The sequence below is a fragment of the Nocardia sp. SSK8 genome (genome assembly GCF_037034205.1).
GTDB lineage: Bacteria > Actinomycetota > Actinomycetes > Mycobacteriales > Mycobacteriaceae > Nocardia.
In genome coordinates this window covers 1-115343 of sequence record NZ_JBAGKD010000007.1, presented here as the reverse complement: position 1 = coordinate 115343, position 115343 = coordinate 1, and the positions used below count along the sequence as shown (strand labels likewise).

The following is a 115343-nucleotide window of genomic DNA, read 5'->3' as shown; positions in this document are numbered from 1 at the left end:
CCGGCGGCATGTTCGTCTGGGCCGACTTCACCGACGGCACCGACACCGCCACCCTGCTCCCCGCCGCGCTGGACGCCGGTGTGGCCTACGTCCCCGGCGCCGCCTTCGCCGTCTCCGACGCCTACCGCCACTCGATGCGCATGTGCTTCACCACCGCCGACGAAGCGACCCTCACCGAGGCCATCACCCGCCTGTCCCCGGCGGTCGGCTGAGCGCCGGTCAGGCCCAGTTGTAGGTGCGTTCGACGGCCTTGTTCCATTCCGCGTAGCGCTGGGTGCGTTCGGGGTCGGGCATGGTGGGGGTCCAGGTGTGGTCGGCGGTCCAGTTGGCGCGGAGGTCGTCGAGGCCGGTCCAGTAGCCGACGGCCAGGCCCGCGGCGTAGGCGGCGCCCAGGGCCGTGGTCTCGCGGACGACCGGGCGGACGACGGGGACGTCGAGGATGTCGGACTGGAACTGCATGAGCAGGTCGTTGCCGGTCATGCCGCCGTCGACCTTGAGGGTGGTCAGTTCCAGGTCGAGCTGCTGGGCGGCGGCGTCGGCGCGCATGGCGTCGACCACCTCGCGGGTCTGGAAGGCGGTGGATTCCAGGGCTGCCCTGGCCAGGTGGGCCTTGGTGACGAAGCGGGTCAGCCCGGCGATCACGCCGCGCGCGTCGGGACGCCAGCGCGGGGCGAACAGGCCGGAGAAGGCGGGCACGAAGTAGGCGCCGCCGTTGTCCTCGACGCTGCGGGCCAGCGGTTCCACCTCCTCGGCCGAGCCGATGATGCCCAGGTTGTCGCGCAGCCACTGCACCAGCGAGCCGGTGACGGCGATCGACCCCTCCAGCGCGTAGACGGCGGGCTGGTCGCCGAGCTGATAGCAGGCCGTGGTGAGCAACCCGTGCTTGCTGATCACCGGCGTTGTCCCGGTATTGAGCAGCATGAAATTGCCGGTGCCGTAGGTGTTCTTGGCTTCGCCGGGCGACAGGCACGCCTGACCGAAGGTAGCCGCCTGCTGATCGCCGAGGATGCCCGCCACCGGTGCCCCGGCGAACGGCCCGGCGGTGATCTCCGCGTAGACCTCCGAGGAGCTGCGGATCTGCGGGAGTAGAGACATGGGGATGCCGAACTCGGCGCAGATCTGCCCGTCCCACCGCAGGGTGCGCAGGTCCATCAGCATGGTCCGCGACGCATTGGTGACATCGGTGAGGTGCTCGCCGGTGAGTTTCCACAGCACCCAGCTGTCCATGGTGCCGAAGCACAGGTCACCGGCCTCGGCGCGGGCGCGCACACCCTCGACATTGTCGAGAATCCAGCGCAGCTTCGGCCCGGCGAAATAGGTCGACAGCGGCAGCCCGGTGCGCTCGGCATAGCGTTGCGGGCCCTGCGCACCGGCCAGTTCGGTGCACAGCTGGTCGGTGCGGGTGTCCTGCCAGACGATGGCGTTGTACACCGGCTCGCCGGTCGCCCGGTCCCAGACCACCGTGGTCTCGCGCTGATTGGTGATGCCGATGGCGGCCAGATCACCGGCCGAACAGCCGCTGTTGCCCAGCGCCGCGCCGAGCACCCACTCGGTATTGCGCCACACCTCGGCCGGATCATGTTCCACCCAACCGGGTTTCGGGAAGATCTGGCGGTGCTCCCGCTGCGCGGTGCCCACGATCCGGCCCTGCCGGTCGAAGACGATGCACCGACTCGAAGTCGTGCCCTGATCGATGGCGGCCACATAGCGACGCATCCCCGCAGGTTACCCAACCGGGCCCGTCGCGGTGGCGGACCGCGGCGACCCCGGCCACGCGCACCGGTCCGGCCGCGCGCTCGCCGAGACGACGCGGGCCCCCCGCCGCTGCCGGGTTCGGAGCCTGTCGGGCGCTACGTTTAGCCTGTACCCAGCGGCGCCCGACCGCGTCGTGCACCCACACTGTCGACTGGAACCGGCCCCCGGCCGGCGGCGAGGAGTCGAGCATGGCGCAGACACCCGAGTTCCCGTTCCTGCATCCCGGCGAATTGGTGGCGGGCGCGAAACGCGACCGGCGGGGCCCGGGGCAGCTCGGCCCGGAGCATCGCCGCACGGCCTGGGAGCGGCTGGGCAAAGAACAGTTCGACGTGCTGGTCATCGGTGGTGGCGTGGTCGGCGCGGGGATCGCGCTGGACGCGGCGACCCGTGGACTGTCGGTGGCGCTGGTCGAGGCGCGCGATCTGGCCTCGGGCACCTCGAGCCGGTCGTCGAAGATGTTCCACGGCGGCCTGCGCTATCTGGAGCAGCTCGAATTCGGGCTGGTCCGGGAGGCGCTGAAGGAACGCGAGCTGGCCCTGTCGACGCTGGCGCCGCACCTGGTCAAGCCGCTGCGCTTCCTCTACCCGCTCACCCACCGCGTCTGGGAGCGGCCCTATGTGGCCGCCGGGCTCACCCTCTACGACACCATGGGCGGCGCGAAATCTGTTCCGGGACAGCATCATCTGACTCGGCACGGCGCCATGCGGCTGGCGCCGGGCCTGCGCCGGGACTCGATGATCGGCGGAGTCACCTACTACGACACCGTCGTCGACGACGCCCGCCACACCATGACCGTGGCCCGCACCGCCGCGCACTACGGCGCGGTCATCCGCACCTCCACCCAGGTCGTCGGGCTCTTACGCGAGGCCGACCGGGTGGTCGGGGTGAAGCTGCGCGACACCGAGGACGGCCGCACCGGCGAGGCGCGGGCCAATGTGGTGATCAACGCGACCGGCGTGTGGACCGACGAGGTACAGGGCCTGTCGCATCAACGCGGGCGATTCCATGTGCGAGCGTCCAAGGGCGTGCACATCGTGGTGCCGCGCGACCGGATCGTCAGCGACGCGGCGATCATCCTGCGCACCGCCACCTCGGTGCTGTTCGTCATCCCGTGGGGCACGCACTGGATCATCGGCACCACCGACACCGACTGGAATCTGGACCTCGCGCATCCGGCCGCCACCAAGGCCGATATCGACTATCTGCTCACCCGGGTCAACGACGTGCTGGTCACCCCGCTCACCCACGCCGATATCGACGGCGTCTACGCGGGGCTGCGGCCGCTGCTGGCCGGGGAGAGCGACGAGACCTCCAAGCTCTCGCGCGAGCACGCCGTCGCCCGGGTCGCGCCCGGCCTGGTGAGTATCGCGGGCGGCAAGTACACCACCTACCGGGTGATGGCCGCCGACGCGATGGACGAAGCGGCCCAGGACATTCCGGCCCGCGTCTCCCCGTCCATCACCGAGAAGGTGGCGCTGCTCGGCGCCGATGGCTACTTCGCGCTGGTCAACCAGACCGTGCAGCTCGCCGAGCAGTACGGCATCCACCCCTACCGGATGACCCACCTGCTCGACCGCTACGGCTCCCTGGTCGACGAGGTCCTCGCCTACGCGGCGGGCAAACCCGAACTGCTGCAACCGATCACCGACGCCCCGTCCTACCTCCAGGTCGAAGCGGTCTACGCGGCCGCCGCCGAATGCGCCCTGCACCTCGACGACATCCTGGCCCGCCGCACCCGCATCTCGATCGAATACCCGGACCGGGGTGCGCACTGCGCCGAACAGGTCGCCCACCTGGTCGCGCCGATCCTCGGCTGGGACACCGACGATGTCGACCGCGAGGTGACCACCTACCAGGCGCGGGTCCGCGCGGAGATCGAGTCGCAGACCCAGCCCGACGACATCTCCGCCGACGCGCTGCGGGCGGCGGCACCGGAGCCACGGCCGCAGCTGCTGGAACCGGTGCCGCAGGATCGGTGAGAGCTTGCACCGGGCCGGTTCGGACTGGTCCGGCGGCAGGTTGTCGGTGTGATTCCGCCGGTGAGCTCGATGGGCGGGCGGTGCGGAAGTGGGTGGGCTCACCTCGGGGCGGGGTCGGGTTGGCAGCGGGGGCAGAAGTAGATGCCGCGTTCGCGCTGGGTGATGCGGTCGGCGGGGTCGTCTTCGCCGAGGAGGCGGGAGACGATGGTGGTGCCGCAGCGGGGGCAGGGGCGGCGGGCGCGGCCATAGACCATGGGGCGCCAGGGGGGCTGGTGGGCGGCCTTGGTGAGGACGCGGTGGGATTCGTCGACGAGGGCGGGGAGGTCGGGAATGTCGGCGACGGGGGTGGCGGGGTGGACGCGGCGCAGGAAGCAGATCTCGCTGCGGTAGATGTTGCCGATGCCGGCGAGGTTGCGCTGGTCGAGCAGGGCGAGACCGATGGGGCGTCGCGGGTATTCGGTGAGGCGGCGCAGGGCCTCGGCGGGGTCCCAGTTCTCGCCGAGCAGGTCGGGGCCGAGATGGTCGATGACGGTGTGCTCTTCGGCGCGGGGGAGCACCTGGAGGGTGCCGAGGGAGAAGCCGACCGCCTCGACCTCGTCGTTGGCCAGCACCGCGCGGGCGGTGACGCGGGGTTTGGTCCAGCGCTGCCCGCAGTGGAACACCCGCCACTCGCCCTCCATCTTGAGGTGGCTGTGGATGCTCGCCCGGTCGGTGCGGATGAACAGGTGCTTGCCGTAACTGCCGACCTCGGTGACCAGTTCCCCGACCAGATCGACGGTCGCGAACCGGGGTACCCGGAAGTCGCTGCGGGTCAGCGTGGTTCCCGCGAGAACCGCACGCAGGCGCTCGGCCGTGCGGAAGACGGTGTCGCCCTCGGGCATCCGGCTACACCTGCCCGCGCAGCCGCAAACCGCGCGGGGTGACCGCGAAACCGGCTTCGACCAGGAAGTCGGCGAAGGTGTTGCCGTGCACGGTGTCCCCGTTCACCTTGTCGATCACCAGCGACTCCACCCGCCGATCGTGCACCAGCCCGGCCAGCGCCATGGCGCCCGCCCGGCGCAGACCGGGGTCCTCGGTGAAGGTGAGCAGGGTCTTCCCGCCGCGTTCGAGATACAGCACGAGTTCGCCCCCGACCAGCACCACCAGCGCCCCCGCCTTGCGCCCCGGCCGGTGCCCACCGTCGCCCTCGCCCTTGGGCCACGGCAGCGCCGCACCATACGGATTCGCGGGGTCACAGGCCGCCAGTGCCAGGGCGACCTCGGCGCGGGTGACGGTGCGATCGGTGTCGAAGGATCGCAGGCGATCCACGGTGTCGGTGGTGGAGAACTGCGCGCCACCGAGGGTGTCGACGAAGTAGCCGCGACGGCAGCGCCCCCGGTCCTCGAATTCGGTGAGCACCCGGTACATCAGCGCGAAACCGCCGGGCACCCCCTCGTTCATGACCGAACCACGGGTGAGCACGCCGTACCGTTCGAGCAGCTGATCGGCGGTGGCGTGCGCGCGAACAGTGTTGTCCTGCACGCGTTCCGGCAGGATCGACCAGCGCCCGGCCAGCGTGGGCGGCCCCGAACGGGTCGGCATCGAGGCGCGTGGCAGATAGGCGCGTCCGCGTGGGGCCCGGCGTGGGGTGCGATGCGCGGTGGTGGAGCGCGCGGTCCCGGACAGCAGGGCACGCACGGGCGCGAACGTATCGCCGGAGACATACCCGGCCCAGACCAGCTGCCAGAGCGCGTCACCGACAGCTTTGTCGTCGAGCAGGCCGGTGGCATCGGACAGCTGCCGGAAGAAGTAGGCGCCACCCCCGCGCAACGTGGGCGGCAGCCGAAGCGGCTCCTCCCCGCTGATGCCGGAATCACCGGACCCAGCACCGGGCTGCGGGCGGACGCCGGTGGGTCCCGGGTCGGCCTCCCGTCGGGAAGCGCGCGTCCCGGGACCAGCGGGACCCTTGTCGCCCGATGTCTGGCTGGGCGCGGGACCGTCGAGGTCGACGACGGGTTGGGTGGTGTGGGGGCGGGGTTCCAGGTGGGCGCCCATGGCGGCCAGGAGGCCGAGTTGGGTGTCGGTGGGGTCGATGTCGTCGGGTGGGGGGAGGGTGAAGGGGGCCTGGTCGGCGAGGTGGAGGGCGATCCAGCCGTCGCGGGCGGTGATGGCGCCGTGTCCGGACCAGATGACCTCGCCGGTGGCCATGAGTTCGTCGAGGTAGGCGGGGGTGTAGTCGCGCACGCGCATCGGGAGGATGAGGGATTCCCAGGCGGAGGCGGGGATCGGGACGCCCGCGAGCTGTTCGACCACGGTCGCCACGCCATCGATGCCGCGCAGTTCGCCGGAGCCGACGTGCTGCCAGGCGGGGAGGAAGCGAGCGAAGGCGGCGGTGGCGACGGGCTCCACCTCGTGCCGGGCCGCGGCGAGGGAGCGGCGGCGCAGCCGCCGCAGGATCTGGGCGTCGCACCATTCGGTGCCCGCGGCGATGGGGGTGAATTCGCCTTCCACCACCCGTTTCTCGGCCAGCAGCCGGTGCAGGGCGGTGCTCGCCACCGCCAGGCCGAGCCCGAATCGGGCGGCCACATCGGCGGTGGTGAACGGCGCGTGCGTGCGGGCGTAGCGGCCAACGAGATCACCGAGCGGATCGGGCACCGGCTCGATGAACGCCTGCGGCACCCCGATCGGCAACGGCACCCCGAGCGCGTCCCGCAACCGGGCCGCGTCCTCGATCGCCACCCACCACGCCCGCCCCGCGAACGAAACCTCCAGCGCCCGCCGGGAATCCCGCAACTCCGCGAACCACGCGGGCGCGTCGGAATCGGCAGGCATCGCCAGAGCGGGCTCGTCGGCCCGGTCGGCGTCGATGCTGCGGGCGGCGGCCTGACCGAGCTCCTCGTCGGGCCCCGATGCGGCGTCGTCGGTGGCCTGGCCGGTCCTTCCGGAGTGGGGGACGCAACGGGCGGCGGCTTCGGTGGGGGTGAGGGGGCCGAGGAGGCGGAGGAGGTCGGCGAGGCCTTCGGGGTCGCGGGCTCGGCGTTCGGGGGTGAGGCGCTGGAGTTCGCGTTCGGTGAGGGCGAGGACGGCGGGGTCGAGGAGTTCGCGGAGTTCCACCCGGCCGAGGAGTTCGGCGAGCAGGCTGGAGTCCAGGGCGAGGGCGGCGGCGCGGCGTTCGGCCAGCGGGCTGTCGCCGTCGTAGAGGAACTGGCCGATGTAGGAGAACAGCAGCGCGTTGGCGAAGGGGGAGGGGGTGGCGGTCTCGACATCGATGAGGCGGATCTCGCGGCGGGCCAGTTTGGTGAGCAGATCGCGCAGCGAGGGCAGGTCGTAGACGTCGCGCAGGCATTCGCGCACGGTCTCCAGCAGGATCGGGAACTGCGGGAATTTGCGTGCCACATCGAGCAATTGGGCCGAGCGCTGCCGCTGCTGCCATAGCGGGGCGCGCTTGCCGGGATCGCGGCGCGGCAGCAGCAGCGCCCGGGCCGCGCACTCCCGGAAACGGGAGGCGAACAGGGCCGAGCCGCCGACCTGCTCGGTGACAATGTCATCGATCTCGTCGGGCTCGAAGACGAACAGCTCCGCACCGGGCGGTTCGTCGGTGGTGTCGGGCAGGCGCACCACGATCCCGTCGTCGGAGGCCGTCGGCGCGGCATCCACCCCGAACCGCTCCTGTAGCCGCGCGCCCACCGCCAGCGCCCACGGCGCGTGCACCGGCGTACCGAACGGCGAATGCAGCACCAGCCGCCAGTCCCCGAGCTCGTCCCGGAACCGCTCGACCACCAGGGTCCGATCGGTCGGCAACTGCCCGGTCGCCGCCCGCTGTTCGGCCAGCAGCGCAACGAGATTCGCGGTCGCGTTCTGATCCAGACCGGCAGTCCGCACCATCCGATCCAGCCGCGATGCCGGTTTGCCGAGTTCGGCCGACGCCTTCGTGCCCGCGCGATCCCGTCGCCGCGACTGCCCGCCGCCCGCCGCCTTGCCGTCGCCCCGTGGCCCGCGATCTGCTGGCCCGCTGCCCCCTGGCCCGTCGCCTTCCGGCCCGTAGCTTTCCGACGCGCCACCCGCTGGCCCACCCGCCGCCGACCGGTGCTCATCCGCCGAGCCCAGGAGCCGCGCATCGGTAGCGTCCGCTGCCCCATCGGCCCCCATCCCCGCCACGATCCGGGTCAGCTCATCGTCGGGCACCTGACCCGCCGACCGCACGAATTCCCCCAGCGCCGCGCCCAATTCGGCCGGACGGCCCAATCCGTCACCGTGCCAGAACGGCAACCGTCCGGGCAGTCCGAAGGCGGGGGAGACCAGCACCCGGTCGAAGGTGATCTCTTCGATCCGCCAGCTGGTGGCCCCGAGGGCGAACACATCGCCGACGCGCGACTCGTAGACCATCTCCTCGTCGAGTTCGCCTACCCGCGAGGCCTTCTCGCCCACCATGAACACCGCGAACATCCCCCGGTCGGGGATGGCGCCCCCGGAGGTGACGGCCAGGCGCTGGGCGCCGGGACGGCCGGTGAGGGTGCCCGCGTCGCGATCCCACACCACGCGTGGGCGCAGCTCGGCGAACTCGTCGGAGGGGTAGCGCCCGGCCAGCAGGTCGAGCACGGACTCGTAGGCCGAGCGGGGCAGGGCGGCGTAACTGCCGGTGGCGCGGACGGTGTCGAACCAGCCGTCCACGTCCAGGGGTTCCAGCGCGCAGGCCGCGACGGTCTGCTGGGCCAGGATGTCGAGCGGATGCGCGGGGATCTGCAGCAGCTCGATCTCGCCGGAGAGCATGCGCTGGGCGGCGACGGTGCAGTGGATGACATCGGTGCGGTGCTTGGGGAACAGCACCCCCCGCGACACCTCGCCCACCTGATGCCCGGCCCGCCCCACCCGCTGCAACCCACTGGCCACCGACGGCGGCGCCTCCACCTGCACCACCAAGTCCACCGCGCCCATATCGATCCCGAGTTCGAGACTGCTGGTGGCCACCACGCACCGCAGCCGCCCGCTCTTGAGATCGTCTTCGATGATCGCGCGCTGCTCCTTGCTGACCGACCCGTGATGGGCGCGGGCCAGCAGTTGGTCGGCACCGTGGATCACCTCGGTGGACGGCCCCAGCTGGGCGGGCGGCGCGTGCTCGGTGTCCACCGGTTCACCCAGCCGCGCCGCGTAGGCCTCGTTGAGCCGGGCGGTCAGCCGCTCGGCCAGCCGCCGCGAGTTCGCGAACACGATCGAGGACCGGTGCTCGAGCACCAGGTCGACGATGGCCTCGTCGACATGCGGCCAGATGGACCCGGGCTGATCCGACTCCTCGGGCGCGGTCATATCCGCGACCGGGACCCGCACCGACAGGTCGAAGGTCTTCGGCGCGGGCGGGCGCACGAGGGTGATCGGCGCCGAGCCCACCAGGAAGCGCCCGACCTCCTCGGCCGGGCGCACCGTCGCCGACAGGCCGATGCGCTGGGCCGGACGCTCGGTGAGCTGGTCGAGCCGGGCCAGCGACAGCGCCAGATGCGCGCCGCGCTTGGTGCCCGCGATGGCGTGCACCTCGTCGACGATCACCGTGTGCACCCGGGCGAGGGTCTCCCGCGCGGCCGAGGTGAGCAGCAGGAACAGCGACTCGGGCGTGGTGATGAGGATGTCCGGTGGGGTGCGCTGCATGGCCCGGCGCTGGGCGGGGGTGGTGTCACCGGAGCGCACGCCGACCGAGATCTCCGGCGGCGCCAGCCCGAGCCGCTTGGCCGTCTGGGTGACACCCACCAGCGGCGCCCGCAGATTGCGTTCCACATCGACCGCCAGGGCCTTCAGCGGCGACACGTAGAGCACGGAGGTACCCGGCGTCTCGGGCGGCTCGCGGGTGGCCAGCTGATCGATCGCCCACAGGAACGCCGACAGCGTCTTACCCGACCCGGTCGGCGCGACGACCAGCGTGTTCTCGCCGTCGGCGATCGCTTTCCACGCACCAAGCTGCGCGGCGGTGGGCCCGGCGAAGGCGCCGTCGAACCACTGCGCGGTGGCGGGGGAGAAGCGATCCATGGGTTCCAGTGTGCACCGGCCCACCGACAGATCCGGTGAACCGGGAAAGCGCTGGTCACCGACGCCGCCCGGCGGGAAGGGTGTGCGGGGTCACACCGTGCTCCACGCCGCAGCTACCCTGAACTCTCGTGCAAACGGTGCTGAGAGTCGACCTGGTCGGCCATGGCCTTACCGAGGCGGTACGTAAGGCGCGATTCCCTGTCGACGAACCCCTGGACGAGTCGGGGCTGGCCGCGCTGCGCGGCGGCGCTCCGCTGACCGGCGCGCGGGTGCGGACCGGTCCGGAACGCCGGGCCCGCGAGACCGCGGACGCGCTGGGCCTGTCCGGCGAGCCCGATGATCGATTACGAGATCTCGACGCCGGGTCCTGGCGCGGCAGTGACATGGGCGCCCTGGCCCAGGATCAGCTCTTCGCCTGGCTGACCGATCCGGAATTCCGCGGGCACGGCGGGGAATCGGTGACCGACCTGGTGGCGCGGGTGCGGTTCTGGCTGGCCGAGATCGCCTCGGCCGGGCACGACACGGTGGCGGTGACCCATCCGGCGGTGATCCGCGCGGCACTGCTGGTGGTGCTCGACGCGCCCGCGACATCGTTCTGGCGCATCGACGTTCCCCCGGCCAGCATCACCCGGCTGCACCACCGCGGCAGCTGGACTCTGCGGATGGGCTGACCCACGGAAACGACGAAAGCCCCGGAGCTGAAACTCCGGGGCTTTCGTCTAGTAGCGGGAACAGGATTTGAACCTGCGACCTCTGGGTTATGAGCCCAGCGAGCTACCGAGCTGCTCCATCCCGCGTCGTGAACACCACTTTACACGGCATCCCCGCCGACGCGAAATCACCTGGCTGATCAGCCGAAATGGATCCCCTGGGCCAGTGGTAGCTCGGTGGAGTAGTTGACGGTGTTGGTGGCCCGGCGCATGTACGCCTTCCAGGAGTCGGAGCCGGACTCGCGCCCGCCACCGGTGTGCTTCTCCCCGCCGAACGCGCCGCCGATCTCCGCGCCAGAGGTGCCGATATTGACATTGGCGATGCCACAGTCCGATCCGGCCAGGAACTGTTCGGCCTCGCGCTGGTCGCGGGTGAAGATCGACGAGGAAAGACCCTGTGTCACATCGTTGTTCAACGCGATGGCGGTGTCGATGTCGTCATAGGTGAGCACGTACAGGATCGGCGCGAAGGTCTCCTCGCGCACGAGCGCGGTCTGCGCGGGCATCCGGACCACGGCCGGGCGCACGTAATAGGCGTCGGGGCCGATGATCTCGACACGTTCGCCGCCGCAGCGATTCTCGCCGCCGTCGGCCTCGGCGCGGGTCAGCGCCTCCTGCATGGCGGTGTAGGCGCGCTCGTCGATGAGCGGGCCGACCAGCACGCCGTCGTCGAGCGGATTGCCCACGGGCAGCTGGTTGTAGGCGGCGGTGAGCCGGTCGACGAGCTGATCGGCGATGGACCGGTGCGCGATCAACCGGCGCAGCGTGGTGCACCGCTGACCTGCCGTGCCCGCGGCGGCGAAGACGATGCCGCGCACCGCCAGGTCCAGATCGGCGCTGGGCGTGACGATCGCGGCATTGTTGCCGCCCAGTTCCAGCAGGCAGCGGCCGAAGCGGGCGGCCACCCGCGGGCCGACGGCCGCGCCCATCGGCACCGAACCGGTGGCGCTGAGCAGCGCGACGCGCGGATCGTCGACCAGCGCCGCGCCGACCCCCGCGCCGCCCTGAACCAGCTGGTGCACTTCGGGATCCGCGCCCACCTCGACGGCCGCGCGGCGCAGCAGGGTGTGGCAGGCCAGCGCCGTGAGCGGGGTGGTGTCGGAGGGCTTCCACACCACCGTGTCACCGCAGACCAGCGCGATCGCGGTGTTCCAGGCCCAGACCGCGACCGGGAAGTTGAACGCCGAGATCACCCCGACCACGCCGAGCGGGTGCCAGGTCTCCATGAGCCGGTGCCCGGGCCGTTCCGAGGGCATGGTGGCACCGTAGAGCTGGCGTGACAGGCCGATCGCGAACTCGCAGACGTCGATCATCTCCTGCACTTCGCCCAGCGCCTCGGCGCCGATCTTGCCCGCCTCCAGCGTCACCAGCTCGGCCAGCTCGCGCTGATGGGCCACCAATAGCTGGGCCAGCTCGCGCACCAGGGCGGCGCGCACCGGCGCGGGGACGGTGCGCCAGGACTCGAACGCGCCTGCCGCGCGGCCGATCGCGGCGTCGACGGTGGTGGCGGTGTCGGGCGCCAGGGAGAGCAGGGTGGCGCCGGAGATCGGCGTGCGCGCCTGCAGGGCACCGGGTTCGGGGATGCTCGCGCCGAGACCGTGCAGCAGGGCCCTGGCCCGCAGCGCCAGCTGTTCGGAGAAGTGCTCGGTCACGGTGTCGATCATCTTGCTCACCTTCTGCTGGTTGGTACGACTCACGGAAAAGTTCGGCGAATTTCGGTGGGGAACAGAAAGAAGTTTTCCTCGCGCAACCCCCGTGCTGCGTTAGCCTTCGCTGATGGCGGATTCACCGGCTAGACCTCAGCTCGACGACATCGACCGACTATTGATCAGGGAACTGATGACCGATGGTCGCGCCACGTTGTCGAACCTGGCGGAGAAGGCCAGCCTCTCGGTCTCGGCGGTGCAGTCGCGGGTGCGCAGGCTCGAAGCGCGCGGGGTGATCCGCGGATACGCGGCCCATGTCGATCCCGAGGCGCTCGGCCACCTGTTGTCGGCGTTCGTCGCGATCACTCCTCTCGACCCCTCCCAGCCCGATGACGCGCCCGCATTGTTGCAGCACATCCCCGGTATCGAGGCGTGCCACTCGGTGGCGGGCGAGGAGAGTTACGTCCTGCTGGTGCGGGTGGCCTCGCCGCGGCATCTCGAGCAGCTGCTCGCCGAGATCAGGGCCACCGCCAATGTGCGCACGCGCAGCACCATCATTCTGCAGACATTCTACGATAGGTAACGATTTTTCGTAATTGTTCCGTAGATCCATAGAGGTTCCGTAAATATTTGCGTACCCTCGGCATTGTGACCATCGAACTGGAGCGCCCCGGCGCGGCGGTCACCCCCGCCAACCGGGTCAACGAAATCCTGTCCTCGCACATCCTCGCGGACGGCTTCGATCTTGTGCTCGACCTGCACAAGTCGCACGGCCGCACGCTCATCGACGAACGCGACGGCACCGCCTATCTGGACATGTTCGGCTTCTTCGCCTCCAATGCCCTGGGGATGAACCATCCCGCGCTGGCCGGCGACGAGCGCTTCCGCGCCGAGCTGGCCACCGCGGCCATGAACAAACCCAGCAACTCCGACATCTACACCGTCGCCATGGCCCGCTTCGTGGACACCTTCGCCCGGGTGATCGGTGACCCCCGGCTCCCGCACCTGTTCTTCGTCGACGGTGGGGCGCTGGCGGTGGAGAACGCGCTGAAGGTGGCCTTCGACTGGAAGTCCCGGCACAACGAACTGCACGGCCGCGCACCGGAACTGGGCACCAAGGTGCTGCACCTGACCGGCGCCTTCCACGGCCGCAGCGGCTACACGATGTCGCTGACCAACACCGATCCGGTCAAGACCGCGCGCTTCCCGAAGTTCGACTGGCCGCGCATCGACACCCCGCACACCTTCGCCGGACCCGATATCGCGGCGCTGGAGGCGGCGTCGCTGGCCCAGGCCGAGCAGGCATTCGCCGCGCATCCCTACGACATCGCCTGCTTCATCGCCGAACCCATCCAGGGCGAGGGCGGCGACCGGCACCTGCGCCCGCAGTTCCTCGGCGCCATGCAGCGGCTGTGTCACGCCAACGACGCGCTGTTCGTCCTCGACGAGGTGCAGACCGGCGTCGGGATGACCGGCACCACCTGGGCCTATCAGCAGCTCGGGGTGGAACCGGACGTGGTGGCGTTCGGGAAGAAGACCCAGGTCTGCGGGATCATGGCGGGCGGGCGCGTCGACGAGATCACCGACAATGTCTTCCGGGTGAGCTCGCGGCTCAACTCCACCTGGGGCGGCAACCTCACCGATATGGTCCGCACGCGGCGCATTCTCGAAGTGCTGGAACAGTATCGGGTGATCCAGCGGGTCGGCCCGCTCGGCGCCTTCCTGCTCGACCAGCTGGGCCAGCTCGCCGCCGCGCACCCGGACAAGGTGAGCGAGGTGCGCGGGCGCGGGCTGATGTGCGCGATCACCCTGGCCACCCACGATCTGCGGGAGCGGGTGGTGACGGCGATGCGGGAACGTCAGCATGTGCTGCTGCTCGGCTCCGGTGAGCGCGGGATCCGGTTCCGGCCGCCGCTGACGGTCACCGAGGAGGAATTGGAACGCGCGGTCGACGCGTTGGACGCGGTACTCCTGCGCGAAACGGTGTAGCGCGCCGCCGGTGCCCGGCAGGCTGATGCGCCGACCGATGTGGCGGCGGGGCCGTCAGCCAGCTCTGCTCACGTAGTGGGCGTGAGTCCCAGCGCGCCCTCGACGAATCGGTGCACCGAGGTGAGGCCTGCCGCGAGGGCGTCGTCCTCGCCCGGCCGGGCCCAGCCGGTGACGGTCGCGGTGTCGTCCGGTCCGGGTGTCACGCCGATCTCGGCGACCAGCTCGGCCGTCGTCGGGACGCACACCGCCCAGGAGAAGTGCGTCTCGTCGGCCCACTGCGCCGAGCGGGTCGTCACGTAGTCGGGATCGGTGATGCCGCCGTCGGCCAGCGCGGGCCGGTCATCGATGCGCTCGTCGGCCCGCAGGGCGCGCAGATACCAGGCGCCCGCGTTGATCTCGATCGGTTCCACGCCCAGCAGCTTAGCGGCGGGTCTCGCCACCTCGTTCGCCCCTGCGCGGTGGGGCCGACCGAGGACGCACGCTGGTAGGCCACCGACGCGCTGCCAGCATCGGCCGGCTCGGCGTCGAGGGAGTCTGCCGCCGATCGGACGCCGAGGTCCGGCACGACGCTGGGCGACGCGACACCACGGCGAACCGGGCGAAGGGCCATGTCTGCCGATCGGGCGCCGTCGTAGCGCGGACGCTGTGCGGCGTGACACCACGGCGAGCCGGGTCAAGGGCCATGTCTGCCGATCGGACGCCGTCGTAGCTCAGAAGCTGGGCGGCGTGACACGACCGGCGTTGCGGTGGGGGGGTCAGGCGGGGCGGAGTGTCGTGCCCAGGAGGGTGTGGACGGCGGTGCGGCCCAGGTCGAGGGCGCGGGCGAGGAGGTCGGTGTCGCGGGCGGCGCTGTCGACCGGTGGGGCCTCGGCGGGTGGGTGGATCTGGAGGGCGCGGTCGCCGAGGTCGGCGAGGAAGCGGTCTTCGACGGCCTGTTGACCGGGGCGCTGCGACCAGGCCCGGTAGGCGCCGGGCGCGATGGCGCGCAGGTAGCCGCCGCCGACGACCCGGTGCAGTAGGGGCGCGGGCGGGCGGAGTTCGTCGGTGCGGCGGGTGCGCAGGACCAGAGCATGGGTGGCGCCCGCGCGCACGGCCGTGCGGATCGGAACGGTTTCGGTGAGGCCGCCGTCGAAGTAGCTGCCGCCGCCTAGGGCGACTGGTGGTCCGGCCAGCAGGGGCAGGCCCGCGGAGGCCCGTAGCGCGGTCAGGAGCGTGGGTTTGTCGACGATGTGGGGTGCGAGGTCCACCGACCGCCCGGTCCGGATATCGGTGGCGATGGGGTGCAGGGTGGTGGGGTTGGCCAGGATCGCCGGGAAGTCCATCGGCTCGATCCCGTCATACACCCGGTGCACGAGGTAGTGCAGATCGAAGACCGGTCGTCCGCGCAGCACCCGCACCGGGTCGACCACCCGGCGCATGATCGCCGGGTCGGTCCAGGACCGCATCCCCGTCGCCGCGCGCCCGCACAGCAGCCAGGCGCCGTTGATCGCCCCCGCCGAGGTGCCGTAGACGGCGTCGAAGATCCCCGCCAGCCCGAGCTCCTCGAGCGCCTGCACCATGCCGCTGGAGTACACCCCGCGACTGCCACCGCCCTCGATCACCAGGGCGAGGCGGTGCCCGTCGGCGCGCTGACCCGACGCGCGCCGCGCCTGGATGACCTCGGTGACGGTGACCAGGTCCGGAACGATGCGCGCGGTACTCACCTGATCACGATAAGCCTGAAGACAGAAGACCCGCTGCCTGAGGCAGCGGGTCTTCAGTTTCCGTTCACGGGGGAGCCTTACTTGATCTCCGCCAGGACGGTGCCCTGGGTGATCGCGGCGCCCGCCTCGACGGACAGCCCGGTGACCACACCGGCCTTGTGCGCGTTGACCGGGTTCTCCATCTTCATGGCCTCGAGCACCACGATCAGGTCGCCCGCCTCGACGGACTGGCCCTCTTCGACGGCCACCTTGACGACGGTGCCCTGCATGGGCGCGGTGACCGCGTCACCGGAGGCCGCGCCGCCACCCGCGCCGCCGCGCTTGCGCGCCTTCGGCTTCTTACGGACGACGCCGTTACCGGCCGAACCGGCGGCCCCGCCACCGAGGGTGAACTGACCGGGCAGCGACACCTCGACGCGACGGCCACCGACCTCGACGACGACCTTCTGCCGGGGCAGATCCTCGTCCTCGTCGTCGGCGGGAGCACCGGCCGTGTACGGCTCGACGGTGTTCTTCCACTCGGTCTCGATCCACTTGGTGTAGACCTCGAAGGTCTCACCGTTGCCGACGAAGGCCGGATCCTCGACGATCGCGCGGTGGAACGGGATGACGGTGGCCAGACCGTCGACGTGGAACTCCGCCAGCGCGCGGCGGGCGCGCTGCAGCGCCTGCATGCGGTTCTCGCCGGTGACGATCAGCTTGGCCAGCATCGAGTCGAACTGACCGCCGATGACGCTGCCCTGCACCACACCGGAGTCGACGCGCACGCCGGGGCCGGTGGGCTCGGAGTAGACGCTGACCGGGCCGGGGGCGGGCAGGAAGCCGCGACCGGCGTCCTCACCGTTGATCCGGAACTCGAAGGAGTGACCGCGCGGGGTGGGGTCTTCCTTGATCGCGAGCTCTTCGCCGTTGGCGATGGCGAACTGCTGACGCACCAGGTCGATGCCCGCGGTCTCCTCGGTGACCGGGTGCTCCACCTGCAGGCGGGTGTTCACCTCGAGGAAGGACACGGTCTCGCCCTGCACCAGGTACTCCACAGTGCCCGCGCCGTAGTAGCCGGCCTCGCGGCAGATGCGCTTGGCGGAGTCGTGGATCTTGGCCCGGACCTCGTCGGACAGGAACGGCGCGGGCGCCTCCTCGACGAGCTTCTGGAAGCGGCGCTGCAGCGAGCAGTCGCGGGTACCGGCGACGACCACGTTGCCGTGCTGGTCGGCGATGACCTGGGCCTCGACGTGGCGAGCCTTGTCCAGGTACTGCTCGACGAAGCACTCGCCGCGGCCGAAGGCGGCGATGGCTTCACGAGTCGCCGACTCGAACAGCTCGGGGATCTCCTCGATGGTGTGGGCGACCTTCATGCCGCGGCCACCGCCACCGAAGGCGGCCTTGATGGCCACCGGGACGCCGTACTCCTTGGCGAACGCGACGACCTCGTCGGCGTTCTTGACCGGGTCCTTGGTGCCGGCGGCCATCGGCGCCTTGGCGCGCTCGGCGATGTGGCGCGCGGTGACCTTGTCGCCCAGATCGCGGATGGACTGCGGCGAGGGGCCGATCCAGATGAGCCCGGCGTCGAGGACGGCCTGGGCGAAGTCGGCGTTCTCGGAGAGGAAGCCGTAACCCGGGTGGATCGCGTCGGCGCCGGACTTGGCCGCGGCGTCGAGGATCTTGTCGAACACGAGGTACGACTCGGCCGAGGTCTGACCGCCGAGGGCGAAGGCCTCGTCGGCGAGCTTCACGAAGGGAGCGTCGGCATCGGGCTCGGCGTAGACCGCGACACTGGTGATTCCCGCGTCTTTGGCAGCCCGGATCACGCGGACCGCGATCTCGCCGCGGTTAGCTACGAGTACCTTCGTGATCCGTGCGCTGGCATGGCTGGGCACTGAGCCTCCTGTGTGCATTCTTTGGTCGCTTCGGGGGACGGGTCGCCGTGTAGGCCCCGTGCCCGGTATCGACAACTTTCGTCTCGGGCGAGTGTAGGCAGTGTGCCAACCCAGCTCGAACTCGGCTAGCCCTACCGTCGAGTAGGTCGCAGGTCACACTACGCGCCGGGCTGTGATGTGAACATGTTTCAAATCAACTGGTTCGCCACGCCCGGCTCGGCGCCTTGGGCCACCGGCAGCCGCACCGAGTTGCCCCATTCGATCCAGGATCCGTCGTAATTGCGCACTGACCTGCGGCCGAGCAGGAAGGTCAGGACGAACCAGGTGTGGCTGGAGCGTTCACCGACCCGGCTGTAGACGACCAGGTCCTCCTCGGCCAGCGCCCCGTAGACCGCGTCGAGCTCGGCACGCGAGCGGAATCGGCCGTCCGCGGTCGCCGCCGCTGTCCAGGGGATGTTGACCGCGGTGGGCACGTGACCGCCGCGCAGCGTCGCGTACTCCTGGGCGAGCGGCTTGCCCTCGACTTCGCCCGAGTACTCCTGGGCCGAGCGCACGTCCACCAGCGGGGCACCGAGCCGGTCGAGTACCTGCTCGCGGAAGGCGCGCGCGGTGCTGTCGTCGCGCTCGACCTCGGGGTAGTCGCCCGCGACCAGGTAGGGCAGGTCGAAAGTGGTGTCGCGTTCTTCGGAGATCCACGCGTCGCGGCCGCCGTCGAGCAGGCGCACGTCCTGATGGCCGAAGAGGGTGAAGATCCAGGCGGTGTGCGCGGCCTGGGCGTTGCCGCGGTCGCCGTAGATCACCACGGTGTCGTCGCGGCCGATGCCCTTGGCCCGCATGAGCGCGGTGAAACGCGGGCCGTCGATGTAATCGCGGGTCACCGGGTCGCTGAGGTCGCCGCGCCAGTCGATCTTGACCGCGCCGGGCACGTGCCCGATGTCATAGAGCAGGATGTCATCGTTCGACTCGATGATCTTCAAACCCGGCACGCCGATGTTTGCGGACAGCCATTCTGTGGTTACCAATCGATGCGGGGCTGCGTAGGAACCGAAGGCGGGGTGCGGATCCGGGGCGACAGGCACAGTGTGGTCCTTCACGCGAGTTGGGTGGGTGCGGCTGTAGCTGGGTCGCAGCCGATGGTAAGTGTGTGGTGGCGCATCACGAATCGACACAATGGACGAATAAAGCGCACGTGCGTCCGATAAACTCTCTGGAGAGGAGGGGTGAGCTATGTCCGATTCTTGGCCGCGACGGCGACTGCTCGCGATCCTACGTGGCGCCACCGAGCCCCTCGACGCCCAGGAACTGGCCAGGATCACCGGACAGCACGTCACCACCGTCCGCTTCCATCTCGACGTCCTCACCCGCGAATCGCTGGTGCGCCAGTTCCAGCAGCCGCCACGCGGTCGCGGGCGCCCGCGCATCGGCTATCGCGCGGTCCAGCGATCGGTCGGATACCAGGAACTCGCGCAGGTGCTGGCCGACCATCTCGGCCCCGATCCGATCACCCGCTCGGCGGCCGCCGTCGAGGCGGGCCGGGCCTGGGGTGCCCGGATGGACATCGGCGCCCAGCAGGTGGAATCGCTGGCCGACGCGCGCGACATCACCATGTCGCTGATGTCGGAGCTGGGTTTCGCGCCGGAGAAGGACCCGGTCGGTGAGACCGCCGAGCACGTGGGGATCAATCTGACCGCGTGCCCGCTGCGCGAGCTGGCCCGCTCGCACTCCGAGGTGGTGTGCGGCGTGCATCTGGGACTCATGCGGGAAGTGCTCGAGCGCAACGGCGCCCGCGGCCGGGTCGGGGTGCAGCTGCACCCGTTCGTGGAGCCGGAACTGTGCACGGCTCGGCTGGAACTCACCTACGGCGAGGAAGGGTCCGCGGCGGCGGCACCCGCGGAGGAGCGGCGGATCGCGCCCTCAGGCCCGCGCGTCCCGCCACAGCTGCGTGACACCGACGCCGACGTCTTCGAGCAGCCCGCGCAGCAGCGGTAGACCGATCCCGATCACGCTGGAGGGATCGCCGTCGATCCGGTCGACGAACCAGCCGCCCAGCCCGTCGAGGGTGAACGCGCCCGCGACCTGCAACGGCTCACCGGTGGCGATGTAGGCGTCGAGTTCGTCGGGCGCGGGTTCGGCGAAATGCACGGTGGTGCCGCTGCACTCGGCCGCCTCGCCGACGATCTCGCCGTCGCGCAGGCGCAGCACACAGTGCCCGGTCAGCAGGTCGGCGCTGCGGCCGGCCATGCCCTTCCAGCGCGCCCGCGCCACCTCGGGGGTGTGCGGTTTGCCCTGGAGCTGCCCGTCGACGAGCAGCATGGAATCACAGCCGACGATCACACAGTCGTCGGCGAATTCGGGAATCGTGGCGGCCACGTCGAGCGCCTTGGCACGCGCCAGGGCGACGACGATGCCCTCCGGTGACGTTCCGGCGGGCAGGGCCGCGGCGACGGCGTCCTCGTCCACCCCGGAGACCCGCACGACGGGATCGATACCCGCCGTGCGCAGCACTCCGAGCCGGGCGGGGGACGCCGACGCCAGAACCAGTCGGGTCACCCGCGTCAGCGCAGGTGCGACAGCATCGGGTACGCGTACGGCGAGAACGGGGAGGTGCCCCGGTGCATCAGCGTCGCGTTGCCCCAGCTGTCGCGCGGCCCGTCCTGGCCACCCGCGGGCGCCGAGGCGGCGGCCGCGGCGAGCACCGCGACCAGCGCGGCGATGTCCTGGTCGGTCGGGGCGCCCTTGATTATGCGGAACATCGGCTCGCCGACCGTCTCCGCGGGAACCTCGGCCACCGCGCTCACAGACAGTTCGACCTCTTCGACGAGCGGTTCGACGGCGAGCTCGAGCTCGGCGGCGGTCAACACGTCTTCTTCTGCCACAGTTGTCACAGTGCCAGATCCTTCCTGCACTTACTTCGATTCACAGCGCGGTTGACGCGATCATTCCCGGTAGGCGCGCAACGATCAATAGTTGCGTCCTCTGACCAAGTGTGCGCGGCCTACCGGGGTTATCGCGTTTTCAGAGCGGAATGTTGCCGTGTTTCTTCGGCGGCAGGGTCACCATCTTGCGCTCGAGCAGCCGCAGCGCCGACACGATCTGGCCACGGGTGTGCGAGGGCGGGATGACCGCGTCGACGTAGCCGCGCTCGGCGGCCACATACGGGTTCACGAGGGTGTCCTCGTACTCGTTCTGCAGCTCGAGGCGCAGCGCGTCGACGTCGGCGCCGTTCTTGGCCGCTTCCTGGAGCTGCTTGCGGTAGACGAAGCCGACGGCGCCGGAGGCACCCATGACGGCGATCTGCGCGGTCGGCCACGCGAGGTTCACATCGGCACCCATGTGCTTGGAACCCATCACGTCGTAGGCCCCGCCGTACGCCTTGCGGGTGATGATGGTGATCTTGCCCACAGTGGCCTCGCCGTAGGCGTAGAGCAGCTTGGCGCCACGGCGGATGATGCCGTTGTACTCCTGGCCGGTGCCGGGCAGGAAGCCGGGCACGTCCACCAGGGTGATGATCGGGACGTTGAAGGCGTCACAGGTGCGCACGAAGCGCGCGGCCTTCTCCGAGGCGTCGATGTCGAGGCAACCGGCGAACTGGGTCGGCTGGTTGGCCACGATGCCGACGCTGCGCCCGTCCACCCGGCCGAAACCGCAGATGATGTTCATCGCGCGCTCGGCCTGCACCTCGAGGAACTCGTCGTCGTCGAGCAGACGGCGGATGACCTCGTGCATGTCGTAGGGCTGGTTGGGCGAGTCCGGGATGATCGTGTCGAGCTCGAGGTCCTCGTCGGTGAGGGAGTCCTCGATGGCACCGGCGATCGGGTCGGTCGGCTCGTGGCGCGGGGCCTCGGCGCGGTTGTTGCTCGGCAGGTAACCCAGCAGGTCCTTGACGTAGTCGAGGGCGTCCTGCTCGCCGGAGGCCACGTAGTGGGCCACACCGGACTTGGTCATGTGGGTGTGCGCGCCACCCAGGTCCTCCATGGTGACCTCTTCACCGGTGACGGTCTTGATCACGTCGGGACCGGTGACGAACATCTGCGAGGTCTGGTCGACCATCACCACGAAGTCGGTGAGCGCGGGGGAGTACACGTGGCCACCGGCGGCGGGGCCCATGATCAGCGAGATCTGCGGGATCACGCCGGAGGCCTGCACGTTGCGGTGGAAGATCTCGCCGTAGAGGCCCAGGGAGACGACGCCCTCCTGGATGCGCGCGCCCGCGCCCTCGTTGATGCCGACCAGCGGGCGGCCGGTCTTGAGCGCCAGGTCCATGACCTTGACGATCTTCTCGCCGTAGACCTCGCCGAGGGAGCCACCGAAGACGGTGACGTCCTGGGAGAAGATGCACACGTCGCGGCCGTCGATGGTGCCGTAACCGGTCACCACGCCGTCACCGAGCGGGCGGTTGTTCTCCAGGCCGAAATTCACGCTGCGATGCTTGGCGAGGGCGTCGAGCTCGACGAAGGAGCCTTCGTCGAGCAGGGCCAGGATGCGCTCGCGGGCGGTCATCTTGCCCTTGGCGTGCACCTTGTCGACCGCGGCCTCACCCATCGGGTGTTGCGCTTCTTCCAGCCGATTCCGCAGATCAGCCAGCTTCCCGGCGGTGGTGTGGATATCGGGGGCGCCCGCCGATTCCGATGCGGGCTGCTGCTGGACACTCGTCATGGGTTGCGAGTGTAGCCACCGACACGTTCGCGCACTACGGCAGTCTTGGCTACCGGTCAGTAGAGAAAACCGCAGGTGATTGTGGTCGTGATGGTTCACTGCCGGGGCCTAGTAGCGTGCCGGGAATGAACAGGGCACCGATCGATACCCCCCGTCTGCGCAGCTCCGTCGCCGCGGCGGCACCGTCGTTCTACGACCGGATCGACGTGGTGGACTCGACCGGCTCCACCAATGCCGATCTGGTGCTGCGCGCGGTCGACCGGTCCATCGATCGCCAGGTGCTGCTGGCCGAGGAGCAGGTGAACGGGCGCGGCAGGCACCTCCGTGAGTGGGTGAGCCCGCCCCACGCGCAGATCTCGCTATCGATCCTGGTGCGGCTGCCGGGTGTGGTGCCCGCGAAGCTGGGCTGGCTGCCGCTGCTGGCCGGGGTGGCGGTGGTCGACGCGGTGCGCTCGGCGACCGGGCTCGACCCGGAACTGAAATGGCCCAACGACGTGCTGCTGCGCGGGCGCAAACTGGCGGGCATCCTGGCCGAGGTCGTCGCCGCGGGTGACACCCCCGGCGTGGTGACCGGCATCGGCCTCAATGTCGACCTCACCGAGGACGAGCTGCCGGTCCCGCACGCGACCTCGCTGCGCCTGGCCGGGCTGCCCGAGGCCGACCGCACCGCGCTGGCCGCGGCGATCCTCGCCGAGTTCGCCCGCCGGGTCAGCGCCTGGCAGCAGGCGGACTGGGACACCACCGAACTCGCCGCCGCCTACCGCGAGCGCTGCACGACCATCGGCCTCGAGGTCCGCGCGGAACTGCCGGGCGGCGATGTGGTGACCGGAACGGCCACCCGCGTCGACGACAGCGGCAGGCTGTTCATCGGCGAACGGGGGGTCTCGGCCGGTGATGTGACGCATCTGCGCGGTCAGTACCGCTGACCCGCCCGCGACCGGACAGCGACGGGCCCGGCGGATCGCGCCGGGCCCGTCGGGTGCGCCGCGCTCAGCGCGCGGCCACGCCCGCGCTCTCGCGTTCGGCCACCACGCGCTCGCGCGCCAGCAGCCGGTCGCGCTGCTCCTCGAACTTGAGTACGTCCTTCTCCAGCTTGGTGATGAACTGCGCCAGCTCGTCGCGCGCGGCCTCGGCGCGCGGACCGAAATCGGTGCGCCCGAACACATTCCACTGCTTGAGCACCGGCCGCACCACCTCGTCGAGGTGCTGGCGCAGATCGTAGATGCCGTGCTTGGCCATCAGCACGCCGTTGCGCCGCCAGTTCGGCATGCCCGCGCCGGGCATCTGGAAGTTGGTGAGCACCTTGGTGATCGCGGGCATCGCCTGGTCGGGCACCAGGTCGATCGCGGCGCCGCACAGGTTGCGGTAGAAGATCATGTGCAGGTTCTCGTCGGTGGCCACCCGCGCGAGCATGCGGTCGGCGATCGGGTCGTCGCAGACGCGGCCGGTATTGCGGTGGCTGACCCGGGTGGCCAGCTCCTGGAACGTCACGTACGCGACATTCACCAGGAACCCGCCCCAGTTGGCGGGCGCGTGCGCGCCCTGGGTCATGTGGATCATCCTGGCTTCCTCGAGCGCCACGGGATCGACGCCGCGGGTGACGACCAGATAGTCGCGGATGACGATCCCGTGCCGGTTCTCCTCGGCGGTCCATCGCCCCACCCAGGTACCCCACGCCCCGTCCTGCGAGAAGTTCTCGGCGATCTCGCGGTGATAGGAGGGCAGGTTGTCCTCGGTGAGCAGATTGGTGATCATCGCCGCCTTGGCGACCTCGGTGAGCCGGGATTGTCCTGGCTCCCAATCATTTCCGCCCATGGCGGCGAAATTGCGGCCTTCGTCCCACGGGACGTAGTCGTGCGGATTCCAGTCCTTGGCGATGGCGAGATGCCGGTTGAGATTCTGTTCGGCCACGGGTTCGAGGGCCGTCAGGATTTCGAGCTGGGTCAGATCTTTGGTCACGCGTGCCTCCACTGTCGGTGTCGAGCAAGCAGATATGGGCAAAACCTGGCAGCTAGCGTGGAATCCACAGTATCGGTTCGGCCGTGGCTTCGAGAAATGCACCGTCACAGCGCGGTACTGTGCGTTCATGGGTTACCCGGAGGATGTCCTCGCGCCCGACGAGCAGCTGATCCTGCACCGTCACCCGCACTGGAAGATGCTGGTGTGGCCGATCGTCACACTCATCGTCGCGACCGCGCTCGCCGGTTTCCTCGGCGGGCTGGCCTGGCGCAACACCGAAGGCTCGGTGCGCACGGTCCTGCTGCTGATCATCGGGCTGGCCTGGCTGGGCATCCTCGGCTGGCGCGTGGTGGCGCGGGTGATCGCCTGGAAGTCGACGCATTTCATCGTCACCGGGCGGCGCGTGCTGGTGCGCCAGGGCGTGATCACCCACACGGGCATCGACATCCCGCTCAGCCGCATCTCCAGCGTGCAGTTCCGGCACGGCGTGCTGGACCGGATGCTGGGCACCGGCACCCTGATCATCGGATCCTCGTCGGAGGAGCCGCTGGAATACGACGACATCCCCCAGGTGCAGCAGGTGCACTCGCTGCTCTACCACCAGGTCTTCGAGGCCGACCGCTCGCACGGCGAGCAGCATTGGGGCACCGGGTATCGGTGAGCTGTCCGCCCGCCGGAGTCCAGACCACTTAACCTGGGCACATGACCGCAGTACTGCTGGCCGAAGACGACGAGGCCATCGCCGCCCCCCTTTCCCGGGCGCTGGGGCGTGAGGGCTACACCGTCACCGTCGAACGTTTCGGCCCCGCCGTGCTGCGCCGCGCCCTCGAAGGCGACCACGACCTGCTGATCCTCGACCTCGGCCTGCCCGGCATGGACGGGCTAGAGGTGTGCAGGCAGGTGCGCGCCTCCGGCGCCGATCTGGCGGTGCTGATGCTCACCGCGCGCACCGACGAGGTCGATTTCGTGGTGGGCCTGGACGCGGGCGCCGACGACTACGTGGGCAAGCCGTTCCGGCTGGCCGAACTGCTGGCCCGGGTGCGAGCACTGTTGCGGCGCAGTGGAATCGGCGACGACGCGGTGGAGGTCGGCGGCATCCGGCTGGAACCGGCGGCGCGGCGCGTGCTGGTCAACGGGGCCGAGGTGAACCTGGCCAACAAGGAGTACGAGCTGCTCAAGGTGCTCATCGACCGGGCCGGTCAGGTGGTGCCGCGCGAGACCATTCTGCGCGAGGTCTGGGGCGATGCCGATCTGCGCGGCTCCAAGACCCTCGACATGCACATGTCCTGGTTGCGCCGCAAGATCGGCGACGAGGGGCCGATGGCCGAACGCCGCATCGTCACCGTGCGCGGGGTCGGCTTCCGGTTGAACACCGACGCGCCCTCGGGCGCGAGCCGGAGCTGACGGCTCGGTGCGCCGCCGCATCCTGCGCTCGATCCTGACCGTGCTCACCATCACCACGGTCGTGCTCGGCGTCCCGCTCATCTACACCGCCTGGCTCTGGGTCGAGGACATCACCCGCAACGATCTGCAGAGCAGGCTCGAACGCGTCGCCGCCGAGGTGATCTCCCAGGAGGGCGGCGACGGCACCGTCGCCGACGGCCTGGACGTGCGGGCGATGGCCGCGCTGGTCCCCGAGGGCGGCAAGCTCACGATCGTCTACCCGGCCCCGCACGACAATGCCGCGCGCACCGATATCGGGGTCGCGCACGTCGAGGACCCGCTGGTGGAATCGCTGTCCATGGGCACCTCCGGCTCATTGCGGCTCGAGGTGCCCTCGGGGCCCATGCACGCGCGGCAGGAACAGGCCGTGGCCGCGGTCGCGCTGGCGGTGCTCGCCTCGCTCGGCGCCGCCTTCTCGGTGGCGGTGGTCACCGCGCGCCGGGTGGCCGATCCGCTGCGTGATGTGGCCGCCCGCGCCGCCCGGCTGGCCATGGGCGATTTCCGGCCCGACCCCCGCAGGCACGGCATCGCCGAGCTGGACCGGGTCTCGGACGTGCTCGACTCGGCCACCGTCGAGATCGCGGGCCGCCTGCAACGCGAGCACGCGCTGGTCGCCGACGTCTCCCATCAGCTGCGCAGCCGCCTGACCGCGGTGCGCCTGCGCCTGGACGAGCTGTCCACCCACGCCGACCCCGAGGTGGTGCACGAGGCCGAGGAGGCGATGGCCCAGGTCGACCGGCTCACCGACGCCATCGACGAACTGGTGCGCGCCTCGCGCGACGAGGACGCCGCCGACCGCGACCCGATCCCGGTGATGGCCGAGCTGCGCGGGGTGGTGGCCGAATGGGCCCACCCGTTCACCGAGGAGGGCCGCGAACTGCGCCTGACCGGCGACGAGTCGCTCCAGGCGCCGATCACCGGCTCCCGGCTGCGCGAGGCCGTCGCGGTGCTGGTCGACAACGCCCTCATGCACGGCGCGGGTACCTGCACGGTCTCGGTGCGCACCGTCCCGACCATGAGCTCGCGCGACCCGCTGATCTGCGTGGAGGTCGCCGACGAGGGCGAGGGCATCCGCGACGAGCTCGCCCCGCACGTCTTCGACCGCGGCTTCTCGGCGGGCGGCTCGACCGGTGTCGGCCTGGCACTGGCCCGCGCTCTGGTGGAGGCCGACGGGGGCAGGCTGGAACTGCAGCGCCGCCGTCCGGCGCTGTTCGCGGTGTTCCTGGGGTCGAAGGTCAACCGGTCGTCAACCGCGACCCTGCCCGAGCCGCGCTAACCGCGCCCGAGGTGTTCCTGCTCTTCTTCGATCAGGTCTTCCAGCTCGGCGACGATCTCGTTCATCTCGTCCGGGAAGACCCAGCGGCGCATCGCCCAGAACCGGAACGCCATCTGCAGGAAGTTGCCGATCACGAACGCGCTGACGAAGTCGGCGATGTTCTCGGTCAGGAAGCTCACATCGGGCTGGCGCAGATCGAGCACGTAACTCGAGATCCACAGCGGGATATTGCTCAGCACCACGCCGATGCCGCTGACCCCGAAGAACAGCAGCGCCTCGTGATGTTTCTCGCGTCCGCCACGATTCTTGAACGACCATTCCCGGTTCAGGATGTAGGACGCGATCACCGCGACCACGCCGGAGATGATCTTGGCGGTGACCGGCTTCTCGGCCAGAACCGTCCATTTCAGGAGGTAGAACAGGCCGCTGTCGATCACGAACGTCGTCGCTCCGACGATGGCGAACTTGATCAGCTCACGGTGCCGATACGCGGTTTCGCGCAGGCGCGGGGGAAGGACGCTGACCACGTCGTCGACGATTGACACGAGTTCCGAGTGTACCGGTCGCAAAGATTCGCTTTCGACATGACAACATTGCACGACGTGAGTGCACGTTCGTTCGATCCGTCTGCCATGCCCACCGTCACGATGGTCGGTGGTGGCCAGCTCGCGCGCATGACGCACCAGGCCGCCGTCGCCCTCGGCCAGCGTCTGCGGGTGCTGGCGACCGCGCCCGAGGACCCCGCGGCGCAGGTCACCCCCGATGTCGTCTTCGGCAGCCACGACGACCTGGCCGCGCTGCGCAAAGCCGCGGTCGGCTCGCACGCGCTGACCTTCGACCACGAACACGTGCCCACCGAGCACCTGGACGTGCTGGTCGCCGAGGGGGTGAACGTCGCCCCGCCGCCGCAGGCGCTGATCTTCGCCCAGGACAAGCTGGCCATGCGCACCAAGCTGTCGGCGCTGGGGCTGCCGGTGCCCGCCTTCGTCGAGGTGACCGCGCCCGCCGACGCCATCGCCTTCGGCGACGAGCACGGCTGGCCGTTCGTCCTCAAGGCCGTGCGCGGCGGCTACGACGGCCGCGGGGTGTGGATGCCCGCCGACGCCGCCGAGGCCGAGCGGCTGGTCACCGACCAGCTCGCGCACGGGGTGCAGCTGCTGGCCGAGGCCAAGGTCGACCTGAAGCGCGAGCTGTCGGCCATGGTGGCGCGCTCGCCGTTCGGTCAGGCGGCGACCTGGCCGGTGGTGGAGACCGTGCAGCGCGACGGCCAGTGCGCCGTGGTCATCGCCCCCGCCCCCGACCTGCCCGAGGACCTCGGCGCCCGCGCGGAGACCATGGCGCTCGAGCTGGCCGCCGGGCTCGGTGTGGTCGGCGTGATGGCCGTGGAGCTGTTCGAGACCCACGACGGCGAGATCCTGATCAACGAGCTGGCCATGCGCCCGCACAACTCCGGCCACTGGGGCATGGACGGCGCCTGCACCGGCCAGTTCGAGCAGCACCTGCGCGCGGTGCTGGACTACCCTCTCGGCGACACCACCCCGCTCGCCCCGGTCACGGTGATGGCCAACATCCTGGGTGCCGCGCAGGCACCCGAGATGCCCATGGACGAGCGCCTGCATCACCTCTACGCCCGCCTGCCCGAGGCCAAGGTCCACCTCTACGGCAAGGGCGAGCGCCCTGACCGCAAGATCGGGCACATCAACATCCTCGGCGAGGACGTCGCCGCGACCCGCGAGAAGGCCGAACGCGCCGCGCACTGGATGTCCCACGCCGTCTGGACCGACGGCTGGGACCCGCACGGCGAGTAACCGCCCACCCCCTTCGAGAGGAACCCACACAGTGAGCACGAACGGTCCCCAGGTCGGCCTGATCATGGGCAGCGATTCCGACTGGCCGACGATGGAGGCCGCCGCCGAGGCGCTGGCCGAGTTCGGCATCCGCTTCGAGGTCGGCGTCGTCTCCGCGCACCGCACCCCCCAGCGCATGCTCGACTACGCCCGCGACGCCGCGTCCCGCGGCCTCCAGGTCATCATCGCCGGCGCGGGCGGCGCCGCCCACCTCCCCGGCATGGTCGCCTCCGCCACCCCCCTGCCCGTCATCGGCGTCCCCGTTCCCCTGAAGTACCTCGACGGCATGGACTCCCTGCTCTCCATCGTCCAGATGCCCGCGGGCGTCCCCGTCGCCACCGTCTCCATCGGCGGCGCCCGCAACGCCGGGCTCCTGGCCGTCCGCATCCTCGCCGCCCACGACCCCGCCCTGCGCACCCGCATGGAACAGTTCCAGTCCGGCCTCGAACAAATGGTCCTCGCCAAAGACGAAGCCCTCCGCACCAAGCTCCTCGGCTGAGCCCACCCGCCGTGGCGGTCAGCGCCCCAGGTAGGTCTTCACTGCCGCCACGGCGATCTCGCGGACCACGGCGCAATCGCGTCCCGCGATATCGAGCACTTCCACGTAATCCGTGGGCTCCCCGTCCCACCCCGGCCGGACGAAGGGCTGGGCGACACCGGCGAAGGCTGTGATCGTGCAGTAGGTGTTCGCGCCGGGCTGCTCGTAGGCCGGGACGCCCGCGAGCTGGAGCATGCGGGCGTCCGGCGGCGGCTGGTCGATCAGGACCCTGATCGCGGTGGAGGTCCCCACGATGTAGCGGTTGCTGTCGTCGGGCTCGCGAACGCCGAGCGAATAGTCACAGGTGGAGGGGTTCAAACCGGACAGGAACAACGGCTGTTCCGGCGGATACAGTGTGTCGAGAAACGAACAGGGGTCCCCGAGCGGAACGGCACGGCTGGGCGGATCGTCGAGCAGCGGCACCGCCTCGGTGACGATCGCGTGCAGGGCGGGGCAGGCACTCGCGGTGTTGTCGCCGTCCGCGGTGAACGACATCGCCCGCTCCTCGTTGTAGATCACGGCGATCGAGCAGCTGGAACCGCTGTCGTGCGGCCCGTTGCCGACCCGCGACCCGTACATCGTCTTGGTCCCACCGAGCACCGGCTGGATCGACATCGACACGTTCACCTTGGTCACCGGGCCCGTGCGGTCACCGATCAAGACCTGGCAGTCGCCGAGACTCTGATCCGGACCGGCGTAGGTCACTGTGCCGAGTTCTCGCGTGGCAGCGCCGTTGATGAGTGCGCACAGGTCGATGCGGCGGGCCGCGTCCTGTTCGCCCATCGAGGCCGCGGCGCCGTCGAGCGGGTTCCCGAACCTGTCGATGAGCGAGCCGCGGTACCGGGCGTTCTCCGGGACCGCCGTGCCGACGAGGTCTCCGCAGCCCGTCAGCAGCATCATCGCGCCCGCGACGATTGCCGCCGCGCGCACTTTCCCTGCGCGCCTCATGCCGTCGCCCCGAACAGGCGCATCGCGGCGGGCCGGATCTGCTCGGTGGTCGAGCACAGCCCGGTGATGTTCACGATCGGCTGGACTTTCGCTCTGGAGACCTCCTCGACCCCGGTGGCCGGATCGAGTTCCGGGCCGACGGAGAAGGTTTCGATGCAGGTCGGTGGGGGAATCGTCTCGTCCCGGTGGATGAGTACCGGGATCCCGTCTACGGAGATCACATAATCTGACGCGCGGAAGGATTCCAGTGGCCGCCGCGTCAAACCGAAGGTCACCAGGACCGATTCGGCGACATCGTCGTTGTCGTCGACCATGAAGCTGCACCCGAGCGGTTCGAAGTCCACGAGCAGTCGCGACAGCCGCACCTGCAAGGGCAGCGCGGCCACGATCTCGCACGGGTTGTGGGTCAGCAGCTCGATCTCGGACACCGGGGTCGCCGCGGCCGAGCGACGGGGAATACGGTCGTCGCGGAACGCGGTGGCGATAGCGGTGACCAGACGCTCGGCAAGCCCGCAGCCGAACTCCGAGCTGTCGAAGCTCGACGAGGAGACCATCGCGTAGGCGACGGTGGCGATCTCGACGACATCCTGTTGTCCGGACCCCGTGTCCACGATCGGGAACCGCAGCGGCACCTTGTACTTGCAGTTCCCGTAGCTGTCCGGGCCCAAGGCGACGACCGGTTCCCCGGCGATCTGCCGCGTCGGCTCTGTGTTCAGCGGGGGATTGTGGTCGAGATCGATGTAGAGATACGACGGGTTGCGCGCGCCGTTCGGCGTGAACCGAATCGCGCACTGGGCGAGCTCGGTACTGGGACCCAGCAGCGAGATCGTGCCCGCGGCGTCGAAGTACGCGCGATCGACGAATCCACACGGGTCCACCGAGCGCACCTGGTCGAGGGTGTCGAAGGTCTGCTTGTCGGCGGCGGTGACGGGGACCCCGAACGCGGTCGGCGCGGCGGCTCCGGTATCCGGCCCCGCCGTCCCAGTGACGGTGGTCGAGCACGCGCTGACCGCGGCCATCACCACCGCCAGCACCGACAGCCCGAATCTGGATCTCATCATCTACCCCCACCTGGTCGAAACGTCGAGCGAGACGATACCCAGCCGCCGGTCGGCTGGTGTGCTCCCGGTTCGGGGCGGTGGCTACCGTTGACTCCCGTGGCACACGATGACGCGGCGCAGTTCAGGCTCACGGTGGTGGATCAGGCGTTGCGGTTGTTCGCCGAGCGGGGGTATGAGGCGACGACGGTGGACGAGATCGCGGTGGCGGCGGGGATTTCGCGGCGGACGTTCTTCCGGCAGTTCCGGTCCAAGGAGGACGTGATCTTCGCCGATCACGAATTCCAGCTCGCCACCGCGCAGGAGTTCCTGGCGCGGGCGGGCGGGGATCCGTGGGATGCGGTGTGCGAGGCCGTGATCGGAGTGTTCGAGCGGTTCACCCAGTGGCGGGACATCGCCGCGCGCCGGTATCAGGTGGTGCGCCGGGTGCCCGCGCTGCGGGAGCGCGAGATCGTCACGGTGTTCCGCTACGAGCGGCTGTTCACCGAGTTCCTGCGCGAGCGACTGCCGGAGGTGCCGGATCTGGTGCGGGTGCAGTTCACCGCGGCGGTGACCGCGACGCACAACTATCTGCTGCGCCGGATGGTGCGCGGGGAATCGGGGGCCGAGGTGGGTGATCTGCGTGCCGAGCTGGCCGCGATCCCGCGCGGCAGACGGACGGTTTCCGGGCCCGACGAGCTGGTTCTCGCGGTCTTCCCGCGCGACATGCCGCCGCGTCAGGTCGCCGACCTGCTCACCGCCCGGCTCGATAATCTGTGAGCGTCCCCGCACCAAAGTGACGTATCGACGGCACTGAGTGCCATCGACATATCCCCATGTAGCGACAGAGTGCCGGGCGTATAATCTGCGATGGACTGGCACTCAGTGCCGACGAAGACGCGCTGTCGACCGCAGCGATCACCACCACGACCAGGAGTGTGCCCGATGGCGGGAAACCCCGACTTCAACCTGTTCCAGCTCGAGGACTTCCACGATGAGCTCCGCGGTGCCATCCGTGGTCTGTGCGAGAAGGAGATCGCTCCCTACGCCAAGGACGTCGACGGCAACGCCCGCTTCCCGGAGGAGGCGCTGACCGCCCTCAACGCGGCCGGTTTCAACGCCGTGCACGTGCCCGAGGCCTACGGCGGCCAGGGTGCCGACTCGGTCGCCACCTGTATCGTCATCGAGGAAGTCGCCCGCGTCTGCGGCTCGTCCTCGCTGATCCCGGCCGTCAACAAGCTCGGCACCATGGGCCTGATCCTCAACGGCTCCGAGGAGCTGAAGCAGAAGGTCCTCGGCGACCTCGTGAACGGCAAGATGGCCTCCTACGCGCTGTCCGAGCGCGAGGCCGGTTCCGACGCCGCCTCCATGCGTACCCGCGCCAAGGCCGACGGCGACGGCTGGATCATCAACGGCTCCAAGTGCTGGATCACCAACGGCGGCAAGTCCGAGTGGTACACCGTGATGGCCGTGACCGACGCCGACAAGGGCGCCAACGGCATCTCCTCGTTCATGGTCCACAAGGACGACGAGGGCTTCGTCGTCGGCCCGCTCGAGCACAAGCTGGGCATCAAGGGTTCGCCCACCGCCGAGCTGTACTTCGAGAACTGCCGCGTCCCCGGTGACCGCATCGTCGGCGAGCCCGGCACCGGCTTCAAGACCGCGCTGCAGACCCTCGACCACACCCGCCCGACCATCGGCGCGCAGGCCGTCGGCCTGGCCCAGGGCGCGCTGGACGCCGCGATCGCCTACACCAAGGACCGCAAGCAGTTCGGCAAGACCATCGCCAGCTTCCAGAACACCGAGTTCATGCTGGCCGACATGGCGATGAAGATCGAGGCCGCCCGCCTCATGGTCTACACCTCGGCCGCCCGCGCCGAGCGCGGCGAGAAGAACCTCGGCTTCATCTCCGCCGCCGCCAAGTGCTTCGCCTCCGACGTGGCCATGGAGGTCACCACCAACGCCGTCCAGCTCTTCGGCGGCGCCGGCTACACCACCGACTTCCCGGTCGAGCGCATGATGCGCGACGCCAAGATCACCCAGATCTACGAGGGCACCAACCAGATCCAGCGCCTGGTGATGGCCCGCCAGATCCTGCGCTGATCTCACTCTGACGCACGGTCCTGTGGCCCTCGGCGGATCTCCCGCCGGGGGCCACTGCTGTCCGGTCTACTTCCGGCCGAGTAGTTTTCGCCAGCCGGAGCGGCGGGGCGGCTCGTCGGTGACGATCGATACCCGCGCGCCTTCGGGGATGAATCGGGCCTGGTTGTGGATCTGACCTGCCATGCCGACCGCGGTGGCGAAATCCATCACCTCCACATTGTCCGCCCTCAGCTCGCCACCGAGGACGGGTGGATGGGTGAAGTCGTAGATCTGATCGGGTGCGGGCACCGTGCCGCGTGCCGCGAGCTCGGTGACCAGTTCGGTACGCAGCAGGCGTGACTGTTGTTCCGGGTCGTTGAGAGCGGCTTCGCATTCCTCCACGGTCGCCCATGCTCGAGTCAGTGAGCCTTCGACGATGTCGAGCAGCCAGACGCCGTCCGCGCTGGTAAGGAAGACGTCACCGAACAACGAAGTGAAGACCGGCTGTTTACCCTCGAGCCCGATCCACTCCCAGTCGGCCAGCGCGACGGCGAATTGTTCGTCGCCGAACTGGGCGATGCGAGGTGGCGCTTCGCGCGGTGTCGTGTCGGCGCCGTGGAACTGCGCGACCAAGTCGAGGAAGGTCCAGATGTCGCCGGTGGTATACGTGCCGGGCTCCATCGAGCCGCCGAGGAACGGGTACGGCGTAGGGATGTAGACCTGATCCTCGCCGAGTGGTCCGAGCAGCGCGCGGATTTCGGCGACGTGGTCGGGGAGCAGCACATAGGCGGCGAATCCTGGGTCGCGGAGCACGGTGTCGGCGAATTCCTCGATGCTCGGGAACCTGCCGTAGCTCTTGGCGGCCGCCGTGAACGGATGCAGCACGGCGAACTCGCCCCCGGCCTCGGCCAGGAAGACGTGCCCGAGATCGGAATAGCCGACGATCGCTTCGAACTGTGGAAACTGTGCGGCCCAGCCCGGGGCCGCTTCGACGGCACGGACAGGTCGGATCAGTCGGAAGAACTCGGTGCTCATCGATATATCAAAGCAGCACAGAGACTTTCGTACGTATGGGCTCCTACGCGCTACCTTGACGGGTATGGGTCGCAGAAAGGGTGCCACGCATCGGCGGTGGGGTACGCCGGAATCGGTGTACGTCTATCCGACCCCGCGCGGCTGGCGGCACTCGGTGGTGTTCGTCGACGGTGGGCGCCTCTGCGGGAACCGCTGCCACAGGTGGTGCGGTCGATCACCGGAGGCTCGGTCCGTGTCGTGCGGCCGATCATGCCGATCACCAGGTGGGTCACGGTGTTCGGTGCGGCGGTGACGGGGATGGCCGCGCTCGGCAGGCAGCGGGCCGATGTCGCCGACCAGTTGAGCACGGTGGTCGGCGTCATCGAAACGGCGCTCGGCGATGTGCGGATGGCTTTCCATGTCGAGCTGTCACCCGACGACTACGGCGTGTGCGCAGCCACGGATTTCGTCTTCTTCTCCCGGTCGCACGCGGCCCGGCTGCTGATCTTCGTTATCGATTGACCTCACGCGACCAGGTCGGCGTATTCGCGGTGCTCGGCGATGTACTTCTCGACGTACCAGCAGGTGGGGACGACCCGATAGCCCGCGGCGCGGGAGTCGTCGAGGCCGTACTTGACCACGTCGGCGGCGACGCCGCGGCCCCGGTACTCGGGGAAGGTCATGGTGTGGTGGAAGTCGCGGACCTTGGCGTCTTCGCGTTCGGCGTAGTCGGCGTAGCCCGCGAGGACGTCGTCGTGGTAGATCTCGTAGCGGGTGTCGGCGACGTTGTGTTCGAGCCTGGTGGTCATACCGGATGCTAACCCGCGGCCGCCGCGCGATGTTCCTACAGGATCGCGCCGGGGTTGAGGATGCCGGTGGGGTCGATGGCGTGTTTGATGCGGCGGGTCAGCTCCATCACCTCGGGGCCCACCTGGTCGGGGAGCCAGCCCTTCTTGAGCCTGCCGACGCCGTGTTCGCCGGTGATGGTGCCGCCCAGGCTGATGGCCAGGTCCATGATCTCGCCGAAGGCGCGGTGCGCGCGGGCGGTGTTGTCGGGGTCGGTGGGGTCGTGCACGATCAGCGGGTGGGTGTTGCCGTCGCCCGCGTGCGCGATCACCGAGACCAGCACGTCGTTGCGTTCGCTGATGGTGGTGATGCCGGTGATCAGTTCGCCGAGCCGGGGCAGCGGCACGCCGACGTCCTCGAGCAGCAGCGAGCCGATGCGCTCCACCGCCGGGATGGCGAAACGCCGTGCGGCGGTGAAGGCTTCGCCTTCGGCGGGATCCTCGGTGTGGAATACCTCGCTCGCCCCGGCCTTCTCACACAGCGTCACCATCAGCTGCGCCTCGTGCCCGGCGAACTCGCCCGGCGCGTCGGAGCGGGCCACCAGCAGCGCGGCCGCGGTGCGGTCCAGGCCCATCCGCATCTCGTCCTCGACGGCGTTGATGGCCACCGAGTCCATGAACTCGAGCATGGCGGGCCGCAGCGTCGAGGTGATGGCCAGGATGGCGTCGGTGGCGGCGGTCAGTGAGCCGAAGCTCGCCACCACGGTGGCCTGCGGCGGCTGGGCGGGCAGCAGCCGCAGGGTGAGTTCGGTGATCACGCCGAGGGTGCCCTCGCTGCCGACGAACAGCTTGGTCAGCGACAGGCCCGCCGAGTCCTTCAGGCGCGGCCCGCCGAGGCGCACCGGCGTGCCGTCGGCGAGCACTACCTCCATGCCGAGCACGTAGTCGGTGGTCACGCCGTATTTCACACAGCACAGCCCGCCCGCGTTGGTGGCCGCGTTGCCGCCGATCGAGCACATCTCGAACGAGGACGGGTCCGGCGGGTACCACAGCCCCTCCGCCGCGACGGCCCGCTTCACCTCCGCGTTGAGCAGCCCGGGTTGCACCACCGCGGTGCGTGTCACCGGGTCGACGTGGATCTCCCGCATGAGCTCGGTGCTGAGCACGATCCCGCCGTCCACCGCCGTCGCCCCGCCCGAGAGCCCCGACCCCGCGCCCCGGGGCACCACCGGCACCCCGTGCGCGTGCGCCCAGCGCAGCGTGGCGGCCACGTCCTCGGTGCTCCGGGCCCGCACCACGGCCAGCGGCGTTCCCGCGTCGGGATCTCGCGCCCAGTCCTGCCGATACCCCGCCAGCACATCCGGGTCGACCACCACCGCCCCCGCCGCGAGCGAATCGACCAGCGCACCCAGTTTCGCGTCCACCCTGCAACGCTAACCGCCGTCGCCCGCCGGGTCAGGCGATCGCCACCCGCCGGTGCGCGGGAATATCGGAAGACGGCCGCCACCAGCGTGTACTGGTCCGCCGACCAGATGGGTGTGCGTCATAACGATGCGCAGTCGGCATGGTTGTGATTCGGCGCGCCCGGTTGGTGTTTACGGCGTCCGAGCGGTCACAATGCTCCAGACGGTGTTTCCGGCGGGTGGATTGCCGGAGTGTCCCCGTGTTTCGCGTTCTGCTCCACGGTGCGCCGATGCGCATCGATCACGCGGTGCCCTTGTGCCGCACCGTTTTTCGCAGGGAGGACCGGATGATGCAGGAATCGCAAGACCGAAGCGAGCTCGTCGGCGCCCTGCTGGCGGCGGAGTACGCCGACGCGGGAATCGATATCGACGCGATGCGGGCCGTCCGCGCCGGTGAGCACGGCGAATGGCTCGCGGCGCTGGAGGCGACCGGCCTGTTCGGCCACACCGCGCTGAACGAGATCGCCCTCGCCTGGGCCCGCGACCCCAAGACACTGCGCGATGCCCTCCTCGCCGAGGCCGACGAATTCACCCGCCGCCGCTGCCTGGCGGCCTGGGCGGCCCTCGAGGCGCGCCCGGCGGCCGTGGTCGGCGGCTGACGGCGCGGACCGCCCGCCCCGCACCGCGTTTGCCGTCTGCTCATCTGCGCGACACCTGCCGCTGGCAGGGTGGCCGGGTGGAGCAGCTCACGGACTCGGTGGCCGATCGATTCAGCCGCTGGTGCGCGGCCGTGGTCGCCCGGCTGCCGTGGGGCCTGGCCCGCTACGTCCCGGCCACCTTCCTCGGTTTCGCCCTGATCAACAGCTTCACCTTCGGCGTCGACCTGGTCCTGCTCACCGTGCTGCACGGCGCCGTCGGCCTGCCGATCTGGCTGTCGATCACCCTCGCCTACATCGCCGCCTTCGGCCTGAGCTTCCTGCTCAACCGCACCTTCAACTTCCACTCCCACGCGCCGGTCGGCAGGCAGGCCGCGGTCTACGCGGTGGTCGTACTGATCAACTATCTGGCCTTCATCCTCGGCGTCGGCTCCGGCCTCACCGCACTGGGCCTCGAATACCATCTGGCCCGCCTCGTGGCCGGTGCCTGCGAGGGTGTCTATATGTACTGTGCCCTGCGCTGGATCGTGTTCCGGGGCGCACCCGTCCTGAGCAAGGTGTGATCGGTCAGTGCGCGCCGCGCAGCACTTCGGGGTGTTCGCCGTCGACGAGGACCACGTCGGCGTCGGTGAGTGCCCAGTGCGGGGTGCCCGCGGCCTGGTATCTCGCCAGGAGTTTCGCGGATTCGCCGTCCGGGTCGGTGGGGGAGTCGAGGTGGACGACGAGGTGACGGTCGACCAGGCCGAGGCCGTCCCAGCGCGGGGCGGTGCCGGTGGCGGGCAGGACCTCGCCGGGGTCGTCCATCGTCTCGAGACCGTGCAGGTCGGGGCCGAGCAGGCAGGCGCCCGCGCTGTAACCCGCGTAGACCAGGGCGTCCTCGGCGAGTAGCGCGGGGAGTACGGAATCGGCTCCGCTGCGGGCGAATTGGGCGCGCAGCACGAAGGTATTGCCCCCGCGTACCCACACCAGCGGGTAGGAGCGCAGGGCCTTCTCCAGCTGCGCGGGCTGTCCGGCGTAGTCGCGCAGATCCAGCACCTCGGGTGAATAACCCAGGGCCTGAAGGGGTTTCACGTCGCTGGTGACCGCCGACGACCACGCCGCGGGCCAGGCGTCGCACGCGTTCGGGATCACCGCCACCCGTCCCGGCTCGCCCACCAGCGCGGCGAGCCGGTCGGCGAAGGCGCCGAATCGATAGGAGGCCAGGAACAATCGCATCAGATGGTGAAGGCGAGGTTGCGCACCAGCCGGTCGCCGAGGGCCGGATCGCCCTCGATGCCGACCTGGTCGAGATGCGCGTCGCCGCTGGTCCGGCCGCCGCGCAGGCGAGCGAACAGGCCCGAGTCCAGGCGGATCACGGTGGTGGGATCGCCGTCGGGCTCGTCGAGCAGCACGCCCCGCCCGTCGATCACCGCCACGTGCACCTGCCTGGTCACCGGACCGGTGAGGTCGAGCGTCACCCGCGCGCCCTCGGGTGCCTTGGCGCCCTTCACCACCGCCCGGCCCAGGCCGAGGGTGAGCTCGGCGAAGGCCGTCTCCGCGCGCTCGCCGCCCTCGGGGACACTGCGGCCGATGCCGTCGGCGAGGTCGAGCTCGTGCATCCAGCAGTCGAACAGCCGCACCCGCATGAAGCGCCCGTAGGGCACCTGCCCGACCGGCGAGACCGTCGGCTCGGCCCAGGCCGCGTCGTCGAGCGCGACCAGCGCGGCGCGGCGCTGCTCGGTCACCTCGTCGAACAGCGCGAGCAGGCGCTTGCCCGGGAGCGGGCGCAACCGGTCGACCCAGATCTCGTTGAGCACCGCCACCTCGTTGCGCACGTGCGGCAGCGTGCGCACATCGGTCTTGGGGCGCAGCGGGTCGTGCGGGGGCGGGGTCTGGCCGAGCAGCCAGGACTCGGTGCCCACCACGTGCGCGACCACGTCGAAGATCGTCCAGCCGGGCAGCGGGGAGGGCCTGCGCCAGGCGTTCTCGTCCAGGTCGGCGACCAGGGCGGCGATGGCCTCCCACTGCTGGGCGAGCAGGTCGGTGAGGTGCTCGCGGTCCGGCGTGCGCTCGGTCATCCCTGTGTTCCTTCCGCGGACGGCGAGGATTCCGCGTCCAGTGCGGTCAGGCCGGCGCGGATCGCGGCGGCGGTCGAGTTCGGTTCGTAGGGTCTGCGTAGCAGGAAACCCCGGGCGAAGGCCAGTTTGTCGCCGTGCTTGCGGGGCACCACGTGCAGGTGCACGTGGCCGACGGTCTGGAAGGCCGCGGTGCCGTCGTTGAGGATGAGGTTGGCCCCGTCGCTGGCCAGGCCGCCGCGGCGCAGGGCGCGGGCCAGCCGGTGGCCGGTGCGGAAGAGGTCGGCGCCGGTCTCGGGCGCGAGGTCGTCGAGCTCGGTGGCGTGCTTCTTGGGGACGATCAGGGTGTGTCCCCGGGTGATCGGACGGATGTCCAGGAAGGCGCAGACCGCGTCGTCCTCGTAGACTTTGGTGGCCGGTGCGGTCCCCGCAACGATCCGGCAGAAGACGCAGTCGTTCACGGACTCGACCCTACGGTGTGGTGTGGCCCGCGCAACACCCCGAGGCTCGACCGGGCATGACGCGCGTCACGTTCGTGTGCGCCGATCCTTGCGTCGAGCTGGTCCGATTTGCCGGGACATGTTGTGGACGCTCGTCCAACTATCCGCTGTGACAGGCATCTCCGCTAGGCTCACCGCCAGCCGAGTACAGTTGCGAGGATTTCAGCTGAACCTACTCGTAGGTAACATTCGGCTGCCCGTTGTTCCCAGGCTCGAAGCCAGCACGAAAAGGAAGTCTGACTAGTGGAGACAACGCACAACGTGGGCGAGGAATCGCCACGCGGAGCGCGTGTCGGAGTCGTTCGCGAGTCCGGCCCGGGTGAGCGGCGAGTCGCAGTGGTGCCCAAGATCATCCCCGCCCTGTCCAAGCAGGGTGTCGAGGTGGTCGTGGAAGCCGGTGCGGGCCTCGGCGCGCTCATTCCCGACGCGGCCTACGTAGAGGCAGGCGCGACCATCGGCGATCCGTGGTCGGCCGAAGTCGTGGTCAAGGTCGCCCCGCCCAGTGATGCCGAGGTGGCCAAGCTGAGCTCCGGGCAGACGCTGATCGGATTCCTCGCGCCGCGCAACGCCGACAATCAGATCGGCGCCCTCAAGGCCGCGGGCGTGCAGGCCTTCGCCGTCGAGGCGATCCCGCGTATCTCGCGGGCCCAGGTGATGGACGCGCTGTCCTCCCAGGCCAACGTGGCGGGCTACAAGGCCGTGCTGCTCGCCGCCGCGGAGTCGACCCGCTTCTTCCCGATGCTCACCACCGCCGCGGGCACCGTGAAGCCCGCGACCGTGCTGGTGCTCGGCGTGGGTGTCGCCGGTCTGCAGGCGCTGGCCACGGCCAAGCGTCTCGGTGGCCGCACCACCGGCTACGACGTGCGTCCCGAGGTCGCCGACCAGGTGCGCTCGGTCGGCGCCCAGTGGCTCGACCTGGGCATCGACGCCGCCGGTGAGGGTGGCTACGCCCGCGAGCTCACCGACGACGAGAAGGCCCAGCAGCAGAAGGCCCTCGAAGACGCCATCAAGGGCTTCGACGTGGTCATCACCACCGCGCTGGTGCCGGGCCGTCCCGCGCCGCGCCTGGTCACCGCCGCCGCTGTCGAGGGCATGAAGCCCGGCAGCGTGATCGTCGACCTGGCCGGGGAGACCGGCGGTAACTGCGAGCTCACCGAGCCCGGCGAGATCGTGGTCAAGCACGAGGTGACCATCGCCTCGCCGCTGAACCTGCCCGCCACCATGCCCGAGCACGCCAGCGAGCTGTACTCCAAGAACATCTCGGCGCTGCTGGAACTGATGCTGGTCGACGGCAAGCTCGCGCCCGATTTCGAGGATCAGGTGCTCGCCGATTCCTGTGTCACCCGTGAGGTGGAAGCCTGATGTACACCGAACTTCTCGCCAATATCGCGATCCTGGTTTTGTCCGGGTTCGTCGGTTTCGCGGTCATCTCCAAGGTGCCCAACACCCTGCACACCCCGCTGATGTCGGGCACCAACGCCATCCACGGCATCGTGGTGCTCGGGGCGCTGGTGACGCTGGGCAATGTCAAGGACCCGTCGCTGCTGGTGCAGGTCATCCTGTTCGTCGCCGTGGTGTTCGGAACCCTGAACGTCATCGGTGGCTTCGTGGTCACCGACCGCATGCTCGGCATGTTCAAGGGTAAGAAGAAGGCGGCCGAGTGATGCACGCAGTCGACAACATGACCTACCTGGTCAACGGCCTCTACATCGTGGCCTTCTCCATGTTCATCTACGGTCTGATGGGCCTGACCGGCCCGAAGACCGCGGTGCGCGGTAACCAGATCGCCGCCGTCGGTATGGCGCTGGCGGTCGTCGCGACGCTGATCTCCATCCGGCACGCGGACATGCTGAACTGGATCCTCATCGGCGCCGGTCTGGTCGTCGGTGTGGCGCTGGGTGTGCCGCCCGCCGTGCGTACCAAGATGACCGAGATGCCCCAGCTGGTCGCCGCGTTCAACGGCGTCGGCGGTGGCACGGTCGCGCTCATCGCGTGGGCCGAGTTCATCGACAGCTCCGGCTTCTCGGCGCTGCACGAAGAGCCGAGCATCCACATCATCATCGGCTCGCTGTTCGCCGCGGTGATCGGTTCGATCTCCTTCTGGGGCTCGATCATCGCCTTCGCCAAGCTGCAGGAGATCCTGTCCGGCAAGCCGATCGGCATCGGCAAGCTGCAGCAGCCGCTGAACCTGCTGCTGCTGGTCGGCGCGGTCGCGTGCGCCGTGGTGATCGGCCTCGGCGCCGACAACGGTGGCGTCTCGCAGCTGTGGATGATCGCGCTGCTCGTGCTCGCCGGTGTGCTCGGCCTGATGGTCGTGCTGCCGATCGGTGGCGCGGACATGCCGGTCGTCATCTCGCTGCTCAACGCGCTGACCGGTCTGTCGGCCGCGGCCGCTGGTCTGGCGCTGAACAACACCGCGATGATCGTCGCGGGCATGATCGTCGGCGCGTCCGGCACCATCCTCACCAACCTCATGGCCAAGGCCATGAACCGGTCCATCCCGGCCATCGTCGCCGGTGGTTTCGGTGGCGGTGGCGGTGCGGCCGCGAGCGGCGGCGGCGAGGCCAAGTCGGCCAAGGCCACCTCGGCGGCCGACGCCGCGATCCAGATGGCCTACGCCAACCAGGTCATCGTGGTGCCCGGCTACGGTATGGCCGTGGCCCAGGCCCAGCACGCGGTCAAGGAGATGGCGTCCCTGCTCGAGGGCAAGGGTGTCGAGGTCAAGTACGCGATCCACCCGGTCGCCGGTCGTATGCCCGGCCACATGAACGTGCTGCTGGCCGAGGCCGAGGTGTCCTACGACGCCATGAAGGAAATGGACGACATCAACGGCGAGTTCAACCGGACCGACGTGGTCCTGGTGATCGGCGCCAACGACGTCACCAACCCCGCGGCCCGTGAGGACAAGTCGAGCCCGATCTACGGCATGCCCGTCCTCAATGTCGACCAGGCCAAGAACGTCATCGTGCTCAAGCGCTCGATGAACTCCGGCTTCGCCGGCATCGACAACCCGCTGTTCTACGCCGACCACACCTCCATGCTGTTCGGCGACGCCAAGAAGTCCGTCGGTGCGGTCACCGAGGAACTGAAGGCGCTGTAACTCACGCGGTAACGCACGCGGGCCCCGTTGTTCTCCGGAACGGCGGGGCCCGTTTTGTTGTGTCGGGGGCCGTTCGGGTGGTTGTGTCGCACGCCACATCTCCGTTACTCTGCGATTGAGACGGAGCCGTCTCAATCGAACGGCCGGGAAACCGGTGTGCTGAACGGAGTTCTCGACGATGAGGTCACTCACCCGCCGGGCGTGCGCGCTGTCGGTTGTCGTGCTGGTCGCCGCGCTCGTTTCCGGACTGTCGAACGCGCGGGCCGAGGACATCGCCCCCGGCACCACCGCGCAGAGCGTGTTCGATCAGCCCGGCCCGCACCCCGTCGCGACCCCCGTGGTCACCAACCCCTGCCAGGAATCGGTCGCCGGGATGATCGCGCACCTCACCGTGCACCTGTTCGGCAATCGCGACGACGCGCGCTGCACCCAGGCCTTTCCCTACGGACTGCAGTCGCCGGTCGGTGTGAACACCTACTACCCGGCCGATATCGCCGAACTGGACAAGGTGCCGCTGATCCTGTTCGAGGGCGGGATCACCGCCAACCCCGGCATGTACGACACCCTGGCCCGGCAGTGGGCGAGCCACGGATTCGTCGTCGTGATCGCCTACGACTTCGTCAACTCGCTGGCCTACCTGCCCGCCGCGGGCCTGGCCGCCGCGATTGTCCAGCATCGCGATCCCGGCTCGCCGCTGTTCGGCAAGGTCGATCTGAGCCGCACGGTGCTGGGTGGGCATTCCGCGGGTGGCGGCGCTTCCTTGCAGGCCGCGGCGCTGTTCCCGCCGATCGCCGAGGTGATCGATCCGGAATTCGCGGTGATCGGGGTGCTGGCGATCGAACCGGGTCCGGTCGGGGTCGGTGCCCTCATCGGCGTGCCGACGCTGTTCCTCACCGGCTACAACGATTTCGTCGTCCCCGACTTCGCCTGGGTGCGCTGGTGGCAGTACAACCTGACCTTCCACGCCCCGGCCTGGATCGCCAATGCCCGTGGGGTGACCCATTTCTCGCCGGTGGACGGCCCCGGTGCCTACCGGTCGTCCGGAACCGCGGTGGCGTGGCTGAAGTATGTCGCTTTCGGTGACGAGACCGCGCGCCGCTTCTTCGTCGGCCCCGACTGGCTGCTGAGATCCGACCCGACCTATTACAGCGTCGAGCGCAATCCGCAGGCCGACGCCCTGCGATGACCCACCGCATCCCGAGTACCCGAAAGCGAATAACGATGGCTCGCCGCCTCTGCTGGATCACCACTATCGCCGCTGTCGCGATCACCGTCGCGGCCCCGATCGCCACCTCGGCACCGGGCGGTGAAACGCGCTGTGCCGAGCCGGTATCCGGGCAGCCATTGCCACGCGCGAGCGCCGCCGACGTGGACATGGACGCGGCGGCACTGGACGACGCGCTCGACTTCGGCACGCGCGCGGGTGGAATCGCGGTCCAGGTCTATCGGCACGGCTGCCTGGTCGGCGACCGGACCCCGACGGGGAACGCGCCGCTGCCGCTGGCCAGTGCCACCAAGGGCGTCACCGCGGCGGTGATCGGCCGTGCGGTGACCCTGGGCCTGCTGAGCGTGGACGACGCGCTCGGGAGGTTCTTCCCACAGGCCGATCCCGTGCACGCGAATCTCACTGTGCGCCAGGTGCTGACCCAGACGACGGGGCTGCATTTCAGCTGGCCCGCCGACCTCGCCGGACTCCAGACCGACGCCGTCGCGCAAACCCTCGCCGCGCCCGCCGAGTTCGCGCCCGGCAGCACCTTCCAGTACGCGCAGAACACCCCGATGTTGCTGGCGAAGATCATCGAGATCGCCGCGGGCGCCGACTTCCAGGACTTCGCCCAGCGGGAACTGTTCGCGCCCTTGGGGATCGACCGCGCGCACTGGGTTTGGTTGCGCGATCGCAGCGGCAATACCGCCGTCAACGGTGGGCTGGCCATGCGTCCCGACGACCTCGCCCGACTCGGCAGGTTACTGCTGCAGGAGGGACGCTGGGGCGGCGACCAGCTCATCGCCGCCGACTACCTGCGTCAGGCGACCACCGGCACCGCCGCCAATCCGGGCTACGGCTTCCTGACCTGGCTCAATTCCGGTGACACCTACCGGGGCACCGAGGTACCCACCGCGACGTTCTACGACCGCCCCCAGTTCCCCGGTTCCCCGCGCGACATGTACTCCTATGAGGGCGCGCTCGGCCAGTTCCTGACCGTCGTGCCGAGCCGCGACCTGGTGATCGTGCGTCTCGGCATCCCGCTGCGGGCCGACCTGGACAACCCGGTCGCCATGCTCACCGGCAGCGGCAATCCGGACAACAAGGAGCTGTTCCAGCGCGTTGTCCGGGCGGTGGCCGATGTCCCGGCCGAGACCTATGTCGACCCGCTCGGCCTCGACCATCCACCGTTGTCGATCCGCACCCCGGACGACCTCGCCCGGCTGGCCGACCCAGGCACCGCCGCCGCGATCTTGCTCGGCGTCGGCCCCTACGGCTCGACCGGCTGCGACATCCTGTGGTGCGACGGCAGTTTCGTCGCCGTCGACGTCTTCCGTCTCGTCCTCGATATCGGCGGGCAGGTGGCGGCCGCGGTACGCGCGCTCGGCGACACTCCGCGCTGAACCGCTCGGAACAGCCGGTGGGCTGCCTTGCGGTGGATCGAGACGGGTCTTAGAATTGGCGCCAGTGACGTCAATGGCGCCAATAGCGCCACTTGTAGAGTGGGTGATCTCCCGTGGCCCGATTGACTGTTCGTGACCTACCCGATGATGTGCGCGACCGGCTGCGTCTGCGTGCGGCGGCGAACGGGCGCAGTACCGAAGCCGAAGTCCGGGCGATTCTGACCGATGCTGTCACTCCTGAACCCGACGAGAACATCAAGCTCGGTTCGCTGCTGGCCGAGATCGGTCGCGAGTTCGAGCTGACCGACGACGAGTACGACCTGATCAACGATCGTGACCGTGCACCTGCCGAGCCACTGGAGTTCGAGTAGTGATCGTCCTGGATACCAATGTCATCTCCGAAACGATGCGCAAGGCCCCTGATGCGCGGGTGATCGCGTGGCTGGACGCCACCCCGTTCCGCACGCTCTACCTCTCGACCATCACCGTCGCCGAGATCCGCTACGGACTGGCGGCCATGCCCGACGGAGCTCGGCGGGACCGGATGCGGGAACGCTTCGAGACCCGGATCATGCCGCTGTTCGCCGGTCGTGTGCTGCCGTTCGGCCTAGCCGACGCCGCGGCGTATGCCGACCTCATGGCGACTGCCCGCGCCGCGGGAATAGCCATCGGCAGGTCCGACGGGTACATCGCCGCCACGGCGAAAGCCGCCGGAATGAGCGTGGCGACGCGCGACTCGGCCTTCCGCGCTACCGGGGTCACCGTCATCGACCCGTGGGAATGATCCGCGCGATCTGACCCCCGGAAACGCGGATCACCCCGCCCGCCGGGGTTCGGCGGACGGGGTGAGGGGTGGCGGGTGGGTCAGGACTCAGCCGCCGGGGGGATCACTTGAAGCGCTGGGACAGGAGGTCCAGGGTGGCCATGGCCTCGCGGTAGTCGGGGCGCTTGGCGGTGGCGGGGAGCTCGTAGAGCTGGCCCTTCTGGAAGGCGGGGAGCATGGCCAGGGCCGGGTCCTGCTTCAGCTGGGCGATGTCGCGGCCGCCGTCGAGCTTGATGACGAACAGCACGGGGGCGTCGACGACGGTGCTCAGGAGTTCGGGGCTGAAGGTGACCCAGTCACCGGCCTGGGCGCGTTCCGGGTTGCCCGCCTTGGCCTCGATCTTGTCGTCGATGGTGATGCCGACGTCGGTGAGCAGGTTGGCCAGCGGGGTCTCGGGGGCCAGCAGGATGGGCTTGCCGTCGGCCTGGGACTGGTAGACCGCCGCCGCGCCCTGCGGCAGCTTCAGTCCCGCCTTCACTTGCGCGACCTTGGTGGTGTACGCCGAGATCATGCCGTCCACCTTGTCGGGACGGTTCACGTAGTTCGCGACCGACTTCAGCTGGTCCTGCCAGTTGGCGGCGTCGGAGGGCACCAGGGCGGTGGGGGCGACGGCGGCGAGCTTGTCGTAGTTCTTGATGGTCTGCTGACCGGGCCAGCCGGGTCCGCCACCGATGATCAGGTCCGGCTTCTGGGCGGCGATGAACTCCAGGTTCAGGTCGTCACCGGAGGGCACGGCCACGGTGCCCTGTTCCTTGGCGTCCGCGGCCCAGGCGGCCGGGAACTCGCCAGGCTCCAGGGTGACGCCCAGGATGCGCGGATCCGCGGCGGTCACCTTGGCGTCGAGGTCGTAGAGGTATCCGGCGAGGGCGCCGTTGAGGACCACGATGCGCTGCGGGTCGGCCGGGACGGTGACCTGGCCCTTGGGGGTGTCCACCTGGCGGGTGCCGGAGCTTGCGGCCTCGTCGGAGGTGGAGCTGCTGCAGCCCACGGCCGTCGCGGTTACCGCGACGATCAGGAGTGCGGCGGCGGCACGCATGCGTGCCGTCATTCGGTGCGCTGACATGGGAGTTGTTTCCTTCTTTCTATCCAGGTGGAAAGTTCAGGTGCGGATCGCGGGATCCGCGTCGATGAGCGCGGCGACCTCGATCCAGCCGGTCGGCATCGCGATCTCGTTGTGGGTGTAGGGCAGTCGCCGGATCACCAGCCGTGCGCCCGCGGCCTGCCAGCCGGTGAGCTGGGCGTGCACGCGTTCGGGTTCCAGGCCGTTGTCCGCGCAGTAGAGCGCCATTTCGCCGCTGTAGCTGGGGGATTCGGACTTGGTGACCATGCGCAGCAGCTCGGTCGCGGCATGCACCACCACCGCCGCCAATTCGGCCGGGTACTCGCCGATTTCGGGCACGAGCGCTGCCATGCCGGAGGGGTCGGCCAGGGTCGCGGCGGCCCGCTCGGTCAGGTTCGACAGCGGATGCGAGTCGAGCAGACCCACATAGGCCACCTGTTCGCCCTCGGCCTCCAGGATGGCGGCCATCGCGTGGGCGATATTGCCGCCGAGGGAGTAGCCGAGCAGGTGGTAGGGGCCGTGCGGCTGGATGCGGCGCACCTGGTCGAGGTAGAAGCGGGCCAGGTCGTCGAGGGTGGGGGTCTGCTTGTCCGGCTCGGTGAGCTGGGGCATTTGCAGCCCGATGATCGGGCGGTCGGCGCGCAGCAGGCGAGCGAGCGGCGCGTATTTCCAGGCGGTGCCGCCGATCTGGTGGATGCAGAACAGCGGCGCTACCGTGCCCTCGGCCCGCAGGTCCAGTACCGGATCGAGGCGGCTGCCCAGGCTGGCCAGGCCCTCGGTCGGTCGCTGCGCGTCGGGGTCGACCGCGCCGATGCGGGCGGCGAGCGCGCGCGGGGTGGGCGCGGAGAAGACGTCATCGAGGACGACCGGCAGCTCGGCCCTGGTCAGCCGCCCGACCAGGCGGACCGCCAGCAGCGAGTGGCCGCCCTGCTCGAAGAAGTCGTCGTCGGTGCCGACGGTGTCGATCGACAGCACCGCGGCCATGGCCTGGCGGATCGTGCCGAGCAGGCCGTCCGGCGCGGGATCGGCGGTCACCGCCCCGCTCCGGTGGCTCGGCGCACCGGTCTTCGGCCACGTCGCGCTGCCTACCGACGCCGTGGCGCGGGCATCGGCGGATTTCCGCACGGACGGAACGGATTCCGGTACGGGCAGGTCCTGGCGGGCGATCTTCTCCGTCGCGGTGCGCGGAATGTGGTCCAGGACCAGGAACGCCGACGGGATCATGTACGCGGGCAGTGCCTTTCGCAGCTGCTCACGAACCGTGTCGGTGTCGAGCACGACGCCGGAGCGGGCGATGAGATAGGCGACCAGACGCTGGTCACCCGGGGTGTCCTCGCGCAACAGCACGACCGCCTGGGCGACACCGTCGCACCCGAGCAGAGCCGATTCGATATCGCCGAGTTCGACGCGCTGGCCGCGCAGCTTCACCTGACTGTCGGTGCGGCCGACGTATTCCAGCTCGCCCCGCGGGTTGCGTTTCACCAGATCACCGGTGCGGTACATGCGCACCCCGGACCCGTCCGGGTCGGCGACGAAGGCGGCCGCGCTCTGGCCGGGACGGGCGAGGTACCCGCGTGCCAGCCGGACACCGGTCATGTACAGCTCGCCGATGGTGCCGTCGGGGACCGGACGTAGCTGGTCGTCGAGGATGCGCACGGCGTCGGCGGGGGCGCCGACCGGCACCGAGGTGGTGTCGGCGTCGACGGTCTCGTGGAAGGTGAAGCCGATGGCGGCCTCGGTGGGGCCGTAGAAGTTGTAGACCGCCGTCCCGGTGAGCTCGCGCATCCGGTGCGCGGTCGCGGGCGGCAGTACCTCGCCGCCGGTGAGGACGCAGCGCAGGTCGGCGCAGCCTGACAGATCGGCCTCTTCGGCGAGCACGGTGAGCATGGAGGTGGTCATCCACAGTGCGGTCACCCGCTCGGTGCTCATGAGTTGTGCCTGGTAGTAGGGGTCGCGGTGGCCACCGGGCCGGGTCAGCACGATCCGGGCGCCCACGTGCAGGGGCAGGAACATCTCCATGAGCGAGGCGTCGAAGATCGGCGGCGTGCGGTAGAGCATGGTGTCGCCGGGGCCGAACCGGACCTCGCGGTGCAGCCAGGTGAAGGTGGAGATGATGGCCGCGTGCGACAGGCTCACGCCCTTGGGCACCCCGGTCGAGCCGGAGGTGAACAGCAGGCAGGCGGTATTGGCCGGGCGCAGCGGGGCCAGGCGGTCGGCGTCGGTGAGCGGTGCGTCGTCGAAGCCGCTGAGGTCGGCTTCGTCCAGCGAGTGCAGGACCAGGGCGGGGGCCGCCGTGTCGAGGATCTGCGCCACGCGCTGCGCGGGCTGTTCCGGGTCGATCGGCAGGTAGGCGCCACCGGCGCGGCAGATGGCGTGTGCGGTGACGACCGAGTCGATGGTGCGCGGCATGGCCACGGCCACCACGGTTTCCGGGCCGACGCCCTGCCCGATCAGCCAGCGGGCCACGCGATTCGCGCGAGCCTCGAAGTCCCCGAAGTCGATGGTGACGCCCTCGGCGGTGATGGCGGGGAAGGTCGGGTCGACGGGGATGCCCCAGACGGCGAGGGTGTCACCTCGCGGATCCAGCTGATCGACGACGGGCCGCGCACGTGCCGTCATCGATGCCGTGGTGACGGCCGGTGTAGCGGCGCTGGTGGCCGTTGTGGTGGCGGACGTCGGTGTGCCGGGTGAGCTGGTCGCGCCGGTTGTGGTCGCGGCGGGTCGTCCGGTCGCGAGGGTGGTGGTCGCGCCCGTCGACCTGATGGACGCGGTCGCGACGGTCCCGGGAGGGGAGAATGGCTCGAAGAGCGGTGTGGGCAAGGGGTTTTCGGTGGTGATCGCGCGCAGGATCGTGGTGATCCGGTCGGAGATGCGGGTGAGGGTGGTGTCGTGGACGGCGGCGCGGTCGTACCAGATCACCAGGGTGAGGTGGTCGCCCGGTGGGGCGATCAAGGTGAGGGGGTAATGGGTGTTGCCGTGGTTGTGGAATTCGCCGCGGCGGAGTTCGTGCGAATCCGGTTGGCCGGTACCGGCATTGGGGAAGTTCTCGAAGGCGACCAGGGTGTCGAAGAGGGTGCCCAGGCCCGCGATGCGTTCGATCTCGGCCAGTCCGGCGTAGTCGAATTCCTGCATGGCGAACTGGTGTTCCTGGAGTTCGGCCAGTTGCTCGAGCAGGGCACGCTCGGGGTCGAAGGCGCAGCGCACGGGCACGGTGTTGGCGAACAGGCCGACCATGCCCGCCACACCGGGCAGTTCGGCGGGGCGGCCGGAGACGGTGGCGCCGAAGACGACATCGGTGTGGCCGGTGAGGGCGGCGAGCACCAGCGCCCAGGTGCCCTGGACCAGGGTGTTCAGTGTCAGGCCGCGGCGGCGGCCGAGTTCGGCCAGCGCGGTGGACAGCTCCGTGGGCAGCGGCACCTCCCACTGCCGGAACTCGCGGGCGAGGCGAGTGTCGGTGCGTACCAGCGTCGGTGCGGTGAGTCCGGCCAGCCGCTGAGACCAGGCCGTGCGGACGGCCGCGCGGTCGCGGGTGCCGATCCAGGCGAGGTAGTCGCGGTAGGAGGCAGGGGAGGGCAGGTCGTCGCCGTGGTAGGTGGCGAGGACCTCGCGCAGCACGATCGGGGTGGACCAGCCGTCGATCACCAGGTGGTGGGTGTTGAGCACCAGGCGGTGCGCGTCATCGGGCATGCGGATCAGGGTGGCGCGCAGCATCGGGGAGCGGTCGACCGCGAAGCGGTGCCGGGTGGCCTCGGTTTCCAGCCGGTCGGCGGCGGCTTGCGCGATGCGCGGTGGCAGTCCGGAGAGGTCGACCTCCCGCCACGGCATCCCGACCGCGCGGGGCACTGCCTGCACCGGCTGGTCCAGGCCCGCGTAGTGGAAGGCCGCTGCCATGGTGGGGTGCCGACCGATGACGGTGTCGAAGGCGGCCGACAGGCGGGGGCCGTCGAGCGGTCCGTGCAGGTCGACGCGGGCGCTCAGGGTGTAGACATCGTCGGCGCCGTCACGAATCGCGTGGAACAGCAGGCCTTCCTGCAAGGGTGAGAGCGGAAGGAGTTCGGCCAGCGGGCCGTGGGTGGCCTCGAGGGCGTCGACCGTCTCCTGGGTGACCGACAGTCCGGCGCAGTCCGACGGGGTGAGCCCGCCGGGGAACAGCTGCGCGTGGGCGGCGAAGGCCTCGAGCGCGAACTCGAAGTGGCGCTGGATCTGTGCGACCTGGTGCGCGCCGAGAACCCGGCTCGCGGCGGTCCACTCGACGGCGAGCCGGGGTGCCTGCGTGGCGGATTCGTGCACGAAGACATTGAGCGCCAACACCTCGGTGAGCGCTTTGCTCTGTGGCTCGCTCACCGCGAACGCGTCGTGTTCGGGCAGGCTCCAGCCCGCCGCGCCGCCGCCACCGAAGCGGCCGAGATAGTTGAGCAGCACTTCCGGGGCGCGGCGGTCGGCGAAGCGTGGCGCGGTCTCCGGATCGAGTCTGCGCAGCACGCCGTAGCCCACACCGTTACCGGGGACCGCCCGCTTGGCTTCCTTGACCGCGCGCAGCAGCCGTCCGGCGGCGGCGCCACCGGCCAGTGCCTCGGCGAGCCCGTCCGGGTCGGCGATGCCGGTCGCCGGGGTCCACACCGGGAACTCGCTGGTGAACCAGCCGATCGTCCCCGCGAAATCGGTGTCGGCGCGCAGGGCCTCGCGTCCGTGCCCTTCGACGGCGACCGGCCTGCCCGCTTCGAGGGCCTCGCCGCGTTCGTGCCGCCACGCATTGAGCGCCAGCATGAGCGCCGCCAGCAGGACGTCGTCGGTCTTGGCCCGATAGGCGGCGGGCAGGGTGGTCAGCAGCGCTTCGGAGATCTCCGGTGCCGCGTAAGTCCTTGTCTGCTCGGCACTCTCGACCAGATCGACGCCGTGGTCGAGCAGTCGACCACCGAGCGTGGGGACAGTACTGTCCCCGAGCGCGCGCTCCCAGTGCGCCAGCTCCGCGCGATGGTCACCCGCCGCACCGGATTCGGCGAGCAGGGTCGCGTAACGCCGCCACGAACTCCCCTTCGCCGCCAGCCGGGCCGGTCGTCCCTCCCGCGCCGCCACACACGCCTCATACAGCTCGGGCACCAGGATGCGCCACGAAACACCATCCACCACCAGGTGATTGGCAACCAGCACCAGCTGGTCGGGCTGGCCCGGCCCGGTGCGCACCAGCGCGGCGCGAATCACGACACCGGCAGCGGGGTCCAGCTTCGCCACGAGCCCGTCCGCGACCGACCTGATCGCGCTCTCGGTTGTTCCTGCGGGTACCCGCGCCGATTCGGCGGCCGACGTATCGGTGAGACGCGGTGCCGGTTCGTCGTCCGCGCGGCGCGACGCAGCGTCGGGTCTGGTCGCCTCGCCCTGAGTGTTCAGCGAATCCCCTGTGCCGGTATCAGTCTCGGTCGGCAAGTCGGACCGATCGCGCGCGGAGCTACCGGTGGTGACCACGTCGCGCGCATTCGGTTCGGCGGAATCGATCTCACGCACCAAGTCGGCGGCGCGGACGGTGCCGACGCCCGCTACTTCCAGCCTGTCCGATTCGTCGAGAACCAGGCGCAAGGCGTCGTGGCGGTCGAGGAGGGTTTGCAGGCCGGTGGTGAGGTGGTCGAGGGTGAGGTCCTCGTGCAGGGTGAGGGCGGTCCACTGGGCGTAACCGGCCACGGCCGCGCGGTCCGGGTTCGCGGCGAGCAGGGCGGCGACCATGGGTGGGGTGGGGACGGGGCCGGTGGCCTCGTCCGGTGCCGGGGTGCCGGTCTGCTGGTCGGCCGGTTGGGCAGCGGCGGCGATGGTGGCCAGATCGCGCTGGGCCAGCAGGGTTTTGGGCTGGACGTCCCAGCCGAGGGCACGCAGGCGGCTGCTCACGCCGATGGCGGTGATGCTGTCGCCGCCGAGGCCGAAGAAGTCGTCGGTGGCGCTGACCTGGGCCACGCCGAGGACGTCGGCGACCACGCCGCACAGGGCGCGTTCCTGCTCGGTGCGGGGTGGCCGTCCGGTGGAGGTGAGCTGGGGGGCGGGCAGGGCCGCGCGGTCGAGTTTGCCGTTCACCGTGGTCGGCAGCGCGTCGAGGACCACCAGGGCCGAGGGCACCAGGTGGTCGGGGACCAGGGTGGTCAGGCGGTGCCGCAGCTGGTCGGCGTCGAGGGTGCGGCCCGCCTCGGGGACCAGGTAGCCGACCAGGCGGGTGCTGTCGCCGGACTTGCGGATGGTGGCGGCCGCGGCGGCCACGCCGGGCAGCGCGCCGAGCGAGGCCTCGACCTCGCCGAGTTCCACGCGATAGCCGCGCACCTTGATCTGCTGGTCAGCGCGCCCGAGGTAGTCGTAGCCGTGGCCGGGCAGCCAGCGCGCCCGGTCGCCGGTGCGGTACATGCGCTCGCCCGCCGCGAACGGGTCGGCGACGAACCGGTCCGCCGTCACCGCGACGCGACCGAGGTAACCGCGCGCCAATTGCGGTCCGGCCAAGTAGAGTTCGCCGATCTCGCCGTCGGGCACGAGTTGCAGCGCGCCGTCGAGGAGGTAGGCGCGGGTGCCGTCGAGCGGCCCGCCGACGTGCGGAAGCGCCCCGGTCACCGGCGCGCTGAGCGCGTCCACGGTGGCCTCGGTGGGGCCGTACATATTGCGCGCCGCCACCCCCGAATCGACGATGAGCGACCACAGCGCGGGCGGGGTCGCCTCGCCACCGAGCAGCAGCAGTTCCGGGCGGTGCGCGGCACCGAGCAGACCGTTGTCGATCAGCGCGGTCGCCATCGACGGCGTGGTATCGACGACATCGATGCGGTCGGCGACGAGCGCGGCGATCTGCGCGGCCGCGTCCTTCTGGATCTCGGTGTCGTACAGGTGAACCCGATGCCCGCACCACAGCCACAGCAGCTGATCCAGTGCCGCGTCGAACGCGAACGAATAGGTGTGCGCGACATGCAACTGCCGCCCACCCGCGCGCTCGGCGGTCTGGGCGTACACGGTCGACCGGTGGTGATGCAGGAGCTGAGCCATTGCCCCGCACGAGATCTGCACGCCCTTGGGCTTGCCGGTGGAACCGGAGGTGTAGACGACATAGGCCAGGTGCGCGTCCGCACGCGGCGCGGCGAGCTCGTCGGTGGTCAGTGGGCCCGCCGCCAGTGCGGCGATCTCCTCGCGAACGGCGCTGTCGGACAGGCGGATCAACACCGCGGTATCCGCGAGGTCGGCACGTGTCGGCGATCCGTCGGCGGACACCGTCTCCGCGGCGTCGGCCAGCGAGACCGACCCCCTGCGATCGGCGAATACCGTGCCCGCCACGGCGTCGTCGGTGAGGATCAGCACCGGTGCGGCGTCGTCGATGATGTCGGCCAGGCGCTGGGCGGGGTGGTTGATGTCGAGGATCAGGTAGGCCGCGCCCGCGTGGCGGATCGCGAGTAGCGCGACGACCAGGTCCACGGTGCGCGGCAGGGCGATGCCGACGATGTCTTCTGGACCGGCGCCACGGGCGCGCAGGTAGCGGGCCAGGCGGTGGACGCGGGCGGCGAGGTCGGCGGCGGTGAGGCGGTGGGCGCCGTCGACGAGCACGATGTCGTCGGGGCGGGCGGCGACCATGCGGTCGAAGACCTCCACCGCGTCCTCGGGGGCGCCGGGCAGGGCGGGGGCGACGCGGTCGGCGCCGATCTCGTTCGGGTACAGGTTGATCGCGCCGAGGGGCTTGTCGACGGCGTCGACCAGGCCGGTGATCAGGGTGACCAGCGCGTCCATCCGGCGGCGCACAGTGTCGGCGTCGAGGGAGCGGGCGTCGACCTCGAATCCGAGCTGGATCCGATCCTCGGACAGCGGGGTCACCGTCAGGCCCAGATCCTCCGGCGGACCACCGGCCACATTGCGCAGCGTGCCGGTGGCGCCGTCGAAGTCGAGGGCGAAGTCGAAGGCCTTGAGATTGATGCCGATGCCGTGCAGCAGCGCGCCGGTCTGGGCGCCGCCGAACTCGCGGGCCAGGTCCTCACCGCGGAAACGCTGGTGCGCGCGCATCTCCCGCAGGGCGTCGGAGACCCGCTTGCCGAGATCGCCGAGGCGGTCCTGGCTGGAGACCGGAATCCGCAGCGGCAGCACATTGACCGCCATGGACGGGGTGGTCAGCGCGGTCTTGCCCACGCGCGCCATCACCGGCAGCGCGATGACCACATCGGTCTCGCCGAGCAGCCGGTGCACGAAGCCCACATACCCGGCGACCAGCACATCGGCCCAGGTGATCCCGGCCGCGGTGGCCGCCTCCTTGATCCGGTCCACCTGCGCGGCGTCGAGCACGGCCCGCACCTCGTGGGTCCGCTCGACCACGCCCTCGGGCGCGCGACCGCGCCCGTCCAGCGGCGGCAGCGGGGTGAGCCGGTCGCGCCAGTAGTCGCGGTCGTGCTGATGGGCTTGGCTGGCCCGGTATTCCAGGTCCTCGGCGACCAGGGTCTCGATCGAACCCCAGCGCAGGCGCGGCACCGCGGCGTCGCGGCGCAGCGCGGTGTAGTGCGCGGCAACCCGGCGCGAGACCATGGCCGCGCTGTAGCCGTCGATGATCAGGTGGTGGTAGAGCTGGATGCACCACACGTCGGTGTCGGTCAGGCGCAGCAGCGTGTAGGTGTAGAGCTGGCGCTCGACCATGGCGCGGCAGTAGGTGGCCGAGCGCTCGCGTTCGGCGGCGACCAGCCGGTGCGCGGCCGCGACCGGGTCGGCCTCGCCGCGCAGATCCACCAGCGGGCGCAGCTCGGGCTCGTGCTCGGTGATCCGCTGCCGCGGCCCGTCGGCGGTCTCGGCGAAACGCAGGCGCATGGTGTCGGTTTCGGCGATGGTGTGCCGGATCGCGGTGTCGAGCAAGTCGACATCGATCGGCGCGGACCCGGCGATCTCGAGCACCTCGCCGACCAGGTAGCTGAGCGAGTCGGGATCGAGGCGTTGGGCGTTCCAGATGCCCAATTGCGCTCCGGTGAGCGGTAATCCGGGATGTTCGGCGCTCACGTCGTCCCGTTCCACCGAGCTCACAGCTACTTCCTCCATCGACGTTCGTCCCCCGTACTCCGGGCGGGCCGGAGCGGGGGTTAGGTTAACCTAAGTTCTTCGGGGTGTGCGGATTGTGGCCCGCGTCACCGGAATCCGGTGACGCGGGATCGCTCAGGCGTCCGCTTCGATCCGGGCCGGGTCCAGCTGACGCAGCAGCTCCTCGGTACCGGTCACCGCGCCACAGCGGCGCGCGACATAGTTCAGCGCCATCACATGCTCCTCGCGGCTGAAGTCCGCGGTCGCGTCGTGCACCAGGAACGGGCGCACATCGCCCATGAACGCCTCGGCGGCGCTGAGCATGCAGCCCATGTGCGTGTAGACGCCGGTGACCAGCAGCTGGTCCCGCTGGTAGTAGCCGAGCAGCTCGCGCAGGTCGGTGCGCTGGAAGGCCGAGTAGCGCCACTTGGTGACCTGGATGTCCTGCGGTTCGGGCGCGAGGGCGTTGATGACCTCGGTGTCGGCGCCCTCGGCCATGCCGCTGCCCCAGAAGTCGGCGAGAATGCCGCGCCGGGAGGGATGCTGGTTGCCCGGCTGCATCGTGTAGATCACCGGGATATCGAGCTCGTGGCAGCGATCGCGCAGGCGGGCGATATTGGCGATGAGCGTGCGCGCCGGGTCACGGTGCTGGTCGTAGGCGTCGAGGAAGTACTGCTGCATATCGTGGATCAGCAGCGCGGCGCGCCCGGGTTCGGCGGTCCAGTCGACCTGGTCGGCGGTGAACTCGTCGGCACCGGGCATCGGATAGGGCGCGATCGGGGGGATAGGCATGACGATCTCTCGTTCGGATGGAAAGCCGGCCTCAGCCGACGGTGACGGGCAGATCCGCGATACCGAGCGGACCGAGGACGCGCTGGAACTTGCCGGTGGTCTCGGCCAGTTCGGCGGCCGGATCGGAGGCGGCGACGATCCCGCCGCCCGCGTGCGCGAGCAGGGTGGTGCCGTCGGCGGACAGCTCGGCGCAGCGGATGCTCACCATCCACTCGCCGTTGCCGTCGGCGTCGCACCAGCCGACCGCGCCCGCGTAGAAACCGCGCTCGCCTTCCAGCTCGGCGATCAGGCGCGCGGCGGCGCCGGTGGGCGTGCCGCAGATGGCGGGGGTGGGGTGCAGGGCGACGGCGAGTTCCAGGGCCGAGGGCCCGGCCAGCGGGACGGTCGCCGAGATCGGCGTGCCGAGGTGCCACATGGCCGGTGTCTTGGTGAGTTCCGGTGCGGGCGTGACGACGTCGGCGCAGCGGTCGCTGAGCACGGCCGACACCTGGTCGACGACGTAGCGGTGCTCGGCCTGGTCCTTGGGCGAGGTCAGCAGCGTGTCGGCGGCCAGCCGGTCGGCCTCGGGGTCGTCGAGCAGGCGGCGGGTCGAACCGGCCAGCGGGTGGCTGAGTACCTCGTTGCGGGTGCGGCGCACCAGGATCTCCGGGCTCGAGCCGACCAGGTGGCGGCCGGGATATCGGCCACCGGCGGCGGACAGGTCGACCAGGAATCCGTTGGAGTGCGGGTCGGAGCCGACCATCAGGTCCAGGATGTCCATGGCGCGCACCGGCGTGGCCGAGACCGCGCGCAGGGCACGGGCCAGCACGACCTTGCGCAGCGGATGCGCGGGATTGCCGAGCAGTTCGACGGCCGCGGCGACCCGGCGCTGGTGCTCGGCCGGAGCCGGAATGGCCTCGTCGAGCTCGAAGCGCGGGGTGGCGACGTGCGCCCGGGGTAGGTGCGGTGAGTCGGTGACGGTGACCGAGTCCGGCGCCCACAGCGCCGTCGGGGCGCCGGGGGTGAAGGGCAGTGCGCCGACGATGTGGCTGATCCGCCCGCTGCGCAGCGCGGTCACCGCGTCGTGCGCGGAGCGGAAGATCGTCCCGCCCGCGGACGCGGAGACGGTCCGGTGCGGACGGGACAGGACGAAAGCGGGGTCTGAACTGTCGGTACTGATGGTGATCACCCTTTCGGTCACATATCTAGCGTTGCGCCACCATCGACCCGCAGGTCGTGCATGGTGATGTGGCGGGCGCCGTCGGACGCCAGGAAGTGGACGGCCGAGGCGATGTCGGCGGGAGCGGCGATGCGGCGCAACGGGATACCGAGCCGGAACGCGGCGGGATCGCCGTCGAGCAGCGCGGTGCGGGCGGCCTCGTCGAGGGGGTCGCCGCCGAACATGTCGCGCAGCATGGCGGTGTCGGTGGACCCGGGGGAGACCACATTGACCCGCACGCCCAGCGGGGCGACCTGCAGGGCCAGCGAGCGGGTGAAGGCGGTGGCGGCGGCCTTGGCGGCGCCGTAGGCGGGCATGCCAACGCGCGGCGCGGTGGCGGCATTGGAGGACACCACCACGATCGATCCGCCGCCCGCGGCGGCCATGTCGGCGGCGGCGCGCTGGGTGACCAGCATGGTGCCGGTGGCGTTCACGGTCAGGCTGCGGGTCCAGTCCGCGACATCGAGCTCGAGCGGGGTGCCGCCGACCATCACGCCCGCGGCGTGCACCAGCACCTCGACGGTGCCGTGCTCGGCGGTGAGCCGGTCGAAGGCCGCGCGCACCGAGTCGGCGTCGGTGATGTCGACGGTGACGCCGTGCACCGCCGCGGAAACCGTGGCCACCGCGGAATTCCCGTTGACATAGCGGGTGGTTTCGGTCGTCAGGGCGGCGGCGGTCTCGTGTACCGCCGGATCGCGGTCCCACAGCGAGACCACCCGGTCCTCGGCCGCGAAACGCGCGGCGATCGCGGCGCCGATGCCCCCGGCCGCGCCGGTGACGACGACGATCCGCCCACTGGAATCACCATTAGACATGAGGTTAGCCTAACCTGAATATACCGTCGGATGGTTAGCTTCCCTCATAACCTCCGGCCGCAACACCGGAATGCCCGCTGGAAAGAGGTGCTCGACTTGACCGAACCCGTACTCCCCGGCTTCACCCCGTGGCCCGCTGAGCTGGCGCACCGCTACCGAGACGAAAAACTCTGGAGCGGCGAGACTTTCGGCGACGTGCTGGCCGCCCGCGCCGCCGACATGCCCGACCGGATCGCGGTGCTCGACACGGCGAACAGCTGGACCTACGCCGAGCTGCGGCACCGGGCGCGCTCGCTCGCCACCGGTCTGGCCCGCCTGGGGATCGCGCGCGGTGACCGGGTGCTGGTGCAGCTGCCCAATCGCGCCGAGTTCGTCGAGGTGATCTTCGCGCTGTTCGAACTCGGTGCGCTGCCGGTGTTCTGCCTGCCCGCGCACCGCGCCGCCGAGCTGGTCCCGATCGCCGGGGCCGCCGGGGCGACCGCGATGATCACCAGCGGCGTGCACCAGCGCTTCGACTACGCCGCGCTGGCCGAATCGGTGCGCGCCGAGGTGCCCGCGCTGCGCCACCTGCTGCTGGTGCTCGACGAGGGCCAGACCGCGCCCGAGGGCGCCCACGACCTCGCCGGATTCCGGGACGAGCCCACAGATCTGCCGGGCGCGGCCGCCGGTGACGTGGCGTTCCTGCAGCTGTCCGGCGGCAGCACGGGCATCCCCAAGCTGATCGCCCGCACCCACGACGACTACCTCTACAGCGTGCGCCGCAGCGCCGAGATCTGCGAACTCGACGGCGACACGGTCTATCTCGCGACCCTGCCGGTCGCGCACAACTTCCCGATGAGCTCGCCGGGCATTCTCGGCGCGCTGTGGGCCGGTGGCGCGGTGGCGATGACGCCCGATCCCACACCCGCCACGGCCTTCCCGCTGATCGAGCGGTTCGGTGTCACCATCACCGGCCTGGTCCCGCCGCTGGCCCGGCTGTGGACCGAGCGCGCCGAGGCGGGCGACACCCCGGACCTGTCCAGCCTGCGGGTGATCCAGGTGGGCGGAGCCCGCTGCCAGGACGAACTCGCGCGCCGGATCGGTCCCGCGCTGGGGGTCACCCTGCAGCAGGTGTTCGGCATGGCCGAGGGCCTGGTCTGCTACACCCGGCTCGACGACCCGCTCGACGTGGTGGTGAGCACCCAGGGGCGGCCGATGTCGGACTTCGACCAGGTCGCGGTCGTCGACGACGACGGCGCCGAGGTCGCGCCCGGTGGCCAGGGCAATCTGATCACCCAGGGCCCATACACGATTCGCGGCTACTACGACAATCCCGAGGCCGACGCGCGCAGCTTCACCGCCGACGGCTGGTACCGCACCGGCGACATCGTCTCGATCCGGCCCGACGGCAACCTGGTGGTCGCGGGACGCGCGGGGGACTGGGTGAACCGGGGTGGCGAGAAGGTCTCCGCCGAGGAGCTCGAGGCGCATCTGCTCGAGCATCCCGACGTGCGCGACGCGGTCATCGTCGGCACGCCCGATCCCGTGCTGGGGCAGCGCATCTGCGCCTTCGTCCAGCCCGTCGACCCGGCGCGGCGGCCCACCCTCATGACGGTGCGCTCGTTCGTGCGCAAGCGCGGCGTCGCGGCCTGGAAGATGCCCGACACGGTGGTCGTGGTCGAGCAGTTCCCCGAGACCGGAGTGGGCAAGACCAGCCGCAAGGAGCTGCGGCAGCTGCTGGCCGAGGGCGCGCACGGGAACTGACCCCGCCGGGGGTGGCGTGCCGGGCACGCCACCCCGCGGTTCAGGCCAACAGCTCGATCCAGGATCCGAGCACGGGATCGCCTGCGAGCGTGGGGAAATCGATATCCTCATGACCAGCCGACCGCCATTTCTCCACCAGCGACATGATGCGCACCGAATCGAGCCCCGCGTCGAGCAGATCGGTATCGGTGGCCAGCTCGGCCGGGTCCACACCCAGCACGGCGGCCACGTCGCCGATCACCTGTTCGTCGGTCATCTGTCATTCCTCTCGATCGAAATCGGCGACGCCGCGCTTCCAGTAGCCGGCGATGAGCGAGTCCTTGGGCCCGATGCCCAGGTCGTCGCGGATGATCTTGCGCACCCCGCGCAGGCAGCCCGCCTCGCCCGCGACCCACGCGTAAACGCGGTGTCCGGCAGGCACTTCCACCGTGCGCACGGCCTGCTCGAGCACGTCGCTGGTGCCCGGCTCGAGCTCGCCGCGGTGCAGCCAGCGCACCCGCATGCCCGCGGGGGCGTCGAGCGGGATCTCCTCGGCGGGCCCGGCCACCTCGATGAACGCCCAGCCGGTGGTCGCGCGCGGCATCCGCTCTAGCCAGCGGGCGATGGCGGGCACGGCGGTGATGTCCCCGGCGAGCAGGTAGTCGTCGTAGGTCTCCGGGATGACCACGCCACCGGGCGGACCGGCGATGTGCACCTTGGTGCCCGGGGTGACCGCGGTGGCCCAGTCCGAGGCGAGGCCGCCGGGGTGGATGACGAAATCGATGTCGAGTTCGCCGTCCTCGGGACGGTGGTGGCGCACGGTGTACTCACGCGAGATCGGGCGCGGGTTACCCCATTCGAGCATGCTGCCGTCGAGCTTGGGCAGGCGCAGCACGCCGTCCTCGCCCGGGAAGATCAGGCGCACATGCTCATCGGGCACATAGCTGTGGAACTGCGCGATGTCCGGGCCGCCGAAGGTGATCCGCAGCAGCGCGGCGCCGACGGGGGCGACCCGCAGCACCTCCACTTCCCGCAGGCCGATCGGGTACGGCACCTTGGCGTAGTGCTCGCCGGCCAGCACCTCGGCGATATTGCCGGCGTAGGCGGTGCGATCTTTCACGCCTGTTCCTTTCTGTGCAGCGGCCCGGCGGCCAGCGCCATCAGACCGGTGAGAACCAGGACCGCGACGCCGTAGAGCACCAGCGCCTGTCCGGGAGCGAACATCTGGCCGACCACACCGGCCACCATCGAGCCGACCGCGGTACCCGCGACCGACTGCACCATCAGCAGACCCGACATGCGCCCGCGCATGTGGTCGGGCGTGGCCTGCTGCAACATGGCGTAGCGCAGCACCATGTTCACGGCCCTGGCCAGGCCGAACCCGGCCAGTCCGAGGAACACCAGCGCCCAGTGCGACCAGAGCCCGGCCGCGATCACGCCGATCGGCATGAGCGCCAGCGTGATCAGCAGCGCCCGGCCGGTATTGACCCGGCTCATCCAGCCACTGGTGAGCGTGCCGAGCACCGCGCCCGCGCCGGGCGCCGCGTAGAGCAGGCCCAAGGTGCCAGCGCCCGCGCCGAGTTCGACATCGGCGAAGGCGGGCAGCAGCACCAGCGGGCCGCTGACGAGCATGCCGATCAGGCCGGTCAGCAGGATGAGGCGGATGGATTCGTGGCGCACCGCGAAACCGATGCCCGCCGCCAGTTCCCGCAGCGGGTTCTGCAGTTCGCGCTCCGGCGGCGGCGACGGGCCGATCGCGGTGATCAGCCCGACGGTCGCGGTGGTGGCCAGCGCGCACAGGAAGTAGGCCGTGGCCACCCCGGTCTTCGCGACCAGCAGACCGGCCACGGCGGGGGTGAGCATGGTGCCCAGGTCGGTGGTCAGCGAGACCAGCGCGCCCGCGGCCGCGACCTTCTCCCGGCCGACCAGCACCGGAACCATGGCCATCAGCGCCGAACCGCTCACCCCGCCCGCGAGGCCGTCGATGACGGCGGCCAGATAGATGGCCGACAGGAACGGTTCGGGCAGCACGGCATTCACGCCCAGGATCAGGAAGCCCAGGCCCGCGGCGCTGCGCGACCACTGGATCACCGTGCGGCGGTCGTAGCGGTCGGCGACCACGCCACCGGCCAGGCTGCCGAAGAACAGCGCGGCGGCGGTCGTGGTGGCCACACCGGCGACCTGCACGCTCGAGCCGGTCAGCTGATAGACCTGCAGCGGCAGCGCCACCATGAGCAGGCCGATGCCCAGCACCGACACCAGCCGCGCCGCGAACGCGCACCGGAACGGGCGCGAGGCCCGCAGCGGGCTCAGGTCGAGGAGCAGTCCCCCGGGAGCGGTCATCGGAAGCGCTCCACGAGCAGGTCGAGGGTGGTCATGACGGTGCGGTAGTCGGGCCGCGAGCTGGTGGCGGGCAGTTCGAAGACCTTGTCCGCCTTGAACGCGGGCAGCGTGGCGTACATCGGGTCGGCGCGCAGTTCGTCGAGCGAGCGGCCACCGGCCAGCGGGATGGTGAACAGCACGGGCGCGTCGACCACGGTGTTGAGCAGTTCGGGGCTGAAGCTGATGAAGTCGGCGCTCTGCTCCTTGGCGGGGTTGCCCGCCTTGGCCTCGATCTGGGTGTCGAGGGTGAAGCCGACCTCGGCGAGCAGCGCGGGCAGCGCGGCGGTGGGCACGAACAGGGTCGGCTTCTGGCTCTTGATCGACTGCATCACCACGGTCGCCCCGGCGGGCGCGTTGATCTTGTTCTTGGCCTCGGTGAGCTTGGCCTGGTAGTTCGCGATCAGGGTGTCGACATTGGCGGGCTTGTTCACCGTGTCGGCGACGAAGCGCAGCTGGTCCTGCCAGTTGGTGGTCTCGGTCGGCATCAACACGGTCGGCGCGATCGCGCTGAGCTGGTCGTAGGCATTGACCGACTGCTGACCCGGGTAACCCTGGCCCCCACCGATGATCAGGTCCGGGCGCTGGGCGGCGATGAACTCCAGATTGATGTTCTCGCCGGACGGCACGGCCTGGGTGCCCTGCGCCTTCGCGTCCTCGGCCCAGCCGGTGGGGAACTCGCCCGGCTTGTTCGGCACGCCGAGCAGGCGCGGGTCCGCCGCGACGACGGTGGCCTCGAGGTCGTAGAGATACCCGGCCAGATTGCCGTTGAGCACGACGATGCGCCGCGGGTCGGCGGGCACCTGGATCGGGCCCTTGGCCGAGGAGACCTCGCGGGTGCCGGACGCGGCGGTGCCGGAATCGGCGGTGCCGCAGGCGGTGAGCGCCGCGACCAGCGCGAGGATCAGCAGGGCTAGGGCGGCGCGCACGCGGCCCGACGAACGGGTGGTGATCATGGGTGGGAATTCCTCTCTCAATGCACCTGGGCGGCGTTCTCCGCCAGTGGGATCACCAGGGGTGTCCCGGTTTCCGGGTCGTCGACGATGCGGCAGCGCAGCGAGAACACCTCGTGGACCAGCTCCGCGGTGACGATCGCACCGGGCTCACCCGCCGCGACCACGCGTCCGTCGCGCATGGCGATCAGGTGGTCGGCGTAGCGGAAGGCGTGGTTGAGGTCGTGCAGCACCGCGACGACCGTGCGGCCCGCATCGCGTTGGAGCGAGCGGCACAGATCGAGCAGCTGGATCTGGTAGGCGATATCGAGGTAGGTCGTCGGCTCGTCGAGCAGGATGATCGGCGTCTGCTGGGCCAGCACCATCGAGATCCACACCCGCTGGCGCTGACCACCGGAGAGCTCCTCCACCGGGCGGGCCGACAGCTCGGCGACGCCGGTGGCCGCCATCGCCTCGGCGACTGCCTCCTCGTCGGTGCGCGACCACTGCCGCAGCAGTGTCTGGTGCGGATAGCGCCCGCGCGCGACGAGATCGGCCACCCGGATGCCGTCGGGGGCGGTCGAGGTCTGCGGCAGCAGGCCGACCTGGCGGGCCAGTTCCTTGGCCGGATAGTCGGCCACCGGCTTGCCGTCGAGCAGCACCCGGCCGGACTCGGGGGTGAGCAGCCGGGCCAGCGCGCGCAACAGGGTGGACTTGCCGCAGGCGTTCGGGCCGATGATCACGGTGAACTTGCCGTCCGGGATGTCCACGGAGAGCTGGTCGCTGATCGTGCGGCCCTTGTAGCCCAGGCGTACCTTTTCGGCGCGCAGGCGCGCGGCGTGAGACTCGTTCATCATCGCTTTCCCTATTTCCGTCGCGCTTCGGCGACGAGCAGATACGCCAGGTACAGACCGCCGATCGAGCCGGTGACCACGCCGACCGGGATGGTGGTCGGGGCGAAGGCGTGCTGGGCGATCCAGTCACAGGTGATCAGCAGGGTCGCGCCCATCGCCGCCGCCGGGACGAGCGCGATCGAGGGCGTGCGGGTGAGTTTGCGGGCCAGATGCGGGGCGGCCAGGGCGACGAAGGCGATCGGCCCGGCCACCGCGGTGGCCAGCGAGGTGAAGCCGACGCTGAGCGCGATCAGCCAGCCGGTGGCCTTGCTCGCGTCGAGCCCGAGCGCGCGGGCGGTGTCGTCGCCGAGTTCGAGGATCTGCAGGCGCGGCGCGGCCGGGATCAGCGCCAGCGTCAGCACGGCCAGCACGATCATGGTCGGGGCGACCTGCGCCCAGGACAGCCCGTTGAGCGAGCCCGCGCCCCAGGCCGCCGCCGACATGGCCGCGTCCAGGTCGGCCCGCATGATCAGCCAGGTATTGACCGAGGCGAGCATGGCGCTCACGCCGATACCGACGATGATCAGGCGGAACCCGGTCACGTTGTGCCGGAAGGCGAGCAGGTGGATCACCAGGGCGGCGCCGAGCCCACCGGCCATCGCGCCCGCGGCGGTCTGGAAGTTGCCACCGCCGAAGATCAGGATCACCAGCAGCGCGCCGGTGTAGGCGCCGGTGCTGAAGCCGATGATGTCGGGGCTGCCCAGCGGATTGCGGGTGACCGACTGCAGGATCGCCCCGCTCACGCCCAGCGCCGCGCCCAGGGCCAGCGCCATCAGGATGCGCGGCAGCCGCCAGTCCCACACCACCAGCCGGTCGAAGCGTTCGTCACCGAGGAACAGCGCGCGCAGCACCCGCGGCGCCGGAATCGGGAATTCGCCACTGCCCAGCGCGATGACGGCGGTCGCGACGGCGATGACGAGCAGGATCGCGCACACCACCACGGTGCGCACCCCGATCCTGGTGGTCAGGCGCAGCCGCGGCGGCCGCACGACCAGCATGGTCCGCCCGAAATCGATCTTGGAAGGGCTCATGTGGTGGCTCCCACTCGCGACCGGCGCGCCAGCCAGATCAGCATCGGCGCGCCGAGGAACGCCGTGACCAGGCCCGCGGGCACCTCGTCCGGACGGATGATGATGCGGCCCAGCACATCCGCGGTGAGCACCAGCAGCGGCGCGAGCACCAGCGAGTACGCGAAGATCCAGCGCTGATCCGGGCCGACCAGCCAGCGCGCGATGTGCGGCACCGCCAGGCCGACGAAGGCGATCGGGCCGACGGCCGCGGTCGCGGTGCCGCACAGCAGCACCAGCGCCAGCGCGGTGAGCAGCCGGGTGCGGGTCACGTGCACGCCCAGCGACTTGGCCAGATCATCGCCGAGGGCAACGGCGTTGAGCGAGCGCGCGCACACGGCGGCGATGAGCAGGCCGGTCAGGATGAACGGCGCGGCGCCCGCGATGATCTCGAAGCCACGGCCGGTCAGCGAACCCGCGTCCCAGCGGCGCATCTCGTCGAAGGCCTTGGGGTCCAGCAGCATCAGGCCGCGGGTGAGTCCGCCGAGCACGGCGGTGGCGGCGACCCCGGCCAGCGTCAGCCGGATCGGGTCGGTGCCGGAGTGGCCCGCGGTGCCGAGCCGGTAGACGACCACCGACACCAGCGCCGCGCCGAGGAATCCGAACCAGACGTAGGACGTGATCTCACTCACGCCGAGAATTCCCACCGCGACGGTGATCGCGAAGGCCGCACCGGCGTTCACTCCCAGCAATCCCGGGTCGGCGAGCGGGTTGCGGGTCAGGCCCTGCATGAGGCAGCCCGCCACGCCCAGCGCCAGCCCGCACAGCAGTCCCAGCACCGTGCGCGGCAGCCGGTATTCGGTGACGGTGACGTGGTCAGGCGTGGTCACGGGCCCGGTCAGCGCCTGCCAGACCTCGCCCACCGGAATGGATTTCGTGCCCACCAGCAGGCTCAGCGAACAGGCCGCGATCAGCAACGCGACCGTCAGCGACCAGCCGAACCAGCGCGGACTTCTCATCAGGAATTCTCTTTCACATCGAACTACTCCGTTGGGAGGTTAGCCTAAGAAAGGGTTAGCTAGGTGAGCCTTGCCTGACTACTGAAGAGTTTAGCGAGGGCAACGTCTTGATAGGTGAGGCTTACCTGTTTAGAGTGCCAGCTGTTCAAGATCGGTGCGAATCGGTCACAACAGTTGATGAGGACATCCACGATGCGAAAAATGCTTGCGGCCACCGCAATGGCCACGGCCGCGGCCGCTTTGGCCGTCGCCGGCGGAACGGCGAACGCGGACACCTTCGTTCCGCTCCCCGACGGTGAGAAGGCCGGTCCCGGAGTGGTGATCAAGCGCGTGGCGGAGAGCGCCCTGATCTCGCCGTCGATGGCGGCCAACGGCGCCGGTCGCGTCGCGTGGGTGAGCGGTACCGTGCTGGCCGAGGTCGCCGAGACCCCGAAGGGCGACCCGCGCCCGTGGGTCGGCGGCGCCGGTAACCCGGGCACCAACAACTCCTCGACGCACGGCTCCTCGCGGATCAACACCGGCTACATCGTCGGCTGCCAGGTGAGCATCGCCGACAACGCCATCTCGGCGGGTCTGTCCGGCGGCATCTCCACCACCGGTGCCAACGCCAGCGGTTCCATCGGCGTGAAGATCGGCCCCGGCGAGGTGAAGTTCGTCGGCATCGAGGGCTTCGACATCATCGAAAAGGGCAATTACCACGTCAGCTACAAGGACGTCGAGCTGCAGATCCAGGGTTGCGCCGGCTACGCGCAGGCCCGGGCCTACACCGTGGTGGAGATCATCGGCGACAACTACTCCAAGACCACTCTCTACGGTGCTCCGTTCAGCATCGGCTGAGCTGTCGCCCCTTTCGAACGAATAGGAATCACTCGATGACCACCTTCAAGAAGGCGACTGCCCGCCTGGCCGCCGTGGCCGGTGCCGCGGCCGTCGCGCTCGGTCTGTTCTCCACCGGCGCCGCGAACGCCGACACCTTCATCCCGCTGCCCGGCGGCGAGATCACCCAGACGCTGCCCGACGGCACCGCGGTGACCATCCGCCTGGTGAACGAATCGGTCAACATCAGCCCCTCGATGGGCGCGACCCCGCTGCACCGCAACGTCTGGGCCTCCGGCCGGGCCGAGGTGCAGGTGCACAGCGCGCACAAGGGCGTCAAGCTCTACCCGGGCTACGTCGTGGGTTGCCAGGTCGACATCTCCGGCGGCAACGCCACCGGTGGCGTCAACGGCGCGGTCAACTCCGGCGGCAACGGCAGCGGTGGTGTCACCACCGGTGGCCAGCTGACCCTCGGCCCCGGCCAGGCGTCGACCTTCTGGCTGCTCGATGTCGAGGGCCCGGACGCCTACGGCGCCCAGAGCAGCGTCCCCGCCATCAAGTTCTTCGGCCAGGAAGGCTCGGTCACCTGGGCCGACTCCACCCTCGGCCTGTCGGGCTGCGCGGGCTACGCCCAGGCGCGCGCCTTCGTCGCCGTCGAGGTGACCACCGAGTTCGGCCGCTCCGAACTCCGCCTCTGGGGCCAGCCCTTCAGCCTCGGCTGATCCTGCCCACCACAACGGACCCCGTCGGGAATGTGCTCCCGACGGGGTCCGTCGTCGTTGTGGTAGGCGATCCGCACCGCGCCGTCAGGCGATACCGAGATCGTCGAGGGTGCGGGCAGACAGCAGACGGCCGGTCCAGGTGTCGAGCTGTTCCTGACTGGCGGTGCGCATGGCGTCCACGATCCGGGCGGGGATCGGCCCGAACTTCTCGGCCATCAATTGCATGAGCACCTCGACGCGGCCCTCGACACGGCCTTCGGCTCGGCCTTCAGCACGGAGCCGACTCGCGGTTGTCATGTAGGTCTCCTTCGCTTCGGGGCCGATGTCATCGACCAGGGTCTGCACATCATGGTCGGCGGTGTCGCCTTCACTAAGAATGTACGTCAGAACCGCGGCGAGTTCATCCTGGTCGATCAGCCTCAGGTCGGGTTCGAGTACGCGTAGTTCCAGGTGCAAGTGGGTGTTGCCAGGCACGAGTTTGAGCACGACCTGCAGGACGCGGGTCGCGGGAGTGCCGGGTCGGGCGAGTAGCTCTTCGAGGGGCGTAGTGGTGAGGTCGTTGAGCAGGTAGCTCAGGCGGGGCAGGTAGGGGTCGAGCTCGGTGCGGGTGTCGTCGTCGATGGCGATGAGATCGGCGAGCTGGAGACTGGCCGACCAGGGTTTGCCCTTGGGGCTGGCGTAGGTCACGATCGGCAGGACGAACGGGAGGGTGTCGGTGTCGTCGGGGTGGGCTTTGCGGTGGTGTTTCCAGATCGAGAGAACGTATTCGAGCAGGCGCATCGGCATGAGTTTGTCGGTGCTGGATTGGTGTTCGTGCAGGATGTACAGATAGGCGCGGCGGCCGCCCATGGTGGTGCTGTAGAGGACGTCGCTTTCGGTATGGGCGAGATGCTTGGACACGAACGTGACCGATTCGCGGGTCAGGTTGTTCCAATCGATTCGGGCCGCGAGACAGGGCGCGGCGGCTTCGACGAGGGGGCGGGCGAGGGCGGCGGCGTTGGCCGGCTTGCCGAGGGTGTGCTTGACCAAGCCGTCGTGGGCGTGGTGTCGCGAATTCGCCATAGCGACAAGCTATCTCACGAGATCGGGGACGTGCAATCTGGCGGAGTGGCTGTGGTGCTGGTCAGTTGCCGTTGTAGGGGGCGTGTCGGCGGCGGCGCTGCCGGTCACCAGGACCCAGGTACGCGGGGACTGCGCAACCACGCACGCCCGCCCGGCGCGCTCAGCTCGTGGTTTCGGGGGTGGTCTCGTTGGGGGCCGGGATGCGCCGCAGCAAGGTCATGACCAGGGCGGCGGCCACGGCGGTGAGGCCGATGGCGACCACCGAATTCACGTGCAGCGCATGGGTATACGCCTGGCGGGCGACCGTGCTGAGTTCGGCGCCGAGCGCTTCGGGCAGCATCGCGGCGACGTGCAGGGCACCGGCGAGGGTGTCCTCGGCGGCGTGCGCGACCTCGGCCGGGAGCCCGTCGGGCAGTTCCTCGGCCATCCGGCCGCGATACACCGCGGTGCCGATGCTGCCGATCACCGCCACACCGAGCGCGGCCGAGAGTTCCTGGCCGGTCTCCGAGATCGCCGAGGCCGCACCGGCGCGGGCGGGGTCGACCGCGCCGACGATGAGATCGAGCCCGAGCACGAACATCGGGCTGAGCCCGAGCGAGAACACCACCATGCCGGTGACGATGAGGGCGAGGTCGTCGGCGCCGGAGAGCTGGGTGAAGATCACGTAACCGGCCATCGCGATCAGCAGCCCACCGGTCATCAGATAGGCCGGGCGCACCCGGGGCGCGAGCGCGCTCACCACCCCGGCGGCCACCACCATGGCCAGCGCCTGCGGCACCGTCCACAGCCCGGCCTCGAAGGCCGACAGGCCCAGCACCAGTTGCAGATACTGCGACAGCAGCAGGAACAGCCCGCCCATCGCGAGCATGGCCACCATCAACGCCACCAGTGAACCACTGAACCGCACATTGCCGAACAGCCCGAGGTCGATGAGCGGATCGGTGAGCGTGCGCTGGCGCAGGACGAACACGGTGCCGAGAATCAGCCCGCCCACCAGCACCGCGACCGCGTCGAAGGCCCAGCCGTCCTTGGCCAGTTCCTTGATGCCGTAGATCACGGCCATCACCGACAGCAACGAGAGCAGCGCGCTGAGCAGATCGAGCTTGCCCGGCTTCGGGTCCTTGTACTCCGGCAGCAGCAGCGGGCCCGCCACCAGCAGCAGCACCATGGCGGGCACCGCGACCAGGAACACCGAGCCCCACCAGAAGTTCTCCAGCATCGCGCCGCCGACCAGCGGGCCGATCACCATGCCGATCATGAAGCTGGTCATCCACACGCTGATCGCGGTGGTGCGCTGGCGGTCGTCGTGGAACATATTGCGGATCAGCGCCAGCGTGGACGGCATCAGGGTGGCGCCCGCGATGCCGAGCAGCGCGCGGGTGCCGATCAGCATGCTCGCGCTGGTGGAATAGGCCGCGACCACCGAGGCGACACCGAAGGCGAGCGCGCCGATCATCAGCAGTTTGCGCCTGCCGATCCGGTCACCGACGGTGCCCATGGTGATGAGGAAACCCGCCACCAGGAACCCGTAGATGTCGAGAATCCACAGCAGCTGCGAACTGCTCGGTCGCAGGGCCTCGCTGATGTGCGGAATGGCCAGGTAGAGCACGCTCAGATCCATCGAGATCAGCAGCGTCGGCAGGGCCAGCACGGCCAATCCGATCCACTCCTTGAGCCCGGCCCGCGGGGCTGACGTCGCTTCGTCCGGCGTGCTCTGGGTGGAAGTCACGCCCTCGACGTTACCGATGATTCGAGTGCACGTGCCAGCGGTTTTTTCCGGGGCACCGGGCGGGCGGACCGCCCGGAACTCACTGGACATTCCGGGCGGCGGCCCGCGAGGATGGGCCCGATGTCCACTCGTAATGAACCGCTCCGGCTCGTCGATCCGCCGCATCGGCCGCAGGAACCGGCCGAGCCGTTCCCGTGGTCGGCCGCCATCGATTCCACCTATTCCACCCGCGACGCCGTCGACGCGCTGGCGCTCGCGCCGTTCCTGCGCGGCGATCAGCCCTTCGCCCGGCAGGCCCACCTGGACCGGGCCCGTCCCGACGCCGCCCTGCGCCCGGCCGGGTCGCGCATCGTGCGCGCCGTCGCCGACGACGACAGCAGCGCGCTGCTCGCCGCCGGGGACGGCTGGTCGCTGCGGGCCGTGCGCTGGGCGGGCGGGTCGGCCACGGTCGAGGTGACCGCGACGACCGACGAACTCGCCGTCGCGGTGCTGGCCGAGGCCACCGAGGGCGCCGCCCAGGCGCGCGACGCGGACGCGACGGTGGAGATGGGCTTCTGGCACATGGACGTGCGCAGGCCCGCGCGCCGTCGTCGCCGGATCACGGCCCCGGCCTGGCCGGAGATCCGCGGCAACTACTCCGCCGAGGTCGCCGCGGGCCTGGAGCGGCTGATGGAGCTGGCCGTCGCCGAGGTCCGCGGCAGGCTCGTGCTGCTGCACGGCGAGCCCGGCACCGGCAAGACCACCGCGTTGCGGGCGCTGGCCAGGGCGTGGGCGCCGTGGTGTCAGGTCGACTGCGTGGTCGATCCGGAGGAACTGTTCAGCAATCCCGGCTACCTGATGGAGGTGGCCGCGGGCGCCGACGGCGACGACGAGGACGGCCGCTGGCGCCTGCTCGTGCTGGAGGACTGCGACGAGTTGATTCGCGGCGAGGCGAAAGAGGCTGCGGGACAGAAACTCTCACGCCTGCTCAACCTCACCGACGGCATGCTGGGGCAGGGTCGCAAGGTGCTGATCGCCATCACCACCAACGAGGACCTGTCCCGGCTGCATCCCGCCGTCGTCCGGCCCGGGCGCTGCCTGGCCCAGCTCGAGGTCGGCAGGCTCACCGCCGCCGAGGCCCGCGACTGGCTCGCCCGCCAGAACCACGACGGCGACCGGACGTTCCCCGACGGCGCCACCCTCGCCGAACTCGTCGCCCACCGCGACGGGGAGAGTCACATCCGCTCCACCACCGACCGCACCCCGGATGTCGGGATGTATCTCTGACCTGGACCTGCCGAGCCTCGACGGTGTGCCTGGCCTCCACCAGCGAGGCATCGGGGCGCAGGGGGTCGGGCTGTGCCCAGGGTAGTCACCCGCTCACCGGCTGACGACCTTCGCCGCCGCCGCGCAGGCCAGGGTGAGCACGAGCGGCACCGCGAGCGCCGCGGTGAGCGGGATGAGGGCGGTGAGCCAGCCGATCATCGCGGGTCCGGCGAGCAGACCCAGATACCCGACGGTGAACACGCGCGACATATCGGTGGCGGCGGTAGTACCGCCGAGATTGCCTGCGGTACTGAAGATCTGGGGGACCCCACCGGCGAGCCCGAGCCCGCACATCGCCCAGCCCGCGAGGGTCAGCGGCAGCCACGGCGAGACGATGACGACGGCGAATCCGGCGGCGGCGAGCAGGCTCCCGTACCGCACGATGGCCACCGGACCGAACGCCCCCGCGACCCGGTCGGCCAGGAACCTGCCCACCGTCATGGTCGCCGAGAACGCGCCGAACGCCAGCGCCGCATCGGCCTCGGTGGCACCGAGACGCTCGCGCACCTGCAACGCACTCCAGTCCCCGGCCACGCCCTCCGCGAGCAACAGGACAAAGGCGATGAGCCCGAGCGAATACACCCGCCGTCTCCGCGCCCGCTGTGCCTCTCGGCTGCGCGAGCTGGAGGCAGACTTCCGCATGCCATCGGCGTCGGCGAGGCCCGGCTCGGCCGTGGTGCCGGGTGCGGTCACGTGGCTCACGTCGGATGCGGGGGAGCCGCTGGCCTCGTCGCGAGTGCGGCCTGGTGCGGCTGAGGGCTCGCAGCCGACAGCGCTCGTGGAGCCGGTGTCGTAGTGTTCGGCGCGGGAGGCCGTGTCGGGGTCGGTGTGGTGACGGAGGAGGTGCGGGACCAGGAGGGCGGTGGTGATCAGTCCGGCGACGCCCGCGCAGGCGAGGGTGAGCTGGGGTGCCCAGCCCGCGCGCTGGGCGGCCGCGCCCACCAGGGCCCCGGCGAAGCCGCCGCCGGAGAACATGGCGTGGAAAGCCGACATGATCGGCCGGTGGTAGGCCCGTTCGACGTGCACCGCCTGGGTGTTCATCGAGACGTCGAGCGCGCCGTTGCCCAGTCCGAAACAGGCCAGCGCGAGCGCGAGGGTGACCGGCCCGGTCGCCAGCCCGGGCCCGATGGCGGTCACCGAGATGCCGGTAGCGGCGACCGCGACCAGGGTCTGGCTGCCGAACCGGTCGGCCGCGGGCCCGGCCAGCCGCATCCCCACGATCGCCGCCCCCGCCAGCAACAGGATCAGCATCCCCAGCAGCGAGGCCGACACCCCGGTCCGATCGGTGATCGCCGGAATGTGCACCACCCACAGGGCCAGCAGGAATCCGTTCAGCGTGAACGCGCCGAATACGGCCGCCCTGGCCTTACGCAGGCGCCGGTCGATCGTCGCTGGAGTCACCGTCTCGACGGTACCGGCCACGGTCCGAGGGACCATGGAGCTCGCCTCACTCCGAGATCCGCTCGTACACGCCTCGCGGACACATCGACCTGGGCAGAGTCGTCTGCCTCACGTGTCGCGGACGAATACACCGTCGGCACGGGAGCCCCCACCGAGCTCGCCGCGCGCGGGTCGTGCCGATGCCGTCGAATCCTTCGGGCGAGGGCTCCCACCGAGCTCGCCGCGCGGGTCGTGCGCGCGGCGTCAGGCGGTCGGCGTCCAGATTCCGGTCGCGGCGGTCGCCTCGGCGTAGTCGCGGAAGTCGCGAGCTTCGCGGCCCAGCGCGCGGCGAACCCCGTCGGCGGTGGCCGAGTTGCGGCCGTCGAGAATGGTGCCGAAGAGGTAGTCGAGCAGGCTGATCACGTCGTCGGGCACCTGGTATTCCGCCAGGGCCGCAACGAATTCCGTGCGCCGCACCGGGACGAACCCGATCTCGCGCCCGGCGGCCCCGGCGATCTCGCCGACGGCCTCGGCGAAGGTCAGCGCGCGCGGCCCGGTCAGTTCGTACAGTTCGCCCGCGTGCCGGGGATCGGTGAGGGCGGCGGCGGCCACTTCGGCGATGTCGTCGGCGTGCACGAACGGTTCGGGCACATCCCCGTTGGGCAGGGCGACGGCCCCGGCGAGCACATCGGGCAGGAACGCGCCCTCGCTGAAGTTCTGCGCGAAGAAGCTGCACCGCACGATGGTCCAGGACAGACCCGAATCCCGCACGATCCGTTCGCATTCCAGGGCCTCGGGCTCGCCGCGTCCCGACAGCAGCACCACCGAGCGCACCCCGGCGGCCACCGCCGCGGCGGTGAAGACGCGCACCACGTCCGGTGCGCCGGGGACGGCGAGGTCGGGCTGGTAGGCGAGATAGACCGCGTCGACGCCGGTGAGGGCGGGTGCCCAGGTGGCGCGGTCGGTCCAGTCGAAGGGGATCGGGGCGGTCCGGGAGCCGAGGCGCACCCGGTGGCCCGCGCCCTCCAGGAGCGCGGCCACCCGGCTGCCGGTCTTGCCCGTGCCGCCGGTGACGAGGAAAAGCTGCTGGTCATTGCTGTTTTCTGGCATGTGTCCAGTACACCGGCCGGACGGCCACGCGAACATCGCTGTGCCGCTCACGCCCATGCGCGGTCGTCTACCGCCGAACCGGCATGGGTACTGCCGGGCGCGGGTCGTCGCTAGGGTGGAACAGATGGATGCTCTGGCCGGATTGCTCGAAGGTCCACGGGCCCGTGGCGCGTTCCTGATGTGCTCGCTGCTGAACCCGCCGTGGTCGTTGCGGATCCAGGACGAGGCGCCGTTGACCGTGCTCTCGATGATCCGCGGAAAGGCCTGGGTCAGTACCGATTCCGCGCCGCCCCGCCAGCTCGTCGCCGGTGATGTCGCGATCTTCCGTGGGCCGCAGCCGTATACGGTCGCCGACGATCCCGCCACGGCACCGCAGATCATCATCCAGCCGGGTCAGGTCACCACCACGCCGGACGGTGAGATCCTCTGCGAGACACTGAGTCTCGGCGTTCGCCAGTGGGGCACCGACCCCGACGGTGAGACCCTCATGGTCACCGGCACCTACGAATCGGCGGGCGCGGTGAGCAGGCGCCTGCTGCGCGCGCTCCCACAGGTCGCGGTGCTGCCCCGCGGCGATCTCGACACCCGGCTGCTCGACCTGCTCGTCGACGAGGTCACCCGCGACCGCCCCGCCCAGGGCGCCGTGCTCGACCGTCTGCTCGACCTGCTGCTCATCGCCGCCCTGCGCGCCTGGTTCGCCCGGTCCGACGCCCCCGCCTGGTATCACGCCTACAGCGACCCGCTGATCGGCAAGGCGCTGCGGCTGCTCCAGCACAATCCGGCGCATCCGTGGACGGTCGTCGCGCTGGCCGAGGCGGTCGGCATGTCCCGGGCCGCGCTGGCCCGCCGGTTCACCGAGCTCGTCGGCGAGCCCCCGATGACCTTCCTGACCGAATGGCGGCTCTCGCTGGCCGCCGACCTGCTCGCCGAATCCGACGCGACCGTGGAATCCATCGCCCACCAGGTCGGCTACGGCACCGCCTTCGCGCTGAGCACCGCCTTCAAACGGCATTTCGGGGTGAGCCCGCGCGATCACCGGCAGGGAGCCGCGGCGGCGGTGGCCTCGTCGGCCTGAGCGTGCCGGGCCGGGGCTGCCAAGATGACACCATGACCTACCCCGTGCTGTGGCCGATGCCGACCCGCTGGGCCGACAACGACCAGTACGGTCACGTGAACAACGTGACCTACTACTCCTACTTCGACACCGCGGTGAACGCCTGGCTCATGCGGGCCACCGGCGTGGACATCACCGCGCTGCCCGCGCTCGGCGTCGTCGCCCAGACCTCGTGCCGGTTCCACGGCTCGGTCAGCTTCCCCGACGAGCTGCGGGTGGGCCTGCGCATCGCGCGGCTGGGCAACTCCAGCATCACCTACGACCTGGCCATCTTCCGGGTCGCCGAGGCGGGCGACGAACTCGCCGCCACCGGCGAGTTCGTGCACGTCTACGTCGACGAGCGGACCCGCAAGCCGGTGCCGATCCCCGAGGTGATCCGCACGGCGGCAGCGGAACTCGTCACCGGTTAGGACGCGGTCAGCATCGACTGGAACCGGCGCATGCCCGCGATCCAGCGGTCGTAGTCGGCGCCCTTGTTGCGGTACATGTGCAGCACCTCCGGGTGCGGCAGGATCAGGAAGTGCTCGGCGGCCATCGCCTCGACCACCGTCTCGGCGACCTCCTCGGTGGAGAGCACCTTGCCCGCGGTCTTGACCGCCTTGATCGCCAGCGCGGCGGCCTCCGGGTCCTCGGGGATGAGGTCACCGCTGAGCAGCCGGGTGTCCACGCCCATCGGGCACAGGCAGCTCACCCGGACGCCCTGGTCGCCGTAGGTGACCGAGAGCCACTCGGCGAAGCCGACCGCGGCGTGCTTGGTCACCGAGTAGGGCGCCGAGCCGATCTGGGTGAGCAGGCCCGCCGCCGAGGCGGTCGACACGAAATACCCGCTGCCGCGCTCGACCCAGCCGGGCACCAGCAGTTCGGCGGCGCGCACGTGCGCGAGCACATTCACCTCGAGCGCGGCCGACCACTGCGCCTCGGTGCTGTCCAGGCCGGGACCGCCACCGATGCCCGCGTTCGCGAAATACAGGTCCACCGGGCCGAATTCGCGTTCGGCCGTCGCGATCAATTCCGCGATGACCTGCCGGTCGGCCACGTCCCCGCCGACCGCGACCGCCCGCTCGCCCAGCTCACCGGCAACCTTCGCCGCGGTGTCCGCGTCCAGATCCGCCACGACCACCCGCGCACCACCGGCCACCAGCCGCCGCGCCAATCCCGCGCCGATACCCCCGCCCGCGCCGGTGACGATCGCGACCTTGCCCTCGATTTCCATGCCCGCACCCTAACCGCGGCCGTCACGGCGGGGAAGGGTTCCGGCTCAGGCCGGACCGGCCAGCCGATCCAGCAGCGGACCGGTGCGCGGGCCGACCAGCTCGCGCATGACCAGCGCCATATTGGTGCGCTCGACGCCGGGGATCTCGAGGATCTGCCCGGCGATGCGGTAGAGATCGTCGGCGTCGCGGGCGACCACGCGCACGGTGAGGTCGACCGAACCGGTCGTGCCGCACACCTCGGTGACCTCGGGCACCTCGGCCAGCTCGTCGACGACGGTGTCGAGCTGATGCTGGTCGACCACCACCGCGACGAACGCCGAGAGGGGATAGCCGAGCGCTCGCGGTTCCACCCGCCGCTCGAAGCTGCCCAGCACCCCACCGCTGTCCCAGCGGGCCAGCCGGGCCTGCACCGTATTGCGCGAGAGCCCCAGCCGGGCGGCCAGCTCCACCCCGGTGGCGCGCGGGTTGGCGATCAGCTCGCGCAGCAGTCGCGCGTCGGTGGCGTCGAGTGTCACGGCGTCGGGTTCGCGACTGGTCATACAACGCAGTATGACAGCGTTCGACCGCTCCAGACCATGCATTCTGCTCATTCCTGTGTTGATCGCTTGCGCAGTCGGCGTAATCGTGGATGCTGAGTGATACACATCGCACTCCGCGATTGTCGTACCCGCATCGGGCCCACAAGGCGCGGTGGAGAGGAGGCGATCTCGATGCCGCAGAAGCAGACCTACCCGGTCCAGCTGGTGCAACCCGACGGCCGTCGCGTGTTCGATCGCGAGCACGCCGCACTGGTCGCCGACGTGGATGCCGGAAAGTTGCGCGCGCTCTACGAGGACCTGGTGGTGACCCGCCGGATCGACGTCGAGGCCACCGCCTTGCAGCGCCAGGGTCAGCTCGGCCTGTGGCCGCCGCTACTCGGCCAGGAGGCCGCCCAGGTCGGCTCCGCGCACGCGCTGCACCCCGACGACTACGTGTTCTCCTCCTACCGTGAGACCGCGGTGGCCTACTGCCGTGGCGTCCCGCCCGAGCAGCTCACCGCCCTGTGGCGCGGCGTCTCGCACCACTGCTGGGACCCCGAATCGGTGCGGATGACCAATGCCAATATCGTCGTCGGCTCGCAGGGCCTGCACGCCACCGGCTACGCCTACGCCGCCCATCTCGACGGCGCCGATATCGCCACCATCGCCTACTTCGGCGACGGCGCCACCAGCCAGGGCGATATCGCCGAGGCGCTCGGCTTCGCCTCGGCCTGGACCGCGCCGGTGGTGTTCTTCTGCCAGAACAATCAGTGGGCGATCAGCGAACCGGTGGCGGTGCAGAGTCATGTGCCGCTGGTGCGCCGGGCCGACGGATACGGCATGGCGGGGGTGCAGGTCGACGGCAATGATGTGCTGGCGGTCCTTGCCGTCACCCGGCAGGCCGTCGAGCGGGCGCGCTCCGGCGGCGGCCCCACCTTCATCGAGGCCATGACCTACCGGATGGGCCCGCACACCACCGCCGACGACCCCACCCGCTACCGCACCGCCGCCGACACCGAGTACTGGGCCCAGCGCGACCCCATCGAACGGATGCGGCTGCTGCTCGACCGCGAGGGCCTGCTCGATCCCGAGTTCGCCCGGCAGGTGGCCGCGACCGCCGACGATGTCGCCCGCCGGGTGCGCGCCGCGACGCTGGAGTTCCCCGACCCGGATCCGGCGAGCATGTTCGACCACGTCTACGCCACGGAGCATCCGCTGATCACCGAAGAGGCCCAGCGGTTCTCGGAGTATCTCGCCGAAGGAGCGCAGTCATGATCACCACCTTCGCCGCGGCGCTCAACACCGGGCTGCGCCGTTCGATGGAAGACGACGCCAAGGTCGTGCTGCTGGGCGAGGACATCGGCAGGCTCGGTGGGGTCTTCCGGGTCACCGACACCCTGCAGAAAGACTTCGGCGACAATCGCGTCATCGACACGCCGCTGGCCGAATCCGGCATCGTCGGAACGGCTTTCGGTATGGCGCTGCGCGGTTACCGGCCGGTGGTGGAGATCCAGTTCGACGGGTTCGTCTATCCGGCCTTCGACCAGATCGTCTCCCAGGTCGCCAAGATCCACTACCGCACCGGCGGTAAGGTGAAGGCGCCGTTGACGATTCGCATTCCGTTCGGTGGCGGGATCGGCGCGGTGGAGCATCATTCGGAATCGCCGGAGGCGTATTTCGCGCATACCGCCGGGCTGCGGGTCGTCGCGCCGAGCACGCCCGCCGACGCGTATTCGATGCTGCGCCAGGCGATCGCGCTCGACGACCCGGTGGTCTTCTTCGAACCGAAGCGGCGCTACTGGGACAAGGCCGAGGTCGATTTCGACGGCGAACCGGATCTGCCCCTGCACCGGGCCAGGGTGTGTACCGCCGGTACCGACGCCACGATCGTCGCCTACGGCGGCACCGTCGCCAGCGCGCTGACCGCCGCGAAGATCGCCGCCGAGGAAGGACATTCGCTCGAGGTGATCGATCTGCGCAGCCTCTCGCCGCTGGATGTGGACACCATCGCGGATTCGGTGGACAAGACCGGCAGGCTGATCGTGGTGCACGAGGCCCCGGTGTTCGCCGGGCTCGGCGCCGAGATCGCCGCGCGGATCACCGAACGCTGCTTCTATCACTTGGAGGCGCCGGTGCTGCGCGTCGGTGGCTACGACATCCCCTACCCCCCGGCTAAGCTCGAAAAGCACCACCTGCCCGACCCCGACCGCGTTCTGGCGGCCGTCGATCGCTGTCTCGCGTGACCAGAAAGGTGCCCTAGTGCCGGAACAAGCCGACGACGGTCATGTTCTCGAATTCCGCCTGCCCGACCTGGGCGAGGGCCTCGCCGACGGCGACCTGGTGTCGTGGTCGGTCGCGGTCGGCGACCGGGTGGAACTGAACCAGACCATCGCCGAGGTGGAGACCGCGAAGGCCGTGGTGGCGCTGCCCTCGCCGTTCTCCGGGGTGGTCGTCGAGCTGCTGGCCCAGCCGGGCGACACGGTGCCGGTGGGTGCGCCGCTGATCCGGGTGCGCAACGATCTCGAGGTGGCGGCACCGCCCACCGCGGAGAGCGTCGGCCGTAACGATGTGCTGGTCGGGTACGGGCCGGAGGCCGAAAGTACCTCACGGAGAAGGAAAGCCGCGCCTGCGGCGATGGCGGCCAGCACGCCGAGCACGCACCGGGCGGCGGCGACGCCCGCGGCGCGCAAACTGGCCAAGGAGCTCGGCATCGATCTCTGGTACGTCGCGGGATCCGGGCCCGAGGGCGCGGTGACCGTCGAGGACGTGCGCGCGGCGGTACCGGTCACCACGCCGCGCACGCCCGCCCGCAACGGGGAGATACCGCCCCTGCCGCACACCCGCGTCACCGACACCGACGGCGGCCTGATCGAGCCGACCGCGCGCGAGGAACGCACCCCGATCTCGGGCGTGCGCAAGCGCACCGCCGCCGCCATGCAGGCCAGTTCCCGCACGATTCCGCAGGCCAGCACCTTCGTCACCGTCGACTGCACCGCCTCGATGGAACTGCTCGACCACCTGCGCACCACCAAATCCTTCGAGGGCCTCACCCTCACCCCGTTGGCGCTGGTCGCCAAGGCCACCCTCGCCGCGATCGCCGAGTACCCGGCGATCAATGCCGCTTGGGACGAGGCGAACCAGGAGATCGTCACCAAGCACTATGTGAACCTGGGCATCGCCGTCGCCGCCGAGCGCGGGCTGCTCGTCCCCAATCTCAAAGAGGCGCAGACGCTCAGCCTGCACGAACTGTGCCGCGAGATCAGCTGGTCGGCCGAGACGGCCCGCTCCGGCAATGCCACCCCCGCCGACCTGCGCGGGGGCACGTTCACGATCACCAATGTGGGGGTCTTCGGCGTGGATTCCGGCGTGCCCCTGGTCAACCCGGGCGAGGCGGCCATCCTATGCCTCGGCTCGATCCGCAAGCGCCCCTGGGTGTTCCGTGACGAACTGGCCGTCCGCTGGGTCACCACGCTCGGGCTGAGCTTCGATCACCGCATGGTCGACGGAGAGCTGGGCGCTCGTTTCCTGGCCACCACGGCGGGGTTCCTCGAAGATCCCCTCACCTTGCTCAGCCGCGTCTGAGTCGCTTCGTCGCGGCTAGATCTCGACGACCGCGATCCTGCTTCCGCGCATGTCATCGGCGCGAGCCACCCTGTGACGGTGCGATCGCGTGCCACGGCCTTGGCCAGACCTTCGCAGTCCAGGACCAGCGTGCCGCCGGGCGTCACGCTGCTCACGCCGTGCCCTGGCCGCCCTGCGTGGCACGGATCTGCTGAAGTCGCTCGCGCAGTGCCTGGATTTCCTCGTCGGTCACCGGACCGTGCTCGGCTTCGGCGACCGCGATGATCTCATTGAGATTGTCCCGCTCGAGCTGGCGGGCGACGGCGGCGGAGACATACGCCGACAGTCCGGAGGGCCCGCTGCGTGCGCGGGCTGCCTCGGCGATGGCGCGGGGCATGGTGATCGAGTACTCGCCGGTGCTCTCGGTCATGCTCTCCATCCTGCCTGTGGTGGCAGAGCAGAGCGCGGATCTGGTCTCAGGTGGTGCGAGGGAGGAAGCGCCGGAGGAGGAGGCCTGCGAGGAGGGCCCAGAAGGCGCCGCCGATGCCGAAGAGGGTGGTGCCGGAGGCGGCGACGAGGAAGGTGACCAGGGCGGGGAGGCGGTCGTCGGGGTCGGTCAGGGCGCCGGTGAGGGCCGCGGCGAGGGTGGCGAGCAGGGCCAGGCCAGCGACGGTTTCGAGGGTGCCCGCGGGGGCGGCCGCGATCAGGGTGACCAGGGCGGCGGAGGCCAGGCCGAGGACGAGGTAGGTGGCGCCCGCGGTGGCCGCGGCGATCCAGCGGCGTTTCGGGTCGGGGCTCGCGCCGGGGGCGGCCGAGAGGGCGGCGCTGATGGCGGCGAGGTTGATCGCGTGGCCGCCCGCCATCGCGCCCGCGAGGGTGCCGATACCGGTGACCAGCATGGACGCCCGCCACGGGACCTGGAAGTCGAAGGAGCGCATGACGGCCACGCCGGGGATGTTCTGCGAGGCCATGGTGACGATGTAGAGCGGCACCGCGATGCCGACCACGGCCTGCCAATGCCAGTGCGGCACGGTCCATTCCATCGACGGCACCATGGCGGCGAGATCGAGGTGGCGGTGGCTGACGGCGATATCGATGCCAGTGCCGATCGCCGCGGTGGCGAAGGCGACCAGCACGGCCCACTTCGGCGCGAACCGCTGGAGCACCAGCCACACGAGGATCACCGGCACCACCACCGCGGGCGAGGTGCGCAGCGCCTGCACCGGCGCCAGGCACAGCGGCACCAGCACCCCCGCGAGCATGGCCTGCGCGAGCGGCACCGGAATCGCGGCGACCAGCGCGCCGAGCCGCTGCCACAGCCCGGTGATCACGATGAGCACCCCCGTCACCGCGAAGGCCGCGACCGCGCCCGCCCACCCACCGGCCACCAGCCCGGTACCGGCCAGCAGCGCCGCACCCGGCGTCGACTAGGCCAGCGTGATCGGAATCCGGTACCGGAAACTCAGCAGCAGAATGCCGATGCCCTGCGTCAGGCACAGCACCAGCAGCCCCGACGCCGCCTGCGCCGGACTCGCCCCCACCGCCCGCAACCCACTCAGCACCACAGCGAACGAACTGGTGAACCCCACCAGCGCGGTGATCGCCCCCGCCCCGAGCGGTTGCGCGATCCCCGCCCGCTCGACAGCGACCTGGGATTCAACGGTAGAGACCTGCGACATTGCCCAGATCCTGCCGCCCCCCGACCCCGCCGTCGCCTGCCAGTACCCCGAAACTGGCCTGATCTCCGCTGTTGCCTCTGCCGCCGCTGTTGCTGTTGCTGTTGCTGTTATTGCTGCCGCTGCCGCCTGCCGTTGCCGCCGCTGCCGCCGCTGCCGCCGCTGCCGCCGCTGCCGCCGCTGCCGCCGCCGCTGCTGCCGCTGCTGCCGCCGCTGCCGCCGCCGCTGCTGCCGCTGCTGCCGCTGCCGCCGCTGCTGCTGGCGCGTTCCGTTGGGGTTGTCGCGTTCTGCTGTCGGGCTGTCGCGTTGCTGCTACCGCGAATGCCGCTGACTCGTCGAGTGCCCTTCGGCCTCGGGGCGACGGCCTCGTTGTCCCGGCTCCCTCTCTGGCTGACCGGTCTGCTGACAGGTCGGTGTGGTGATGCCGCCGGATTTCGTTCCGGTGGCCGGGATAGGGTGCGTAGGCTGGCGCTACGGGGGCTCGGTGGTCGATTCGGCTAGGAGGAGTGGGCGTGGGCGCGGTGGTGGTTTCGGCGGCGCAGCTGCGGGAAGAGCTGGCGGACAAGAAGATTCATCTGCTCGATGTGCGGTGGGCGCTGGGTGATCCGGATGGTCCGCAGCACTATCTGGACGGGCATATTCCGGGTGCGGTGTTCGTCGACCTGGAGACCGAGCTGGCCGCCGCGCCCGCCTCGTCGCGCGGCAGGCACCCGCTGCCCGACCCGGGCACCTTCGAGAAGTGCGCGCGCAGTTGGGGACTCGGTGACGGCGCCACCGTGGTGGTCTACGACGCCACCGGTGGCATGGCCGCGGCCCGCGCGTGGTGGCTGCTGCGCTGGGCGGGCCTGGCCGACGTGCGCATCCTCGACGGCGGCCTGCCCGCCTGGACCGCCGCGGGCGGCCCGCTCGCCACCGGCGCCGAACCCGACCCCGAACCCGGCGCCCTCATCGTCCGCCCCGGCGGTCTCCCCGTCATCGACACCGACGCCGCCGCGACCTGGCCCGGCCTGCTCCTCGACGCCCGCGCCGTCGAACGCTACCGCGGCGAGGTCGAACCGGTCGACCCCCGAGCAGGCCACATCCCCGGCGCCATCAGCGCCCCCACCACCGAAAACCTCGACGCCACCAGCCATTTCCGCACCCCGGAAGAACTCCGCGCCCGCTTCACCGCCCTCGGCTCCGGCCCCGTCGCCGTCTACTGCGGCTCCGGCGTCACCGCCGCCCACCAGATCGCCGCCCTCGCCCTCGCAGGCATCCCCGCCACCCTCTACCCGGGCTCGTGGTCCCAATGGTCCAACGACCCGAAACGCCCGGTCGCCACCGGCGAGTAGCCGCCGCACCCGAAGTTGCCGGCATCGCTTACGGGCAGGTGTGTTCGGTCAGCGATTCGCGAGCACCTTGACGATGGCTTCGCCGAGGCTGGTAGCCGAAGCGGGGTTCTGCCCGGTGACCAGACGACCGTCAACGATGACGTTATCGGTGAAGTTCGGTGCCGGGTGGTGGACGGCGCCGAGGTCGTTGAGGGCCGTTTCGAGTAGTACGGGAACGACGTCGGTGAGACCGACCGCGGCCTCTTCCTCGTTCGTGAAGCTGGTGACATTCTTTCCGGCGACGAGGTAGCTGCCGTCGGAGAGAGTGATGTCGAGCAGGCCCGCAGGGCCGTGACAGACCGCCGCGACGACGCCGCCGTTGTCGTAGACCTGTGCGGAGAACTGGGCCAAGGCCTTGTTGCCAGGAAAGTCGAACACGGTGCCGTGGCCGCCGATGTAGACGACGGCGTCGTAGTCGGCCGCATCGTAGTCGGTGACGGTGCTGGTGTTGGCGAGCTGCTGAGCGATATGCGGGTTGCTCAGGAACGCTTCTTGGTCGGCATCGGTAACGTCACGGCCGTCCTGCGGCGGAACCCCACCCTTGACCGACGCCAGGTCCACGACGTAGCCGGCCTCGGTGAGTACTTTCCAGGGGTGCGCGGCCTCGTTGACGTAGAAGCCGGTCTTACGGATTCCGCCGAGGTCGTCGTGGCTGGTCAGGATGAACAGAACGCGTCCGTTACTCATGTTTTGTGATCCCCTTGATATTGGTGGCTCCCGTTGGCCACGGCGTCATTCGCGGCCGAGATGAGTTACGGGGTGTCGCCGAAATCGACTGTATCGGTGAACCTTCGGTGAAGCCGATCAGTTTGTTTATGGCCACGATCATCCACCGTCACCACCAACGATGGCGTGCAGTGGCCCCCATCGCGCCAAGGGCCGTCACGGTGTGATGGCAGCTTGATGCTTCTTGACAGCCTCGACGATCGTTGCGGCAACGGCGCGGAGCCGAGACTTTCTGTTCAGTTCCGCCGTTCGACCTGCCAGATACAGGGTGTTGATCGGCGGGACGTCGGGGTCATGCAGACGGACCAGAGTGCCATCAGTTACCTCGCTGGAGACGAGGTAACTGGGCAGCACGCTCATACCCATTCCATGCACCACTGCTGACTTCACAGCGAACAAGTTGGGTAACACCGCGGCTACGCGCAGGTCGGGTTGTTGGTCGAAGACCGTCGTCCAGTATCGGCGCACCAGCGGTAGCGTGCGACTGAAGGTGACGACCGGCAGTTGCTGGATGCTGTCCAGGCCTGGCGATTGCGGGGCGATCAAGGGCGCGCCGACGAGCCAGAATTCCTCGTCGGCGATTGGCCAGGCGGTGACACCGGGTTCGCGCGGCCGGACGGTGGATACGACCAAATCCAGATGACCGTTGGCCAGGTCGGAGATGAGGTCGTCGGCCAGGCCGAAGGCCATTTCTATGCGGGGGAAAGCCGCAGTGTCGAGGCCGGTCAGCGCTGGGATCAGGCAGCCAGCAGTAAATTCGGGCGGTCCACCGAGGTGGATCGTCCGCATCGACGGGGAGTCGGTGAACTCGTCGAGGAAGAACCGGTCGATATGGTCGAGATGGTCGCCGAAGGCGATGGTCATCTCGTGGGCGTAGGCGGTGGGCGTTACTCCGGCCGCGCTTCGTTCGAACAGTTCACGCCCCAGCTGCCGTTCCAGTGTCCCGATATGGTTGGTGACAGTGGGTTGCGTGATGGCGAGGAGCTTGGCGGTACCGGTGAACGTTCCTGTTCGGTAGACCGCGAGGAACGTCCGTAGAAGGTCCAGAGAAGGGGGTTTGTCCACTGCCATGTCCCTCATTCTGGTCGCCAGTGTGCCACGGCGCACGACGGCTGTCTCAGTACTGGGGTCGAACGGCCAGGCACGGCACGAGGGTGCCCAATGAGCGGGAACTCCCAGGTAGGCGCTGCAATTGGCATGTTCCAACCACCTCGGAAGGTCCCCGCATCATTGGGGCTACATCAGGAAAATGACATAGGCCACCTGTCGATCAAGCCGGGTAGCCGCTCATAGTCTGTCCAGCTCGTGAAGGTCGATCGAGTCGATTCCTTGTGCGGCCGCGACTGTGTCGTGTTCGGGTGAGGTCCATCCCCAACGTGCCCAGCGACTGGGTATTCCAGCTGATCGAACCCGCGCGACGTTGGTCAGGTTGTCGTCGATGAATACCGCCTCCGCGAAGGCGACGCCGCGCCCCAGGCACAGGCTGTCCGCGGGCACCGGGTGGATACAGGCCGACTGGACCGGTGCAGCCGCGACCGCGTTCGGAGCTACCGCGACCACCCTCGGACAGTCGTTCGACACCCGCAGCATCGATCTCGACGCGGTCTCCAAGATCGTCGAGAACGGCGCGTTACTGCTCGAACGGCTTGTCTACAACCAGGCCGCGGACCTGGTGAGCGCTCTCACGAAGTGCATGACTTTCGCTAATTTCACGCTCCCCCTGGCCAGTTGGGCGCAGCTGATCGACCAGCCGATGGACGAGCCGACCAAATCTCAGATCACCTCCGCCGTCGACGCGCTGAAGAAGTCGGCCGCGACTCGCCAGGACGCGATAACGACCACGATCCAGCGGATCTCCGGCGCTTTGGGCTACGAGTCCGGCCGGGCCACCCCGGTCTACAACGCGAGCGAATTCGAACTCCCGGAGAAGGTGATCGTCGACCTGGGTACCATTCGGTACGGATACGGAGACAACGTGTGGTTCGAACACGCTGTCTCCGTCTGACCCGGCTACTCCGGTCAGGTCAGTCGGGTGCGAATCCGTTGATCTCGAAGGAAATCACGACAGCGGCAACCACGGCAGCGCCGAGGACGAATGTCACCGTAGACGCCAGTGCGAAAACTCGGATGCGCCGCCACCAGGACAATCCCAATCCGGCGGGAATCGCGACGAGCGCCGGAACCATCCACGTTATCCAATACCACGGCGAGATCGGTTCCGTGTCGCCTCGGTATTTCTTGGGAGTCGCAGTGGGCTCGGGCACGTCGAAGACGCTCTGCAGTAGCACAACCAAGGGGAAATAGGCGATCACCGCCAGTAAGCCGCCGATGATGACTCCGAAGATCGCCGGGACCAGTACATCATCGGTCCTGCTGTTCCTATCAGACATATCCCACCTATTTCGAACCCGACCAGGAGTGCACCGCACCGGAACCGTATACCAGGAACGACTTGGCGAGGCCGAGTTCCTCGCTCTGCGCCATGGTGTTCACGGCGGACTGGGCCATGTTGCCGTAATCATCGTCGGTATGGAAATTGTAGATGTCGCAGATGTGGGACTGCTGCCTCAGTTCAATCTGATGTGATCCGCCCGCACACCGGTCACGCGATAATAGTGGTCGAACAATTTTTTGGCGACGGGGCGATCTTTCGAGCTGAAGTAGAACCCCACCGCCGCCGCTTGGGCAGCATTGGCTTTAATGAGCTCGCCGGTGTAATCGCGAAGCGTCTTGAATTTACTCGTGTCCACCACCGGAAAATTTGGATGGATAGAAGTGTCGTAGCTCTTGATCGGCGGAGCCTGCCCATTTTCGCCACCTAGAACTTCCTCGTACATCACATTCTCCAACTCGCACGTCTTCGATATTCCTGCGTGGTCCGATGCTGGTCGGGCCACTCGGACTCTACTTCGCCGGGGTTCGATGGTCGATTTCGGTCGCATCGAATCTGTTGCGGTGCAGTGCGTCTGGGCTATCGGCGGTCAGTTAAATCGGAATCCGTGCGGGGGCGGCTAACGACCTCGTGCATAGTTGCCGAGAGCTGTGACCGGCCGCAGGCTGGGCTCGGTTGTCATCTTGCGGGCTGAGCCCCCGTCACCCGACGCCGCGACAACACCGCCCCACGACCTACACCAAGATCATCCCAGCCCCCGCCAGCCAACTATGCACGAGGTCGTTAGGGACATGTACGGGAGACCTCGGCGAGGGCGGTGTGGTCGGCGCGGGTGACGGGCAGGGCGTAGGTCACCGCTACGGTCAGGTACTTGGCGGCGTAGAAGCAGTGGTTGGCGGGGGCGGGTGGGAGCCAGGTGCTGGGGGTGCTGTCGCGTTTGGCCTGGTTGGCTGACGCGGTGGTGGCCAGGAGGTTGATCGTGACGTCGTTGGCGAAGCGGTGGCGGAGGGCGGTGGGCCAGGTGGCGGCGCCCATGTCCCAGGCCGCGGCCAACGGGTAGACGTGGTCGATCTGGACGCGACCGGCCTCGGATTTGCGGAAGGGGACTTCGGTGGCGGTGTAGGGGTCGGTGAGGACGCCCTCGACGACCACGCAGCGGCCGCGGCGGACGACGTCGCGGAGCTGGGCGGCCAGGACGTTGTTGCGGGTGTCGCAGCCGTCGTGCCCGCCGGGGGCGTCGGTGTCGTCGGACCAGGCGGGGCCGAAGACGCAGGCCTGGCCGGTCTTGCAGCCGCGCTCGTAGCCGCCGGGGTGGGGACGGCTGGGGATGACGCGTACCTGGTCGAGCAGCGCCGTCACTTCGGCACGGGTGGGACTGCCCGGTGCGGGGCGCACCGGGTCGGCGTGCACGGCGCAGCTCGCGGCCGCGAGCACCGGCACGAGCAACCACGTCAGTTTCGCCATACCCGCAGGTGTAGCCGGTGGTACCGACAGGTTCGGCTAGAGCCAGGCCCGCGCGAGGATATCGTCGGCGGCCTGCTCGCTGGCGTGCGGCGGGAAACGGGTGGCCGCGATGGAGGCGACACGGGTGCCGTCGTGCCCGATCAGCCAGGAACCGCCGCGGTCCTCGCACTCGGCGATCTTGGCGAACACGGTGAGCAGGAAGGTGATGGACTCGCGCGGGTCGGCGGTGTGCGCGAGCCGCTGGGACTCACCGGGCCGGGACAGATCCAGCCAGACGCCGGACTGCCCGTCCAGGCGCATGCCGACGATCTTCGCGGCATCGACGAAGGTGAATTTGCGCCGCTCCCACGGGGTTGCCGGGGTATAGCTCTGCTCGAGTACCTGGAGCAGAATCGTCATGCTGCCCTCCGCACAGTACTTGGAGTGTGGGTCGGTGCCGGTCGGTGGACCGGCCCGTGACCAGGGGATATCCCAGTATGTTCCGGACGCGGTGAGAAATCCAGCGGTGCGGCCGTCGGCGATGCTGTCGGTGCCGCCTGCTTGGATGGACCCCATGCTGCACGCTCTGTGGTCACCCGGTTCGGGGCTGCTGCTGTGGCACGACGGGGAACCGGTGGCGGTCGGTTCGGTGCTGGGCGAGATTCTGGATCGGGCCCGGTTCCGGCATCGCGCGCAGGTGCTCGTGGTGGACGCCGCGGGGCAGACCGAGACCGCCGAGGTGCGCGCGCACGCGCTCGCGCCACCCACGGCGGCCGTCGTGCTGCGCGGTCCGCTGCCGCGCGCGAACATCGCCGGTGACCTGCGCTTCCTCGCTCACGTCGCCCGGGGGATCGAGCGCTGGGTGCGGGCCGGACGGGTGGTGCCGCAGGTCGAACGCGCCGACGGGCAGTGGTGGGTGCGGTGGCGGCTGGTCGGTGGGCAGCGTCAGCGTGCCTGGCTGGCCGAGCTGGTCGCCGCCATGCCGCAGGCGCTGCGGGTGGCGGGGGCACCGGCGGCCGTGCTGGACGACCTGGTCACCGAACTCACCGACCCGATCGCCCGCGAGTACGTCACCCACCGCACGCTGACCCACCCGCTGCTCGCGGCCCTGGTCGAGGACACCCCCCTGGACGGGGGCTCCTACCGGCTGGCCGAGACCCTGGCCCAGTGGCGCGAGGGCTACGCCGCCGACGAACCCGAACTGGTGCTGCGGCTGTGCGAGCCCGACGGCGAGTTCGGCACCGACGACGATGCCGTGGCGCTGTGGCGCCTGCAGGTCTGCCTGCGCCCGGTCGACGACGCGCCCAAACCGGTCGCCCTCGACGACGACCCGGTCCTGGTCCGCACCGCCGCGGAGAAACTGGCCAAGGCCCGCAAGTCCTATCCGCGCCTGCGCGACCTGCCCACCGACCCGCGCGGCCTCGACCTGCTGCTGCCGACCCCGGTCGTCGCCGACCTGGTCGCGCACGGCGCGCGCGCCCTCCAGGACGCGGGCATCCGCCTGCTGCTGCCACGCGCCTGGAATATCGCCGAGCCGAGTATGCGGCTGCGGGTGAGCAGCCCGGCGGCCGCCGAATCGACGGTCGGGTTGAGCGGATTGCTCTCCTACCGCTGGGAATTGGCGCTCGGCGACATGGTCCTCACCGAGGCCGAGATGACGCGGCTGATCCGCAGCAAGTCCGACCTGGTCCAATTGCGCGGCGAATGGGTGCAGGCCGATCACCGTGCCCTGGCGGCGGCCGCGCGGTATGTGGCGCAGCACGCCGACGAGTCACCGATCACCCTGGCCGACATGATCGGTCAGCTGGCCGCCGAACGCGTCGACAATGTCCCGGTCACCGAGGTCACCGCCGTGGGCTGGGCGGCCGAATTGTTCGCGCGCGAGGGCGAACCCGAGCCGGTCCCGGTGCCGGTCGGCTTGAAGGCCCAGCTGCGGCCCTACCAGGAACGCGGCCTGAGCTGGCTGGCCACCATGAACCGCCTGAACTGTGGCGCGATCCTGGCCGACGACATGGGCTTGGGCAAGACTGTGCAGGTGCTGGCCCTGCTCGTGCACGAGCGCGAAACCGGGTCCGCCGATCCGGAATCCGCGCGGGGCACACCCGCGCCGGGGACGCTCGTGTTGGGCACGTCCGCGCCGGGTGCCGAAGAAGCGCTGGGTGGTGTGGCGCCCGACGGGCGCACCGCCGAGGGCGGTCGCGGTGGCGTGAGCACGGTGTCTCGCGGCCCGGGCGACGGACGGCCCGGGCCAACACTGCTCGTGTGCCCGATGTCGGTGGTCGGCAATTGGCAGCGCGAGGCGCAGCGTTTCGCTCCGGACCTGCGGGTGCTGGTGCATCATGGCGCGGCAAGGGCCAAGGGCGCGGAATTCGCCGCCGCGGTGGCCGAGGTGGACCTGGTGATCACCACCTACGCGCTGCTGGCCAGGGACGTGACCCTGCTGGCCGAGCAGCAGTGGGAACGCATCGTGCTCGACGAGGCCCAGCACATCAAGAACGCCGTCACCCGGCAGGCCCGCGCGGCCAGGGCGGTGCCCGCGCGACATCGCCTGGCGCTCACCGGAACTCCGGTGGAGAACCGCCTGGAGGAACTGCGGGCGCTGTTCGACTTCGCCATGCCGAAACTGCTCGGCAGCCCGCAATCGTTCCGGGCGCGCTTCGCGGTGCCGATCGAACGCGAACGCGACCAGCACGCCATCGACCGCCTGCGCCTGATCACCGACCCGTTCGTGCTGCGCAGGCTCAAGACCGACCCGGCGGTGATCAGCGACCTGCCCGAGAAGCTGGAGATGACGGTGCGCGCCAACCTCACCGTCGAACAGGCCGCGCTCTATCAGGCGGTGGTCGACGACATGCTGGAGAAGCTGAAAGACGCCAAGGGCATGGCCCGCAAGGGCGCGGTGCTCGGCGCGCTGACCAGGCTCAAACAAGTCTGCAACCATCCGGCCCACTACCTGGGCGACGGCTCGCCGATGCTGCGGCGCGGCGGGCACCGCTCCGGCAAGCTGGCCCTGGTCGAGGACATCCTGGAAGCGGTCATCGCCGACGGCGAGAAGGCCCTGCTGTTCACCCAGTTCCGCGAGTTCGGCGACCTGGTGCTGCCCTATCTCACCGAACGCTTCGGCAGCCCGATCCCGTTCCTGCACGGTGGCGTGAGCAAGCAGCGGCGCGACGACATGGTGACCGGGTTCCAGCGCGCCGACGGCCCCCCGCTGATGCTGCTCTCGCTCAAGGCGGGCGGCACCGGCCTCAATCTCACCGCCGCCAATCACGTGGTGCACCTGGACCGCTGGTGGAATCCGGCGGTGGAGAACCAGGCCACCGACCGCGCCTACCGGATCGGGCAGCAGCGCGCGGTGCAGGTGCGCAAGCTGGTGTGCGTCGACACCATCGAGGAACGCATCGACGACATGATCAGCGGGAAGAAGCAATTGGCCGAACTGGCCGTCGGCGCGGGCGAGAACTGGATCACCGAGCTGAGCACCGAGGAACTGCGCGACCTGTTCACCCTGGGCGCCGAGGCGGTGGGGGAGTAGATGGCCGACTTCAGCCAGTTCGGACCGCGCAGACCGGTCACCGGCGGCGCGCGCTCACGCGGCGGCTTCGGCCGGACCTGGTGGGGCAAGGCGCTGCTGGACGCGGTGGAGCAGGTGGCCGACGCGGGCAGGCTCGCACGCGGCCGCACCTACGCCCGGGTCGGGCAGGTGGTGAACTACCGCATCGAGCGCGGCGCGGTCACCGCCGAGGTGCAGGGCAGCCAGCCCAGCCCGTTCACCTCGGTGCTGAGCATCCGGCCGCTGCGTGAGGAGGAGATCGAGCTGCTGCTGGCCGAGATCAGGGAGGCGCCGGGCATGCTCGCCGAGATCGCCTCCGGCGCACTGCCGCCCGCGCTCGGCCCGCACCTGCTGCCCATGACCGCCAGCGAACTGGACTTCTCCTGCACCTGCCCGGACATGGGCTGGCCGTGCAAACACGTCGCCGCGGTCTGCTACCTGCTCGCCGAACGGCTCGACGAGCAGCCCGGCGAGATCCTCACCCTGCGCGGGCTGAATCTCGACACCCTGATCGGCGGCGTGGCCAAGGCCGCGCGCACCGCCGATACCGACGACCCCTACGGCGACGCGCTCACCCTGCCGGAGCTGCCCCGCCTCGCCTTCCATCCGGTGCTAGAGGATCTGGACCCGGTGCCGCTGCGCCGCGCCCTGCGGATGACCGCCGAGGACGAGCAGATCGCGGCCACCGGCCTGCGCGAATTACGGTCGCTCTACCCGGAATTCGACAGTTAGCCCAGCTCGTACTCGAACCAGATATGGTGCCCGCCGCGCTCGTCGACGTACAGGGCGCCGGTGCCGGTGATGCCGGTGAGTTCGCCGGTGCCGCTGGCGGGCACGATGTGGAAGAACTCGTCGGTGCGGTCGGTGCCGCCGGTGGTGGCCGAGTGCACGAAATTGAAGGCGCCCGCCTTGCCGTTCAGCGCGCCGTCGAAGGACTCCATCGCGATGTAGGTGCCCGCGCCGCTGGCGATGTCGAACGCGGCGGTGAACAGCGTGGCCGACTGCCCCTCGATCTCGCCCGCGTACGCCTTGGTCATGGTGGACACCCCGACCGGCAGCCCGGTGTTGATGGGCGGCTGGGGTAGCAGGTCGGTGGGGTCGAACGCGGTGATCTCGAATGTGCCGGTTGCCTTCATGGTCGCGATGCTAGACCCGGCCACCGACAGCCTCGCTCACTCAGGAACCCGTGTCGATCCGGTAGACGCGCACGGCGTTGTCCCGGAAGACCTTTCGCAGGTCGGCGGTGGTGGCACCGGCGGCGGTGAGGCCGGTGGCGACCGTCTCGGCGGCGCCGGTGAGGGTGGTGAAGGGCTTGTCGATGGGGAAGTTGGAGCCCCAGATCAGGCGGTCGGCACCGAAGACGTCGAAGGCGTGCGCCAGCAGCGGCCCGGTCCGTTCGACCAACTGGGGCACCGGGGTGGAGGTGCCGCGCGGCGGCAGCGGGTGGCCGAGCACCGGCATCATCAGCCCGCTCACCTTCGCGGTCACATTCGGGCGCGCGGCCAGTTCGGTGAGGTCGGCGCGCCAGCGCTCGAGCAGGGTGTGCCGCTGGGCGGGGGTGCGGCCGGTGTGTTTGCCGACCGGGCCGAACGCCCCGGCGGGGGTGCCCAGGTGGTCGAGGACGATCGGGACCTCGGGGAAACGGTCGGCCAGCGCGGCGAGCTCGGGCAGCTGCCCGGAGTAGACCCACGCGTCGAAGGCGAGCCCGCGCTCGGCGAGCTGGGCGAAGCCGTGCAGGAACGCCGGTGCGGTGAGGGCGCCCGCGGCGGCGAAGGATTTGACGCCGGGATCGGGGTGGTGAGCGACCATCGTGCGGATGCCGCGCAGCAGCGGCGAGGCGGTCTGGTGCGCGTCGAGGACGGCGCCGATATCGACGGCGGCCGGGTCGGCCGAGCCGATCACCGCGGCCAGCGCGGGTGTGTCGACGCCGAAGGGCAGGCTCGCCACCCAGCGGGTCTCGTCGGGCTTCCAGCCCGCCCACTCGACCTCGACGTGCACGATCGCCTCGACGGCCGTCGGGCCCGTGTCGGCCCGGTAGTTCGCGGGCAGGTACGGCCCGAGGAAGGCGCGCGGATCGCCGATGAACTCGCGGTCGCGGCGCGGGGCCAGCTTGGCGGCGAGGTCGACCGGCACCGGGAGCCTGCGCATGAGCTTGGCCAGGCCGCTGAACTCGCGCGGGGTGGCGTGCGGATCCCACTGGTGGATGTGCGCGTCGAGGATGTCCAGGCCGGTCAGATCCATATCGCGTCCCATCGCCGCCGAATGCTCCCGGCGATTGTCACACGCGCGGCGGCGGCGCGGACCGCATCACCGGACGTGCCGGGGATTCAGCGCAGATAGGCGATCAGCACGACCAGCGTGGGCACCAGGAACGCGACAGCGTAGAACCCGATCAGCAGATTCCGGCCCGGCCGCGCCACCGGGTGGAACCCGGCGGCGCCGGGGCTGTAGAGGGTGTGCGGCGCCGCGTAGTGGAAGTGCACCGGTCCGCGCGTGGTGTCGATGTCGAGGGTGGCCTTGCCGACCTTCCAGACCACATATTGCGACCACAGCTGGACCCGGTAGCGGCCGGGCGCCAGCTGTACCTGATTCAGCCCCGGTCCCAGTTCCACCACGAAGCCCGGCGCGAACTCGGCCAGCATCTTCGCCCGCCTGCCCTTGAGACTGATGCCGTCCGAGGCGGTGATGGCGACGGGAACGGCGGGGGGCGAGTGCGGCATGGGTGGATACACGACATCCGAACCTACCGGGCGCCGGTGACCTCGGCAGCTCGGCGGGGACCGGTGAACCGGTAGTCGTCGAGGTCGAAGTGACCGCTGCGCCAGGCCGATTCCACCGTCGAGGAGGGCCGCAGCGGCACATCGCCGTGCGCGTCGAAGTAGTAGCTGTTGGCCAGCGCGCAACTGTCCTGCCAGAACACCTGGCCGCCGCGCCGGGCCAGCATCTCGCGGAAGAAGCGGTCGTTCGCCGCGTCGGTGACCTCCACCCGGGTCGCGCCGTGCGTGCGCGCGTGCCGTAGACAGCGCAGGATATGGCGGGTCTGGTTCTCGATCAGGGTGAAGTACGAGGCGCCGTTGTAGCCGTAGGGGCCGATGATGGAGAAGTAGTTGGGGAAACCGGGCACGCTCACGCCCTCGTAGGCTTGCAGGCGGTTCTCGTCCCACCATTTCTCCAGGTCGCGGCCGCCGACCCCGTGCAGATCGTAGGTCGGCATATTGCCCGACTCCATCACCTTGAAGCCGGTGGCCAGGATGAGGACATCGGCCGGATGTTCGGTGCCCGCGGCGGTGCGCACGCCGGTGGGGGTGATCTCGGCGATGGCGTCGGTCTCCAGCGTGACGTTCGCGCGGTTGAAGGTGGCCAGGTAGTCGTTGGAGAAGCTCGGGCGCTTGCAGCCCAGCGCGTAGTCCGGGGTGAGGGCGGCGCGCACGGCCGGGTCCTTGACCTGCCGTCTCAGGTGCGCGAGGCCCGCGCGTTCGCCGATCGCGGCGGTGGGCAGCGAGGTGTAGTAGTGCGCGGCCAGTGGGAAGGTGAACTCGACGTAGGTCTGGCTGAGCAGGCGGGTCAGGGTGCGGCCGCCGGGGACCCTCAGGGCCAGGCGCGCGGCGGTGGGCAGCGGCAGGTCGGGGCGCGGCAGGCACCAGATGGGCGTGCGCTGGAAGACGGTGAGCCGGTCCACCTCGGGCGCGATCTCCGGGATGACCTGCACCGCCGACGCGCCCGTCCCGATGATGGCCACTCGCTTGCCGCGCAGATCCTGGGTGTGATCCCAGCGGGAGGTGTGCATGGTCAGGCCCGCGAAGGACTCGATGCCCGCGATCTCGGGCAGCTTGGGCCGGGTGAGCACGCCGGTCGCGCTGATCAGGAAGCGCGCAGACAGTTCGGCGCCGTCGCCGGTGCGCAGCACCCAGCGCTCGCCCACCTCGTCGAAATCGGCGCCGAGCACGGTGGTGCCGAAGCGGATGCGGGGGCGCAGGCCGTACTTGTCCACACACGATTCGGCGTAGGCCTTGAGTTCCCGGCCGGGGGCGTAGACCCGTGACCAGTCGGTGCGCTGTTCGAAGGAGAACTGGTAGCTGAACGACGGGATGTCCACGGCGACACCGGGATAGGTGTTCCAGTGCCAGGTCCCGCCGACGCCGTCGGCCTCGTCCACGATCAGGAAATCCTCGAAACCGGCCTTGCGTAGCTCGATGGCCGCGCCGATACCGGAGAACCCGGCGCCGACGATGATGATCTCGTGATCGATTCCGGTGGTCATGCTGTCTCCTTCAGGCGGGTGGCCGAGGCGGGCAGGCGGCCGGGGCGGGCCAACCTGCGGACGACGTGGCCCGTGTCGTCGGCGTAGACGATGCTGTCCACCCGGTGTTCGATGCCGTCGACGGTGCGCACCCCCAGCGGGGACAGCCGGGCGATCGGCCAGGTGACCAGGGCGCAGTGCGGCTGTCGCAGGGTGCGGTAGTAGCTGTTGTGCAGGGCCAGGCCCGCGTCGTCGTCGGGGGTCAGGCGGTGGCGCAGCCACGAATCCCGCACCTGGGCACGCAGATTCGCGCGGGCGGCGGCGCGCAGCAGCGGGGGTGGCAGGCGGCGCAGCAGGGTGCCCGGCAGCGGGGTGCGGGGCAGGATCCACACCGCGTCGGTCTGGAACACCGTCACCCGGGCGGCCTCGGCGGCGATTCCGGGCAGCAGCCGGGCCGCCGCCGCGCCGCCGCCGATGATCGCGACGCGTTCGCCGGTGAACTCGTGGCGCGGCCGGAAGTCCGTGCGGTGCAGCTGACGCCCGGTGAACGTGTCGGCGTGCGGTGGGATCATTTCGCCACCGGTTCGTAGGTGAGCTCCTTGGACCAGGACGGCCGGTGCCCGAGCACCCGCACCGGGAACCGGTCGATACAGGCATTGGACACATCCGCGAGCAGCTGAAACGGCTGACGCCGGTGAATCGTGGCCTTCCCGTGCATCTTCACCACGTGATACAGCGGCAGCCTGCGGATCGCGGGGCTGCGCTCGCCCACGTTCTCGTAGCGGCGCACCGCCTGCCACAGCTTCTCCTCGTCCAGGCCGAGGGCGACGATATTGGCCGACATGCGCGAGAGCAGCGGCGCGTAGAGCAGCGCGCCGAGCACGAACGACGGCCGCACCGCGAAACCGGCTGTCTCGATGGCGATCTTGCGCAGCGGGCCAGCGCCGAGCTGTTCGAGCACCTGGAAGCCGACGGCCAGATGCCGGGACTCGTCGTTGTTGATGTGCCGGAACACCTGGTGGCACACCGGGTCCTCGACCTCGTCGAGCAGGAACTTCACCAGCGCGCCGTCCAGCGCGGTCTCCAGCGAGGGGATGACGGTGCCGAGCACCGGCAGGCGCAGGCCCTCGGCGTAGCGGTCCAGCCAGCTGATCACCAGCCGGATGTTCTTGTTGGGCAACGGCATCGCGTCGCCGTCGAGCATGCCCCAGCGGCGCATCAGCGCGAGTTCGGCATTGGCGTGCTTCTGCTCCTCGGCGTGGAAGTGCCGGTAGATCTCGCGCAGCGCGCCGGGTGGCGCCTGCTGGATCAGCGCGGCGAAACCGCGGGCGCCCACGTGCTCGATCCACACCAGATCGGCCATGAAGGCGGCCAGCCGGGGACGCTGCTCATCGGTGATGGTCTCGGCACCGGGTGCGTCCCAGTCGATATCGGCCAGTGCCCATTGCCGGGCGCGGATGGTGGCGAGCATGTCGGGATATGCGAACGTCATTGTTCGGCCTCCTCGGGAGATGGTGGATCAGCGCACGACCCGCTCCAGCAGGCCCGCGGAACGGGTGTAGGTGGTGGGCATCCAGCGTTTGGCCTGCCAGAGCAGCTTGGCCTCGAGCTGGGGGACGACGTACAGCTCGCCGCGATCGACGGCGTCGAGGGTGGCGCGGGCGATGGACTCCGGGGCGCGCCCGGTCCAGCGCAGCAGCAGCCCGCCCAGGCGCTCGGCGGTCTCGTCCATCGGCGAATCCGCCTGCATGATCCCGGTTTTCACGCCGGTCGGGCACAGCACCGTGACCCCGACGCCGGTCCCGGCCAGCTCGGCCGCCATGGTCTCCGAGAGCGCGAGCACGCCCGCCTTGCTGACGTTGTAGGCGGCCATCCGCGGCGCGGCGCCGAAGGCCGCGGCCGAGGCCACGTTCACCAGCGCGCCCCGGCCCGCCGCGCGCAGGATCGGCGCGAAGACATGACAGCCGTGGATGACGCCCCACAGGTTCACCCCGAGCGTGCGCTGCCAGTCGTCGAGGGAGAACTCGCCGACCGGCGGACCGCCCGCCCCGATGCCCGCGTTGTTGACGACCACGGTGGGCGCGCCGCCGAACCAGTCCCGCGCGGTCTCGGCCAGCCCGGTGACCTCGGCGATCGAGGTGACATCGCAGCCAGCGCCGATCGCCTTGCCGCCCGCGGCCTCGACCAGGTCGGCGGTGTCGGCGGCGCGTTCGGAGTCGATATCGGAGCAGAGCACCCGGCCGCCGCGGCTGCCCAGTTCCACCGCGAAGGCGCGGCCGATGCCGCTGCCCGCGCCGGTGACCACGGCGTCGGCGCGGGTGGTCCGGCGGGGACCGCCGAAGGGAAACAGTCGCATGGCAACTCCCGGTTCGCCCGGTGCCGATTCCAAACTGGTGGCGTATGCCACCATTGGCCGCACCTGACACCAATTAGGCGCGTGACGGGGTACTTTGTCAACCATGGATGTACGTGCACCGGCCCGGACCTGGGGTGGGCGGACCGCAGAGGAGCGCAGGGCGCGGCGGCGCGAGGCGCTGGTGTCCGCGGCGCTGGACATCTGGCTCGACAGCGGCTGGGCCGCGGTGACCATGCGCGGGGTGTGTCAGCGGGCCGGGCTCAACGACCGGTACTTCTACGAGAGCTTCGCCGACCGCGACGAACTGCTCGGGGTGGCGTGGGACGAGGTCTGCGCGGAGGTGTTCGCCGATCTCGCGGTGGTGGTCGCCGAGCACAGCGACCGCACCCCGCTGGAGATCCTGCACGCGGTGATCGCGCGCGCGGTCGCGTTGCAGACCGACCAGCGCGGCCGGGCCCGCATCCTGCTGGCCGAGCACGCGGGCAGCGCCGTGCTCGAACGACGGCGCCAGACCATGCTCACCGACTCCACCGACCTCATGGTCGCGATCGCCTGGCCCTACCTGCGGAAAGGCGTCGACGAGACAGCGTTCCGGATGAGCACGCTGGCCGGGATCGGCGGCTTCATCGAGCTGCTCACCGCCTGGCGCAGCGGCGCCCTCGACGTGGACGCCGAACGCCTGGTCGAGCACACCACCGCCATCGCCGTGCAGCTCGGCGGCGCGTTCCTGCCGCCGGAGATCATCGGCGGCTAGACGGTGCGGCGGTACTGCCCGCCCACCGCGAAGAACGCGTCGGTGACCTGCTGCAAGGTGCACACCCGGGCGGCGTCCATCAGCACCTCGAAGATATTGCCGTCGGTGTGGGCCACCTCGGTCAGCCGGGCGAGCGCGCGATGGGATTCCTCGCTGTGGTCGTCGCGGAATTCGCGCAGCCGGGTGAGCTGGGACTGCCGCTCGGCCTCGGTGCCGCGGGCCAGTTCGAGCGGGCCGTGCGCGGCCTCGTCGTCGGGGCCGCGGAAGGTGTTCACCCCCACGATCGGCAGCGTGCCGTCGTGTTTGCGCTGTTCGTAGCGCAGGGACTCGTCCTGGATGCGGCCGCGCTGATAGCCGGTCTCCATGGCGCCGAGCACGCCGCCGCGTTCGCTGATCCGCTCGAATTCCCGCAGCACGGCCTCTTCGACGAGATCGGTGAGTTCGTCGACGACGAAACTGCCCTGGAGCGGATTCTCGTTCATCGCCAGGCCCCATTCCTTGGCGATGATCAGCTGGATGGCCAGCGCGCGGCGCACCGAATCCTCGGTGGGCGTGGTGACGGCCTCGTCGAAGGCATTGGTGTGCAGGCTGTTGCAGTTGTCGTAGACCGCGATGAGCGCCTGCAACGTGGTGCGGATGTCGTTGAACTGCATTTCCTGGGCGTGCAGCGAGCGGCCCGAGGTCTGCACGTGGTACTTGAGTTTCTGCGCGCGTTCGCCCGCGCCGTAGCGCTCGCGCAGCGCGACAGCCCAGATCCGGCGGGCGACCCGGCCGATCACGGTGTACTCGGGGTCCATGCCGTTGGAGAAGAAGAACGACAGATTCGGGGCGAAATCGTCGATGGCCAGGCCGCGCGCGAGATAGGTCTCCACATAGGTGAAGCCGTTGGCGAGGGTGAAGGCGAGCTGGCTGATCGGGTTCGCGCCCGCCTCGGCGATGTGATAGCCGGAGATGGACACCGAGTAGAAATTGCGGACCTCGTTGCGCACGAACCATTCCTGGACGTCGGCCATCATGCGCAGGCTGAATTCGGTGGAGAACAGGCAGGTGTTCTGGCCCTGGTCCTCCTTGAGGATGTCGGCCTGCACGGTGCCGCGCACGGTCGACAGGGTGCGCGCCCGGATCTCGGCGGCCTCCTGCGCGGTCGGCGCGCGGCCCTCGGCCTCGGTGAAACGGTCCAGCGCCTGGTCGATCGCGGTGTTGAGGAAGAAGGCGAGGATGGTGGGGGCGGGGCCGTTGATGGTCATCGAGACCGAGGTGGTCGGCGCGCACAGGTCGAAACCGTCGAACAGGGTGCGCATGTCCTCGATGGTGGCCACCGAGACGCCCGAGGTGCCGACCTTGCCGTAGATGTCCGGGCGTTCGGCCGGGTCGTGGCCGTAGAGGGTGACCGAGTCGAAGGCGGTGGACAGGCGGGTGGCCTCGGCGTGCGCGCTGAGGACCTTGAAGCGGCGGTTGGTGCGGGCCGGGTCGCCCTCCCCGGCGAACATGCGCGCGGGGTCCTCGTTGTCGCGCTTGAACGGGAAAACCCCTGCGGTGAACGGGAATCGGCCGGGGAGGTGCTCGGCGCGCAGGAAGCGCAGGAGTTCGCCGTCGTCGGTGTAGCGGGGCAGGGCGACGCGGGGAATGCTGGAGCCGGACAGGGATTCGCGGCGCAGGGGAGTGCGCAGTTCGCGGTCACGGACGTGGACCACCTGTTCCGCGCCGCGGTAGCTCTCGGCGAGGGCGGGCCACTCGGCCAGGAGCGCGGCGGATTCGGGGGAGAGGGTGGCGCGGGCCCGGTCGAGGAGTTCGGTGACGGCGGTGTCGTCGGGGAGTTCGTCGTGGACCAGGGTCAGGCGCTGAACGCGTTGTGCGGCGGCGGATTCCGTCGCGGTGGTGGCGTGGTAGGCGCGGACGGTCTCGGCGATCTCGGCCAGGTAGCGCACGCGGGCGGGCGGCACGAGCTGGGCGAAGCGGGTGGAGACCTTGGTGTCCACCCGTGGCAGCGTGCCGGGTTCCAGGGTCAGGCCGTGCTCGGTGAGCAGGCCGGTGAGGTGCTGGTAGAGGGCGGTGACGCCGTCGTCGTCGAAAGTGGCCGCGCTGGTGCCGAAGACGGGCATGTCGGCGGGGGTGGCGCCGAATTCGGCGCGGTTGCGGATCAATTGGCGGGCCACGTCGCGGGCCGCGTCGGCGGCGCCGCGGCGCTCGTACTTGTTGACCGCGACCACGTCGGCGTAGTCGAGCATGTCGATCTTCTCGAGCTGGGAGGCGGCGCCGAACTCGGGTGTCATCACGTAGAGCGCCACGTCGACGTGGTCGACGATGCCCGCGTCGCCCTGGCCGATGCCGGGGGTCTCCAGGATCACCAGGTCGAAACCGGCGGCCCGGCAGGCGGCGATCATGGTGTCGATGTCGTCGGGGAGTTCGTGATTGCCGCGGGTGGCCAGCGAGCGGAAGTAGACGTGGTCGCCGTCGAGGGCGTTCATCCGGATACGGTCACCCAGCAGCGCGCCGCCAGCGCGCCTGCGGGTGGGGTCCACCGCGAGCACGGCGACGCGCAGTTTGTCCTGCTGGTCGGTGCGCAGCCTGCGCACCAATTCGTCGGTGAGCGAGGACTTTCCGGAGCCGCCGGTGCCGGTGATGCCGAGGACGGGCACCCGGCGCGCGGCCGACGCCGTCAGGATGGCGGTGCGGTCGGGTGCGGTCAGCGCGCCCTGTTGCAGGCAGGTCAGGGTGCGGGCCAGGGCGCGCCGGTCGCCGGTGTAGAGGGCGTCCAGGTCGGGTGGAGTGGCGGCCGGGTCGACATCGCACTCGCGGACGAGTTCGTTGATCATGCCGGGCAGGCCGAGGCGCTGGCCGTCCTCGGGGGAGAAGATCCGCACGCCGCCGCGCGCGAGCCGCGCGATCTCCTCGGCGACGATCACCCCGCCGCCCCCGCCGAAGATCCGCACGTGCCCCGCGCCCGCCTCGCGCAGCGCCTGGGCCAGGTACTCGAAGAACTCGATGTGGCCGCCCTGGTAGGAGCTCACCGCCACACCCTGGACATCTTCCTCGAGGACCGCGTCGACGATCTCGCGGACCGAGCGGTTGTGGCCCAGGTGGATCACCTCGGCGCCCTGGCTCTGCAGGATCCGCCGCATGATGTTGATCGCGGCGTCGTGGCCGTCGAACAGCGCCGCCGACGTCACGAACCGCACCGGATGAACAGGAACATGCAGTGCGCTGGACTCGCCCATGGCATTCCTCCGCCGACTGGTCGCACGCCCGATACTCGGACATCAAACTAATTCTAGTGTGAACGGCGTCACTGTGCCGGGAAACGCTCCGCCGCGCTGGGCCCGGATTCGCCGCCGGGCTCGCCATACTGCTCGGATGGTTCGCGAGCACAGGGTGGGTGTGGCGCTGGAACGGCTGGTGGCGTCGGGGGTGATCAGTGCCGAGCAGCGCGGGGCGGTGCTGCGGGCGGTCGACGAGCAGGAACGCGCGGGACGGGCGCCCGCGGGGTGGGTCGCGGCGGAGATCGTCGCCTATCTCGGTGCCGGGCTGGTCGCGGCCGGGCTCGCGCTGTTCCTGGGGCGGGCGTGGAGCGAGGTGGCGCAATCGGGGCGGGTGGTGCTGCTGGTGGTGGTGGCCGGGTGCGCGATCGGCGGGGCGGTGGTGCTGGCGGGTGGGTGTCGCGGGGTGTTCCGGCGGGTGCCGATCGCCGGGGCCGGGCGGGTGCGGCTGGCGGCGGTGCTGCTGGTGCTGGCGGCCGGGGCGCTTACCGGGGCGGTGGCGACGGCGTTCGGCGAGCACGGGGCCGCCGAGCATCCGGCCGTGCTCGCGGGGCTGCTCGTCGCGGTGCTCGGGTATCTGCTGATACCGACCGTGCTGGGGATGGTGGCGGTGGCGGTGTTCGGGGTCGCGGCGGTGTTCCAGGTGACCGACGCGGTGTTCGCGGTCCGCGATCCGTGGCAGGGGATCGTGCTGCTGGGGTTCGGGGCGGTGTGGTTCGGGCTGGCCTGGGCGCGGCTGCTGGTCGCCGAGTGGGCCGGGTATGTGATCGGCGGCGTGGTCGCGGTGGTCGGCGCGCAGTCGGTGAGTTTCGGTGACTCGCTGTGGGCGCCCGTGCTCACCGGGCTGATCGGGCTGACCTGCCTGGGGCTCTACGCGGTGCGTCGGGAACCGGTGCTCGTGCTGGGCGGCGCGGCGACGGTGGCGATCGCGGTGGGGCAGGTGGTGGCCGAGCGCACCGGGGGCGGTCCGGCGGTGGCGAGTCTGGTGCTGGCGATCGGGGCGGTGGTGCTCACGGTGGGGCTGATCGTGCTGGTGTTGCGACCGCGATAGCCGGGAGTGCGCCGAAATGGGTATCAGACCTTATTCTCGCGCCCGTCCCGAGATGAAACACTGAGTTCAGACCACACGACAGACGCCGGGCCCGGTGCCCGGACGATGATGGCTCGCCGTGTGCGGACCCCGGCCGCGGTGAGACCGCCCCGGCCGTGCCCGCGCGTCCGGATCGGTCGTCTCCCGCCGCGGACCTCCGGGATTCATCCGGTCGAGCCGAGCGGATCGGCGGTGGGTACGGATGGCCAACGACGTCCCCGGAACAGCGGGAACGCGCGACGCCGCGCCCGCCTGGCACGCCCTCGACGCCACCGCCACCCTGGAACGGCTCGGCTCGGCACCCACCGGGCTCAGCGCCGCCGAAGCCGCGCGCAGGCTGGCCGAGCACGGGCCCAACACCCTGCCAGCGGGTCGCCGTGATCGCTGGTGGTGGCGGCTGCTGCGGCAGTTCCACAATGTGCTGCTGTACGTGATGCTCACCGCCGCGGTGATCACCGCGTTCCTGGCGCACTGGGTGGACACCTCGGTGCTGCTCGGCGCGGTCGTGGTCAACGCGATCCTCGGCTTCATCCAGGAGGGGCGCGCCGAGACCGCGCTCGACTCGATCCGCGCCGCGCTCGCGCCGCGCGCCCGGGTGAACCGGGACGGGGAGATCATCGATATCCCGGCGGCCGAGCTCGTCCCCGGCGATGTGGTGCGCTTGGCCTCCGGCGATCGGGTGCCCGCGGACCTGCGCCTCATCGATGTCCGTGACCTGCGGATCGACGAGGCCGCGCTGACCGGGGAATCCATGCCGGTGCACAAGACCGCCGCGCCGGTCGAGCACGCGGCCGAACCCGCGGACCGGCGCGGCAATGCCTACGCGGGCACCGTCGCGGTGTTCGGCGGCGCCGACGGTGTGGTCACCGCCACCGGCGTCGACACCGAGCTCGGGCGGATCAACGAGCTGCTGGCGGGCATCCGCAAGACCACCACGCCGCTGCTGCGCCAGATCGGCCACTTCGGCCGATGGCTGGCCACGGTGATCCTCGGGGTGGCCGTGCTGGCGTTCGTGCTCGGGGTCACCGTGCGCGGGGAACCGCCCTCGGAGATGTTCACGCTGGTCGTGGCGCTGGCGGCGTCGGCGATTCCGGAGGGGCTACCCGCGGTCATGACGGTGACGTTGTCGCTGGGGGTGCAGCGGATGGCCCGGCGCAAGGCGGTGATCCGGCGGTTGCCCGCGGTGGAGAGCCTCGGCTCGGTGACGGTGATCTGCTCGGACAAGACCGGCACGCTCACCCGCAACGAGATGACCGTGCAGAAGGTGGTGACCGCCGACCGCGCCGTGGACGTCGGCGGCGTCGGCTACGCGCCGGTCGGCGACCTGACCGACACCGACGGCGAACCCGTCGACCCGGACAGCGGCGAAGCCCTGCGCCTGGCCGTGCGCGCGGGGGTGCTGTGCAACGACGCGCGCCTGGACGAGGTCGACGGCACCTGGGACATCGAGGGCGACCCCACCGAAGCCGCCCTGCTGGTCCTCGGTGTGAAGGCGGGTCTCGCGCGCGCCGAGGCCGAGCAGGCCTGGCCCCGGCTGGACGCGATCCCCTTCGAATCCGAGCGGCGGTTCATGGCCACCCTGCACGAGGCCGACCTGCCCGGCCAGGAGCGGATCTATCTCAAGGGCGCCCCCGAACGCGTGCTCGAGTCCTGTACCGGGCAGCTGTGGGCGGGCAGCGCGGTGCCGCTCGACGCCGAACGCTGGCGGCACCGGGTCGCCGAGACTGCCGCCCAGGGCCTGCGGGTGCTCGCCGTCGCCTACCGGGACCGGCCCGCGGCCGACGGTGTCCTCGACCTGGCCGACACCGAGGACGGATTCACCCTGCTCGGCCTCATCGGCATCATCGACCCGCCCCGCACCGAGGCCATCGCCGCCGTGCGCGACTGCCACCGGGCCGGGATCACGGTCAAGATGATCACCGGCGACCACGCCGCGACCGCCACCGAGATCGGCGCCCAGATGGGCTTGGGCCGCGGCCGCGAGGCCCTGACCGGCACCGATATCACCACCCTCGACGACGAGGCGCTGCGCCGCGTGGTCGGCGAGGCCGAGATCTTCGCCCGCACCCGCCCCGAACACAAGCTGCGCATCGTGCAGGCCCTGCAGAACTCCGGCGAAGTCGTCGCCATGACCGGTGACGGCGTCAACGACTCCCCGGCGCTGGCCCAGGCCGACGTGGGCGTGGCCATGGGCCGCGGCGGCACCGAGGCCGCCAAGGAAGCCTCCGACATGGTGCTCGTCGACGACAATTTCGCGACCATCGCCGCGGCCGTGCGGGAAGGGCGTGGCGTCTACGACAACCTCAAGAAGTTCATCCTGTTCATGCTGCCGACCAACGGCGGCGAGGCACTGGTGGTGATCGCGGCCATCCTGTTCCCGCTCACTCTGCCGCTCACCCCCGCCCAGGTGCTGTGGATCAACCTCGCCACCGTCAGCACCCTGGGCCTCGCGCTGGCCTTCGAACCCACCGAGGCGGGCGTCATGCGGCGGCCACCCCGGCCACCGACCGAATCGCTGCTGTCGGGCTTCTTCGTCTGGCGGGTCGCGCTGGTCTCGGTGCTGATGATGGCGGGCGCGCTGGGGCTGTTCCTGTGGGAGATCGACTCGGGGACCAGCGTCGAGACCGCCCGCACCCTCGCGGTGAACGCCATCGTGGTGACCGAGATGTTCTACCTGATCAACAGCCGCCACATCCGGGGCTCGGTGCTCAACCGGGAGGGCCTGTTCGGCAGCAAGTACGTGCTCGGCGCGATCAGCGCGTGCGTCGTGCTGCAACTGCTGTTCACCTACGCGCCGTTCATGCAGGCGATCTTCGGGTCGTCCGGGCTCAGCGGGACCGAATGGCTCAAGGTCATCGCCGTGGGCCTGGCGGTGTTCCTCATCGCCGAGACCGAGAAGGCGGTGATCCGCTCGGTGCGCGGGCACCGGCAGTGGAAGGCCAGGCCCCGGCACATGCAGGCGCTCAGCGCCGCCCCGCCCGCGCACCTGCTGGTCGCGACGGATCTGTCCGAGGAGGCGGGCCGGGCCCTGGACCGCGCGGCCCGGCTGGCGACCGTCCATCACGCCCGGCTCACCGCCGTGCACGCGCTGCCCGGCCACGCCGACGAGGCGGCCGTCGCGGCGGCCACGGCCCGGCTGCGCGCCCATGTCGACCGGTTCGCGGGGGAGCATTGCGAGGACATCGTGGTCCGCGCGGGCGACACCAACTCCGTCATCGTCGACGAGGCCGCCGCCCGTGCCGCCGACCTGCTGCTGGTCGGGGCCCGCGGTGCCCGCCCGGTGGCCCGCGCGCTGCTCGGCGGCACCGCCGAAACCCTGGTGCGTTCCAGCCGCATTCCGGTGCTGGTGGTGAAAAACGTTCCCGCGCGGGACTATCGGCGGGTGGTACTGGCCGTGGACAGCTCCTCGGTCGCCGCGAACGCCGCGCGGGCGGGAACCATGCTCACCCTCGGCGCCGAGCACGCGCTCGTGCACGCCAGCCTGCCCGGCCCGCGGCGCACCCGGGTGCGCACGGCCGACCCGGAATCGATCCACCGGCACCTGGCCCGGCTGTCACAGAGCCTGGCGCGCGCCCCGGAACGCACCCTCGTCGCCGCCGGGCCACCTCGCAGGCGGATCACCGAGGCAGCCACCGAGCTGACCGCCGACCTCATCGTCCTCGGCGGCGGCCGCCACTCCCGGCTCGGCTACGCGCTGCTGGGCTCCACCGGACAGGGCGTGCTGCGCGACGCCGGTGCCGATGTGCTGCTCGTCCCCGACACCCCCGACCGCCGCTGAGGAAGGAGAGGCCGATGCCACACTGCCCACGGCCCGTGATCGTGGTCGCCGTCGACGGTTCACCATCCTCGCACCGGGCCGTCACCTGGGCGGCGGCCGAAGCCGGACTGCATCACTGCGAACTGCACATCGTCACCTCGATGGCGATCCGCACCGATTCCGGATACGTCACGCCACCGAGTGATTTCGGCCGTCGCTGGCTCTACGAGCGCGGGCGGGTCATCACGCACGAGGCGCATCTGGTCGCCCAGGCGGTCGACCGGTCGCTGGTCACCAGCGTCGAAGTTACTTTCGCGCCGGTCTCCCCGGCGGTCATCGCGCGGTCGACCCGGGCGCGGATGGTGGTGGTCGGGCGACGGGGTCCGGGCGGGATCCGGCTCGGCGGGCTGGGGTCGGTGAGCGCGCCCGTGGTGCGGGGCGCACACTGCCCGGTGGGGGTGGTCGGGGCCGAGGTGGCGCTGGACGGGCTGCCGCGGGCCGGACCGGTCGTCGTCGGGGTGGACGGCGGCGGCAACAGCGTCGCCGCCGTGCGCGCCGCCTTCGATGAGGCGGCTCGCCGTCAGGTGGACTTGGTCGCCGTGCACGCCTGCGGCGACGACGCCCGGCGCGCGGCCGCGGTGCTGGCGGAGAACATCGCCGGTTTCGGCGGGCGCTATCCCGAGGTGCGGGTGCGGCGGGTGGTCGACGCGGATTCCGCGGCGCATTCGCTGCTGGCCGAATCCGCGCGGGCCCAGCTGCTGGTGATCGGCAGCCACGGGCGTGGACCGCTGGCCGGGCTGGTCTTCGGGTCGACGAGCAAGGCGCTGCTGCGCGCGGCGCGGCTGCCGGTGCTGGTGGCCCGGCCGCGGGCGGCGTGAGACCGCTCAGCGCAACAGCGTGGTCTCCTGGGCGCGGATCGTGCGGAAGAAGCGCGGGCCGACATCGCTGCCGTCGTGGTTGTAGCTGTCGATGATCTCGGCCAGCTCGTCGGCGAAGCCGCGCAGGTCCGCGGTCGCGGTGGTGCGCTCGAACTCGTCGGATTCCCAGCCCCACGCCGGCGGGATGTGCTCGATGGTGACCACGATCTGGTCGGCGAACGGCGTGCTCACCGACACCGTCACCTCGGCGGGCGCGGCCGCCAGCGGGCTGTGCACCCGCAGCTCCCCTGGCTCACCCGCGATGGTGAACAGCCGGGCGAAACTGATGTCCTCGCGCACCGACTCCACGATCGAGGACGTGCTCGCGTGCCTGCCCGGCCGGTCGTGCCGGGCGCCGTAGACCCGATCCGGGTGCGCGGTCGCGGACCCGCCGGGGGACTTGCGCAGGATCCGGTCGAGCATCCGCTGGGCGGTGGCCCGCTCGTCCGCGCCGGTGTTCTCGTGGTCGATGAGTGCCCGCAGGCGGCTGATCCGCACGAAGTGGTCGGTGCCCATGTCCCGATTGTGCCGTAGCGGCGCGCGGACCGGCCGTCTCCCACGGGGCGTGCCGCGCGGGCCGTCGCGGCTCGGTATGGTTCGGACCATCCGTGACCATTGAGGAACAAGAGGGTGTCGTGACCGAATTCGAGACGATTCTGCTGGAGCGCAAGGGTGGCGGCGAAGGGAAAGGCGGGGTCGGCTGGATCACGCTGAACCGCCCCAAGGCGCTCAATGCCCTCAACGCCCAGGTACTCGACGACGTCATCGCCGCGCTCGACGAGCTCGAGCGTGACGACTCGATCGGCGCCGTGGTGATCACCGGCTCCGAGAAGGCCTTCGCGGCGGGCGCCGACATCAAGGAGATGGCCCCCAAGTCCTACATGGACATGTACATGGCCGATTTCTTCGCCCGCTGGGACCGCCTGGCCAGCTTCCGCAAGCCCACCATCGCCGCCGTCGCGGGCTACGCCCTCGGCGGTGGCTGTGAGCTGGCCATGCTCTGCGACATCCTGATCGCCGCCGACAACGCCAAGTTCGGGCAGCCCGAGATCAAGCTCGGCGTCATCCCCGGCATCGGCGGCTCGCAGCGGCTGACCCGCGCGGTCGGCAAGGCCAAGGCCATGGATCTCATCCTGACCGGCCGCAATATGGGCGCCGAGGAAGCCGAGCGGGCCGGTCTGGTCTCGCGCATCGTGCCCGCCGACCAGCTGCTCGACACCGCGCTCGAGACCGCGCAGACCATCGCCTCGATGTCGCTGCCGGTCGCGATGATCGCCAAGGAGGCGGTGAACCGCTCCTTCGAGACCACCCTGGCCGAGGGCCTGCTGTTCGAGCGCCGGGTGTTCCACTCGCTGTTCGCCACCGACGACCAGAAGGAAGGCATGGCCGCGTTCGTCGAGAAGCGTCCGGCCAACTTCACCAACAGCTAGTTCGGCTTCCAGCGCAGCGACCCCTCGGTGAACTGCGCTGTCGTCGGCGCGGTCCCCTTGTCGGGGGACCGCGGCGCGGCGTCGGTGCCGATCAGCCCGGCCACCGCGCCACCGAGAGTGGCTGTTACCGCCACCGCCGCGAGCAACCGGCGCCGGGCCGGGCGCTGCTGCCCGGCCCGCGCCGCCTCGGCCGCGCCCGCGCGCAACCGGGTCATCCGCAGCCGGGACGAGGGCCGCCGGGCCGCCAGCAGCACCGCGCCGCGCGCCGAGACGTACTCCGGTTCCGGGTCGTAGACGACCGGCAGCCCGACCAGCCCGGCCAGATCCGCGCGCAAGGTCGGATTGCGGGTGCAGCCGCCGAGCAGCACCAGCGCGCCCGGCCGCACACCCGTCTCGGTGATCAGCTGCCCGACGAAGGCGGCCGAATGCCGCAGCCCCTCCCCGCACAGCCCGGCCAGATCGCTGCGGGTCAGCACCGCGCGCTCGCCGGTATCGGCGTCGGCGGCGGTGACCACCCGCTCCTCGCTCAGCGATTCGCGATGCGCCCGGCTGGTGCGCGCGTCGGTGGCCACGCCGTCGCGGGCCAGCTGCCAGCGCAGCAGGGTGTCGTAGCCGTCGCCGCTGAGCACGGTGCTGCGGCGGCTCGCCAGGATGGTGTCGGTGCGGCAGTCGGCGTGGGTGATGGTCAGGCCGGAACTGCCCAGGTCGTAGAGGATCACCGAGTCGGCGGCGGGCAGCTGACCGGTGAAACGCAGGTAGCGCAGCTGGGCGAGCGGTTCGTCGACGATCGCCAGGGACTGGCCCGCCGCGGCTCGGATGGCGTCGGCGTGCAGTTCCGACCGGCAGGTGACCACCGTGTCGGTGACGCACTCGTCGCGCGCGAGCGCGGCCACCCGCATCCGCCGCACCGCGGTGAGCACCGATTCGGCGACCGAGGCGCCCGGCCTGCGCGGCACCCGCACCCGGTCCAGCGGCGGCAGGTGCGGCTGATCGGAGTGCGTCAGGACGGCGCGAGCACCGCCCGCACCCGCCGAGACCCCCAGGACCAGCACCATCGCTCCATGGTGGCTGCTTTTCGGCTAGCTGCCAAGGGCGCCGGGGGAGGAATCTCGGTCCGGCCGCCAGGTCGCGTGGAATGCGAGGTTTTCCGGATCGTCGGTCTCGAAGTCGCCCGCGTCGTGGCGGAACTGTGCCAGCAGATGGAGCAGTTCGCGGCCCCGCTCGGATGGCAGGCCGGGTTCGGCGAAGACCTGCGCGTTGAGCGCCTCGGTGGCCGCGGCCACGGATTGTCTTCCGGCGTCGGTGATTTCGATCAGGGTGGCGCGGCGATCGGTGGGATGGGGCACCCGGTTCACCAGCCCCGCGGCCTCGAGCCGGTCGACGGTATTGGTCACGCTGGTCGGATGCACCTGCAGGCGGGCGCTGGCCTTGGCCATCGGTAACGCGCCGGTCTTGCTGAAACTGAGCAATTGCAGCAGCTCATAGCGGGAAAAGGTGAGTCCGGAGGGCTTGAGCGCCACGTCGACCCTGGCCATCACGATCTGCTGAGCCCGGACCAGCGAGGTCACCAGGGCCATGCCGTCGGCCACCGAACCCCAGCCGTGTTCGATCCACTGTCGATACGCCTCGGCGATGGGGTCCTGGGAAAGCGGTCCGGGTCGTGACATGAATCCGATCATTTCACGACCCGGACCGCTTTCCCCGTTGGAGCGAGCGGCGGGAATTGAACCCGCGTTAACGGCTTTGCAGACCGTTGCCTAAACCACTCAGCCACGCCCGCCTCGCCATTGATAGTGCCGTGCGCGGCGGTCCGGGACGAGAGTTGCGATCAGCGTGATCGGAACCCGCCTCAGCGCAGTCCGGCCTCGGCCAGCAGGGCCTCGGCCTGCGCCGCGTCGAGCCTGCCCGGATCCGGGACGGCCGCCCGCAGCTCGGTCAGCGGGGGCAGGGCGGGGTCGGCGCCGATATCCGCGGCGACCGGATACTGCATCGAACCGCCGTCGCGAACAATTTCCTGTCCCGCCCGGCCGGTGACGAAGGCGAGGAATTTCCGCGCCTCCTCCTGCTTCGTACTCGATCGCAGCACCGCGCCACCCGCGACACTGAGGAATGCGCCGGGATCCGGCGCCGGAAAATAGTGCAGAGCCGTTCCGGTCTGCTGTTCGCGGTACCAGGCGTCCTGGAAGACCAGCCCGGATTCCGGCCTGCCCGTGCTCACCGCCGCGGCGACAGCGGCACCGTCGGGCAGCGCTACCGCGTTCGCCCGTACCCCGCGCAACCACGCGCGGGTCGCCTCGGCACCGCGCTGGGCCAGCAGCGCCGCCACGATCGCCTGGAAATCCGAACTCGCGGTGGCCGCCGCCCACCGCCCCTGCCAGGCGGGCTGTGCCAGGTCGAGCAACGAGGTCGGGAGCCCGCCGACCGGGAGGCCCGTCAGGTTGTCGACGAAACCCGGTGTGCGCGCGGCGATTCCGACCCAGGCATCACCGGCGGGCCGGAAGCGGGAGGGCACCTGATCGAGCGTCCCTTGGTCGAGGTCGGCGAACAACCCGTCCCGCTCCACCAGCGTCATCACCGGCGCGTTCGCACTGAGAAAGGCATCGGCGGGCGAATCGGCCCCCTCGGCGAGCAACTGCTGCCCCAACGCGATATCCCCGCCGTACCGCACGATCACCTCGACCCCGGTCTCCTCGGTGAACGCCGCCGCCCACTCCGCGACCAGCCCCGCGTCCTGCCCGGCGTACACGGTGATCTCATCGGCCCGCCCCGGCGCGGACCCACACCCACCCAGCGCGAACACCGCCGCCAGCACCACCGCCAGCACCCGCCCACCGCCCGCGACCATCGACGTCCTTCCCGCCCCGGGGAGATGAGGCTTCCCCCAGCAAAATACCCCGGGCGGCAAGGAAGTTCGGTCAGTGTTTGGTGGCGGGGACCGAGCAGATCTTCCAGGTGCCGTCTTCCTTGGCGAGGTGTTCCTCGGTGCTGCTCTCGGTATTGGGTTCCTCGCCCTCGACCGAGAGGGTGAGCTGGCCGGTGACGGTGGCCACGGCGGTGTCGCCGGTGACGACGATGTCCTTCACCTCGTCGATGGTGACCTGGACGGTGGCCGCGTCGAACTGTTTGCGCTGTTCGTCGGAGAGGTTCTCGATCTCGGTGCGGTCGGCGGTGCAGGCCAGGGCCGCGGCGGCGATGAAGCCCTCGGAGTCGAGGGTGTCGTAGAAGTCGCGGATGGCGACCTCGATCTTCTTCTCGTCCGAGGACAGGGGAGTGCGGCCCTGCAGGGTGAGCACGACGCCGGTGATCACCGCGCCGACCACCACCAGCGCGAGCACGCCCAGCCCGATGAACAGCCCGGTGCGCTTCTTCTTCGGCGGCTGCGGCGGCGGGAACACATCGGGATTACCCGGTGCGCCGGGAATCGGGTTCGCGCCCGCCTCGAACCCGGCGTGCGGATACCCGGGCGGCCCGGACGGAATGTTCGGTGGCTGCTGTCCCTCGGGGGGATTGGTCATGGCCCGCTCCTGATGTCATCGGGGGCCTGGCCCCCGCAACCGCTGTGGAACCGAACTCGAAGCGAGCGTGGCAGCACCCGCCAGTTCAGGCGAGTTCTGCGAACGCTCGGCACGTACCGTAGCCCGCCGATTCAGCGGCCGGGCAGCCGGGGTCGCCCGCCCCGGCGCCACCCATCGTGCGCCATCACCCCTATTTCTTGAGAGCCCAGACGAGGAGTTCCGGATGGCTGAGCAGATCGCTGGGTGTCAGAGCACCGGTAGTCGGCTTCTTGGCCGGGCGTTGGATGCGGCGGTCGACATGACGCTGTTGCCGCTCCCGGACAGCGAGCTGCCGGGAAGCCTCCTTCGCGCGCTGGTCGGCCTGTTCGAACCGGTCGCGGATACGCCGTACCGCCGCCGTGTGCTGGTCGCCGATTTGCTGCAGCTGGACGATCGGATTCACGACGTGGACTCCTGTTGGTCGATCGTCACCACGGTGGGAGCGGTGGCGAGGCTCGGGTCGCTATGGCGCTCCCGCTCGTTCTCGGTGGACGGGCGTACCGGGGGCAGTCCGACAAGTGACGACTGCGTCGGCTGGGAAATGTTCGCCGGGGCAGTGGTCGCCGGTGTAACCGTCGAAGGAGCGGTCCCGGCACTGGTGGTGCCGGGGTTGGTGGTGCCCGGGTTGGTTGTGCCGCCGGTGCTTCCAGGATCGGTGGTGCCGCCGTTGGTGCTTCCGGGGTTGGTGGTGCCGGGGTTGGTTGTGCCGGGGTTGGTGGTGCCGGGGTTGGTGGTGCCGCCGTTGGTGCTTCCGGGGTCCGTGGTGCCGGGGCTTGTGGTCCCGGGGTTGGTTGTGCTGCTTGCCGGGTCGTCCATCTTGTTGACGGAGTCGAGCACCTTCGAGATGCCTTCGCCGCCTGACTTGATGGCCTCGCCACCAGCCTTGACGATGTCGTCCACGTCATCGTCCAGCGAGCCGATCGCCTTGATCAGATCAGGAATGTTGCCGGTGATCTTGCTCGCCGACTCCAGCACATTCGCGATGTCTCCCGGACGCCACACACCCGCAGTGCCCATATCTTTGGTGCCGCCGGTCGTGCTCCCGCCGTTGGTGCTCCCGCCGTTGGTAGTGCCGGGGTTGGTGGTGCCGGGGTTGGTG

Annotated in this window: 101 protein-coding genes, 2 tRNA genes and 5 pseudogenes (1 of these 108 running past the window's edge); 43 read left to right on the top strand and 65 right to left on the bottom strand. The window is 70.2% G+C overall.

Annotation, left to right across the window (positions count from 1 at the left end; translation table 11 throughout):
- On the top strand, positions 1-212 hold the 3' portion of the coding sequence (locus tag WA675_RS15485; RefSeq protein ID WP_336085130.1) for an aminotransferase-like domain-containing protein. It extends 964 nt beyond the left edge of the window; 212 of the gene's 1176 nt are visible here — the last part of the coding sequence; its start codon lies beyond the left edge, outside the window; the stop codon is at positions 210-212.
- 7 nt (positions 213-219) lie between these two features.
- Here the strand turns inward: WA675_RS15485 and glpK are convergent, their stop codons facing one another.
- On the bottom strand, positions 220-1716 hold the full coding sequence (gene glpK / locus WA675_RS15480; RefSeq protein ID WP_336085129.1) for a glycerol kinase GlpK: 1497 nt from the start codon (positions 1714-1716) through the stop codon (positions 220-222).
- A 227-nt stretch (positions 1717-1943) separates the two neighbouring features.
- Between glpK and glpD the strand changes: the two genes are divergently transcribed.
- Entirely contained in the window at positions 1944-3734 is a 1791-nt protein-coding gene (glpD, locus tag WA675_RS15475; protein WP_336085128.1) for a glycerol-3-phosphate dehydrogenase, read from the top strand.
- A gap of 98 nt (positions 3735-3832) precedes the next feature.
- On the opposite strand, the gene WA675_RS15470 is transcribed toward glpD, so the two are convergent.
- From WA675_RS15470 to WA675_RS15465, 3 genes and pseudogenes are all read right to left on the bottom strand, one after another.
- Entirely contained in the window at positions 3833-4615 is a 783-nt protein-coding gene (locus WA675_RS15470) for an Fpg/Nei family DNA glycosylase (RefSeq protein ID WP_336085127.1), read from the bottom strand.
- 4 nt (positions 4616-4619) lie between these two features.
- Positions 4620-5240 (bottom strand): annotated as a pseudogene (locus tag WA675_RS27395) (Lhr family helicase); the annotation flags it as partial.
- A gap of 561 nt (positions 5241-5801) precedes the next feature.
- Positions 5802-9728: pseudogene (locus WA675_RS15465) on the bottom strand (Lhr family ATP-dependent helicase); the annotation flags it as partial.
- 137 nt (positions 9729-9865) lie between these two features.
- Between WA675_RS15465 and WA675_RS15460 the strand changes: the two are divergent.
- A complete protein-coding gene (locus tag WA675_RS15460) occupies positions 9866-10399 on the top strand; it encodes a histidine phosphatase family protein (protein WP_442945634.1) in 534 nt (177 codons plus the stop codon).
- Between the two features lie 52 nt (positions 10400-10451).
- On the opposite strand, the gene WA675_RS15455 is transcribed toward WA675_RS15460, so the two are convergent.
- Positions 10452-10525 (bottom strand) — tRNA-Met (locus WA675_RS15455).
- 53 nt (positions 10526-10578) lie between these two features.
- The gene (gene amaB / locus WA675_RS15450; protein WP_336085124.1) at positions 10579-12102 is read right to left on the bottom strand and encodes an L-piperidine-6-carboxylate dehydrogenase; all 1524 of its coding nucleotides are present in this window, start codon (positions 12100-12102) and stop codon (positions 10579-10581) included.
- A 112-nt stretch (positions 12103-12214) separates the two neighbouring features.
- Here amaB and WA675_RS15445 point away from each other — a divergent pair, with 112 nt between their 5' ends.
- Positions 12215-12667 (top strand): Lrp/AsnC family transcriptional regulator, encoded by a 453-nt coding sequence (locus WA675_RS15445; RefSeq protein ID WP_278265077.1) that lies wholly within the window; start codon positions 12215-12217, stop codon positions 12665-12667.
- A gap of 65 nt (positions 12668-12732) precedes the next feature.
- Positions 12733-14073: an L-lysine 6-transaminase gene (gene lat / locus WA675_RS15440; protein WP_336085123.1), complete on the top strand. Its 1341-nt coding sequence runs from the start codon at positions 12733-12735 to the stop codon at positions 14071-14073.
- 68 nt (positions 14074-14141) lie between these two features.
- Here lat and WA675_RS15435 read toward each other — a convergent pair whose 3' ends face one another.
- The 4 genes from WA675_RS15435 to WA675_RS15420 form a co-directional block, all read right to left on the bottom strand.
- Positions 14142-14483, bottom strand: coding sequence for a hypothetical protein (locus WA675_RS15435; RefSeq protein WP_336085122.1), 342 nt, complete (start codon positions 14481-14483; stop codon positions 14142-14144).
- 345 nt (positions 14484-14828) lie between these two features.
- Entirely contained in the window at positions 14829-15776 is a 948-nt protein-coding gene (locus WA675_RS15430) for a patatin-like phospholipase family protein (protein WP_336085121.1), read from the bottom strand.
- Positions 15777-15853: 77 nt separating this feature from the next.
- On the bottom strand, positions 15854-17653 hold the full coding sequence (locus tag WA675_RS15425; protein WP_336085120.1) for an acetyl/propionyl/methylcrotonyl-CoA carboxylase subunit alpha: 1800 nt from the start codon (positions 17651-17653) through the stop codon (positions 15854-15856).
- 188 nt (positions 17654-17841) lie between these two features.
- Positions 17842-18732, bottom strand: a complete 891-nt coding sequence (locus tag WA675_RS15420) for a sulfurtransferase (RefSeq protein WP_336085119.1) — start codon at positions 18730-18732, stop codon at positions 17842-17844.
- 148 nt (positions 18733-18880) lie between these two features.
- On the opposite strand from WA675_RS15420, the gene WA675_RS15415 reads away from it, so the two are divergent.
- Positions 18881-19642, top strand: coding sequence for a helix-turn-helix transcriptional regulator (locus WA675_RS15415; RefSeq protein WP_336085118.1), 762 nt, complete (start codon positions 18881-18883; stop codon positions 19640-19642).
- On the opposite strand, the gene WA675_RS15410 is transcribed toward WA675_RS15415, so the two are convergent.
- The 3 genes from WA675_RS15410 to WA675_RS15400 form a co-directional block, all read right to left on the bottom strand.
- Positions 19568-20203 (bottom strand): Maf family protein, encoded by a 636-nt coding sequence (locus WA675_RS15410; RefSeq protein ID WP_336085117.1) that lies wholly within the window; start codon positions 20201-20203, stop codon positions 19568-19570. The genes WA675_RS15415 and WA675_RS15410 overlap by 75 nt on opposite strands.
- 5 nt (positions 20204-20208) lie before the next feature.
- Positions 20209-20538 carry an acyl-CoA carboxylase epsilon subunit gene (locus WA675_RS15405; protein WP_336085116.1) on the bottom strand — a complete coding sequence of 110 codons (330 nt, stop codon included), beginning with the start codon at positions 20536-20538 and terminating at the stop codon, positions 20209-20211.
- A 130-nt stretch (positions 20539-20668) separates the two neighbouring features.
- Positions 20669-22309 carry an acyl-CoA carboxylase subunit beta gene (locus tag WA675_RS15400; RefSeq protein WP_336085115.1) on the bottom strand — a complete coding sequence of 547 codons (1641 nt, stop codon included), beginning with the start codon at positions 22307-22309 and terminating at the stop codon, positions 20669-20671.
- Between the two features lie 125 nt (positions 22310-22434).
- On the opposite strand from WA675_RS15400, the gene WA675_RS15395 reads away from it, so the two are divergent.
- Complete coding sequence (locus WA675_RS15395) at positions 22435-23235, top strand: biotin--[acetyl-CoA-carboxylase] ligase (protein ID WP_336085114.1); 801 nt, start codon at positions 22435-22437, stop codon at positions 23233-23235.
- A gap of 64 nt (positions 23236-23299) precedes the next feature.
- Here the strand turns inward: WA675_RS15395 and WA675_RS15390 are convergent, their stop codons facing one another.
- A complete protein-coding gene (locus tag WA675_RS15390) occupies positions 23300-24268 on the bottom strand; it encodes an acyl-ACP desaturase (RefSeq protein WP_336085113.1) in 969 nt (322 codons plus the stop codon).
- Positions 24269-24395: 127 nt separating this feature from the next.
- Between WA675_RS15390 and WA675_RS15385 the strand changes: the two genes are divergently transcribed.
- The 3 genes from WA675_RS15385 to WA675_RS15375 are packed head-to-tail and all read left to right on the top strand — an operon-like array spanning position 24396 to position 26987.
- Positions 24396-24929 carry a PH domain-containing protein gene (locus tag WA675_RS15385; protein ID WP_336085112.1) on the top strand — a complete coding sequence of 178 codons (534 nt, stop codon included), beginning with the start codon at positions 24396-24398 and terminating at the stop codon, positions 24927-24929.
- Between the two features lie 41 nt (positions 24930-24970).
- On the top strand, positions 24971-25672 hold the full coding sequence (locus WA675_RS15380) for a response regulator transcription factor (RefSeq protein ID WP_336085111.1): 702 nt from the start codon (positions 24971-24973) through the stop codon (positions 25670-25672).
- Positions 25673-25679: 7 nt separating this feature from the next.
- The gene (locus WA675_RS15375; RefSeq protein WP_336085110.1) at positions 25680-26987 is read left to right on the top strand and encodes a sensor histidine kinase; all 1308 of its coding nucleotides are present in this window, start codon (positions 25680-25682) and stop codon (positions 26985-26987) included.
- On the opposite strand, the gene WA675_RS15370 is transcribed toward WA675_RS15375, so the two are convergent.
- Positions 26984-27532 carry a GtrA family protein gene (locus tag WA675_RS15370; RefSeq protein ID WP_336085109.1) on the bottom strand — a complete coding sequence of 183 codons (549 nt, stop codon included), beginning with the start codon at positions 27530-27532 and terminating at the stop codon, positions 26984-26986. The two genes, WA675_RS15375 and WA675_RS15370, sit on opposite strands and share 4 nt — an antisense overlap.
- Positions 27533-27571: 39 nt before the next feature.
- Here WA675_RS15370 and WA675_RS15365 point away from each other — a divergent pair, with 39 nt between their 5' ends.
- The gene (locus WA675_RS15365) at positions 27572-28795 is read left to right on the top strand and encodes a 5-(carboxyamino)imidazole ribonucleotide synthase (RefSeq protein WP_336085108.1); all 1224 of its coding nucleotides are present in this window, start codon (positions 27572-27574) and stop codon (positions 28793-28795) included.
- Between the two features lie 31 nt (positions 28796-28826).
- A complete protein-coding gene (gene purE, locus WA675_RS15360; protein WP_336085107.1) occupies positions 28827-29333 on the top strand; it encodes a 5-(carboxyamino)imidazole ribonucleotide mutase in 507 nt (168 codons plus the stop codon).
- Positions 29334-29351: 18 nt separating this feature from the next.
- Here purE and WA675_RS15355 read toward each other — a convergent pair whose 3' ends face one another.
- Both WA675_RS15355 and WA675_RS15350 read right to left on the bottom strand, forming a co-directional pair.
- The gene (locus WA675_RS15355; protein WP_336085105.1) at positions 29352-30302 is read right to left on the bottom strand and encodes a hypothetical protein; all 951 of its coding nucleotides are present in this window, start codon (positions 30300-30302) and stop codon (positions 29352-29354) included.
- A 14-nt stretch (positions 30303-30316) separates the two neighbouring features.
- Positions 30317-31381: a hypothetical protein gene (locus WA675_RS15350; RefSeq protein ID WP_336085103.1), complete on the bottom strand. Its 1065-nt coding sequence runs from the start codon at positions 31379-31381 to the stop codon at positions 30317-30319.
- Between the two features lie 96 nt (positions 31382-31477).
- Between WA675_RS15350 and WA675_RS15345 the strand changes: the two genes are divergently transcribed.
- Both WA675_RS15345 and WA675_RS15340 read left to right on the top strand, forming a co-directional pair.
- Positions 31478-32137 (top strand): TetR family transcriptional regulator, encoded by a 660-nt coding sequence (locus WA675_RS15345; RefSeq protein WP_336085102.1) that lies wholly within the window; start codon positions 31478-31480, stop codon positions 32135-32137.
- A gap of 165 nt (positions 32138-32302) precedes the next feature.
- Positions 32303-33460, top strand: a complete 1158-nt coding sequence (locus tag WA675_RS15340) for an acyl-CoA dehydrogenase (protein ID WP_336085101.1) — start codon at positions 32303-32305, stop codon at positions 33458-33460.
- Positions 33461-33526: 66 nt separating this feature from the next.
- Here the strand turns inward: WA675_RS15340 and WA675_RS15335 are convergent, their stop codons facing one another.
- On the bottom strand, positions 33527-34561 hold the full coding sequence (locus WA675_RS15335; RefSeq protein ID WP_336085100.1) for a T6SS immunity protein Tdi1 domain-containing protein: 1035 nt from the start codon (positions 34559-34561) through the stop codon (positions 33527-33529).
- Between the two features lie 162 nt (positions 34562-34723).
- Between WA675_RS15335 and WA675_RS15330 the strand changes: the two genes are divergently transcribed.
- A complete protein-coding gene (locus WA675_RS15330) occupies positions 34724-34975 on the top strand; it encodes a hypothetical protein (protein ID WP_336085099.1) in 252 nt (83 codons plus the stop codon).
- A 2-nt stretch (positions 34976-34977) separates the two neighbouring features.
- Here the strand turns inward: WA675_RS15330 and WA675_RS15325 are convergent, their stop codons facing one another.
- Positions 34978-35262 (bottom strand): GNAT family N-acetyltransferase, encoded by a 285-nt coding sequence (locus WA675_RS15325; RefSeq protein WP_336085098.1) that lies wholly within the window; start codon positions 35260-35262, stop codon positions 34978-34980.
- A 35-nt stretch (positions 35263-35297) separates the two neighbouring features.
- Positions 35298-36662, bottom strand: a complete 1365-nt coding sequence (locus tag WA675_RS15320; protein WP_336085097.1) for an FAD-binding oxidoreductase — start codon at positions 36660-36662, stop codon at positions 35298-35300.
- 326 nt (positions 36663-36988) lie between these two features.
- Here WA675_RS15320 and WA675_RS15315 point away from each other — a divergent pair, with 326 nt between their 5' ends.
- Positions 36989-37300 (top strand): hypothetical protein, encoded by a 312-nt coding sequence (locus tag WA675_RS15315; protein WP_336085095.1) that lies wholly within the window; start codon positions 36989-36991, stop codon positions 37298-37300.
- A gap of 77 nt (positions 37301-37377) precedes the next feature.
- The gene (locus WA675_RS15310) at positions 37378-37860 is read left to right on the top strand and encodes a GtrA family protein (RefSeq protein WP_336085093.1); all 483 of its coding nucleotides are present in this window, start codon (positions 37378-37380) and stop codon (positions 37858-37860) included.
- A gap of 4 nt (positions 37861-37864) precedes the next feature.
- On the opposite strand, the gene WA675_RS15305 is transcribed toward WA675_RS15310, so the two are convergent.
- The 3 genes from WA675_RS15305 to WA675_RS15295 are packed head-to-tail and all read right to left on the bottom strand — an operon-like array spanning position 37865 to position 39812.
- A complete protein-coding gene (locus WA675_RS15305) occupies positions 37865-38512 on the bottom strand; it encodes a Type 1 glutamine amidotransferase-like domain-containing protein (RefSeq protein ID WP_336085092.1) in 648 nt (215 codons plus the stop codon).
- Positions 38512-39354 carry a maleylpyruvate isomerase family mycothiol-dependent enzyme gene (locus tag WA675_RS15300; RefSeq protein WP_336085091.1) on the bottom strand — a complete coding sequence of 281 codons (843 nt, stop codon included), beginning with the start codon at positions 39352-39354 and terminating at the stop codon, positions 38512-38514. The genes WA675_RS15305 and WA675_RS15300 overlap by 1 nt, the downstream gene beginning before the upstream one ends.
- Positions 39351-39812: an HIT family protein gene (locus WA675_RS15295; protein WP_336085090.1), complete on the bottom strand. Its 462-nt coding sequence runs from the start codon at positions 39810-39812 to the stop codon at positions 39351-39353. Before WA675_RS15295 ends, WA675_RS15300 begins: the two co-directional genes overlap by 4 nt.
- 282 nt (positions 39813-40094) lie before the next feature.
- Between WA675_RS15295 and WA675_RS15290 the strand changes: the two genes are divergently transcribed.
- From WA675_RS15290 to WA675_RS15260, 7 genes are all read left to right on the top strand, one after another.
- Positions 40095-41213, top strand: a complete 1119-nt coding sequence (locus WA675_RS15290; RefSeq protein WP_336085089.1) for a Re/Si-specific NAD(P)(+) transhydrogenase subunit alpha — start codon at positions 40095-40097, stop codon at positions 41211-41213.
- Complete coding sequence (locus WA675_RS15285) at positions 41213-41515, top strand: NAD(P) transhydrogenase subunit alpha (RefSeq protein WP_056818017.1); 303 nt, start codon at positions 41213-41215, stop codon at positions 41513-41515. Before WA675_RS15290 ends, WA675_RS15285 begins: the two co-directional genes overlap by 1 nt.
- 17 nt (positions 41516-41532) lie before the next feature.
- Complete coding sequence (locus WA675_RS15280) at positions 41533-42951, top strand: NAD(P)(+) transhydrogenase (Re/Si-specific) subunit beta (protein ID WP_336085460.1); 1419 nt, start codon at positions 41533-41535, stop codon at positions 42949-42951.
- A 178-nt stretch (positions 42952-43129) separates the two neighbouring features.
- Entirely contained in the window at positions 43130-44137 is a 1008-nt protein-coding gene (locus tag WA675_RS15275; protein WP_336085086.1) for a poly(ethylene terephthalate) hydrolase family protein, read from the top strand.
- A 35-nt stretch (positions 44138-44172) separates the two neighbouring features.
- Positions 44173-45558: a serine hydrolase domain-containing protein gene (locus tag WA675_RS15270; RefSeq protein ID WP_336085085.1), complete on the top strand. Its 1386-nt coding sequence runs from the start codon at positions 44173-44175 to the stop codon at positions 45556-45558.
- Between the two features lie 113 nt (positions 45559-45671).
- A complete protein-coding gene (locus WA675_RS15265) occupies positions 45672-45929 on the top strand; it encodes a FitA-like ribbon-helix-helix domain-containing protein (protein WP_442945633.1) in 258 nt (85 codons plus the stop codon).
- Positions 45929-46342 (top strand): type II toxin-antitoxin system VapC family toxin, encoded by a 414-nt coding sequence (locus WA675_RS15260; protein ID WP_336085083.1) that lies wholly within the window; start codon positions 45929-45931, stop codon positions 46340-46342. Before WA675_RS15265 ends, WA675_RS15260 begins: the two co-directional genes overlap by 1 nt.
- 103 nt (positions 46343-46445) lie before the next feature.
- On the opposite strand, the gene WA675_RS15255 is transcribed toward WA675_RS15260, so the two are convergent.
- The 5 genes from WA675_RS15255 to WA675_RS15235 form a co-directional block, all read right to left on the bottom strand.
- Positions 46446-47444, bottom strand: coding sequence for an ABC transporter substrate-binding protein (locus WA675_RS15255; RefSeq protein WP_336085081.1), 999 nt, complete (start codon positions 47442-47444; stop codon positions 46446-46448).
- 36 nt (positions 47445-47480) lie between these two features.
- Positions 47481-56447: an amino acid adenylation domain-containing protein gene (locus WA675_RS15250; protein WP_336085078.1), complete on the bottom strand. Its 8967-nt coding sequence runs from the start codon at positions 56445-56447 to the stop codon at positions 47481-47483.
- Positions 56448-56576: 129 nt separating this feature from the next.
- Entirely contained in the window at positions 56577-57233 is a 657-nt protein-coding gene (locus WA675_RS15245; RefSeq protein WP_336085077.1) for an isochorismatase family protein, read from the bottom strand.
- A gap of 31 nt (positions 57234-57264) precedes the next feature.
- A complete protein-coding gene (locus tag WA675_RS15240; protein ID WP_336085076.1) occupies positions 57265-58413 on the bottom strand; it encodes an isochorismate synthase in 1149 nt (382 codons plus the stop codon).
- Positions 58410-59246 (bottom strand): SDR family oxidoreductase, encoded by an 837-nt coding sequence (locus tag WA675_RS15235; RefSeq protein WP_336085075.1) that lies wholly within the window; start codon positions 59244-59246, stop codon positions 58410-58412. Before WA675_RS15235 ends, WA675_RS15240 begins: the two co-directional genes overlap by 4 nt.
- An 87-nt stretch (positions 59247-59333) precedes the next feature.
- Here WA675_RS15235 and WA675_RS15230 point away from each other — a divergent pair, with 87 nt between their 5' ends.
- Positions 59334-60989, top strand: coding sequence for a (2,3-dihydroxybenzoyl)adenylate synthase (locus WA675_RS15230; RefSeq protein WP_336085074.1), 1656 nt, complete (start codon positions 59334-59336; stop codon positions 60987-60989).
- 40 nt (positions 60990-61029) lie between these two features.
- Here WA675_RS15230 and WA675_RS15225 read toward each other — a convergent pair whose 3' ends face one another.
- From WA675_RS15225 to WA675_RS15195, 7 genes are read right to left on the bottom strand one after another with little or no spacing between them, the layout of a single operon-like run.
- On the bottom strand, positions 61030-61245 hold the full coding sequence (locus WA675_RS15225; protein ID WP_336085073.1) for a phosphopantetheine-binding protein: 216 nt from the start codon (positions 61243-61245) through the stop codon (positions 61030-61032).
- A 3-nt stretch (positions 61246-61248) separates the two neighbouring features.
- Positions 61249-62088: a siderophore-interacting protein gene (locus tag WA675_RS15220; RefSeq protein WP_336085071.1), complete on the bottom strand. Its 840-nt coding sequence runs from the start codon at positions 62086-62088 to the stop codon at positions 61249-61251.
- Positions 62085-63311 carry an enterobactin transporter EntS gene (gene entS / locus WA675_RS15215; protein ID WP_336085070.1) on the bottom strand — a complete coding sequence of 409 codons (1227 nt, stop codon included), beginning with the start codon at positions 63309-63311 and terminating at the stop codon, positions 62085-62087. The genes WA675_RS15220 and entS overlap by 4 nt, the downstream gene beginning before the upstream one ends.
- Positions 63308-64303, bottom strand: a complete 996-nt coding sequence (locus WA675_RS15210) for an ABC transporter substrate-binding protein (RefSeq protein ID WP_336085069.1) — start codon at positions 64301-64303, stop codon at positions 63308-63310. Before WA675_RS15210 ends, entS begins: the two co-directional genes overlap by 4 nt.
- A 17-nt stretch (positions 64304-64320) precedes the next feature.
- Positions 64321-65133, bottom strand: coding sequence for an ABC transporter ATP-binding protein (locus WA675_RS15205; RefSeq protein ID WP_336085068.1), 813 nt, complete (start codon positions 65131-65133; stop codon positions 64321-64323).
- An 11-nt stretch (positions 65134-65144) separates the two neighbouring features.
- A complete protein-coding gene (locus WA675_RS15200; RefSeq protein ID WP_336085067.1) occupies positions 65145-66203 on the bottom strand; it encodes a FecCD family ABC transporter permease in 1059 nt (352 codons plus the stop codon).
- On the bottom strand, positions 66200-67198 hold the full coding sequence (locus WA675_RS15195; protein ID WP_336085066.1) for a FecCD family ABC transporter permease: 999 nt from the start codon (positions 67196-67198) through the stop codon (positions 66200-66202). The genes WA675_RS15200 and WA675_RS15195 overlap by 4 nt, the downstream gene beginning before the upstream one ends.
- A 192-nt stretch (positions 67199-67390) precedes the next feature.
- Here WA675_RS15195 and WA675_RS15190 point away from each other — a divergent pair, with 192 nt between their 5' ends.
- Together WA675_RS15190 and WA675_RS15185 are read left to right on the top strand one after the other, a co-directional pair.
- Complete coding sequence (locus WA675_RS15190) at positions 67391-68035, top strand: MspA family porin (protein WP_336085065.1); 645 nt, start codon at positions 67391-67393, stop codon at positions 68033-68035.
- Positions 68036-68070: 35 nt separating this feature from the next.
- Positions 68071-68736, top strand: coding sequence for an MspA family porin (locus tag WA675_RS15185; protein ID WP_336085064.1), 666 nt, complete (start codon positions 68071-68073; stop codon positions 68734-68736).
- 84 nt (positions 68737-68820) lie between these two features.
- Here the strand turns inward: WA675_RS15185 and WA675_RS15180 are convergent, their stop codons facing one another.
- Together WA675_RS15180 and WA675_RS15175 are read right to left on the bottom strand one after the other, a co-directional pair.
- Entirely contained in the window at positions 68821-69765 is a 945-nt protein-coding gene (locus tag WA675_RS15180; RefSeq protein ID WP_336085062.1) for an Rpn family recombination-promoting nuclease/putative transposase, read from the bottom strand.
- A gap of 193 nt (positions 69766-69958) precedes the next feature.
- Positions 69959-71527: an MFS transporter gene (locus tag WA675_RS15175; protein ID WP_336085060.1), complete on the bottom strand. Its 1569-nt coding sequence runs from the start codon at positions 71525-71527 to the stop codon at positions 69959-69961.
- Between the two features lie 120 nt (positions 71528-71647).
- Here WA675_RS15175 and WA675_RS15170 point away from each other — a divergent pair, with 120 nt between their 5' ends.
- On the top strand, positions 71648-72793 hold the full coding sequence (locus WA675_RS15170; RefSeq protein WP_336085058.1) for a DUF5925 domain-containing protein: 1146 nt from the start codon (positions 71648-71650) through the stop codon (positions 72791-72793).
- Between the two features lie 93 nt (positions 72794-72886).
- Here WA675_RS15170 and WA675_RS15165 read toward each other — a convergent pair whose 3' ends face one another.
- Positions 72887-74269 (bottom strand): MFS transporter, encoded by a 1383-nt coding sequence (locus WA675_RS15165; RefSeq protein ID WP_336085056.1) that lies wholly within the window; start codon positions 74267-74269, stop codon positions 72887-72889.
- 207 nt (positions 74270-74476) lie between these two features.
- A complete protein-coding gene (locus tag WA675_RS15160; RefSeq protein WP_336085054.1) occupies positions 74477-75322 on the bottom strand; it encodes an NAD(P)H-binding protein in 846 nt (281 codons plus the stop codon).
- A gap of 124 nt (positions 75323-75446) precedes the next feature.
- Here WA675_RS15160 and WA675_RS15155 point away from each other — a divergent pair, with 124 nt between their 5' ends.
- Positions 75447-76397: an AraC family transcriptional regulator gene (locus tag WA675_RS15155; protein WP_336085052.1), complete on the top strand. Its 951-nt coding sequence runs from the start codon at positions 75447-75449 to the stop codon at positions 76395-76397.
- Between the two features lie 32 nt (positions 76398-76429).
- Positions 76430-76846 (top strand): acyl-CoA thioesterase, encoded by a 417-nt coding sequence (locus WA675_RS15150; protein ID WP_336085050.1) that lies wholly within the window; start codon positions 76430-76432, stop codon positions 76844-76846.
- On the opposite strand, the gene WA675_RS15145 is transcribed toward WA675_RS15150, so the two are convergent.
- Both WA675_RS15145 and WA675_RS15140 read right to left on the bottom strand, forming a co-directional pair.
- Positions 76843-77649: an SDR family oxidoreductase gene (locus WA675_RS15145; protein WP_336085047.1), complete on the bottom strand. Its 807-nt coding sequence runs from the start codon at positions 77647-77649 to the stop codon at positions 76843-76845. The two genes, WA675_RS15150 and WA675_RS15145, sit on opposite strands and share 4 nt — an antisense overlap.
- A gap of 45 nt (positions 77650-77694) precedes the next feature.
- Positions 77695-78189, bottom strand: coding sequence for an Lrp/AsnC family transcriptional regulator (locus tag WA675_RS15140; RefSeq protein WP_336085045.1), 495 nt, complete (start codon positions 78187-78189; stop codon positions 77695-77697).
- A 171-nt stretch (positions 78190-78360) separates the two neighbouring features.
- Here WA675_RS15140 and pdhA point away from each other — a divergent pair, with 171 nt between their 5' ends.
- Genes pdhA through WA675_RS15125 form a run of 3 tightly spaced genes read left to right on the top strand, consistent with a single transcriptional unit; the run spans position 78361 to position 81750 of the window.
- Positions 78361-79443 carry a pyruvate dehydrogenase (acetyl-transferring) E1 component subunit alpha gene (pdhA, locus tag WA675_RS15135; RefSeq protein WP_336085042.1) on the top strand — a complete coding sequence of 361 codons (1083 nt, stop codon included), beginning with the start codon at positions 78361-78363 and terminating at the stop codon, positions 79441-79443.
- Positions 79440-80411 carry an alpha-ketoacid dehydrogenase subunit beta gene (locus tag WA675_RS15130; protein ID WP_336085041.1) on the top strand — a complete coding sequence of 324 codons (972 nt, stop codon included), beginning with the start codon at positions 79440-79442 and terminating at the stop codon, positions 80409-80411. Before pdhA ends, WA675_RS15130 begins: the two co-directional genes overlap by 4 nt.
- Before the next feature lie 16 nt (positions 80412-80427).
- Positions 80428-81750, top strand: a complete 1323-nt coding sequence (locus WA675_RS15125) for a dihydrolipoamide acetyltransferase family protein (protein ID WP_336085039.1) — start codon at positions 80428-80430, stop codon at positions 81748-81750.
- 151 nt (positions 81751-81901) lie between these two features.
- Here WA675_RS15125 and WA675_RS15120 read toward each other — a convergent pair whose 3' ends face one another.
- Both WA675_RS15120 and WA675_RS15115 read right to left on the bottom strand, forming a co-directional pair.
- Positions 81902-82159: a hypothetical protein gene (locus tag WA675_RS15120; protein ID WP_336085037.1), complete on the bottom strand. Its 258-nt coding sequence runs from the start codon at positions 82157-82159 to the stop codon at positions 81902-81904.
- A 46-nt stretch (positions 82160-82205) separates the two neighbouring features.
- A pseudogene (locus WA675_RS15115) lies at positions 82206-83408 on the bottom strand (benzoate/H(+) symporter BenE family transporter).
- Between the two features lie 521 nt (positions 83409-83929).
- Between WA675_RS15115 and WA675_RS15110 the strand changes: the two are divergent.
- Positions 83930-84736, top strand: coding sequence for a sulfurtransferase (locus WA675_RS15110; protein ID WP_336085458.1), 807 nt, complete (start codon positions 83930-83932; stop codon positions 84734-84736).
- Between the two features lie 48 nt (positions 84737-84784).
- Here the strand turns inward: WA675_RS15110 and WA675_RS15105 are convergent, their stop codons facing one another.
- A complete protein-coding gene (locus WA675_RS15105) occupies positions 84785-85462 on the bottom strand; it encodes a type 1 glutamine amidotransferase domain-containing protein (RefSeq protein WP_336085035.1) in 678 nt (225 codons plus the stop codon).
- Positions 85463-85657: 195 nt separating this feature from the next.
- Positions 85658-86572, bottom strand: coding sequence for a LysR family transcriptional regulator (locus WA675_RS15100; RefSeq protein ID WP_336085033.1), 915 nt, complete (start codon positions 86570-86572; stop codon positions 85658-85660).
- 367 nt (positions 86573-86939) lie between these two features.
- On the opposite strand from WA675_RS15100, the gene WA675_RS15095 reads away from it, so the two are divergent.
- A complete protein-coding gene (locus WA675_RS15095) occupies positions 86940-87506 on the top strand; it encodes a hypothetical protein (RefSeq protein ID WP_336085031.1) in 567 nt (188 codons plus the stop codon).
- 19 nt (positions 87507-87525) lie between these two features.
- On the opposite strand, the gene WA675_RS15090 is transcribed toward WA675_RS15095, so the two are convergent.
- From WA675_RS15090 to WA675_RS15075, 4 genes are all read right to left on the bottom strand, one after another.
- Entirely contained in the window at positions 87526-87891 is a 366-nt protein-coding gene (locus tag WA675_RS15090; RefSeq protein ID WP_336085029.1) for a hypothetical protein, read from the bottom strand.
- A gap of 177 nt (positions 87892-88068) precedes the next feature.
- On the bottom strand, positions 88069-88338 hold the full coding sequence (locus WA675_RS15085; RefSeq protein ID WP_336085027.1) for a hypothetical protein: 270 nt from the start codon (positions 88336-88338) through the stop codon (positions 88069-88071).
- A gap of 338 nt (positions 88339-88676) precedes the next feature.
- Positions 88677-89357, bottom strand: a complete 681-nt coding sequence (locus WA675_RS15080) for an HNH endonuclease family protein (RefSeq protein ID WP_336085025.1) — start codon at positions 89355-89357, stop codon at positions 88677-88679.
- 36 nt (positions 89358-89393) lie between these two features.
- A complete protein-coding gene (locus WA675_RS15075) occupies positions 89394-89756 on the bottom strand; it encodes a hypothetical protein (RefSeq protein ID WP_336085024.1) in 363 nt (120 codons plus the stop codon).
- Positions 89757-89910: 154 nt separating this feature from the next.
- Here WA675_RS15075 and WA675_RS15070 point away from each other — a divergent pair, with 154 nt between their 5' ends.
- Positions 89911-92871 (top strand): SNF2-related protein, encoded by a 2961-nt coding sequence (locus tag WA675_RS15070; RefSeq protein ID WP_442945632.1) that lies wholly within the window; start codon positions 89911-89913, stop codon positions 92869-92871.
- Positions 92872-93621, top strand: a complete 750-nt coding sequence (locus tag WA675_RS15065; protein WP_336085021.1) for an SWIM zinc finger family protein — start codon at positions 92872-92874, stop codon at positions 93619-93621.
- Here WA675_RS15065 and WA675_RS15060 read toward each other — a convergent pair.
- The 7 genes from WA675_RS15060 to WA675_RS15030 form a co-directional block, all read right to left on the bottom strand.
- A complete protein-coding gene (locus WA675_RS15060) occupies positions 93618-94025 on the bottom strand; it encodes a DUF3224 domain-containing protein (RefSeq protein WP_336085019.1) in 408 nt (135 codons plus the stop codon). The genes WA675_RS15065 and WA675_RS15060 overlap by 4 nt on opposite strands.
- Positions 94026-94065: 40 nt before the next feature.
- On the bottom strand, positions 94066-95142 hold the full coding sequence (locus WA675_RS15055) for an amidohydrolase family protein (protein WP_336085018.1): 1077 nt from the start codon (positions 95140-95142) through the stop codon (positions 94066-94068).
- 74 nt (positions 95143-95216) lie between these two features.
- The gene (locus tag WA675_RS15050; RefSeq protein WP_336085016.1) at positions 95217-95609 is read right to left on the bottom strand and encodes a hypothetical protein; all 393 of its coding nucleotides are present in this window, start codon (positions 95607-95609) and stop codon (positions 95217-95219) included.
- Positions 95610-95632: 23 nt separating this feature from the next.
- Complete coding sequence (locus WA675_RS15045; RefSeq protein WP_336085014.1) at positions 95633-97150, bottom strand: flavin-containing monooxygenase; 1518 nt, start codon at positions 97148-97150, stop codon at positions 95633-95635.
- Positions 97147-97701, bottom strand: coding sequence for an NAD(P)/FAD-dependent oxidoreductase (locus WA675_RS15040; RefSeq protein ID WP_336085012.1), 555 nt, complete (start codon positions 97699-97701; stop codon positions 97147-97149). Before WA675_RS15040 ends, WA675_RS15045 begins: the two co-directional genes overlap by 4 nt.
- Positions 97698-98621: a ferritin-like domain-containing protein gene (locus tag WA675_RS15035; RefSeq protein WP_336085010.1), complete on the bottom strand. Its 924-nt coding sequence runs from the start codon at positions 98619-98621 to the stop codon at positions 97698-97700. Before WA675_RS15035 ends, WA675_RS15040 begins: the two co-directional genes overlap by 4 nt.
- 27 nt (positions 98622-98648) lie before the next feature.
- Entirely contained in the window at positions 98649-99485 is an 837-nt protein-coding gene (locus tag WA675_RS15030; protein WP_336085008.1) for an SDR family NAD(P)-dependent oxidoreductase, read from the bottom strand.
- A gap of 103 nt (positions 99486-99588) precedes the next feature.
- Here WA675_RS15030 and WA675_RS15025 point away from each other — a divergent pair, with 103 nt between their 5' ends.
- Positions 99589-100239, top strand: coding sequence for a TetR/AcrR family transcriptional regulator (locus WA675_RS15025; protein WP_336085006.1), 651 nt, complete (start codon positions 99589-99591; stop codon positions 100237-100239).
- Here the strand turns inward: WA675_RS15025 and icmF are convergent.
- A complete protein-coding gene (gene icmF / locus WA675_RS15020; protein ID WP_336085004.1) occupies positions 100236-103457 on the bottom strand; it encodes a fused isobutyryl-CoA mutase/GTPase IcmF in 3222 nt (1073 codons plus the stop codon). The genes WA675_RS15025 and icmF overlap by 4 nt on opposite strands.
- Before the next feature lie 136 nt (positions 103458-103593).
- On the opposite strand from icmF, the gene WA675_RS15015 reads away from it, so the two are divergent.
- From WA675_RS15015 to WA675_RS15000, 4 genes and pseudogenes are all read left to right on the top strand, one after another.
- A complete protein-coding gene (locus WA675_RS15015; RefSeq protein WP_336085002.1) occupies positions 103594-104547 on the top strand; it encodes a DUF2157 domain-containing protein in 954 nt (317 codons plus the stop codon).
- A 241-nt stretch (positions 104548-104788) separates the two neighbouring features.
- Positions 104789-107506: pseudogene (locus WA675_RS15010) on the top strand (cation-transporting P-type ATPase); the annotation flags it as partial.
- Between the two features lie 33 nt (positions 107507-107539).
- Positions 107540-108364, top strand: coding sequence for a universal stress protein (locus tag WA675_RS15005; protein WP_336085454.1), 825 nt, complete (start codon positions 107540-107542; stop codon positions 108362-108364).
- A 14-nt stretch (positions 108365-108378) separates the two neighbouring features.
- Positions 108379-109221 carry a universal stress protein gene (locus tag WA675_RS15000; RefSeq protein ID WP_336085000.1) on the top strand — a complete coding sequence of 281 codons (843 nt, stop codon included), beginning with the start codon at positions 108379-108381 and terminating at the stop codon, positions 109219-109221.
- Between the two features lie 6 nt (positions 109222-109227).
- Here the strand turns inward: WA675_RS15000 and WA675_RS14995 are convergent, their stop codons facing one another.
- Positions 109228-109776, bottom strand: coding sequence for a hypothetical protein (locus WA675_RS14995; RefSeq protein ID WP_336084998.1), 549 nt, complete (start codon positions 109774-109776; stop codon positions 109228-109230).
- Between the two features lie 119 nt (positions 109777-109895).
- On the opposite strand from WA675_RS14995, the gene WA675_RS14990 reads away from it, so the two are divergent.
- Positions 109896-110690, top strand: a complete 795-nt coding sequence (locus WA675_RS14990) for an enoyl-CoA hydratase (RefSeq protein ID WP_336084996.1) — start codon at positions 109896-109898, stop codon at positions 110688-110690.
- Here the strand turns inward: WA675_RS14990 and WA675_RS14985 are convergent.
- From WA675_RS14985 to WA675_RS14955, 7 genes and pseudogenes are all read right to left on the bottom strand, one after another.
- The gene (locus tag WA675_RS14985; protein WP_336084994.1) at positions 110687-111745 is read right to left on the bottom strand and encodes a hypothetical protein; all 1059 of its coding nucleotides are present in this window, start codon (positions 111743-111745) and stop codon (positions 110687-110689) included. The genes WA675_RS14990 and WA675_RS14985 overlap by 4 nt on opposite strands.
- Positions 111746-111769: 24 nt before the next feature.
- A complete protein-coding gene (locus WA675_RS14980; protein ID WP_336084992.1) occupies positions 111770-112357 on the bottom strand; it encodes a MarR family winged helix-turn-helix transcriptional regulator in 588 nt (195 codons plus the stop codon).
- 38 nt (positions 112358-112395) lie between these two features.
- A tRNA-Cys gene (locus tag WA675_RS14975) sits at positions 112396-112470 on the bottom strand.
- 69 nt (positions 112471-112539) lie between these two features.
- Positions 112540-113535, bottom strand: coding sequence for an extracellular solute-binding protein (locus tag WA675_RS14970; protein WP_336084990.1), 996 nt, complete (start codon positions 113533-113535; stop codon positions 112540-112542).
- Positions 113536-113605: 70 nt separating this feature from the next.
- Positions 113606-114205, bottom strand: a complete 600-nt coding sequence (locus WA675_RS14965; RefSeq protein ID WP_336084988.1) for an Rv0361 family membrane protein — start codon at positions 114203-114205, stop codon at positions 113606-113608.
- A gap of 190 nt (positions 114206-114395) precedes the next feature.
- Positions 114396-114647: a hypothetical protein gene (locus WA675_RS14960; protein WP_336084986.1), complete on the bottom strand. Its 252-nt coding sequence runs from the start codon at positions 114645-114647 to the stop codon at positions 114396-114398.
- A pseudogene (locus tag WA675_RS14955) lies at positions 114644-115343 on the bottom strand (hypothetical protein); the annotation flags it as partial. The pseudogene WA675_RS14955 and the gene WA675_RS14960, both read right to left, overlap by 4 nt.

Coding starts and splice junctions, on each gene's coding strand:
- glpK (WP_336085129.1), bottom strand. CDS start 1,716: ATGCGTCGCTATGTGGCCGCCATCGATCAGGGCACGACTTCGAGTCGG.
- glpD (WP_336085128.1), top strand. CDS start 1,944: ATGGCGCAGACACCCGAGTTCCCGTTCCTGCATCCCGGCGAATTGGTG.
- WA675_RS15470 (WP_336085127.1), bottom strand. CDS start 4,615: ATGCCCGAGGGCGACACCGTCTTCCGCACGGCCGAGCGCCTGCGTGCG.
- amaB (WP_336085124.1), bottom strand. CDS start 12,102: ATGATCGACACCGTGACCGAGCACTTCTCCGAACAGCTGGCGCTGCGG.
- WA675_RS15445 (WP_278265077.1), top strand. CDS start 12,215: ATGGCGGATTCACCGGCTAGACCTCAGCTCGACGACATCGACCGACTA.
- WA675_RS15415 (WP_336085118.1), top strand. CDS start 18,881: ATGTCCGATTCTTGGCCGCGACGGCGACTGCTCGCGATCCTACGTGGC.
- WA675_RS15400 (WP_336085115.1), bottom strand. CDS start 22,309: ATGACGAGTGTCCAGCAGCAGCCCGCATCGGAATCGGCGGGCGCCCCC.
- WA675_RS15395 (WP_336085114.1), top strand. CDS start 22,435: ATGAACAGGGCACCGATCGATACCCCCCGTCTGCGCAGCTCCGTCGCC.
- WA675_RS15385 (WP_336085112.1), top strand. CDS start 24,396: ATGGGTTACCCGGAGGATGTCCTCGCGCCCGACGAGCAGCTGATCCTG.
- WA675_RS15380 (WP_336085111.1), top strand. CDS start 24,971: ATGACCGCAGTACTGCTGGCCGAAGACGACGAGGCCATCGCCGCCCCC.
- WA675_RS15365 (WP_336085108.1), top strand. CDS start 27,572: ATGACAACATTGCACGACGTGAGTGCACGTTCGTTCGATCCGTCTGCC.
- WA675_RS15350 (WP_336085103.1), bottom strand. CDS start 31,381: ATGATGAGATCCAGATTCGGGCTGTCGGTGCTGGCGGTGGTGATGGCC.
- WA675_RS15340 (WP_336085101.1), top strand. CDS start 32,303: ATGGCGGGAAACCCCGACTTCAACCTGTTCCAGCTCGAGGACTTCCAC.
- WA675_RS15330 (WP_336085099.1), top strand. CDS start 34,724: ATGCCGATCACCAGGTGGGTCACGGTGTTCGGTGCGGCGGTGACGGGG.
- WA675_RS15325 (WP_336085098.1), bottom strand. CDS start 35,262: ATGACCACCAGGCTCGAACACAACGTCGCCGACACCCGCTACGAGATC.
- WA675_RS15315 (WP_336085095.1), top strand. CDS start 36,989: ATGATGCAGGAATCGCAAGACCGAAGCGAGCTCGTCGGCGCCCTGCTG.
- WA675_RS15305 (WP_336085092.1), bottom strand. CDS start 38,512: ATGCGATTGTTCCTGGCCTCCTATCGATTCGGCGCCTTCGCCGACCGG.
- WA675_RS15300 (WP_336085091.1), bottom strand. CDS start 39,354: ATGACCGAGCGCACGCCGGACCGCGAGCACCTCACCGACCTGCTCGCC.
- WA675_RS15285 (WP_056818017.1), top strand. CDS start 41,213: ATGTACACCGAACTTCTCGCCAATATCGCGATCCTGGTTTTGTCCGGG.
- WA675_RS15280 (WP_336085460.1), top strand. CDS start 41,533: ATGACCTACCTGGTCAACGGCCTCTACATCGTGGCCTTCTCCATGTTC.
- WA675_RS15275 (WP_336085086.1), top strand. CDS start 43,130: ATGAGGTCACTCACCCGCCGGGCGTGCGCGCTGTCGGTTGTCGTGCTG.
- WA675_RS15270 (WP_336085085.1), top strand. CDS start 44,173: ATGGCTCGCCGCCTCTGCTGGATCACCACTATCGCCGCTGTCGCGATC.
- WA675_RS15255 (WP_336085081.1), bottom strand. CDS start 47,444: ATGTCAGCGCACCGAATGACGGCACGCATGCGTGCCGCCGCCGCACTC.
- WA675_RS15245 (WP_336085077.1), bottom strand. CDS start 57,233: ATGCCTATCCCCCCGATCGCGCCCTATCCGATGCCCGGTGCCGACGAG.
- WA675_RS15235 (WP_336085075.1), bottom strand. CDS start 59,246: ATGTCTAATGGTGATTCCAGTGGGCGGATCGTCGTCGTCACCGGCGCG.
- WA675_RS15225 (WP_336085073.1), bottom strand. CDS start 61,245: ATGACCGACGAACAGGTGATCGGCGACGTGGCCGCCGTGCTGGGTGTG.
- entS (WP_336085070.1), bottom strand. CDS start 63,311: ATGACCGCTCCCGGGGGACTGCTCCTCGACCTGAGCCCGCTGCGGGCC.
- WA675_RS15210 (WP_336085069.1), bottom strand. CDS start 64,303: ATGATCACCACCCGTTCGTCGGGCCGCGTGCGCGCCGCCCTAGCCCTG.
- WA675_RS15205 (WP_336085068.1), bottom strand. CDS start 65,133: ATGAACGAGTCTCACGCCGCGCGCCTGCGCGCCGAAAAGGTACGCCTG.
- WA675_RS15200 (WP_336085067.1), bottom strand. CDS start 66,203: ATGAGCCCTTCCAAGATCGATTTCGGGCGGACCATGCTGGTCGTGCGG.
- WA675_RS15195 (WP_336085066.1), bottom strand. CDS start 67,198: ATGAGAAGTCCGCGCTGGTTCGGCTGGTCGCTGACGGTCGCGTTGCTG.
- WA675_RS15190 (WP_336085065.1), top strand. CDS start 67,391: ATGCGAAAAATGCTTGCGGCCACCGCAATGGCCACGGCCGCGGCCGCT.
- WA675_RS15185 (WP_336085064.1), top strand. CDS start 68,071: ATGACCACCTTCAAGAAGGCGACTGCCCGCCTGGCCGCCGTGGCCGGT.
- WA675_RS15170 (WP_336085058.1), top strand. CDS start 71,648: ATGTCCACTCGTAATGAACCGCTCCGGCTCGTCGATCCGCCGCATCGG.
- WA675_RS15165 (WP_336085056.1), bottom strand. CDS start 74,269: ATGGTCCCTCGGACCGTGGCCGGTACCGTCGAGACGGTGACTCCAGCG.
- WA675_RS15160 (WP_336085054.1), bottom strand. CDS start 75,322: ATGCCAGAAAACAGCAATGACCAGCAGCTTTTCCTCGTCACCGGCGGC.
- WA675_RS15155 (WP_336085052.1), top strand. CDS start 75,447: ATGGATGCTCTGGCCGGATTGCTCGAAGGTCCACGGGCCCGTGGCGCG.
- WA675_RS15150 (WP_336085050.1), top strand. CDS start 76,430: ATGACCTACCCCGTGCTGTGGCCGATGCCGACCCGCTGGGCCGACAAC.
- WA675_RS15145 (WP_336085047.1), bottom strand. CDS start 77,649: ATGGAAATCGAGGGCAAGGTCGCGATCGTCACCGGCGCGGGCGGGGGT.
- WA675_RS15140 (WP_336085045.1), bottom strand. CDS start 78,189: ATGACCAGTCGCGAACCCGACGCCGTGACACTCGACGCCACCGACGCG.
- pdhA (WP_336085042.1), top strand. CDS start 78,361: ATGCCGCAGAAGCAGACCTACCCGGTCCAGCTGGTGCAACCCGACGGC.
- WA675_RS15130 (WP_336085041.1), top strand. CDS start 79,440: ATGATCACCACCTTCGCCGCGGCGCTCAACACCGGGCTGCGCCGTTCG.
- WA675_RS15120 (WP_336085037.1), bottom strand. CDS start 82,159: ATGACCGAGAGCACCGGCGAGTACTCGATCACCATGCCCCGCGCCATC.
- WA675_RS15105 (WP_336085035.1), bottom strand. CDS start 85,462: ATGAGTAACGGACGCGTTCTGTTCATCCTGACCAGCCACGACGACCTC.
- WA675_RS15100 (WP_336085033.1), bottom strand. CDS start 86,572: ATGGCAGTGGACAAACCCCCTTCTCTGGACCTTCTACGGACGTTCCTC.
- WA675_RS15095 (WP_336085031.1), top strand. CDS start 86,940: ATGAATACCGCCTCCGCGAAGGCGACGCCGCGCCCCAGGCACAGGCTG.
- WA675_RS15090 (WP_336085029.1), bottom strand. CDS start 87,891: ATGTCTGATAGGAACAGCAGGACCGATGATGTACTGGTCCCGGCGATC.
- WA675_RS15085 (WP_336085027.1), bottom strand. CDS start 88,338: ATGTACGAGGAAGTTCTAGGTGGCGAAAATGGGCAGGCTCCGCCGATC.
- WA675_RS15080 (WP_336085025.1), bottom strand. CDS start 89,357: ATGGCGAAACTGACGTGGTTGCTCGTGCCGGTGCTCGCGGCCGCGAGC.
- WA675_RS15075 (WP_336085024.1), bottom strand. CDS start 89,756: ATGACGATTCTGCTCCAGGTACTCGAGCAGAGCTATACCCCGGCAACC.
- WA675_RS15070 (WP_442945632.1), top strand. CDS start 89,911: ATGCTGCACGCTCTGTGGTCACCCGGTTCGGGGCTGCTGCTGTGGCAC.
- WA675_RS15065 (WP_336085021.1), top strand. CDS start 92,872: ATGGCCGACTTCAGCCAGTTCGGACCGCGCAGACCGGTCACCGGCGGC.
- WA675_RS15060 (WP_336085019.1), bottom strand. CDS start 94,025: ATGAAGGCAACCGGCACATTCGAGATCACCGCGTTCGACCCCACCGAC.
- WA675_RS15055 (WP_336085018.1), bottom strand. CDS start 95,142: ATGGGACGCGATATGGATCTGACCGGCCTGGACATCCTCGACGCGCAC.
- WA675_RS15050 (WP_336085016.1), bottom strand. CDS start 95,609: ATGCCGCACTCGCCCCCCGCCGTTCCCGTCGCCATCACCGCCTCGGAC.
- WA675_RS15045 (WP_336085014.1), bottom strand. CDS start 97,150: ATGACCACCGGAATCGATCACGAGATCATCATCGTCGGCGCCGGGTTC.
- WA675_RS15040 (WP_336085012.1), bottom strand. CDS start 97,701: ATGATCCCACCGCACGCCGACACGTTCACCGGGCGTCAGCTGCACCGC.
- WA675_RS15035 (WP_336085010.1), bottom strand. CDS start 98,621: ATGACGTTCGCATATCCCGACATGCTCGCCACCATCCGCGCCCGGCAA.
- WA675_RS15030 (WP_336085008.1), bottom strand. CDS start 99,485: ATGCGACTGTTTCCCTTCGGCGGTCCCCGCCGGACCACCCGCGCCGAC.
- WA675_RS15025 (WP_336085006.1), top strand. CDS start 99,589: ATGGATGTACGTGCACCGGCCCGGACCTGGGGTGGGCGGACCGCAGAG.
- icmF (WP_336085004.1), bottom strand. CDS start 103,457: ATGGGCGAGTCCAGCGCACTGCATGTTCCTGTTCATCCGGTGCGGTTC.
- WA675_RS15015 (WP_336085002.1), top strand. CDS start 103,594: ATGGTTCGCGAGCACAGGGTGGGTGTGGCGCTGGAACGGCTGGTGGCG.
- WA675_RS15005 (WP_336085454.1), top strand. CDS start 107,540: ATGCAGGCGCTCAGCGCCGCCCCGCCCGCGCACCTGCTGGTCGCGACG.
- WA675_RS15000 (WP_336085000.1), top strand. CDS start 108,379: ATGCCACACTGCCCACGGCCCGTGATCGTGGTCGCCGTCGACGGTTCA.
- WA675_RS14995 (WP_336084998.1), bottom strand. CDS start 109,776: ATGGGCACCGACCACTTCGTGCGGATCAGCCGCCTGCGGGCACTCATC.
- WA675_RS14985 (WP_336084994.1), bottom strand. CDS start 111,745: ATGGTGCTGGTCCTGGGGGTCTCGGCGGGTGCGGGCGGTGCTCGCGCC.
- WA675_RS14980 (WP_336084992.1), bottom strand. CDS start 112,357: ATGTCACGACCCGGACCGCTTTCCCAGGACCCCATCGCCGAGGCGTAT.
- WA675_RS14970 (WP_336084990.1), bottom strand. CDS start 113,535: ATGGTCGCGGGCGGTGGGCGGGTGCTGGCGGTGGTGCTGGCGGCGGTG.
- WA675_RS14965 (WP_336084988.1), bottom strand. CDS start 114,205: ATGACCAATCCCCCCGAGGGACAGCAGCCACCGAACATTCCGTCCGGG.